Raw genomic sequence first — 112681 nt, forward strand, 5'->3', positions numbered from 1 at the left:
CTGAGCATCGCGGCGTTCCAGACCTTCGACCAGGCCTACCTGCTCTTCTGGCGCGACCAGAACAACGCCGCGCCGGAGGCCTCGCTGTTCTACGCGGTGTACCTGTTCCAGCAGGCCTTCCGGCAGTTCAACTTCGGCTTCGCCTCGGCGATGGCGTGGCTCATGTTCGTCATCATCATGATCATCACGGCGATCCAGGTGAGGGTCGGCAACCGGCTGGTCTTCTACGAGGGGGCGCGCTGATGTCCGCAGTCAACATGCCGGAGGCGGTCGTCGCGACCGACCGCGTCGCCGACGAGACCGCCGGGAAGGAGCGCTACGGCACCCGCCGCCGCCGCAAGCCGCCGTTCCGGCTCACGCCGGGCAAGGCGGTGCTGTGGGTCCTTGTCATTGCCTTCGCCCTCATCTTCATGTACCCGTTCGCGTGGCTGCTGGCGGCCAGCCTCAAGCCGCGGGGGCAGGTCTTCGACAACAAGCTCATCCCCGAGACCTTCGTGTGGTCGAACTACGCGGAGACGTGGGCTCAGCTGCCCCTGCTCAGCTGGTTGTTCAACAGCGTGGCGATCGCCCTGCTGGCGGCGACGACGGTGGCGATCTCGAGCACGATGGTCGCCTTCGGGTTCGCCCAGTTCCGCTTTCCCGGGCGTAACGCCATGTTCGGGCTCGTCCTCGCGACAATGATGCTGCCCGGAGCCGTGACGATGGTGCCGGTGTACCTCATCTGGAAGGAGGTCGGGCTGCTCGGGACCTGGGCACCGCTGTGGGCCTTCAACCTGTTCGGCTCCGCCTTCTACATCTTCCTCCAGCGCCAGTTCCTCCTCGGGCTGCCCAGGGAGCTGTTCGAGGCGGCCCGCGTCGACGGCGCGAGCTACTGGCGGATCTTCTGGCGCATCGTCATGCCGCTGTCGATCCCCTCGTTCATCATCGTGTTCCTCTTCGAGTTCCAGGCCAGCTGGAACAACCTGCAGCAGGCGCTCATCTACCTCAACGCCGGCAGCGTCGAGGACTTCACCGCCCCGCTCGGCATCGCCTACGCGATGACCCGGTACAGCCCGACGGCCGGAGGGCACGGCGACTACCAGTACGTCATGGTGGCCTCGCTCATCGTCACGCTGCCGATGCTCGTCCTCTTCGCCTTCGGTCAGCGCTACTTCATCGAGGGCATCGCCACGACGGGCCGCAAGGGGTGAGCGCGGTGGGACGCACGCGTCGCCGGCGGCCCGGGAACCCGGACCACGTCACGGTTCCATCACGTTCGCTGCGGAGGGTGTCACCGCCGCAGTAGGTTCTTGTGTGCCAGGTCACACTCCGCTAGTTTGACGATGTGGGAAGGTTCCCACATCGGGACCGAGCACCACGCCCGACGAGGACGTCGGGTGACCGACTTCGAAGGGAACGACATGAAGAAGCGTCATTCCGCGTTCGTCGCGATGGGAGTCGCCCCCGTCCTCCTGGCCCTCGCGGCGTGTGGAGGAGGTGACGGCGACGGTGACGGCGGCGCGGACGCCGACGGCAACGGCGAGGGTGGAGGGTTCACCGCCGAGGCCTCCGGGGCGGTCGACGCCTGGGCCTTCGACAACGCCGACGACGTCGGCCAGGCTCGCCTCGACCACGCCGAGGAGACCCTCGGGGACCTCGAGATCCAGCTCGACCCCACGTCCTTCGACGCCCAGAAGTTCACCACGCGGATGGCCAGCGGGGACGTCCCCGACGTCGTCCAGATGGACCGCCGCTACGTCGGCACCTACGCCGCGCAGGACCTCATCCAGCCGCTGGACCAGTGTTTCGAGGCGCACGAGGTCACGCCCGACGAGCGCTGGTACCCGTTCGTCGTCGACGACGTGCGGTGGAACGACCAGGTCTGGGCGACCCCGCAGTTCTACCAGCCGCCGGCCGTCCTGCTGAACAAGGACGTCATGGACGCCGCCGGCGTGACGAACGAGCAGATCGACACCTCGGACCTCGAGGTCCTGCTGCCCGCCGTCGAGGCGATGTACGCGGAGAGCGGCGGCAACCCGACGACGCTCGGCTTCGACCCGCAGCCCACCGGCCAGGTCACCCTGTGGCTCCTCGGCATGGGCGGCACCCTCACCGACGAGGAGGGCGCTCCCACGCTCGACGACCCTGCGAACGCGGCGGCGATCGAGCACGTCAAGCAGATCATCGACGCGCAGGGCGGCTACGCGCCGTACAAGAGCTTCACCGACTCCTTCGACTTCTTCGGTGAGCAGAACCAGTACGTCGCGGACCAGGTCGGCGCGCAGATCAACGCCCAGTGGTACCCGAACGTGCTCTCCCCGTACATCGACGAGGTCCAGCTCAACGCAGTGCCGTTCAAGAACGCCGATGGCGAGAACTTCGCCGTCGCCGGTGGCACGGCCTTCGTCATCCCCGCCGGCGCGGAGAACCCGGACGGGGCGTGTGCCTGGATGGTCGAGGTCACCTCGCTCGAGGCCTGGGAGGCGGCAGGGGCGGCCCGAGCGGCCACCCTGGAGGAGAACAACGGCGTCTTCACCGGCCTGTTCACCGGCTCTCCCGAGGCCGACCAGACCATTCGCGACACGTACCTCGAGCCGACCGGCAACGAGGGCATGGACCAGGTCATCGAGACCTACTACGAGGTGCTCGACTACGGGCAGTCGGTCGGCGCCTCGCCGGTCGGCCAGGAGATCGTGAACGAGCTGACCAACGCGATGACCGCGGCGCTGCTCGGTGACAAGACCCCTGAGCAGGCTCTCACCGACGCGCAGGACACGGTGATGCGCGCCTACGAGAGCAACGTCGACTAGCGGCTCGTGCCCGGGTCACACGCACCGCCCCCCGGAGACGGGGGTGCACCAGGGGCGTGTGGCCCGGGCTCGGTCGTGCTCGACCGGCGCCCCGGTGCCGTGCGGGTGACCACCGACAGCTATCAGCTCGAGGTGCGCGCCCACCCGCCGCGGGCGGTCCTCGCCGGGACCGACGGCCGGATCTGGTCCCACCTCAGCCTGCTCGCCTCCGTCGACCGCACCGACGTCGCCGACGTCTCCTGGGACGTCGGGCCGGCGAGCGTGAGCGGGCCGACGGCGGACGGGAGGGTCGAGGTCGTCCTGCGGCTGAGCTCCAGCGCGTGGGACCGCAAGGAGGTGCGGCTCACCTGCACGCCGGGGGAGGTGGCGCTGAGCGCGACCGTCACGGGCCGGGGGATCCTCGCTGAGGTCGGCCTCCTCGGGGGCCGCGCGAGCCTCGCGACGTCGGCGTGCGGCTGGTTCTGGTCCTCCGCCGAGCACGCCTCGGTCTTCACGCCCGCGCCGACCGAGCCGATCGAGGTCGTGCGGCCGGCGGCCGCGCCCGTCACCCTCGGCGTCGTCGGTGACGCGAGCCCGGGCCGCCTGCACGGGATCTTCTCCCCGCCACCGCTGTGCCTCGCGCTCGGCCGGGAGACGAGCACGGGGCCGACCGACGTCCCCGGCGGCGACTGGCTCGGCATGTGGCTGCGGGCCCCCGTCGAGGACCTGACCTTCACCCAGCTCCGGTACCTCCCCAGCGACGGCGGCTTCCGGGTCGCCCTCGACTACGACGGCCACACGCGGGTCGAGGGCACCTTCACGACGCCGGAGCTCGTCCTGCGACCGGGCGAGAGCCCGCACCGGGTGCTCGAGCACTACCGGAGCGACCTCGTCGGGCGGGGCCTCGCGCCGGACGGGCCCGGCGGGCGGCAGGCCGACTGGTGGGCCGAGCCCATCGTCTGCGGCTGGGGCGTCCAGTGCGCGCTCGCCCCGCTCCCAGGGGCACGCGCGGGCCACCCGTGGTTCCTCGACGACCTGCCGCCCGCCGTCGTGCCCGACGGCGTCCCGATCGCGCCCGACATGTCCCGTCAGGACGTCTACGACACCCTGCTGGCGACTCTCGCCGAGCACGACGTCGTCCCGGGGACCGTCGTCGTCGACGACCGGTGGCAGGAGCACTACGGGACGCTGGAGCCGCACCCCGGGCGCTGGCCGGAGCTGCGCGCGTGGGTCGCCGAGCGGCACGCCGCCGGACAGCGCGTCCTGCTGTGGTGGAAGGCCTGGGACCCGGCCGGCCTGCCCGACGCCGAGTGCGTGGTCGACCCCTCCGGCCGGGCCGTCGCCGCGGACCCGGGGAACCCGGCGTACCTCGCCCGCGTCGCCACCGTGGTGCGGCACCTGCTCGGCCCCGACGGGATCGACGCCGACGGGTTCAAGATCGACTTCACCCAGCGCGCGCCCGCCGGGGTGCACCTGCGCGCGTGGACCGACGACCACCCGAGCCGCCCACCGCCGGTGTGGGGCGTCGCCGCGCTCCACCGGCTGCTGCGGACGATCTACGCGGCTGCGAAGGCGGCCAAGCCCGACGCCCTCCTCGTCACGCACACGCCGCACCCGTCCTTCGCCGACGTGTGCGACATGGTGCGGACCAACGACGTGCTCGGGCGTGGCCCGGCGGGCGCCGTCGTCCCGGTCGGTGACCAGCTTGCCGCACGCGCCGCCGTCGTACGGGCGGTGCTGCCCGGCCACCTCGTCGACACCGACCAGTGGCCGATGCCCGACCGTGACCAGTGGCGCCGGTACGTCGTGCGGCAGGCCGAGCTCGGTGTGCCGGCGCTCTACTACTCCGACCGGCTCGACCGCTCGGGGGAGGAGCTCACCGCCTCGGACCTCGCCCTGGTCGCCCGGACGTGGGCGCGCTACCGGGAGCGGGCCGTCGGGAAGACAGGACGGGCGAGGCGCGGGCGTGCCATCCTCGGGAGCATGAGTTCCGGACCCCTCGCCCTGCACCGTCACGGGCCGGCCGGCGGCCGGCCCCTCGTCCTGCTCCACGGCTTCCCGCTCGACTCCCGGATGTGGGACGACGTCGTCGCCCGCCTCACCGACCTGCCCGTCGTCACCGTGGACGCCCCCGGGTTCGGTGGGTCGCCCGCACCGGACGACGTCGCGGCCGCCGTCGGCCGGGAGCCCGGACCGTCGCTGGAGACCTACGCCGACGCCGTCGCCGCGACGCTGCGTGCCGAGGGCATCGACAGGGCCGTCGTCGCCGGACTGTCGATGGGCGGGTACGCGCTGCTCGCCCTCGCCGAGCGGCACCGCGGCCTGCTCGCCGCTGTCGGCCTGCTCGACACGCGCGCCGACGCCGACGCGGACGACGCCCGAGCCAACCGCCTGCGCGTGGCGGAGGAGGCCGAGCGGACCGGCGCCGACGCGGTTGCCGGCATGGTCGAGACCGTGCTGGGCGAGACGACTCTGGCCGAGCGCCCGCAGGTCGTGGCGCGGATGAGGGAGTGGCTGAGCCAGGCACCCGCCGAGGGCATCTCCTGGGCGCAGCGGGCGATGGCAGGCCGTCCCGCCCGGCTCACCGCGGTGGAGGACCTCGAGGTCCCGGGCCTCGTGCTGCGGGGAGCCGAGGACAAGGGCAGCCCGCAGAGCGCCGCGCAGGCCATGGCCCACGCGCTCGGTGGGGGAGCGGAGCTCGTCGTGGTCCCGCGGGCGGGGCACATGACCGCGATCGAGGACCCCGACGCCGTCGCGGACGCGCTGCGCCGGCTCCACGCGTCCGCCGACGCATGACGGCCCCGGCGCCCGAGGGCGCGGGCAGCTGACTGCCCGGTCGCCGGCCGGTCGGGCGGGGCCGGCGGCCGGGCCCGGCACAGGGTGGCGGACGCCGGGCCCGCGGTCAGGGGGTGGCCGGTGGACGTCCGGCGTCCGGCTCGTCCGCCGGGCCGCGCCAGCCGGGCAGCAGACGCTCGAGCGCGACCGGGAGGTCGAGGGACTCACCGTCCTTGCCGCCGGCGCCGAGCACCATGGGCGGCGCCGCCGGCTCGAGCGCGATGCCGGTCAGCCGGTCACGCAGCCCCAGGGGCGCGGTGAGGACGTAGAACTCGCCGTCGGTGCTCATCCCGGCGCTGCGGTCCGAGCGCAGGTACCAGCCGGTGACGTTGCTGGTGGCACTGCCCCGCCCGCCGTAGCCCCGGACGCGCAACCGTTCGGCGGGCAGCCGGTCACGCGCGACGGCGGCGAACTCACGCAGCAGGGCGGCGGCGCGCTCGTGCTCGGCCCGTTGCCGCCGCCGGAGCATGTCGGCGTGCACGTCCGCCGCCTCGCGCCGTTGCCGCGCCCACTCGTCCTCGCCCACCCGCCCAGCCTAGGCCGCCCGGCGTGCGGCGCCGTCGCGCACCGCACCGGCGTGAGGGGTCCGGGTCCCCACGGGACCCGAACCCCTCACGTCGACTGCTCCCACGCCGAGGCGCCGCGTGTCAGTGGCGCGGCCCGCCGCTCCGGCGCCGCCGCTCGCCCGCGTCGTCGCCGTCATGGTCCCCGCCGCGGCTGCGTGCCTCGTCGGTGTCGGGCACCTCGTCGGTGTCCTGCGTGCGGCCGTGCGACAGCCGCAGGGCCCGCCCGCGCTCGATGTCCTGCTCGTGCTGCTTGGCCTTCTTGTCGGCGGCCTTGGTGTCCCGCGCCGGCAGCTGGATCTGCTCCTCGGCCTCGATGCCGGCCTGGAGCTGACGGCCGCGCTCGAGCTCGGCGTCGAACTCGGCCCCGAAGAGCAGGGCCAGGTTCATGATCCACAGCCACAGCAGGAAGACGATGACGCCACCGAGGGCACCGTAGGTCTCGTTGTAGCTGCCCAACTGCGTCACGTACAGGCCGAAGGCGGCGGTCGCGAGCGCCGCGACGACGATCGCGATGACGGCCCCCATGCTGATCCAGCGGAACTTCGGCTGCTTGACGTTGGGCGCGGCGTAGTACAGCAGCGCGATGACGATGATGACGACGAGGAGCAGCACCGGCCACTTCGCGATGTTCCATACGGTCACCGCCGTGGAGCCGAGCCCGACGAGCTCACCGACCGTCTCCGCGACCGGTCCGCTGACCACGAGGATGACGACGGCCACCGCCACCAGCAGCAGCAGGACGAGAGTGAGCAGGTAGGTCCACGGCCGCAGCTTCCAGATCGGCCGGCCCTCGGGGATCTCGTAGATCTTGTTCATCGCCTTGGCGAAGCCGGTGACGTAGTTCGAGGCGGTCCACAGCGCGACGAGCAGACCGATGAGCAGGCCGATGCCGGGGGAGCCGACACTCGTGATGCTCTCGATGGCGGGCTCGAGCTGCCGGAACGTGTCCGGGGGGAGGACGTCCTCGAGCATCGTGGTGATCTGGCTCGTGCCCTGCTGACCCTGGCCGACGAGGGAGAGGATCGAGGCGAGTGCGATGAGCGCCGGGAAGATCGACAGCACGGCGTAGTACGTCAGGCCGGCGGCGAGCGTCGTGCAGTCGTCGCGGATGAACTCGCGAAGCGTCTTGCGCAGCACGTAGGTCCACGACGGCTTGCGGATGTCACCGGGCGAGTCCGGCTTCTGCGGGTGGTCCGGGTCGGTGCCCGAAGAGGTCGAGGACATCGTCACTCCCTGTGGTCGCGGTGGGAGCCAGCGTGGGGTCCTCCCAGCGCCACCGCAACCGGTGGGCCGTCGGCTGCCGCCGGCGAGAGGACGGCGCGTCCGGCCCCGGCGCGCGATCTCGTAGCGTTGGACCATGGCAGGTCCCCTCCACATCCGCGCAGCCCACCCCGGTGACGCCGACGCCCTCGCCGCCGCCCACGTCCGCGCCTGGCGCGAGACCTATGCCGACGAGGTCCCCACCCGGGTCTACGACCGGATGGAGGAGGAGGGCCCGACGAGGTGGCGCGCGCGCCTGGACGACCCGCGCGACAGCATCACCTGGGTGGGCGTCGAGCGGGAGACCGGCGCGCTCGCCGGGTTCGCAACGGCGCGGGCGACGGGTGCCGACGCCGTTCGCCCGCTGTTCCTCGCCTCGCTCTACGTGCTCCGGCACTGGCACGGCCAGGGCCTCGGGCGCGCCCTGCTCGAGCACGCTGTCGGGGACGCCCCGGCCTTCCTGTGGGTGGCCGAGGGCAACGAGCGTGCGCAGCGGTTCTACGAGCGCAACGGCTTCGCCCTCGACGGCGAGCGGCAGGTCGACCCCCGCTGGGGCGGCATCGCCGACCTCCGCATGGTCCGCTGACGACGACGACGCCGCCCGCACCGCCTCAGGAGAACAGCGCGAGCCCGTAGACGGCGAAGACCGCGAGGTGGGTGGCGCCGTGGACGGACGTGACCCGTGGCGCCGTGAAGGTCGTCACCGTGAGCAGCAGCGAGACGCCGAGCAGGAGGAGGTTCGCCGGTGACTCGGCGAGCACGACGCTCTGCCCGGTGAGCATCCCGATGACGAGGACGCTGGGGATGGTGAGCCCCACCGTCGAGACGAGGGCCCCGTGGCACAGGTTGCTCACCCGCTGGATCTCACCGCGCAGCGCCGCGCGCACGGAGGTGATCGACTCCGGCAGGAAGACGATCATCGCGATGAGGACCCCGGCCAGCGCGACCGGCGCCCCGACCCGCCCGAGGCCGTCGTCGAGCAGCGCCGCCATGTCGTGCGACAGCAGGACGATCGGCAGCACCGTGACGACGAGCAGCCCGGCACGCAGGAGGACCTCGGTCCGGTGCTCGGCGATGACCCGCACGACGCTGACGGGCCGGGTGGGGGCGCCGTCGACGGGCGGACCGACCTCCCTGAAGTCCTCGGCCTGCGGCCCCATCTGCCGGACGAGGAAGAAGGCGTACAGGACGACGGTGAGGGCGACGACGACGACCACCTGCCCGGTCGTGTACGCGCCGTCGTCGCCGATGACGGCGGGGAGCGCGAAGGCGAGCGAGACGAGGACGACGAGCATCGCGAGGTAGGCGGTCGTACCGGCGCGGTTGGGTGCGAGCGACCGGTGACGGAGCCCTCCGACGAGGAGGCACAGACCGACGACCGCGTTGAGGATGATCATCGCGACGGCCATGACCGAGTCGCGCGCGATCGCCGTGTGGTCCCCGGGGCCGAGCATGACGGCGGAGATGAGGACGACCTCGATGAGCACGATCGACAGGGTGAGGACCAGCGAGCCGTAGGGGTCACCGAGCCGGCGGGCGAGGTGCTCGGCCTCGTGGGCCACGCCGAAGGCGCACACGAGGATGACGCCGACGATGGCGGCGAGGGCGCCGAGCAGCAGCGGGGCCGCGGCCGGCGCGGCGAGCAGGGGGCCGCTGAGGACGACGACGGCGCCCCAGCCGAGCAGGAGCCGCAGGGTCGCGGCGGGCGTGAGGATGGACCGCAGGGCGGACATGAGAGAACCACGTCCCGTTCCACGGGGCCGTCCCCGTGTCGATCGGACGAGCGGGTCGTCCCGCCCGTAGCGTCGCTTCACACGCTGGGAGCCAGGCTACCCACACCTGCCGGGGCTCGGCAGCGCTGGTGACCAGGATCGCCGGGGTGCCTCAGCGGCTGTCGTCCTCGACGGCGGGGAGCACGGCCGTCTCACCCGACACCGCGCCCATGACCTCCGTCCGCCCGTCCTCCGGCTCGCCGGCGTCGCTCCGCCCCGTCGCGGGACGCTGCTTGCCGGTCCGCTTGGTGGTGCGCCGCTCGACGCTGCCGGCCTGCCTGGTCTCCGCGGGGCCCGGAGCGGTCGACTCGGCGCCCTCCTCGTCGGCCGGCTCGGCCGCGGGGGAGTCGGGCCCGGTGGCGTCGGCCACGGCGTCACCCTGCCCGGCGCCGCCCTCGTCGACGGCGGCGTCAGCCGGCTCGGTGTCGGCCGACCCGATGGCACTGGTCGCGGTCGCGTCCGCGTGCCCCGCGTCTGCCGCCGCGGCATCAGCCGGCGGGGCGTCGCCCGGATCGGCGCCCCCCTCGTCCACCGCAGCCGCGGCGGCGGGCTCGACGTTCTCGGCGGGCTCCGCCGTGGCCGCGTCATTCGCGGCACGGTCGGCGACGGCGGTGACCGTGGCGGGGGTGGCCAGGACGCTGCGCAGCTCGTTGAGGTAGGTGGTGATGTCCTTGCGCTGGCGGGTGAGGTCGGCGATCTCGGCGTGGAGGGTGTCCCGCTCTGCGCGCGCGGAGTCGGCGGTGACACGGAGCAGGTCGTCGGCCTCGGCCTGGGCGTCGGCCACGATGCGTTCCGCCTCCAGGCGCGCCTGGTCGACCCGGCGCGCGGCGGCGGCGTCGGCGTCGGCGATGACGGCCTCGGTGCGGGCGACCGACTCGGCCAGCCGGGCCTCCGCGTCCGTGGCTCGCCGCTCGGTCTCCTCGGTGAGAGCGGTGGTGGCGGCGCGGGCGCGGGCGTGCGCCTCCGCGGCGGCGCGCTCCGCCTCCTCGCGCAGCGCGGCGGTCTCCAGCTCGGCCCGGTGGCGCAGCTGCTCGGCCTCCGCGCGCGCCTGCTCGAGGACGCTCTGGGCCTCCTGGTGCAGCCGGGTGGCCTCGGCGCGCAGGGCGGTCACCTCCTGCTCGGCGGCGGCACGCAGCTCGAGGACCTCGCGCTCCGCCGTCGCGCGGGCGAGCGCGAGCTCGCGGTCGAGGTCGGCGCGGCGGTGCTCCTCCTCGTCGCGGACGGACTCGCGCACCCTGGCGGCTTCCCGCTCGGCCGAGGAGACGAGCTCCTCGGCGGTGCGCTGGGCGACCTCGCGTGCCGACCCGGCCTCGCGCTGCGCGTCGTCGAGCACCTCCTCGGCCTGCCGTCTGGCGGTGGCCACCCGCGCGGCGGCCTCGGACTCCGCGCGCTCGGTGAGCTCGGCGGCACGCCGCTCCGCGGCGGCGAGCGCCTCCGCTGCCTGCGCGCGGGCGCGGTCGACGACACCGGCGGACTGCTCCTCCGCGGACCTCAGCAGCTGCTCGATCCGCGAGCCGAGGCCCGCATAGGTGGGCTGCTCCCGCTCGCGGAGCTCGCGCTGGGCCTGGGACAGCTCACCGGAGAGCCGCATCGTCCGCTCGTCCAGCGCCGCGACCTGCTCCCGGGCGCCCGCGAGGGCGGTCTCCAGGGCATGGACCCGCTGGTCCACCTGTGCGCGGTCGTACCCACGCATGACCACAGGGAACACCGGATGCTCCTCGCTCATCTGTCCTCCTGGTCAGCGGTGCACGCTCGTGCGTGCCGTCGTCAGCGTAGCCGGGGGCCCGGACGGTCGCGCTCGGCCCTGGTGGCCGCTACGCTCCCCGCCCCGGATCATCGCACTTTGGTCACAAGCCGATAACGTCGCGCGTGTCACCGCGTCGTATCCTGGGACGTCGCACCGCGCCCGCCTGGAGGAAGCCCAACCCCGTGACCCGACGCAGACTGCCCCTCATGCTCGCCGTCCTCGGCGTGCTCATCATCGTCGCCGCCCTCGTGGCGGCCGAGGTCGTGCGCTCGTCCGACCGCGCGACCCTCGCTCTCGGTGAGCGGCTGGACGTCCCCGTGGTCGTCACCGAGCCCGGGGTGCTCGACGCCGTCGGCTCGGAGGTCACCGTGCGGGCCACCGCCGAGGACGACGAGCCCGTCGTGCTCGCCGTCGGCCGGACCGCGGAGGTCGAGGCCTGGCTCGGGGAGAACGACCACGCCCGCGTCACCGGCCTGTCCTCGTGGGAGGAGCTCACCGTCGAGGTCGTCACCGGCGGCGGACAGGACGCGACCGAGGCACCGACCGACGCGGCGACCGACAGCGAGACGGAGGCGCCGGCGGACGGAGCGGCGACCGAGGCCGCCTTGCCGAACCCCGCAGGCTCCGACCTGTGGGTCGTCGAGACCACCTCCACCGGTTCGGCCGAGCTCACGTGGACGGACAGCCCCGGCCGCTGGAGCCTGGTCGCGGCGACCGACGGTGCCGGGCCGGCGCCGGACCTCGAGCTCGAGTGGGGCCGCCAGGTGGCCACCCCCTGGCTCGTCCCCGCCATCGTCGTCGGTGGGATCGCCCTCATCGCGGGCCTGACGATGCTCGTGCTGAACGTCCTCGCCCGCCGTGAGGAGCGCCGGCGCGAGGACGCCCGCGCCCGCCGCGACGCGGGCGGCGGCGCAGCGCCGCTGAGCATCACGGACACCGACCCGGGGACCGGTGAGCGGCTGACCCGCCGCCAGATCCGGGAGATGGAACGGGACATGGCACGGGCTGAGCAGAACCTCCACACCGACCACGAGGCAGGGCTGCCGCCCGTCCCGCTCGCCGCGGACGAGGACGCCGACGACGACGCACGGCCCGCAGGGGACAGCGGTGCGTCAGCGACCGGACCGGGGACCGACGACGTCGATGCCCGGCGCGACCCGGAGGAGGCGTCCACCGTCGAGCGGGACCCGGCAGCCGAGGACCATCCCGAGACGTGGGAGACCGACGCCGAGCACCAGCCCGCCGGTTCCACCGTCGAGCGCGAACCGGTGGCGGACATCTCCGTCGTCGACCCGTCGGAGGAGGAGCCGGATCCGGTGCCGGAGGAGTCGGCCGTCGAGCCGGCCCCGGCCCCCGGCGAGCCGGAGGGGGAGCACCCTCCTGCGGACGACGACGAGGAGGGCCGGGCCCCGACGGCGACCTCCTGGCGCTCGGTCTGGGGCTTCGGCGGTGCCGCGGTCGGCCGCGGCGCGCCCCCAGGCCCCGCAGCCGACACGACCGACCAGACGAACCAGACCGACGACCGGGAGGAGCGGTGATGACCGGATCCACCAGGCACACGGCCGCGCGGCTCGCCGCCGGTGTCGCGACCACCGCCCTGCTGCTCGCCGGCTGCGCGGGTGAGGTCCCCCAGCCCCAGCCCGAGCCGGCGGCCACGGCGCCGCTGCCCGTCCTGGACGAGGACCGCATCGAGCGCATCCTCGCGGACGTCCAGGAGACGATCGACGACGCCGACGCCGCCCTGGACGCCGAGCTCCTCACCGACCGCGTGACCGGGCCCGCCCTGTCGATGCGCGAGGCCGAGTACCGGCTGAGCGCCGCCTCCGAGGGCGACCGCGCACCGACGCCGCTGACGACCAGCAGCCAGGTGGAGGTCGTCGCCGCCACCGACGAGTGGCCCCGGTCGCTCTACGTCGTCTCCAGCGTCCCCGACGACGCCAACCTCCCGCTCCTGCTGGTGCTCACCCAGGAGACGCCGCGCGACCAGTACAAGCTGTGGTTCTGGACCTCCCTCCTGCCGGGTGCCCAGACACCCAGCACGGCCAACGCCGAGATCGGCAGCCCGCAGCTGGCTCCCGACGCGGAGGGGCTCGTGGCGACGCCGCAGCAGACCGTCGAGCAGTACGCGGGCCTGTTGGCCGAGCCGGACAGCTCCGAGCTCTTCGCCGACGACCCCTTCCGCACCGGCTACGCCGAGATGATCGACGCCCTGCGTTCCACGATCGAGGTCGCCGGCGCGGTCGGTGAGACCTACGAGGTGCGTGAGGGCACGGTCTCGGCGATGCAGACCGCCGAGGGGGGCGCCGTCGTCGTCGGTGTCATCGACGGACGCCTGACGATCCGCAAGACGGTCGAGGGCTCCTCGCTCGAGGCGGGCGGGGACATCGGCCTGCTCCTGGGGCAGGACCCGGCCATCGACGAGGTGGCACAGGCGCACTACCTCATCCCCGTCGCCTTCGCCGTGCCGCCGGAGGGCAGCGACGAGCCGATCTCCGTGCTCGGCGCCGTCCACGTGCTGGCGAACGTCGGGGTCCCCGAGTCCCAGCCCGCTGATGAGGAGGACGGCGGGACCGAGGGGTAACGTCGTCGTCAGGACCTCAGACCGAAGGACAGTGATGAGTCAGCCCTCCATCAACCTGCACGGCGCCGTGGACCTGTCGGCGCTCGCCCGCCCGGCACAGCCCGGTCCCGCCGCACCCGCCGCGCCAGGCGGCCCCGCCACCGAGGCACCGATCGTCGCCGAGGTCACCGAGGCGACCTTCCAGCAGACGGTCGAGCTGTCGATGCGCGTGCCCGTCGTCGTCGAGGTGTGGGCGTCCTACGCCCAGGGCCCCTCGCAGGTGCTCGCCAAGGTCGCCACCGACTACGGCGGCCGCTTCCACCTCGCGCGCGTCGACGTCGACACGAGCCCGCAGATCGCCCAGGCCTTCCAGGTGCAGGCGGTGCCGACCGTCGTCGCCATCGTCCGTGGCCAGCCGATCCCGCTCTACCAGGGTGACTACCCCGAGGACCAGCTGCGTGCCGTGCTCGAGGAGGTGCTGCGGGTCGCCGCCCAGGCGGGGGTCACCGGCACCGTCAGCGGCGGAGCCCCGGAGGAGGAGGCGGCCGAGCCGGAGCCGGTCGAGCCGCCGCTGCCGCCGCTGCACGCGGAGGCGCTGGACGCGATCGAGCGCGAGGACTACGAGGCTGCCGCCGACGCGTACCGGCGTGCGTTGAAGGAGAACCCCGCGGACCACGAGGCCACCGCCGCGCTGGCCCAGGTCGAGCTGATCATGCGCACGGCGAGCGCCGGTGGGCTCCAGGCGGTCACCGCTGCCGCCGACTCCCCGTTGACCGACGTGGGTGCGCACCTGGCGGCTGCGGACGCCGAGGTGGCCGCCGGGCAGCACGCCGCCGCGTTCGACCGGCTGCTCGCCGTCGTGCGTGCGACGGCTGGGGACGACCGCGAGGAGGTGCGCAAGCGGCTCGTCGAGTACTTCGAGATCGTCGGCACCGCCGACCCCGCAGTGGCAGACGCGCGCCGCAACCTCGCCTCCGCCCTGTACTGAGCCGAGGCTCCCGAGCGCTCAGACGCCCTGGACCGCCGTGCCCCACGGCGGTCCAGGGCGTCGTCTGCGACCAGCAGCTGCAGGAGCGACGCTGACCGCTGGGGTCAGTCGTCCTCGGGCGTGAGCCACAGCGCCCCGAGGGGCGGGACGCGGAGGCGCACGGACGCCGGGCGCCCGTGCCACGGCAGCTCCTCGGCCACGACCCGGCCCAGGTTGCCCACCCCGGAGCCGCCGTACTCCTCGGCGTCGGTGTTGAGCACCTCGGCCCAGGTGCCCCCGTGCGGGAGCCCCACGCGGTAGCCCTCGTGCGGGGTCCCGGCGAAGTTGACGATGCAGGCGACGTGGCGGTTTCGCCCCGAGGGGTCGACGCGCAGGTAGCTGATGACGTTGTGGTCGCCGTCGCCCGCCTCGATCCACTGGAAGCCGGCGGGCGAGAAGTCGTCGGCGAAGAGCGCCGGGTTGGCCAGGTAGACGTCGTTGAGCTGGCGCACGAGGTCGGCCAGGCCGGCGTGCGCGGGGTTGTCGAGCAGGTGCCAGTCGAGGCCGCGCGCCTCCGACCACTCCTCCTCCTGACCGAACTCCCCGCCCATGAACAGCAGCTGCTTCCCCGGGTGGGACCACTGGTAGGCCAGCAGCGCCCGCACCCCGGCGAGCTGCTGCCAGCGGTCACCGGGCATCTTGCGCACGAGCGAGCCCTTGCCGTGGACGACCTCGTCGTGGCTCAGCGGCAGGACGAACTTCTCGGAGAACGCGTAGACGAGGGAGAAGGTCAGCTCCCCGTGGTGGTAGCGCCGGTTGATCGGCTCCTCCGCCATGTAGCGCAGGGTGTCGTTCATCCAGCCCATGTTCCACTTGAGCCCGAACCCGAGGCCGCCCTGGCTGGTGGGGGCGCTGACGCCCGGCCACGCCGTCGACTCCTCGGCGATCATGACGATCCCCGGGACACGGCGGTAGGCGGTCGCGTTGGTCTCCTGGAGGAAGTTGATGGCGTCGAGGTTCTCCCGGCCGCCGCGGTCGTTGGGGCGCCACTGGCCGGGCTGGCGGGAGTAGTCGAGGTAGAGCATGGAGGCGACCGCGTCCACGCGCAGGCCGTCGATGTGGAACTCCTCGAGCCAGTACAGCGCGTTGGCGACGAGGAAGTTGCGCACCTCCCGGCGCCCGAAGTTGAAGATCAGGGTGCCCCAGTCGGGGTGCTCCCCGCGCAGCGGGTCCGGGTCCTCGTACAGCGAGGTGCCGTCGAAGGTGGCCAGCGCCCAGGAGTCCTTCGGGAAGTGCGCCGGGACCCAGTCCATGATGACGCCGATGCCGGCCTGGTGGAGGCGGTCGACGAGGTAGCGGAAGTCGTCCGGGCCACCCAGGCGAGCCGTGGGGGCGTAGTAGGACGTCACCTGGTAGCCCCACGAGCCCCCGAACGGGTGCTCGGCCACCGGCATGAGCTCGACGTGCGTGAAGCCCAGCCCGGCGACGTAGTCGACGAGGTCCTCGGCGAGGTCGCGGTAGCTCAGGCCCGGGCGCCACGAGGCGAGGTGCACCTCGTAGACGCTCATCGGCCCGGTGTGCGGGTCGGTCTGCGCGCGGCGCGAGATCCACTGGTCGTCCTGCCACTCGTAGCTGGACTCGGTGACCACGGAGGCGGTGGCCGGCGGCTGCTCGGTGGCGCGGGCCATCGGGTCGGCCTTCTCGTGCCAGGACCCGTCCCGGTACTGGATCTCGAACTTGTACCGCGCGCCGGAGCCCACCCCCGGCACGAAGATCTCCCACACGCCGCTGGAGCCGAGCGAGCGCATCGCCGTCGAGCGTCCGTCCCAGGAGTTGAAGTCGCCCTTGACTCGGACGGCGCGCGCGTTGGGTGCCCACACCGCGAAGGAGGTGCCGTTGACCTCGCCGAGCGGGGAGGGGTAGCGGCGCACGTGGGCGCCGAGCACCGTCCACAGCTCCTCGTGGCGTCCCTCGCCGATGAGGTGGAGGTCGAGCTCCCCGAGCGTGGGGAGGAACCGGTAGGGGTCGTCGGTGAGGTGGGTCTCGTGGCCGTAGGTGACCTCGATGCGGTAGTCGGGGACCTGCGAGCCGGGGACCGAGGTCACCCACACGCCCTCGGTCTCGTGCTCGAAGGGCCGGCGGCCGTCCGGTGTCACGAGGACGACGGCGTCGGCGAGCGGCCGCAGGGCCCGGATCGTCACCCCGCCCTCGCCGACGTGGGCGCCGAGGACGTCGTGGGGCTGGTGGTGGAGGCCGGCGGCGATGGCGTGCAGGACGCCGTTGTCGACGGGGAGCACCTCGGCGCTCGTGCCGGCGCCCTGGTCATTGCGCGGATCGAGGTCAGTCATGTGGCCACTCTTCCATCTGGTCCGGGCTGTCGCGCGAGCAATGGTCAGGTCACGGGTCCGTCGAGCAGGCGGCGGATCCCGGCGACGGGGATGGTGAGCCACGCGGGCCGGTTGCGCACCTCGTAGACCGCCTCGTAGAGCGCCTTGTCCAGCTCGAGCGCAGCCAGCAGCTCGGCGTCCTCGCGGGGGTCCCGGCCCGACTCCCGTGCGTACCCGTCGAGGAAGGAGGTCCGGGCCTGTGCCGCCCACTCCTCGGGGACCTCGGCGCCGTGTTCCCGGTGGGCCGCACCGGCCGCGTACTCCAGGGAACGCAGCATGCCCGCGACGTCACGCAGCGCGAGGTCGGGGGCGGTGCGCTCGGGCAGCGGACGCAGCGGCTCACCCTCGAAGTCGAGCAGCAGCCAGCCGCGGTCCGGCGCCTCGATGACCTGCCCGAGGTGGAGGTCACCGTGGATGCGTTGCAGTGCCGGCCACGGCACGGACTCGGCCCGTGCGTACACCTCGGTGATCGCGTCGCGCAGCTCCTGCAGCTCCGGGACCGCCAGCAGCGCGGCGGCGGCCCGGTCGCGCCACGTCGCGCGCAGCCCGGCGCGGACGGGCGGGGTCGCCTCGTGCAGCGGGAACGCCGCGGCGAGGTCGCGGTGCACGGAGGCGACGGCGGCACCCAGAGCCGTCGCGCGGGTGGCGAGGTCCTCGCCGTCGACGGCGGCACGCACCGCGACCCGCCACGCGTCCTCGACGCCGGCGAGGAACTCCTGGGCGAAGGCGAGGTGGCCGTGCTGCCGCTCGCCCTCGGCACCGGTCCACTCGCCGTAGAGGTCACCGAGCGGCGCGGGCACCCGGGTGCTGCCGGCGTCCGCCAGCGCCTCCTGGACGACGACGTCGGGGTTGCGCCCGTCCGGGACCACGCGAAAGACCTTGCAGATGACCGGCGGTCCGTCGTCCCCCTCGAAGATGATCGAGGTGTTCGACTGCTCGCCGCTGAGCACGCGGACGCGCTCGCCGCCGGTGTGGCTGCGCATCGCCCCCGGGCCGCCGGCGCGGTGGCCGGTGGCCCGTCCGTACTGTGCGCCACCGTCGGAGACCACCGTCCCCTCGCCGACGATCGTACCGAGGAGCACGCGGGCGCCCACGGGGTCGTGGCAGCCGTCGTAGACCCACCGGGGGCCGAGCTCGGAGTGCTCCCCCCTGGCCACGAGCGCGTGCTCCAGCCCGTCGACCGGCTCCGCGCGGTAGGTGAGCGGCACCTGGTAGAGGACCGGCGCGGGCCCGCTGTCGTCCCGCAGCAGCCAGGTCTCGATGCCGACCTCGCCGTCCGGGTCCTGGTACCGCAGCCCGCCGACGCGCCGCAGCAGCGGCGTGCTGCCCTTAGCCGTGTACCACCGCTGCCGGGCGATCCACTCGGGCAGGAACTCGGCGAACGACGGTGTCATCGTGGGCATCAGGCCTCCCGGGGCGGCGGCGCGGCTGTGTCCGTGCCGGCGGTCTGCTCGGACTGCAACGGGGTGCTCACCGGCGGTTCGAGGCTGGCGTCGGACACCGGCTCGGGCATCCGGGGCGGCTGCGGCGCGGTCGGCGGCTCATGCGTCTCGGTCCTCGGGGCCGGTGCCGCGCGACCGGCCGACGGCTCGAGCTGGAGCCAGAAGAAGTCGCGGGTGCCGAGCGTCACCGTGACGGCGCCGGAGGCGTCCACGTCGGGGAACGTCGCCCCGCCGAAGATGTCGGACAGCCCGCGGCCCGCGTAGCCGGGGAGCTCGATGCGCGTCGCCCGCGCCGTGTTGGCGAGGTTCATGACGCACAGGACGGCCTCGTCGTCGTTCTCCCGGATGAAGGCGAGGACGGAGCTGCTGTCCGTCTCCAGCACCCTGAAGGCCCCGGTGCCGAAGACCGGGTGGGCCCGGCGCACCTCGAGGATGCCGCGTACCCAGTGGAGCAGCGACGTCGGGGTGGCGTACTGCGCCTCGACGTTCACCGCGGCGTAGTGGTTGACCAGGGACTGGATGAGCGGCAGGTAGAGCTTGCCGGGGTCCGCCGTGGAGAAGCCGGCGTTACGGTCCGGGCTCCACTGCATGGGGGTGCGCACGGCGTCCCGGTCGGGGAGCCAGATGTTGTCGCCCATGCCGATCTCGTCGCCGTAGTACAGGTACGGGCTGCCCGGCAGGGACAGCAGCAGCGCGTGGGCGAGCTCGATCTCCTTGCGCGAGTTGCCCAGCAGGGGCGAGAGCCGGCGGCGGATACCGACGTTCGCGCGCATGCGCGGGTCCTCGGCGTACCAGCCGTACATCGCCGCGCGTTCCTCGGTGGAGACCATCTCCAGGGTGAGCTCGTCGTGGTTGCGCAGGAAGGTGCCCCACTGGGCGCCCTCCGGGATCTCCGGGGTGTCGGCGAGGATGTCGCGGATCGCGTGGGCGTTCTGCTCGCGCAACGCGTAGAAGATGCGCGGCATGACCGGGAAGTGGAAGCACATGTGGCACTCGGGGGCGTCCTTGGTGCCGTAGTACTCCACGACGTCCTCGGGCCACTGGTTGGCCTCGGCGAGGATGAGCGTGCCGGGGAACTCGCGGTCCACCATGGCGCGCAGGTCGCGGATGAACTCGTGGGTGCGCGGCAGGTTCTCGCAGTTGGTGCCCTCCTCCTCGAACAGGTAGGGCACGGCGTCGAGCCGGAAGCCGTCCACCCCGAGGCGGCACCAGAAGCGCACGACGTCGTGCATCGCCTCGACCACCTGCGGGTTCTCGAAGTTGAGGTCCGGCTGGTGGGAGAAGAAGCGGTGCCAGTAGTACTGGCGACGCACGGGGTCGAAGGTCCAGTTCGAGGTCTCGGTGTCGACGAAGATGATCCGGGCGTCGGAGTACTTGGTGTTGTCGTCGCTCCACACGTAGAAGTCGCCGTAGGGGCCGTCCGGCATCGACCGGGAGGCCTGGAACCACGGGTGCTGGTCGCTCGTGTGGTTCATCACGACGTCGACGAGGATGCGCAGGCCGCGGGCGTGGGCCTCCTGGAGCAGCTCCTGGAAGTCCTCGATCGACCCGTACTCGGAGGCGACGGCCGTGTAGTCGGACACGTCGTACCCGCCGTCGCGCAGCGGCGACGGGTAGAACGGGGGGATCCACAGGCAGTCGACGCCGAGCCACTGGAGGTAGTCCAGCCGGTCGATGAGGCCGCGCAGGTCGCCGGTGCCCGAGCCGTCGGAGTCGCCGAAGGCCCGCAGCAGGACCTCGTAGAACACGGCCTTGCGGTACCAGTCCGGGTCGTCCGAGAGGCCGGGGCGCTCGCCGTGGCCGAGTCGGGGGATCGGGTCGGTGCGCGCGGCCATGGCACGCACGGGGTTGTTCGGGCTCACAGCGGCCTCACCGTCAGGACATGGGCACAGGTGGTGTGGGGATCGAGCCGGACGTACGGTCGTCGGCCCCAGAAGTAGGTCTCCCCGGAGAGCTCGTCGTGGGCTGCCATGACCGGGGTGTCGTCCGCCCCCGACTCGGGCTCGGGGATGCCGAGCGCGGCCAGGTCCAGCTCGACGGTGCCGTCGCGGGTGATGAACGGGTCGAGGTTGAGGACGACGACGACGGTGTCGGCGTGGCCCGTCGGCGAGAGGTGGGCGGGCAGGTGCCGGGAGAAGCACACCGTCGCGTCGTCGCTCGTCGGGTGGACCGTGAGACCGCGGAGCTGTTGGAGCGCCGGGTGGTGGCGCCTGGTCCGGTTGAGCGTGGTGAGGAGGCCGGCGATGCCGAAGTCCTGCGCACGGGACCAGTCACGCGGCTTGAACTCGTACTTCTCGTTGTCGATCTGCTCCTCGGCCCCGGGCCGGGCGACGTTCTCGACGAGCTCGTAGCCGGAGTAGATGCCCCACGTCGGTGAGCCCGTGGCGGCGAGGACGGCGCGGATCGCGAACGCGGCGGCCCCACCGGTCTGCATGTACGGGGTGAGGATGTCGTGGGTCGTCGGCCAGAAGCTCGGGCGCATGACGTGGGAGGTCTCGTTGGAGACCTCGTCGAGGTACTCGGCGACCTCCTCCTTCGTCGTGCGCCAGGTGAAGTACGTGTAGGACTGGTGGAAGCCGATGGCGGCCAGGGTGCGCATCATCGCCGGGCGGGTGAAGGCCTCGGAGAGGAAGACGACGTCCGGGTGGGAGGAGCGCACGTCCGCGAGGATCCGCTCCCAGAAGTCCAGCGGCTTGGTGTGGGGGTTGTCGACGCGGAACGCCGTGACCCCGTGGTCGATCCACACCTGGAGCATGTCGCGGACGGCGTGGTAGATGCCTTCGGGGTCGTTGTCGAAGTTCAGGGGGTAGATGTCCTGGTACTTCTTCGGCGGGTTCTCGGCGTAGGCGATCGTGCCGTCGGCCCGCCGGGTGAACCACTCCGGGTGCTCGGTGACCCACGGGTGGTCGGGGGAGGCCTGCAGGGCGATGTCCAGCGCGACCTCCATCCCCAGCTCGTGGGCCCGGGCGACGAAGGCGTCGAAGTCCGCGAAGGTCCCGAGCTCGGGGTGGATGGCGTCGTGCCCGCCGTCGGCCGAGCCGATGCCGTAGGGCGAGCCGGGGTCGCCCGGCTGTGCCTCCAGGGTGTTGTTGCGGCCCTTGCGGTTGGTCGTCCCGATCGGGTGGACGGGGGTGAGGTAGACGACGTCGAAGCCCATCTCGGCGATCGCCGGCAGCCGCTCGGCGGCGGTGCGCAGGGTGCCCGAGACCCAGCCGCCCCGCTCGGGGTCGAAGTGGGCACCCTCCGACCGGGGGAAGAACTCGTACCAGGAGCCGTACAGCGCCATGGGGCGGTCGACGCGCAGCGGGTAGGTGGCGCTGCGGGTGACGTACTCGCGCACCGGGTGCGCGGCGAGCACCTCGCGGACCTCGGGGGACGTGCCCGCCGCGAGGCGCGCCTCGGCGGGACGGCCGGCGTCCCGCAGCCCGGTGACGGCGTCGGTGAGCACCGTGCGTGCGTCCTCGGGAAGCTCCGGGCGGCCCGCCGCCCGCTCGAGGAGGAGGGCGCCCTCGGTGAGCATGAGCTCGACGTCGACGCCGGCGCCGACCTTGATCGGTGCGTCGTGCAGCCACGTGCCGTAGGGGTGGGACCAGCCCTCGACGCGGAATGACCAGTCGCCCTCCCGGTCCGGGACGACCCAGCCCTCCATGTGGTCCAGCCCCGGGTCGACCTCGTCCATCGTCACGCGGCTGTGCTCGGTGCCGTCGGGGGCGATGAGGACGGCGGTCGCGGCCACGGCGTCGTGACCCTCGCGGAACACGGTCGCCCGGACGGGCACCGGCTCGCCGGTCACGGCCTTGGCCGGCCAGCGGCCGCCCTCGACGACGGGGGAGAGCTCGATGACCGGGATCCGGCCGACCGGGGTCGGTGTCGCCGGCCGCGGGTCCGCGCCGGCTGGGGCGCCCGCGGTGGCGGGGGCGCCCGCCCCGGCGACCGGGGCGGGGGCGCCGGCCGGGCCGTGGTCGGGCGCGACGGCGCGGGGAGACGGCGGGCGGGACGGTGTGGGGTGTGCAGGGCTCACGGTCACGAACCTATCGACGCGGCGCGCCGCGGTCGACCGCAGGGCTCGTGGTGCCCCACCGCGAGGCCCGCACTAGACTGCCGGGCCGGCCCGTCCGTCCCGCGGGCCCTTCGCGACCCCGTGCAACGTGCCGTAAGTCCCTGAAACTGTTCCGGAAACCCGGCTACACTCGACCGGGTGAGAGCCATTCGTCGATTCACCGTACGCACGGTCCTGCCCGAGCCACTCGCTCCGCTGGACACCCTCGCCCAGAACCTGCGGTTCTCGTGGCACGAACCGACCCGAGCGCTGTTCGAGTCCCTGGACCCCGAGCGCTGGCAGGCCCTCCACGGCGACCCGATCAAGCTGCTCGGCGCCCTGGGCAGGCAGCGGCTGGAGGAGCTCGCGCGTGACGAGCGGCTCGTCGCGCGTGTCCGCGAGCTCGACGCCGACCTGCGCAACTACCTCGAGCAGCCGCGCTGGTACCAGGAGTCCTACGCCGCGCCCGACAAGCCCGAGGCCATCGCCTACTTCTCCGCCGAGTTCGGCATCACGGCCGTCCTGCCGCAGTACTCCGGCGGGCTGGGGATCCTCGCCGGCGACCACCTGAAGTCCGCCTCGGACCTCGGCGTGCCGATCGTCGGTGTCGGCCTGCTGTACGGCGCCGGCTACTTCAAGCAGTCCCTCACCCGCGAGGGGTGGCAGCACGAGACCTACCCGCTGCTCGACCCCGACAACCTCCCGCTCACCCTGCTGCGCGAGGCCGACGGCACCCCGGCGCGGGTGAGCCTCGCGCTGCCCGGGGGGCAGCAGCTGCACGCTCAGGTCTGGCGCGCGGACGTCGGCCGCGTGCCGCTCCTGCTGCTCGACTCCAACGTCACGGAGAACGACGAGGCGATCCGCAAGGTCACCGACCGCCTCTACGGCGGCTCGCCCGAGCACCGGCTCAAGCAGGAGCTCCTGCTCGGGATGGGCGGAGTACGGGCGCTGCGCCTGTACTCCCGGCTCACCGGGAGCCCGGCGCCGCAGGTCTACCACGCCAACGAGGGGCACGCCGGCTTCCTGTCGGTCGAGCGTGTCCGCGAGCTCGTCGAGGCCGAGGGGCTGACCTTCGAGGCGGCGCTCGAGGCGGTGCGGGCCGGCACTGTCTTCACCACCCACACGCCCGTCCCCGCCGGCATCGACCGCTTCTCGCGCGAGCTCGTCCGCGAGCACTTCAGCGGCTCCGCCGAGCTCCCCGGTGTCCCGGTGGACAAGGTCCTCGCCCTGGGGACCGAGGACTTCGAGGGTGGCGACCACTCGGTGTACAACATGGCCGTCCTCGGCCTGCGCACGGCCCGCAGGGCCAACGGTGTCGCGCAGCTGCACGGCAAGGTCTCCCGCGGGATGTTCCACCACCTCTGGTCCGGCTTCGACGTCAGCGAGGTGCCCATCACCTCGATCACCAACGGTGTGCACGGCCCCACGTGGACCGACCCCGCGTTCGTGCGGATGGCCGAGGCACACCTGACCCCGGAGCAGATCGCCACCGGAGAGGGCTGGCAGCTGCCCGCCGAGTCCGGCGGTGTGCCGGACAGCGAGCTGTGGGCGATGCGCCGCACGCTGCGCAGCGAGCTCGTCACGGTCGCCCGCCGTCGCGTGCGCAAGTCCTGGCTGGACCGGGGAGCCTCGCCGGCCGAGCTCGGGTGGGTCGACGACGTCCTGGACCCCGACGCGCTCACCATCGGCTTCGCCCGCCGCGTGCCGACCTACAAGCGCCTCACCCTCATGCTCTCGGACCCCGAGCGCCTGCGCCGGCTGCTCACCGACCCGGAGCGGCCGATCCAGATCGTCGTCGCCGGCAAGTCCCACCCCGCGGACGAGCAGGGCATCGGCCTCATCCAGCGGCTGGTGAGCTTCGCCGACGAGGAGGGGGTGCGCAACCGCATCGTCTTCCTGCCGAACTACGACATCGAGATGGCGCAGAGCCTCATGCCGGGCTGCGACGTGTGGCTGAACAACCCGCTGCGGCCGCTCGAGGCCTCCGGCACGTCGGGCATGAAGTGCGCCCTCAACGGTGCGCTCAACCTCTCGATCCTCGACGGCTGGTGGGACGAGTGGTACGACGGCCGGAACGGCTGGGCGATCCCCACCGCCGACGGCGTCGAGGACACCGCGCGCCGGGACGCGCTCGAGGCCGCCGCGCTCTACGAGCTGCTCGAGGACACGGTCGTGCCGCGGTTCTACGACCGTGACGAGAACGGCATCCCCCAGCACTGGCTGGAGATGATGCGCCACACGCTGGCCACCCTGGGGCCCAAGGTGCAGGCCACGCGCATGGTGCGTGACTACGTCGAGCGTCTCTACACACCGGTCGCCGGCAGCTACCGCACGCTCAACGGCTCCGGGTTCGCCGGCGCCATCACGCTGGCCGACTGGAAGCAGCGGGTGCGCGGCGCGTGGCACGGTGTGCGCGTCGACCACGTCGAGTCCACCGGTGTCGGGGACATGGTCAACGTGGGGGACGTCGTCGGCGTGAGCGCGTACGTCACCCTCGGGGGCCTGCGTCCCGAGGACGTCGAGGTCCAGCTGGTCACCGGCCGGGTCGGGGAGGACGACACGCTCCTCGACATCACCACCCGCCCCCTCGCGCTCCACGACACCTACGAGGGCGGACGCTACGGCTACCAGGGCGAGGTGCAGCTCGAGTTCTCCGGGGGCTTCGGGTACTCGGTGCGCATCGTGCCCAAGCACGAGCACACCGCCGGCACCACCGAGCTCGCGCTCGTGGCGGTCGCGACCGCCTGAGAGTACGCGGACGGCGACCTCGTCCGTCCGAGAGCCGCAGGCCGCGGGTGCCATGTCCCCCGCGGCCTGCGGCTCTTGCGTGCGCTCACCGCGTCATCGTGTGCTTCTCGTCCTTCCGGGGCCGTCCGCGACCGCGCTTGCGGGCGACGACGACGCCGTTGACGAACACCTCACCACCCCACACCCCCCAGGGCTCGCGTCGTTCGAGGGCGCTGACCAGGCACGCCTTGCGCACCGGACACTGGTGGCACAGCTCCTTCGCCCGCTCGACGTCGACGCTGCGCTCGGCGAACCAGAGGTCGCGGTCGGCGGCTGTCTGGCACGGAGTCGGGGCCGCGGGGTCGGGGAGAGGCACGGGCGAGCCCGACCGGCCGCCGTGACGGACGGGCACCGTGGTGAGAGTCGGCGGCGAGATGTCTGTGCCTCCCTGGTCCATGGGTGGGGACGAGCACGGGCGAGCTCGTTGTCGCTACGCTAGAACCTCAAGTGAGCTTGAGATCAAGGGGGGTGCGAGGTGTCGCTCGGCCCGGAGGACCGGCTGTCCGTCGGTGAGGTGTCCAGGCGCACCGGGGTGGCCGTCTCCGCGCTCCACTACTACGAGGCCCTGGGTCTGATCACCTCGACCCGGACCGGCGGGAACCAGCGCCGGTACGCCCGTCACATGCTGCGCCGGATCTCCCTCATCGTGGTGGCCAAGCGACTCGGCATACCGCTCACCGACGTCCAGGACGTCTTCACCACCCTGCCGCTGGACCGCGCCCCGACGCTGCGCGACTGGCGACGGGTCTCCACGCTGTGGCACGACCGGCTGGAGCGACGACGGCAGGAGCTCGACCGTCTCGAGGCGGAGCTCACGGGGTGCATCGGCTGTGGCTGTCTGTCCCTCAGGGCCTGTCGCCTCCTCAACCCGGAGGACACGCTGGCTCAGGAGGGCCCGGGACCGCGGCGCATCTGAGTCGGCGACGACCCCTCAGAGGCCGACTCCGATCCGGGCCGGCACGTCGTCGCCGGGCGCGTCGTCAGCCCGTGGTGCCGCTCGTCCTGAGCTCCCGCTCACCGAGAGGGGTCTCCAGGACGACCGTCTCCTGGACGGCGACGGCCTCGGCCCTGCAGCTGCGTCCTCGCATCGGCGTCCGTTCACTCACCCGAGCGGTGATGACGACGACGTCGGCGCCCTCCTCGACGTCCACGCCGGCCGGGAACTGGCACGAGCTGTGCGGGTACTCCACGGTGAGCTCGAGCCCGTCCGGCGACACGTCGACCACGGCGCTGGGCACCACCCGAACCTCGGCGAAGCCGATGACGATCCCGAAGATGGCGATGATGACGCCCGCGACCGTGACGGCAGCGACCAGCCACAGGCTGGTCGCCCGCACGCGGTCGCGTGCCTCACCGGTGAGCCGCTCCATGACCGGATTGTCCCTCAGTGGGTACGTCCGGGGCAGGGGGACGGTCGTCCGCGCGAACGACCCGGCCCTCGGCGGACGACGGTGCGTCGGCGGCGGTGTGCCTCAGCGGCGGGCGAGGTAGAGGCGCAGGGTCAGCGGCTCCATCGTGGTGCGTGCGCCCGGCTGCAGGGCTTCCGCGGTGGCGGCGGTGTCGTCCGGCCGTTCCCACACGGAGTCCCAGGCGAGGACGTAGTCGGCGCCCGCTCCCTCGGGCAGCGTGACGGCCTGCTCGTCGAGCGAGCCGTTGAGCACGAGGAGGGCGTCACAGTCCCCGACCGACCAGCCCGAGCGCAGCATCTGCAGCACGCGGATGTCGGCGTTGTGCCAGTCCCCGGGGTCCATCTCCGCGGCGTCCTGGCGGTACCAGGACAGGTCGGGGATGACGTCCCCGTCCGCCGTGTGCCCGTTGGCGAAGACGTCCGGGTGCAGGACGGGGTGCTCGCGCCGGAGGTGCAGCAGGTGCTGCGTGGTGGCGAGCAGCTCCTCCTGCCAGGGGCGCAGCTCCCAGTCGACCCAGGAGATCTCGTTGTCCTGGCAGTAGGCGTTGTTGTTGCCGAACTGGGAACGGCCGAGCTCGTCACCCGCGGTGATCATCGGCGTCCCGGCCGAGAGCAGCAGCGTGCCGAGGACGTTGCGCATGGACCGTCGCCGGCCGATGAGGATGTCCCCGCCGCGCTCGTGGGCGCGGGGCGCCTGCCCGGCCCAGATCGCGGCGTCGCCCGGACCGCCGCGCGGGTCATCGGCCCCGACCGGCTCGACGGGCCCCTCGACGCCGTGGTTCCACGACCGGTTGTCGTCGCTGCCGTCGCGGTTGTCCTCGGTGTTGGCCTCGTTGTGCTTGAGGTTGTAGGTCACGAGGTCGGCCAGGGTGAAGCCGTCGTGAGCCGTGACGTAGTTGATGCTCGCGAGCGGCCCGCGCCCGCCCGGAGCGGTGCCGCGGGCGAAGAGGTCGGCGGAGCCCGCCAGCCGGGTGGCGAGCTCGCGCAGGTCCTCACCGGTGCCCCCGGCGACGCCCGTCGCCGGGTCGCTGAGCCAGAAGGTCCGCACGGCGTTGCGGAAACGGTCGTTCCAGTCCGCCATCGGCGCGGGGAACTCCCCGGTCCGCCAGCCGCCCGGTCCGACGTCCCACGGCTCGGCGATGAGCTTGACCTGGGAGAGGACCGGGTCGGTGGCCAGCGCGACGAAGAAGGGGTGGTGGGCGGTGAACTCGGCACCGTTGCGCCCCAGGGTGGTGGCGAGGTCGAAGCGGAAGCCGTCGACGCCGATGTCCTTGACCCAGTACCGGAGCGAGTCGAGGGTGAGCTGGACGACGCGCGTGCGGCGGAAGTCCAGCGAGTTGCCCGTCCCGGTGACGTCGACCATGTGGGCCGGGCGCACGCCGTCGTGCATGTAGTACTCGGTGTTGTCCAGGCCGCGCCAGGAGAGCGTGGGGCCGCCGTCGCCACCCTCGCACGTGTGGTTGTAGACGACGTCGAGGAGCACCTCGATACCGGCCTCGTGGAGCAGGTGCACCATGCCGCGGACCTCGTCGAGGACCGCGGCGGGGCCCTCCTCCTGCGCGGCGCGGGTGGCGTAGCTCGGCTCGGGGGCGAGGAAGCCCAGGGTGTTGTAGCCCCAGTAGTTCGTCAGCCCGCGCTCGAGGAGGAAGGGCTCGTCGCCCATCGCGTGGATCGGCAGCAGCTCGACGGCGGTGACGCCCAGCGAGCGCAGGTGCGCGATCGTCGTCGGGTGGGCCAGGCCGGCGTAGGTGCCGCGCAGGTGCTCGGGCACACCGGGCAGCTGCCGGGTGAGGCCGCGGACGTGCGCCTCGTAGATGACGGTGCTCTCCCACGGCACGTGGGGGCGGCTGTCGGCCGGAACGGGCAGCACGTCGTCGAGGATCACCCCGTGGCGCACGTGCCCGGCGGAGTCGAGGTCGTTGCGCTGCCAGCCGCCCACCGGGGCGAGGTCCTCGTCCACCGCGTGGCCGAAGACCTCCGGCGCGAGGTGGAAGTCGCCGGCGACGCCGCGCGCATAGGGGTCGAGGAGGAGCTTGGCGGGGTTGTGCCGCAGGCCCGACCTGGGGTCCCAGCGGCCGTGGACGCGGAACCCGTAGCGCTGCCCGGCGCCGACGCCCGGCACGTGCCCCTGCCACACGCCGTGACGGGAGCGGCGCAGCGCGTAGCGACGCTCCGCGAAGCCGGTGGCCGCGGAGGGGTCCTCGTCGAGGAGGCACAGGTCGACGGCGGTGGCGTGGGAGGCGACGACGGCGACGTCGACACCTCCGTCGCGCAGGTGCGCGCCGAGCGCCAGGGGGCGGTCGGTCACCCGCTGGGCGACACCGCGCGCGGAGCTCGTGCGAAGGGAGGAGGCGGTCCTACTCATGGTGGGCCAATGCTCTCACTTCGACGGGGGCGCGGTGGGCGGCACGCACGTGACATTTGCCGCGCCGCCAATCTCTCATGTTCTGAGGACGACCGCTTTCGGCGTCCGGGCACAGGAGGTGGCAGGCTGGGGGCATGAGGATCGTCGTGTGCGTCAAGCATGTCCCCGATGTCCAGTCCGACCGTGCTCTGGACGACACCGGCCACACCGTCCGCGGCATCGACGACGTCCTGAACGAGCTCGACGAGAACGCCGTCGAAGCGGCCGTCGGCCTCGTCGAGGAGCACGGCGGTGAGGTCGTCGCCGTGACGATGGGCCCCGAGGACGCCGAGGACGGGGTGCGGCGCGCGCTGCAGATGGGCGCCGACCGCGGCGTCCACGTGACCGACGACGCGCTCGCCGGCGCCGACGTCGTCGCCACCGCCCGCGTGCTGGCCGCCGCCGTGCGCACGCTGCAGGCCGAGGCGCCGGTCGACCTCGTCGTCACCGGCATGGCCTCGCTCGACGGCCTCACCTCCATGCTGCCCACCGCCCTGGCCGGGCTGCTCGACCTGCCGCAGCTCACCCTGGCCAGCGAGCTCACGGTGACCGGTGGGCGCGTGCGGGTCCGCCGGGAGATCGGGGACGCCGCCGAGGTGCTCGAGGCGCCACTGCCGGCGCTCGTGTCGGTGACCGACCAGGCCAACGAGCCGCGCTACCCCGCGTTCAAGGAGATCAGGGCGGCCCGCAAGAAGCCGGTCGACACGTGGGCGCTCGCGGACCTCGGCATCGACGCCCCGACGCCGACGACGGCGGTGCTGTCCGCCGAGCCGCGGCCCGCCCGTGAGCAGGGCCGGATCGTCACCGACTCCGGCGACGGCGGCCAGCAGCTCGCCGACTTCCTCATCGCCACCCGGCTCGTCTGACCCTCCCTCGCTCCCGTCGTCCCAGGAAGGCACCATGACCCAGGCACCCGTGCTCGTCGTCGTCGACCACCAGGAGGGCATGCCCACCGCGCCGAGCGCCGAGGTGCTCACGGCGGCGCGCGCCGTCGCCGCCGGCGCGCCCGTGGCGGCGGTGTGGCTGGGGACGGAGGCGCCCGGTGAGGCGGCGCGGGCGGAGCTCGGGCGCTTCGGAGTCACCGCCGTGTACCTCCCGGACCTCGCCGGCCTCACGCCGCAGCTGGCGCCGGTCGCCACCGAGGCGGTCGCCGCCGTGGTCGCGGCCGCCGCGCCCCAGGCGGTGCTGCTCGTCTCCAGCTATGCCGGCAAGGAGCTCGCCGCCGGGCTGGCCGTCGCTCTCGGCTCGGGCGCCGTCGTCGACGCGAACGGGGTGGAACGACGGGAGGACGGCACGCTGGCAGCGGGCAAGACCGTCTTCGCCGCCTCGTGGGACACCGTGTGCACCGTGACCACCGGCACGCCGGTCATCGCCGTGCGGGCGACGGCCGTCGAGGCCGCGCCCGCCGCGGAGGCCGGCGCCCCGGAGGTGACCACGGTGCCGGTGACCTTCAGCGACCGGGCGCGCGCCGTCACCGTCGTCGAGCGCACCGAGTACCCGCGCACCGGGGAGGTGCCGCTCACCGAGGCGCAGACCGTCGTCGTCGGCGGCCGCGGGACGGAGGGCGACTTCGCCGCCGTCGAGGAGCTCGCCGAGCTGCTCGGGGGCGCGGTGGGCGCCACGCGCGACGTCACCGACGAGGGGTGGCGCGAGCACTCCGCGCAGGTCGGGCAGACCGGCGTGACGATCGCCCCGCGGCTCTACGTCGGCGTGGGCGTCTCCGGCGCGGTCCACCACACCGTCGGGATGCAGGCCTCCCAGACGATCGTCGCGGTGAACACCGATCCCGAGGCGCCCATCTTCGAGATCGCCGACTTCGGCGTCGTCGGGGACGTCACCGAGGTGCTGCCCCAGGCGATCGAGGCCCTGCGCCGCCACCGCGGGAACTGACGCCCGGGCGCACGGCCGGTGAGCGCGACCGGCCGTGCGGCCCGGACGGGGACGACGGCGCGGGGCGGTGCCCCGGCGCGTCAGGCGGCGTGGAGGATGTCGACGACGAACACGAGCGTCGACCCGGGCGGGATGGTGCCGTTGTCCTGGTCGCCGTAGCCGAGCTCCGGGGGGATGACGAGGAGCACCTGGCTGCCGACGGTCTGGCCGAGGAGCCCGGTGTCCCAGCCCTCGATGACCTGGCCCGCGCCGACCTCCAGCGGGAACGGGACGCCGCGGGACCACGAGGAGTCGAAGGCCGTGCCGTCCCACAGCCAGCCGCTGTACTGGACGTGGACGTAGTCGCCGGCCTCGACCTCCTTGCCCTCACCGCGGATGGTGGTGGCGGTGACGAGCTCGGTCGGGGCGTCGCCGTCGACGGGCTCGATGCTCGGCTCGCCGTTCTCCGCGAGCGTCACGGTCGGGAGGCCCTCGGGCAGCTCGACCGGCTCGCCCTCGGCGCGCGTGCGAGCGTCGAGGACCTCGATCGCCATGATCGCGGCGGCGGCCTGGGTGGGGCTGGCGAACAGCACCCGGGCGCCGACCTGCTGGCCGATGAGCACGTCGTTGAGTGCCGGCACGGTGACCTGGTCGCTGATGACGAGCGGCTGGCCGTCGGTCTCGTAGGTGGAGTCGAGCACCTCGCCGTTCTCGCCGTTGACCTGGACGAAGTTGACGACGAGCAGCTGGCCCTCCTCGAGTGTCTCGCCGTCACCGGGGGAGGCGAGGACGGCCGCCTGTCCGCCGACGTTGAGCGGCTGCTCGAAGGTCAGGGTGGGTGCGGCGCCGGGCTCGCCCTCGACGGTGATGCTCTCCAGCGCGGCGACATCCTCCGCGGCGTTCCCCGTCGGCTCGCCGGTCGCGGCCTCGGTGGGCTCGCCCGACGCGTCGGTGGCGGCCTCGGTGGGGGTGCCGGCCGGGTCGGCGTCCCCGCCGTCGCCGGAGCAGCCGGCGAGGAACAGGAGGGCGGCCAGGGCGGCAGCGGTGGTGGCAGTGGCGGATCGGCGCACGGAGATGTCCTTTGGAAGGTCGTTCGTGCCGCTCCCCGGCGGCACGGGGGTCAGCCTAAGCGCTCTTCCTGGGAGCGAGCGGGGTGCGGTGCCGGCCGGGCCGCGCGTCGTCGTCGGCGGTTCGTAGACTCGTGCGCATGGCCTACCTCGACCACGCCGCCACGACGCCCGTCCGCCGGGAGGTCGCCGACGTGTACGCCGAGGAGCTCACCCGCGGCGGCAACCCCTCCTCCCTCCACACGGCCGGCCGGGACGCGCGCCGCCGCCTCGAGGAGGCCCGCGAGGAGCTGGCCGCCGCGCTCGGCGCGGAGCCGGCCGAGGTCGTGTTCACCTCCGGCGGGACCGAGGCGGACAACCTCGCCGTCAAGGGCGCCGTCTACGCGCACCCCACGCCGTGTCCCCGGCTGCTCGTCAGCGCGATCGAGCACCATGCCGTGCTCGACGCCGCGACCTGGCTGGGCGAGCGCGGGCTCGCCGACGTCACCCTCCTCCCCGTCACGGCCGACGGCGTCGCGGACCTCGACGCCGTCCGGGCCGCCGTCGGGGCGGGCGAGAGGCCCGCACTGGTCTCGGTGATGTGGGCGAACAACGAGACCGGTGTGGTGCAGCCCGTCGAGGAGGTCGTCGCCCTGGCCGGTGGCGCGCCGGTCCACTCCGACGCGGTCCAGGCCGTCGCCTACCTCCCGGTGAGCTTCGCCGCGAGCGGCCTGGCCGCGATGAGCGTCACCGGGCACAAGCTCGGCGGACCCGTGGGGACCGGGGCACTGCTCGCCCGCCGGGACCTCCCGCTCGCTCCCGTGCACCACGGTGGAGGACAGGAGCGCGGGGTACGGTCCGGCACCCTCGACGTGCCCGGCGCCCGCGCCCTCGCCCGGGCAGTGACGCTCGCCGTCGCGGACCGGGAGAGCGAGGCGCGGCGGCTGGCGGAGCTGCGCGACCGCCTCGTCGCCGGTGCGCTCGCGGCGGTGCCCGGGGTGCGGCTCACCGGAGGGGACGCGCCGCGCCTGCCGCACGTCGCCCACCTGACGGTCGAGGGCGCCGACGCCGACTCGCTCCTGTTCGCGCTGGACGTCGCGGGTGTCAACGCCTCGGCGGGCTCGGCGTGCCAGGCCGGCGTGCAGGAGGCCTCCTTCGTCCTGGTGGCCATGGGCTACCCGCACGATCTCGCGCGCTCGGCGCTGCGTTTCTCCCTCGGACGGACGAGCACCGACGAGGACGTCGACGCGGTGCTGGCCGTCCTGCCCGACGTCGTCGCCCGCTCCCGCGCCGCGAACGCGGTCCGCCCCCGGTAGCCGGCCGGTGCCGCACGGGCGTCCGGGGCGGGTGGAACCGTGTGAGGATCTCGACCATGGAGCGCACGCAGGCCGTCTCGCTGGTACCGAGCCAGGACGAGGAGTGGGCGCGGCGCTTCGCCACGCTGGCGTCGTGGCTCGGCTCCGTCGTCCCCGGTGCCCGGCTCGAGCACATCGGTTCGACCGCCGTCCCCGACCTTCCGGCGAAGGACGTCGTGGACGTGCTCGTGGGGGTCGACGGCCCGGCCGTCGCCCCCACCGCGCGGCTGCTGGCCGCGGCGGGGCTCGACCTCGAGGGTGAGCTCGCGCACCACTGCTGGCTCAGCTCCCCCGACCGGCACGACCGGGCCTACGTCGTGCACGTGGTCGAGCACGGTGGCCGTGCCTGGAACCGGCGCGTCGCCTTCCGTGACCTGCTGCGCCGGGACGACTCCGCGCGGCGGGTCTACCTGGACGCGAAGCAGCACGCCGCGCGGACGACGCAGGGCTGGGACGAGTACACGAGGTCCAAGGCGGTCGTCGTCGCCGGCCTCCTCGCGGACCACTCGCCCTGAGGGCTGCGACGGGACACAGCGCCCTGAAGACGTCCCGGGCGGGCGATGTGCCAGGGCGATGCTCGACGACGCCGCCGTGCCGCGTCAGCGGAAGCGTCGTCGCAGGTGGACGGTGACCTCGTCGCCGAGGTCCTTGCCGAGGCGCCGACGCATCGCGGCGCTGAGGGAGAGCATGTGTCCGCCGCGGCCGGTGACCATCAGCCCGACGTCGGGCACCGGGACGCCGTCCACGGTCGCGTCGACCCGCACGCTCCTCCTGGTGCCGAAGAGCTCGGCCGAGCCGGGCATCTCGACGCAGGGCCAGGTCTCACCCTTGATGTCGACTCCGATCGGCGCGGTGAAGGTGTGGTCGAGATCGTGGGGGACGTCGGTCATGGTGTCCTTCCCGAGGACGAGGTCCTCGCGGGTGCTGAGTGCGGTCAGGGTGCGGTGCCGTGCAGGCGTGCCCGCAGGACCGGGACCCCAGGCCCGTCCAGGCGGTCGACGTAGGGCGCGCGACCGGCCATGCTCATCACCAGGGCGAGGGTGGAGCCGGTGACCAGCGGGCCGGATCCCGCCACGAACGGCCCGTCGTCCGCCCGCAGGCGGAGACCGGCACCGTGCGTGCGGCTGGCGACGGTGAAGTCGCGCCGCGCGAAGAACTCGGCCACGGGTGTCAGTGCCTCGACGCTTGGTGACCGAGGCAGGCGCAGCGGCCAGCGGATGTCCTGGCCGTGCACGACGACCTCGCCCAGGTAGGCCGCGGTGTGGCCGGACGGTGCGGTGGTGCTGCCGATCACGGCCCGGAACCGGTCGAGCGTGGCGGCGGGACTCTCGCCGCGGTGCTCGGCCAGCCGCCGCCGGTTGTGCACGGCGGGCCGGAAGCGCGCGCCGACCATGCTCCGCAGCCACTGCCACCGGTTCAGGCTGGCGGCCGCCGTGAGATGGGCGACGACCTGCTCGACGTCCCACTCCCCGCACAGGGTCCGGTGTCGCCACTGCTCCGGACCGAGGGTCGACAGGTCCGCTGCCAGTGCTGAGCGTTCGGCCCGGACCAGTGTCCACAGCCGGTGCTCCCGCGCTCTCGCCACGCTCCTCGACTCTCGTGTCATCGGTGGGATGCCTCTCCGGACGCCGACGTGCCGTGTGCGGTGCCGCCCAGCCGTGACGCTCCGCGTCCGGTGAGACGCTCCGGGATCACCCGCCGTCCGGAGACGGCGAGCAGCAGGTCGATCGTGTCGGCCTCCACGTCCTCGCCGTGTCCCCACGACACCCCGGTCCTCCGGTCGATGAGTCGCAGACCGGCAGCGCGCTCACGCCCGCCGCCGAACGACACGGGCGTGCGCAGCTGGTGGACGAGCGCCCGCACGACCGCGGGCCGCGGGTACCGCCCGGTGATCCCTAGCGGTCGGCGGATGTCCTCACCGTGCACGATGGCCTCGACCAGACGGGTGTCGAGACGCGCCGGTGGGGTTCGCGTCAGCCCACTGGCCTCCTCGAGCGCCGCGAGCGTGTCCCGCGGGTCCCGCTGCCTGTGCCGGACGATGCCGTTCTCGTTCGCGCGGTCGAAGTCCAGGCGCGCCATCACCAGCTCACGGACGAAGGCCGCACGCCCGGTTCGCGCCGTGTCCACGAGATGTGCCAGGACGTCGTGGACGTCCCAGCCGGGGCAGAGCGAGGGAAGGCGCCACTGGTCGTCGCGCAGGTCGGCGAGATCCGCGACGAGCCGCCGCCTCTCGGCGTGCACCGCGTGCCAGGTCGCCGCTGCCGAGGCTCGCATGGTGGCTCTCCCTCTCGAGGTCGGTCGCCCGACAGTGCTCGTCACTACAGATATCGAAGTGAACACTACGGTAGTGGTAGTAGCATGTGTCAATGGCGTCTCGACGTTCCTACGGTTCGTACAACGACGGCTGCGCCGCCGCGCACGCGCTCGACCTGATCGGCGAACGGTGGACGATGATCGTCGTCCGGGAGCTCCTGCTGGGCCCCAAGCGCTTCTCCGACATCCAACGAGACGTCCTCGGCATCGGCCCCGGGGTCCTGACCCAGCGCCTGCACGACCTCGAGGCCGGCGGCATCGCGCAGCGACGGCGGTTGCCGGGGCCGGGCCGCATCGACGTCTACGAGCTGACCGACTGGGGCTACGGGCTGGAAGCCGTGAACACGGCACTCTCACTGTGGGCCGTGACCTCGCCCGCCCTGCCCCTCGAGGCCGACATGAGCCCCGACACGGTCGTGCTCGCGATGCGCGCGCACGCACGGCCGGCCTCCAGAGGTCCGGACGAGCGTCGGGTGGAGCTGGTCCTCACGGACTCCAGGCGCCGGGACGGACAGCCGGCGACGTACGTGGCCACGATGTCCGCGGAAGCCACCACCATCGACCGGTCACCCGGGACCCGACCGACCGTTGCGCAGGTGTGCGCGACGACCCGTGACTGGAAGGCCTGCGTGATCGCCGGCGTCCCCCTCGAGCAGCTGCCGGACGTCCGCGTCTCCGGCAGCCGCGACGCGGTGCGCGACCTGATCGACGCGACATCGCTCAGCATCTCCACCTCGGCGTCCGGCGTGCCGGGCTGAGCATGCGTCGAGGCGAGCCAGCGCCACCGTCGCAGCCGCGCTGCCACACGGTCGGCGACGGTCAGCCGACGGCTGCCCGGCGCAGGAAGTCCCTCGCCACGGACCGCCACCGGGGGCGGAAGGCGTAGACGCCCGCCAGGCGCAGCCGCGTGGCACGGACGTACGCAGCGAGCCGTGCGTCCGGCAGCTCGTCGGCGCCCACCCCGGAGCGGAAGCCCTCGCGCGCGGCTGCGGCCCGCTCGTCCGTCAGCAGACCCTGCGCCTGCCGGAGCTCGAGGTGGACGAGCAGGTTCGCCACGTCCAGTGCACGCTCACCGACGGCGAGGGTGTCGACGTCGATGATGCCGACGGCACCCGCGTCGAGCAGCAGCTGCTTGTCGTGGAGGTCGCGGTGGAGCACACCGAGCGCCGAGGGGGCGTCACCGGTCTCCAGCTCCGCGGTCACCTGCTCGCCGGCCCGGGCGACGAGGTCGGCGTCGAGCAGGCCGTGGGACACGGCCGGGTGGAGCCAGGCGGCGAGAGCGTCGAGCTCGTCGGTGGCGCGGTGCCGCGCGGTCACCAGCGCGGCGGGTGCCGCGTGCAGCCGCGCGACGGCGCGTCCCGCGGCGATCCACGCCGTGCGCGCCTCCTCCACGGACCACTCCTCGGCGGCGCCGAGGTCGTGCAGGGTGCGGCCCGGGACCACGCTCCAGCGCAGCACACCGCGCTCCGGCTCCGACCCGTCGCGCAGCCGCGGCACGGGCACGTCGTCCCCGACGAGGGAGGCGACCAGGCCGCCACGGCGGGCGAGGTCCGTGCCCCTGCTCGCGCGGACGACCTTGACGAACTCGACGTTCGCGCCCTGGTCGTCGGCAACCCGCACGACGGCGCGGCGGCCCGGGCGGTGGGCGACCAGGCCGGCGCCCCTCTCGGCAAGGACCTCGGGCAGGGCGCGGAGGCGGGCGTCGGCACCGGCGGGCTGGAGGAGCATGTCGCCCACCACCCGCGCGGGGGTGGGGGCCTCCGCGGCGACGGCGGCCAGGGCGTCCGGGTCCGCGAACCACTGGGCCGCGACCGTCGTGCCGTCCCCGGCAGTGAGCTCCGCCAGCGCGTGGTCCCGGCCCCGCGGCCACGCTCGCGTCAGCGCGTACCGCCTCTCGTCGTCGGCGACGACGTCCGGGATCCGGCGGGGCGTGTCAGCGTCTGCCTGCCTCCCGCGGCGGGCTCGTGCGCCGTCGGTAGCGGCGACCGCACCGGCCGAGTCGCCGCCGGTCGTGATCGGCCCGCCGACCGCCGGGTAGCCGGCCCGCGGATCAGTGGGGGCGCTCATGCGGTCAGCTCCTTCGCCACGGCCACGAGGTGAGCCACTCGCTCCGGCCAGTCCGGCAGGTGCCGGCGGAACGGCTCCGCGGCGCGCTGCAGCACCGCCATCGCGCAGTGCGGCTGCAGGCGTCCGAGGTCGGCCGGTCCACCGGCGGTGGCGTACCCCGCGAGCAGCGGGGCGAGCACCTCGCGCGGGTCCCCCGGACGGGCGCCGGCAGCGACCAGCTCTCCGTACCAGGACGCCAGGTCGGCAGCCGGGTCGTCGAGCCCGACGCGGTCGAGGTCGACGACGGTCACCTCCGGCTGGCCGGCCGCGGCCGGCTCGGTCACGGCCGCACCGGTCGCAGCGGCCAGGTCGGGCCGCACAATGACCTGGTCGGCGGAGAAGTCCCCGTGCACCACCCGCACCAGCTCCTGGTCCCCGAGGACGACGCGCAGCCGCTCGGCGACGGCCCGGGCGTCGTCCGTGAGGTCCGGAGCCACCGCGCGTACCGCGGCGACCGAGGCAGCCAGGGCGGCAGCGCGGTCCACCTGCACGAGACCGCCGGCGGGCGGCCGGCGGTGGATCTCGGCCAGCACGCTGCCGGCCCCCGCCCACAGGCCCGCGGCGCCGGGCCCGGCGAGCCGGTCCAGCGGCACTCCCGGCACCCAGGGGCTCGTGACGGTCCCGCGCCGGCCGTGCACCGCGGTCAGGCCGGACACCGGCAGACCGTGCAGCGCCTCGTAGCCGGCGCGCAGCGCGGGGACCGTCGCCGGGCGGTGCACCTTGACCAGGGCCGGGACCTCACCCGGACGGTCCACCCGGGCCACCCACCGGCGACCCGGCTTGTAGACCAGGGAGGTCACGACGTCGTCGGCGTGCCGGAGCACCCGGCGGGCCCCGGGGAGGTGCCGGTCGGCCGTGACGTCGGTGAGGGCGAGCCCGCGCTCCGCGTCGAGGACCGCCCCGCGACCGACGTCGTCGGCGTCGCCGGCGCGCCGCACCTTGGTGAGCTTGCCCGGTGCGGCGCGACCGAGGGCGAGCGCCTGGGCGAAGGAGGTCCCGCCGTCGTCGTCGGTGAGCACGAGCGCGGCGACGAGCGAGGTGCCCGGCTTGTAGCGCAGGTAGGTGACGCGGGCGTCGACGGCGCCCCAGCCGGGGGCGAGCCGCCGGACCAGTCCGAGCGGGGCCAGCACCTCGCGCAGACCCGGGATCAGCGGGTCGGTGGCGGCGAGGCGGTCGTCAGCCGATGCGACGTCGATCATGGGTCTCCTTCTCGGCCGGACCGGGGTCGGGCACGGCGACGAGCCGGCGGTGCCGCTCGGGGTCGAGCATGGTGAGGCGCGAGCCCGCCGTGGCCAGCAGCTCGCGCGGCCGGCCGTGCTCCACGACGCGTCCGCGTTCGAGGACCACGACCTCGTCGCAGTCGACGGCGTCGGCCAGGGTGTGGGTGATGACGACGGTCGTGCGACCTGCGGCGAGCCGGTCGATCGCCTCGAGCACCTCGGCGGAGTTCTTCGGGTCCAGGCCGGCCGTCGCCTCGTCGAGGATGATGATCGAGGCGTCGCGCAGCATGGCGCGGGCGATGGCGATGCGCTGGCGCTGGCCACCGGAGAGCGTCTCGCCGCGCTCGCCGACCATCGTCTGGTACCCGTCGGGCAGCCGGGAGATGAACTCGTGGGCGTTGGCGGCCGTGGCGGCGTCCTCGACCTCCTGCGGGGTGGCTCCCGGGCGGCCCATCTCGATGTTCTCCGCGATGGTGCCCTGGAAGAGCACCGACTCCTGCAGGACGACGGCGATGTGGGACCGGAGCGACTCCAACGTGACGTCGCGCAGGTCGTGCCCGTCGAGCTTGACGGCGCCGCTCACCGGGTCCTGCAGCCGCAGCAGCAGGCTGGCGAGGGTCGACTTCCCCGACCCGGAGTGACCGACGACGGCCACCTTCCTGCCGGGCTGGATGCGCACGCACACGTCGTCCAGCGCCCTGTCGGTGCCGGTGTAGGACGCAGTGACGTGCTCGAGGCGGATCTCCCCGGCGAGGCGCTTGATCGTGTGCGCCTTCGCGGAGTCGGTGACGTCCTGCTCGGTGTTCATGAGGTCGAGGATGCGCTCGCCGGAGGCCGCCGCCTTGGCGATCCGCCCGGTGTACTTGGCGAGGTCACGCATCGGCTTGAAGGCGCCCTTGAGGTACTGGACGAACACGACGAGCTCGCCAGGGGTCAGGTGGCCGCGCACGACCGACCACCCGCCGACGAGGAGCACGGCGCCGGTGGCGATGCCGACGAGGACGTCGGTCTTGCGCTCGAGCGCCGCGGAGAGCCGGGTGGCCTTGACGCCCTCCTTGAGCTCCTGGTTGTTCGATGCCGCGAAGGTCTCCTCGAGCCGGTCGGCCAGCGAGTATGCCTGGACGACCTTGATCGCGCCCAGCGACTCACCGGCCGCCCCGGCGAGGTCACCCTCACGCCTGCGCTGGATCCGGGAGGCGGAGGTGATCTTGCGGGTGGAGCGCGAGGAGGACATCGCGAAGAACGGGAAGGCGGCGAGCACGACGAGCGCGAGGCGCCAGTCGAGGACGACCATCACGGCGAGCATCGCCACGAGGGTGAAGACGTTGCCGAGCAGCGGCATCGCGGCGGTGGTGGCGACGTCACGCATCCGCCCGACGTCGGCGATGAGCCGGGTGATGAGGTCACCGCCCCGGGCGGAGCCGTGGAAGCGCAGCGACAGACGCAGGACGTGGGAGTAGACCTTGGCGCGCACCGAGGTCATCGCCCGCGTCCCGGCCAGGGCGAAGAGCACGGTCATGAGGTAGGCGGCCAGTGCCCGGAGGCCCGCGATGGCCACGACGCCCACGGCGCACAGGACGAGCACCCGGACGATGCCGGGGTCCTGGGCGGCGCCGGGGGCGACGACGGCGTCGATGACGAAGCTCAGCGGCCAGGGCTGGAGGATCCGGAAGACCACCTCGGCGAACAGGGCGACGAACCCGCCGACGACGACCTTGCGGTGCGGGCGCAGGTGGGGACGCAGGAAGGAGTAGATGCGGCGCAGCGAGGGCAGGACCGCCTTGAGCTCGGCGGCGGGCTGCGTGGTCCGAGCCATCAGCCGGCCACCGCCTCGAGGGCGGGGCTCGTGCCACCGGCGCTCGTCCCGTCGAGCGGCACGGACAGACGCAGGCCGCCCGCCGCGAACGTGCGCTCGACGACGTGGGTCCACGTGTGTCCCCCCACGACGTGCTGCCGTGCGGCCGCGCCGACCCGCTCACGCAGCCACCGGTCCGCCGACAGGACGTGGAGCATCGCGGCCAGCGCCGTCGGGTCGGAGCCCGGGACGAGGAAGCCGGTGCGGGCGTGGTCGAGCACCTCGGGGAGCTGCCCGACGGCGGAGGCGACGACGGGCAGGCCCGCGGCCATGTACTCGTAGACCTTGAGCGGGGAGAAGTAGCCCTCACCCGCCTCCGGGTACGGCGCGGTGGCGACGTCCATCCGGTGGAGGTGGGCGGGGACGTCGACGGGGGCGACGGCGCCGGTCATCTCGACGGCGTCCGCGGTGCCCAGACCGGCAGCCTGCTCGCGCAACGCAGCGGCCTGCGGTCCGTCGCCGACGAGCAGCAGGCGGGCGTCGGGCACGGAGCGACGCAGCAGGGCGTGCGCCTCGAGCAGGGTCTCGGTCCCGTGCCACGGCTTGAGCGTCCCGACGAAGCCGACCGTGAACGGCCGGTCGGTGGGCGTGAGGGCGGGGAGGACGCGGGTGACGTCGACGCCGTTGCCCTCCACGACGACACGCGGCGCGTGCCCGGGCAGGGTGCCCGCGGCAGCGAGCTCGGCGCGGAGCCAGCCGGCGACGGGCTCGGAGACGCAGACGACGACGCTCGCGTCCCGGGAGGCCTCCCGGACGACGGCGCGGGCCTCCGCGGCGTGGACCAGGCCACGGTGGCGGGCCTGCTCCTCCGGCAGCGGGGCGTTGACCTCGAGGACCGCGGGGACCCGGTGGTCGCGGGCGTAGGCGGTCCCGGCGGTGCTCCACAGGGAGTAGCGCTCGTAGACGGCGTCGAACGGACCGGCGGCCTCGAGGGCGGCGCGGAGCTCACGGTCGGCGGCCATGGCGCGCCGCTCACGGTCGGCGACGTCGGTTCCCCGGATGCGGCCGAGCTCGTGGACGGTGAGTCGGCCGGCGGTCCGGGCGCTGGCCGCGGCGGGCCACGGCTCGCCGTCGGTGCGGCGGCAGAACAGCTCGACGCGGTGGCCGGCCTCGAGCAGCACCCGCAGGACCTCCTGGACGTGGACGGAGGCCCCCTTGGTGCCGAAGACCGGGATCCCGGGGTCGGCGCAGACGTAGGCGATCCGCATCAGTGCACCTGCCCTGCAAGAACTCCGCTGTCGGCGAGGGAGGGGGCGGCGTCGGGGGAGGGGGAGGGGGTTGCGTCGAGGGAGGGGGTGGGGGCGACGCTTCCCTCCTCGCCGAGAGCGGAGTTGTTGCCGGCGCGGGTCGCCTGCTCGAGGGCCTCGACCTGGCGGCGGGTGTCGAACTCCCGCTCGACGAGCTCACGGGCGGCGCGGGTCAGCCGGGAACGCAGGGCACGGTCGTCGAGCAGTCGGACGATCGCCTGCGCGAGTGCCACGGCGTCGTGCTGGGGGACCTCCAGGCCCGTCACCTCGTGGCGGACGGCCTCGGTGATGCCGGTGACGTCGGTCGAGATGCACGGGGTGCCCAGGGCCATCGCCTCCAGGAGCACGGTGGGCAGGCCGTCGGCGTTGCCGTCGGACCCGACGACGCACGGGGCGGCGAACACGCCGGCCGCGGCGACCTGCTCGCGGACCTCGTGCTGGGGGAGCGGGCCGGTGAGCTCGACGAGCTCCGCCAGCCCCAGCGCCGCGACCCGGGCGCGCAGCTCGGCCTCCCTCTCCCCGCCGCCGACGATCCGCGTCCGCACCGGCCGGCCCGCGTCACGGAGGTAGCCGATCGCGTCGACGAGGACGTCGAAACCCTTCTTCTCCACGAGGCGACCGACGGCGACGACGTCCGCCCCGCCGTCGTCGCCCGACGCCGCGAAGGGGAAGTGGGCCAGGTTGAGCCCGTTGTAGACGCGGTGCAGGCGGGTCGCGGAGACGGCCTCGGGGTAGGTGCCCCGCAGGTGCCGCTCGTTGTAGTCGCTGATCGTCACGACGTGGTGGGCGCCGGCGATCTTGCGGTGCAGGTCCGCCGGGTCGACCGACGAGTGGAAGATGTCCTTCGCGTGCGCGGTGAAGGAGTACGGCACGCCGGTGAGCAGCGAGGTGAGCCGCGCCACCGTGGTGGCGAGCGAGGCGAAGTGGGCGTGGAGGTGGGTGATCCCGCGGCGCACGACCACGACGGCGAGCTCGAGCGCCTGCGCAGCGTCGGACGCCTCGGCGGCGAGCAGCTCGGGCAGTGCCCGGTGGAGCAGCGGCAGCTCGGGCTCGGCCTGGCGCAGCGCGGTCCACAGCTCGTCGACCTTGCGGGGGCGGGGCACGTAGGTGACCGGTGCGCGGACCTCGGAGAGCGCGCTGTGGAAGCGCGGGTCGACGGGCGGGCGCAGGGAGAACACCTCGATGTCGGCGCCGCGCGCCTCCCGGCCGAGCAGCTCGGAGACGATGAAGGTCTCGGAGAAGCGCGGGTACATCTTCAGCACGTAGCCGATCCGCTCAGGCGACATCGGTGTTCTCCTTCGTGGTCACGAGGCTGGCGAGCATGTGGGGGAGGCGGGCGAGGCCGTCGAGGTCGACGGCGGTGCCGCCCTCGGGCGGGCCGCTCCCGACGGCGGACGCGAGCCAGGCCTCGAGCGCAGCGGGACTGAGCTGGTCCGGGACGAGGTGGTCGAGCTTGCCGGCGGCGGAGAGCAGCTCGGCGCGCACCAGCTGCTCGCGGCGCGGGCTGACACGCGGCACGACGAGCAGCCGGACGCCCAGCGCGAGCGCCTCGCACACCGTGTTGTACCCGCCCATGGCGACGACGGCGGACGCTCCGCCGATGAGCGCCTCGGCGTCGTCGACGTAGGTGCGGACGGTGAGGTCGGGGCGCTCGGCGGCGAGCCGGACGATGCGGCGCACGTCTCCGGTGGGCATCTGCGGCCCGGTGACGAGGTAGCCGTGGTGGCCGGCGGGCATCGGGGTGCGGGCGAAGGCCTCGGCGAGCCCGGCACCGTCGGCGCCGCCGCCCACCATCGCCAGGACGTAGGGCTCGTCGACCGGGGTGACGGGCTCGACCGGGCCGCGTCCGGCGGCGAGGTACCCGGTGTGGACCGTGCGCGCGGCCGGCAGGTCGAGCTCGGCGCCGAGGTCGTGGACGGTGCGGTCGCCGTAGACCCACACCCGGTCGTACCAGCGGCGCAGCGCCTGCGACGAACGGTCGGCGCGCCACTCGCGGCGGGAGGTGACGGCATCGTCCAGGACGTCGCGCAGACCCAGGACGATCCGGGTGCCGGCGGCGCGGAGCAGGTCGAGGGCCGGCTCGAGCTCGCCGAGGAAGCCGCGGGGGTGCTTGTCGACGACGAGCACGTCGGGTCGGAAGGAGGACAGGGCGGCGGTGAGGATCGCGCGCCGCATGTGGCGGATGTGGGCCTCGCCGACCGAGAGGTGGCGGGCGGAGTAGACGCCGTTGGCGTCCTTGCTCAGCGCGGGCAGGGAGACGAGGTCGCAGTGCGGGGGCCGGTGTGCGGTGACCGCCTCGGGTGCGCCCGTGAGCAGGAGGATGTCCGGCGCGGGCTCGACGGCGCCCAGGGCCCGGGCGATGGCCAGGTTGCGGCGCACGTGCCCCAGCCCCAGGGCGTCGTGGGAGTAGAGGGCGACGCGCAGCCGCCGCCCACCCCGGCCGGGCCGCTCCTGCGACGACGACGGCGCACCCGGCACCCCACGGTGCGCACCGTCCCCGCGGAGGCCGTCCAGTGGACGGGCGGTGGTGGCTGTGCTCATGAGATGTCCCCCTTCTGCGATCCGGCCCACGCGCTGCTCCTGGGCATGCAGACGAGTTCACCCCGCGGATGTGAGGGTTGCGTGACGGGCAGATGAGACGCCTCTCATCAGCCCGCGGGACCCTGCCCGATCACCGCGATGACAGGCATGACGCGGGCGCGGCGAGGCGTGGGTGTCGCCGGTATCACACACCCACCGGCCCCCCACTCTCGCCGAGAGCGGGATTGTGTCCGGCTACCGGGGGATGCGGACGGTCGTGACGAGGTCGGTGAGGCTCGGGTGGCGTGGCGCGGAGCCGAAGCCGAACTGCACGGGCGGGTCGAGGTCGCGCAGCGGTCCCAGGTCCTCGCCGTCCCAGCTCGTCGATGCCGCGGTGAGCCGGTGCAGGTCTCGGGCGCCGTAGACCTCGGTGCGTCCGCCACCGGCAGACCCGCGGGTGCGCACGCCGCGCAGCAGGAGCCGGGCTACGGGGTCGGTCAGCCGGGCGAACGCCGGTGCGCTCGCCACCGGGCGGGGCACGGCCCGCAGTGCCCAGCCGAGCGGCGGTCGCGCGCCCACCCCGAGGCGCGCCACGAGCGGCCCGGCATCGACCTCCACGGACTCGCCCACCGTCGTCGGCGCTGTCTCCGCCCGGTGTCCCCGCCGCACGATGACCGGCGTGATGACGACGTCGTCGAAGTGGTAGGTGGAGCCGACGAACTCGGCGACCTTCTCCGTCGGGGCCAGCAGCAGCCGCTCGCCGTCGGGGCGCTCGACCATGACGTCGGCGAAGGACCCCAGCGGGGACTCGCGCCAGCTACCGACCACGAACCGCCAGCCGCCGGCGGTGCCCCACCCCACGATCCGGCCGGTGAAGCGCCAGGAGCGGTAGGGGTGGGTGGACATGGTTCATGCTCCGTCGGCACGGGGGAGGGCGCACCTCGGCCGGCGGTGAGCACGAGCGGGCTCCGGGCCGGAGGGGGTGTTCGGTGCGCCGGTGGTGGACACAACTCCGCTGTCGGCGACGTGGGGGGCGGCGTGGACGTGTGGTGTCCGCCGCAGGCGAGATGCGGGCTTCGACGGCGGCGCGACGAGCGCCTACCCTCGTACGGGAGCGAAGGAGGCGAGATGCGGGTACTGGCGGCACTGTCCGGCGGGGTGGACTCCGCGGTCGCGGCTGCGCGTGCCGTCGAGGCGGGGCACGACGTCGTCGGCGTCCACATGGCCCTGTCGCGCTCGCGGGCCCAGCACCGCACCGGCTCTCGCGGCTGCTGCTCGATCGAGGACGCGAGCGACGCCCGCCGCGCCGCCGACGTCCTCGGCATCCCGTACTACGTGTGGGACCTGTCGGAGGAGTTCGAGGAGACCGTCGTCGCCGACTTCCTCTCCGAGTACGCGGCCGGTCGCACCCCCAACCCGTGCGTCCGGTGCAACGAGCACATCAAGTTCTCCGCGCTGCTCGACCGCGGCCTCGCCCTCGGCTTCGACGCCGTCGCGACCGGGCACTACGCGCGGATCGTCGAGCGGCCAGACGGTGGCCGCGAGCTGCACCGCGCCGCGGACCTCGCCAAGGACCAGTCCTACGTGCTCGCCGTCATGGGCCCGGAGCGGCTGGCGCGCTCGCTCTTCCCGCTCGGGGACGCGCCGACCAAGGACGAGGTCCGTGCCGAGGCCGCCGCCCGCGGGCTGTCCGTCTCGGCCAAGCCGGACTCCTACGACATCTGCTTCGTCGCCGACGGCGACACCCAGGGCTTCCTCCGGGACCGCCTCGGCGCCCAGCCCGGCGCCGTCGTCGACCACGAGGGCAACGAGGTCGGTAGCCACGACGGTGCGTACGCCTACACCGTCGGGCAGCGCAAGGGCCTGCGCCTGGGCCGGCCCGCCGCCGACGGCAGGCCGCGCTACGTCCTGGAGACGAACCCGAGGACCAACACCGTCGTCGTCGGGCCCGGCGAGCTGCTCTCCGTGACGGAGCTCGCCGCCGACCAGACCGTCTGGCTCGCCGACGACGTCCCCGCGGGGGAGTGGACGACGGCGCAGGTCCAGGTGCGCGCGCACGGCGAGCCCGTGGGCGCGCGGGTCCGCCGCGACGACGACGCCCTCCACGTCCATCTCGACACGCCGCTGCGCGGGATGGCGCCCGGGCAGTCGGTGGTCGTCTACGACGGCGCACGGGTGCTCGGGCAGGCGACGCTCACCGGGGCCGGGCGCGGCGCGGTGCCGGCGGCCGCTGTCGCCGGCTGACCACACGCGGGAGCACGGCCGTCGGGCGCGCGGACGGCGCCGCGGTTACCGTCACGCCATGAGAACTCTCGTCGCGGGCGCCTCCGGTCTCATCGGCACCGCACTCCGGGATGAGCTGAGCGCGGACGGCCACGAGGTGCGCACGCTCGTGCGGCGGGAGTCACGCGACGTCACCGAGTACCAGTGGCAGCCCGCGGACGGGCAGCTGCCGGGCGAGGCCGTCGAGTGGGCCGACGGCGTCGTCAGCCTGTCCGGCGCGCCGCTGGGCCGGCTGCCGTGGACGCGGGGCTACCGCCGGGAGATCTATCTCAGCCGGGTGAGCGCCACCCGGACCATCGCACGCGCGATCGCTGCGGCGGCGAACCCACCCGCGGTGTGGGTGAGCGGTTCGGCCGTCGGCTTCTACGGGGACCGTCCCGGGGAGGTCCTCACCGAGGACGCCGGGCCGGGCGAGGGCTTCCTCGCCGGTGTCGTCACCCGGTGGGAGGCGGCGACGGCGCCGGCCGACCCGGTCACGCGCGTGGTCCACGTCCGCACCGGCCTGGTCATGGCCGACGGCGGGGCGCTCGCCCCGCTCCAGCTCGCCACCCGTCTCGGGGCCGGCTCCACCATCGGCAACGGCCGCCAGCAGTGGCCGTGGATCTCGCTGGAGGACGAGGCCCGGGCGATCGTCCACCTCCTCGCGCACTCCGGGCTCGCCGGGCCGGTGAACCTCGCCGGCCCGGAGCCCGCGACGTCGGCCGAGGTCACCCGGGCGCTGGCCCGCGAGCTGGGGCGTCCGCACCTGTTCCGGCTGCCCGCCTGGCTGCTGCGGCTCGTCATGGGCGAGCCCGCCGAGGAGATGCTGCTGCCCGACCAGTTCGTGGTCCCGGCGCGGCTGCAGGGCGACGGCTTCGCGTTCCGACACCCCACGGTGGAGGAGGCGGTGGCTGCCGCTCTCGGGCGCAGCTGACCGCCCTCCGCGGCACGGGACGAGGGGTCAGTCGGTGCCCTCGGGGGCGCCGTCGAGGTGGTCTCCGGAACCAGGGGTCGCCGGCAGGACGACGTGGGCGTGACCCAGGTCCGCTTCGACGTTGATGAAGTCGATCTGGGTGGCTGCGACGGACCAGGTGAGGACCGCGGTGCTGCGCTGCTGCCCGGCGATCTCGATGAGGCGCTGCTGCTGCGCGCCGTCGGCGGCGAGGGCGGCCTCGTAGGTCGAGACGACGGCCTGGAACTGTTCCACGGCGGCGGTCAGGCTGGATCGTGCGACGTTCACGGCGGTGCCGGCGGAGGAGGTGTCACCGAAGGCGGCGAGTGCGTCGTCCACGGAGCCGCTCCATGCGTCGACCTCTGCGGCGGAGGCCAACGGTCCGGGCGAGTCCGCCTCCGGGATGGCGGTAGCCAGGCCGACGAGCGCGGGTTCGAGGTCCTCGGCGATCTCGCGCGCGATCGATGTCAGCTCCCGCGTCGCCTCGACGTCGCGCTGCTCGTTCGCCTGTTGGACGGCGGCTGCGGTCGACTCGGCGTCGTCGGGCCGGTCCGCGAGCGCCGTCACGCCGAGCGTGCCACCGACCCCGAGGAGCAGCGCTGCTCCGGCGACAAGAACCGTCCGGTGGCGCGCGCCCTTCCGTGAGGAGTGGGGGCGGTGAGCCGTCGCGCCGGCCCGGGGCTTCACGGCGGGCGAGGGACGCTTGCGTCGGGTGGACAATCGGATCTCCTCGTCGGGCGTGGCGTGGCGTGGCGTGTGCGAGGCACGGCCGGGACCGCGTCGTTCGTCTGAGAGCGGACGGCCCCGCCGCGCAGCGGCCATGATGTCACCGATGTCTCGACCGGGTGACTGCATCGTGCGACGCCAGCCGGCAGGTGTGAGGGGTCCGAGCCCCCTCCAGGCCCGGACCCCTCACGTGCGTGGCCGGGCGTCTCGGCCCAGGTCCGCCTACTGCCTCCGTACCAACGCTCGCAGGGTCACGGTGATTCCCAGCACACACCACACCGCGAGGACCAGCAGGTCGCGGCCGCTCGCGGTGAAGGCGTCGGACGCCAGTCCCGCACGCAGGAGGTCGGCCCCGGGACGTGCGGGCAGCACGTCGTGGACCGACTGGAACCACCCCGGCAACTGGGTCCCCGGGAAGGTGATCGGGGAGAAGAGCAGGACGAAGAACACGAGCACCTGGGTGAGCAGCTGGGCAAGCATCGGCTGCATGCTCACCGCGATCGCGTACCCCACGGCCGTGGCCATGAGCGTGACGAGCAGTGACGCAGCGACGAGGACCGGCCAGTCGAAGGACAGCGTGAGGTCGTAGCGCAGCCAGGCGACGACCACCCCGACCGCGACGCTCGGCAGCGCGATGAGCAGCCACACCGTCATGTCCGCCGCCAGCAGGAGCGGGCGGGCCAGTGGCAGGGAGCGCATGTAGTTGAAGGTGCCGTCGGTCCGCGCCCGCGCGACGCCCTGCGGCACGATGACCAGCCCGATCGTCAGCAGCAGCACGGTGGGTGCTCCGGTGGACAGGAACAGGGCGGTCCCCGGGTCGATGTCCGGGATGATGAAGCCGAAGCCGATGATGATCCCGGCCGCGAGCAGCGCCTGGATGACGACGACGAGCGGCAGCAGCGCGCCGATCTGGGCGACCTGCCAGCGCAGCAGCGTGACGAAGCTGGTCCACAGGCTCACCTGGACCGGTGCGGGACGGGTGGGTGCGACGGTTGCCTCAGACATGGGCGGGCTCCTGGTGGGTGGCGGGCACGGCGTCGTCGGTGCGTGTGGTGAGCGCGAGGTAGGCGTCCTCGAGGGTGGCGGGGGCCAGGGAGTACCCGTCGATCCGGCCGGCGTCGCGCAGCGCCGTCGCCCACGTGACGGCGTCGGCGGCCTCGTGTGCCGGGACGGTGAGGAGCAGGCGTCGGCCGGCGCGTACCGTCCTGCGCACGGACGGCGCGGCGGGGCCGAGGTCCGGCTCGCCGCCGCCGGGCGGAAGCTGGAGCTCGAGCCGCAGGTCGGTGTCCTGGGTGCCGCGCAGCCGGGCGGGGGAGCCCGCGGCGACGACCCGGCCGCGGTCGAGGACGACGAGCTCGTCGACGATCCGCTCGGCCTCGGTGACGTTGTGCGTGACGAGCAGGACCCCGGCGCCAGCATCGGCGCGCCGGCGGACGGCGGTCCACAGCAGGCGTCGGCGGGAGGCGTCGATGTCGTTGGTCGGCTCGTCGAGCACGAGCAGGGGAGTGGGAGCGGCGACGGTCATCGCGAAGGCGGTGAGCCGCCGGATCCCACCCGAGAGGCCGCGGCCCTCCGGCAGCGCGCGCTGGTCGAGCCACTGGCCGATGTCGAGCTCCTCGGCCAGCTCCTGCGCCGCGGCGCGGGCCTGCCGCGTGGTGAGCCCGCGGAGACGGCCGGCGATCTCGATGGCGGTCCGGGGCGTGAGGCCGTCGATGGGCGCCTGCGCCTGCGGCTGGAGCGCCACGTGGCGACGGGCCGCGGCCGGGCCGGCGACGGCGTCGACGCCACCCACCCGGATGGTCCCGGCGTCGGGTCGCAGCAGCCCGACGACCTGGGAGACGAGCGTCGTCTTGCCGGCGCCGTTGTGGCCCAGCAGACCGACCACCTCGCCGGGGCGGACGCGCAGGGAGACGTCGTCGTTGGCCACCACCGTCCCGAAGCGACGGGTGAGGTTCGCGACGTCGAGTACGTCGGCGTTCATGGGACTCCTCTGAGATACCGATGGTATTGGAATACTGACGGTATTGCGGTACTGTCGGTATGTCAACGGGCATCGAGCGACGTAGGATCGCCGCATGTCACGCCTTCCCGACCCGCTCTCGCGCCGCGACAGGCAGCGCCAGACGCGGGAGGCGCTGGTCTTCGCCGCGCGGGCGGTCTTCGCCCGGGACGGCTACCACGGCGCGAACCTCGAGGGCATCGCCCGCGAGGCCGGGTTCTCCAAAGGCGCGGTCTACTCCAACTTCGCGGGCAAGGCCGACCTCTTCCTCGCCGTGATGGACGCCAACATCGAGGCGGCGCTCGCCGATGGCGGCTGGGACGTCTTCGACCGCGAAGCACCGGAGGAGTCCGAGGACCCCGAGCTCGTGGGGGCGATGAAGGGCTTCGCCCTCGCGACCCTGGAGTTCGTCGCTGCGGCGGCCCGCGACGAGCGCCTCAGCGGTGAGATGGCCAAGCGGATGCAGGTCCTCACCGACACGTACGCGACGGTCGCCCGGGACTCACGCGCGGAGGACGAGCCGCTCGAGGACGGCGAGCTCGGTGCGCTGCTCACGGCGCTCGACCAGGGTGCCGCCCTGCTCACGCTCGCCGGCAGCGTGGCCGTCGACCAGCGCGTGCTCCGCGCGGGGATGCAGCGGCTGCTCGACCCTGCCGGCACCCGGGGCGGTGCGACGGGACCGGGTGCGCCGGGCGCGGGTGCCCTGCACCCGGAGGTCATCCAGCGGCGGATCGCCGAGGCGCTCCGGCCGAACCAGTCCTGACCGCACGCCCCGGCCGGCCCGCTGCGGCCGGCCCGCTGCGGCAGGCCCTTCCGGGCTGCCCGCTCGATCATCGTGTGTGGTTCGAGTCCTGTGGGGACCCGAACCACACACGATCTCGTGCCGGGGTGCCGGGGTGCCGGGGTGCCGGGGTGCCGGGGTGCCGGGGTGCCGGGGTGCGCGGGGTGTGCGGGGTGCGCGGCGTGGCGGGGGCGCCGCGTGTCGGGTTGCCGGGGCGCCCGGTGGACGCCCGGCTCAGCTGCGCGCCGGCGCACCCAGCCGCACAGCCGTGACCGCGGTGGGGTCGACGTCGGCGGGGCGCGGGATCGTCGTCCCGGGCAGGGACGCCGCGGCGCTGCCGTAGGCGACGGCGAGCGCGAGGGCGTCCGCGGCCGGGAGCCCCCGCTCGGTGGCGAGGAGGTAGCCGAAGAGGCTGGAGTCCCCGGCTCCCACCGTGCTGACGACGGTGGTGGGCGGGGCGGCGGCGTGCCAGGCGCCGTCGGCGGTGACGAGGACCGCACCTGCGCCGCCGAGGGTGACCAGGACGGCACCGACGCCCTGGTCGATGAGCTCACCCGCGGCGAGGGCGGCGGCGGCGGGGTCGCTCTCGAGGGTGGCGGGGTCACCACCGGTGATCGTCGCCAGCTCCTCGCCGTTCGGCTTCATGAGGTCGGGGGCGGAGGCCGGCAGCGCGGCGGCGAGGGCCGCGAGCGGGGCCTCGCTCGTGTCCACGGCCACCCGTGCGCCGGTCCGGCGCAGTGCACCCACCAGCTCGGCGTACCAGCCGGCGGGTGCGCCCGGGGGCAGCGAGCCGGCGAGCACCACCCAGGTGGCCTCGGCCGCGAGGTCGACGACGGCGCCGGCCAGCAGCGCGAGGTGGCTGGCCCCGACGGTGGGGCCGGGGTTGTTGATCTTGGTCGTCGTGCCGTCCGGCTCGGTGATGGTGAGGTTGGTGCGCACCGGCCCGGCGGGCCGCTGGGGGCGGGTGTCGATGCCGGCGGCGCGCAGCTCGGCGACGAACGGGCTGTCGACGTCCGCGGGAAGCACCGCGACCGTGGGGATGCCCGCTGCCACCGCGGCCCGGGAGATGTTGACGCCCTTGCCTCCGGCCTGCGCCGTCGTGGAGGAGGCGCGCAGCACGGTGCCTCGCTGCAGCGTGCCGGCCAGCGTGATGGTCTGGTCGCTGCTCGGGTTGGCGGTGAGGGTGAGGATCATGCCAGGACCACCTCCACGCCGTGCGCTGCGAACGTCGCGAGCGGCACGGCCTCGGGCTCGCAGTCGGTGACGAGGACGTCGACGTCACCGAGCTCGGCGAAGCTCACGGTCGTGTCGCGGCCCACCTTCGTCGAGTCGGCGAGCACGACGACGCGGCGGGCCGCACGCACGAGTGCCTCCTTGACCGCGGCCTCCTCGGAGTCGGGCGTCGAGAACCCGTGCTCGGCGGTGATGCCGTTGGTGCCGATGAACGCGACGTCCACGCGCACCCGCTCCAGGGTCTGGGTGGTGATCGACCCGACCGCCGCCTGGGTGGTGCTGCGCACCCGCCCGGGCAGCAGGTGGAGGTCGATCGTCGCGCGCGCGGCGAGGGCCGCCGCGATCGGGACCCCGTGGGTGAAGGCCGTGAGGCGTCGCTCCGGCGGGATGAGGCCCGCGAGCCGCGCCGTCGTCGTGCCGGCGTCGATGGCGATCGTGCCGCCGTCGTCGGGAAGGAAGCGCGTCGCGGCGAGGGCGATGCGCTCCTTCTCCCGGGCCCGGGTGACGTCGCGCTCGTCGAGCCGGCTCTCCATCGCCGAGAGCGAGGCCGCGGGGACGGCGCCGCCGTGGACGCGGCGCACGAGCCGGAGCCGGTCGAGCGCGCTGAGGTCGCGGCGGACCGTCTCGGTCGTCACCGCGAACTCCTCGGCGAGGTCGGTCACCGAGACCCGCCCGCGGGTGACGACGAGCTGCGCGATCGCCTGCTGACGCTCCTCCGCGTACACGGTGCTCCCCTCGCTGGTCCGGGCCGATGCTACGTCGCGCCGTCAGGGCTCGACGGTCACCTTGATCGCCGTGCCGCCGCGGACGTGGTCGAAGGCCGACATGACGTCCTCGAGCGGGATGCGGTGGGTGATGAGGTCCTCGACCGGGACCTGCCCGGTGGAGATGTACTCCAGGGCGCGCCGGTTGTGCTCGGGGGCCGAGCCGTTGGCGCCGTGGATGTGCAGCTGGCGGTAGTGCACGACGTTGGAGTCGAGCGCGATGACGGGGTCGGTCTTGGGCAGGCCGCCGAAGAAGGAGATCCGCCCGTTGCGGGCGGCCATCGCCACGGCCTGCTCCTGGGCGACCTTGGCCGCCGTCGCGGTGATGACGACGTCCGCGCCGCGGCCGCCGGTCAGCTCCATGACGCGTTCGACGACGTCCACCTGGGAGCCGTCGATGGTCCCGTCGGGGCGGGCGACCTCGGCCGACATCGCCAGCCGCTCGGCGTTGACGTCGACGAGGTAGACCTCCCCGGCCTGGTAGACGCCGCGCGCCACCCGGATGTGCATGCAGCCGATCGGGCCGGCACCGAAGACGACGACGACGTCGCCCGGCTCGATCCCGAGCAGCTCCTGGGCGTTGATGGCGCAGGCGAGCGGCTCGGCGGCGGAGGCCTCGGCGAAGCCGACGTTGTCCGGGATCCGGTTGAGGCCGTCGACCTTGAGCACCTGACGCGGCACGATCATGTACTCGGCGAAACCGCCCTCGTACTGGTAGCCCATCGACGTCTGGTTCTGGCACACGGCCATCCAGCCCTTGCGACACTCGTGGCACTCGCCGCACGGGACCGCGGCGATGACCTGGACGCGGTCACCGACCTGCCAGTCGGTGCCGTAGGTACTCGCGACGTCCGCGCCGACCTCGACGACCTCGCCGGCGATCTCGTGGCCGATGGTCCGCGGCGGGCTGAGGTTCTGGTGCCCGTTGTGGAAGATCTTCACGTCGGTTCCGCACGTGGAGCAGTTACGGACGCGGATCTTCACCTCGTCCGCGCCGCAGGTCGGCTCCGGGTAGTCCTCGAGCCGGACGTCCTCGGGTGCGTAGAAACGCAGGGCCTTCATCGGTCCTCCCAACAGTCGGGTCGGCGTCCAGCGCGGGCGCCGTGCCTCGATCATAGCCACAGAACCGGATGTGGGAACAGGTGGGAACACTTGGCTTTCTGTCCGATGTGCGGTTGAATGGCTCCCGATGCGTGAGGTGCATCACTGGTCTCGAGGAGGAGAGAGATGTCCGCACCCCCTGACGTGAAGCCCGCCCGCGAGAGCGCGGTACGGGAACGAGGCGGCCTGCGGGTCGCCGTGCAGAAGCTCGGCACCGCGCTGTCCAACATGGTGCTGCCCAACATCGGGGCCTTCATCGCCTGGGGCCTCATCACCGCGCTGTTCATCGAGGCCGGCTGGATCACCCTCATCGGCGAGAGCTTCTTCGGCCGTGAACCCGCGGACGGCTACGGCTTCGTCGAGACGTTCGGCGGCTGGGGCGCCGGCGACGGCGGCGGGATCGTCGGCCCGATGATCACCTACCTGCTGCCGATCCTCATCGGGTACACCGGCGGCCGGATGCTGTACGACGACAACCTGCGCGGCGGCGTCGTCGGCGCCATCGCCACGATGGGTGCCGTCACCGGGGCGGACGTGCCGATGTTCCTCGGCGCGATGGTCATGGGCCCGCTGGCCGGGTGGTCGATGAAGAAGCTCGACGCGCTGTGGGCGGACCGCATCCGGCCCGGCTTCGAGATGCTCGTCAACAACTTCTCCGCCGGGATCTGGGGCATGCTGCTCGCGATCGTCGGCTTCGTCGCCGCCGGGCCCTTCGTCGCGGCCTTCTCCCGGGTGGCCGGGAACGTCGTCGACTTCCTCGTCGAGAACAGCCTCCTGCCGCTGACGTCGATCTTCGTCGAGCCGGCCAAGATCCTGTTCCTCAACAACGCGATCAACCACGGCATCTTCACCCCGCTCGGCACCACCCAGTCCGAGGCGACCGGCCAGTCGATCCTCTTCCTCGTCGAGGCCAACCCCGGGCCGGGCCTCGGGCTGCTCATGGCCTTCATGGTCTTCGGCACGGGCATGGCCAAGGCGTCGGCGCCCGGCGCCGCGCTCATCCACTTCGTCGGCGGCATCCACGAGATCTACTTCCCCTACGTGCTCATGAAGCCGCGCCTCATCCTCGCGATGATCGCCGGCGGCATGACCGGGGTGGCGACCAACCTGCTCTTCGACTCCGGGCTGCGGGCACCGGCGGCACCCGGCTCGATCATCGCGGTGATCCTGCAGGCACCGGGCTCGAGCCTGCTCGGCGTCATCCTCTCCGTGGTCCTCTCCGCGGTGGTGACCTTCCTCGTGGCGGCGGTGCTGCTGCGGCTCGGCAAGGACGGGTCGGACGACCTCGCGGGGGCGACGGCGAGCATGGAGCAGATGAAGGGCAAGCGCTCCAGCGTGGCCGGCATGCTCACCGGCGAGGGGGGCGTGGCCACCCGGACGGGCACCATCCAGTCCATCGTCTTCGCCTGCGACGCCGGGATGGGCTCCTCGGCGATGGGCGCCTCGGTGCTGCGGCGCAAGATCAGGGCCGCGGGGCACGACGACGTCACTGTGGTGAACAAGGCGATCTCCTCGCTCACCGACGACGTCGACCTCGTCGTCACCCACCGCGACCTCACCGACCGTGCGCGGCAGCGCACACCCTCGGCGTTGCACGTCTCGGTCGACGACTTCATGGCCAGCCCGCGCTACGACGAGGTCGTCGAGCTCGTCGACCGGAGCCGGGCCGGGGGAGCGGAGGCGGTGGCCGAGGCCCAGCCCGCTCCCAGCCCCACCGTCCCGGCCGACGAGCAGCCGGTGCCGACGGCGGGTGCGCCGTCGTCGTCGGGGATCCTGGCGCTCGACTCGATCCGCCTCGAGGGAGTCGCCCGCACGCACAGCGAGGCGATCACGGAGGCGGGCCGACTGCTCGTCGCCGCCGGCGCGGTGCCGGAGGCCTACGTCGAGTCGATGCACGAGCGGGAGGAGTCGGTCTCCACGCACATGGGCAACGGGCTGGCGATCCCACACGGGACGAACGAGGCCAAGGGCCTGATCGAGCGCACCGCGATCTCCTTCGTCCGCTACCCGCAGGGGCTGGACTGGAACGGCAAGGAGACCGAGTTCGTCATCGGCATCGCCGGTGCCGGCGACGACCACCTCGAGGTGCTGCAGCAGGTTGCGGGCGTCTTCCTCGACCAGGACCAGATCGCCAGGCTGCGCGCGGCCACCACCCCGGAGGAGGTGCAGGCCCTCCTCGACCGCGGCTGAGCCTCCTGCTTCCTCGAGGCCTTCGGTCCTCCGCCTGGGTCGCCCCTTTCGCTCATCGTCCGCCCCTTTCAGCGGGGGCCGGGTGAGTGAAAGGGGCGACTCAGGCGTGTGAGCCCGCTGCGCACACGGGTTGACCCTCGTGCCCCTCGGCCCATAACTTAGCCAGATGGCTAACCGAACGCTGGACCTGGACCGAGCCTTCCAGGCCCTGGCCGACCCCACCCGCCGTGCGGTGATCGGCCGCCTGGGGGCGGGGCCGTTGAGCGTCGGTGAGCTCGCGGCCCCGTTCGACATGGCCCTGCCCTCGTTCCTGAAGCACATCCACTCGCTGGAGAAGGCCGGGTGGATCACGACGACGAAGGTGGGCCGGGTACGCGCGTGCACCCTGCGGCGTGAGCAGCTGGACGCGGTCGAGGGCTGGCTCGCCGAGCAGCGGCGCCTGTGGGTGGCCCGCACCGACCGGCTCGAGCGGTTCGTCACCGAGACGCACGACCACCACCAGCAGGAGGACGACGCATGACACCCGACCTGGACCCGGCCCTCGACCTCTCGGTCACCCGCATCATCAGGGCGCCCCGCGCCGCGGTGTGGGACGCCTGGACCGATCCCCGCAGCTTCGAGCAGTGGTGGGTCCCCGCCCCCCACGTGTGCCGGGTGCGCGAGATGGATCTCCGGCCCGGTGGGGGATTCCGGACGGAGGTGAGCACCGACGGCGCGGCGTTCGGTCCGCACATCACCGGGAGCTTCCTGGCGGTCGACGAGCTCGAGCGCATCGTCTACACCGACGCGCTCGTGGCCGGCTGGCGGCCCGCGGAGTCGGCCTTCGTCACGGCCGTCATCACGATGGCCGACCACCCGGACGGCACCGAGTACGCCGCCGTCGCCAAGCACCGCAGCGGCGCCGACCGGGCGATGCACGAGGAGCTCGGCTTCCACGACGGGTGGGGGACCGTGGCGCAGCAACTGGCCGACCACGTCGAGACCCGCAGCGAGACGGGAGGGACGTCGTGAGGCTGACACTGACCCAGTTCGTGAGCCTGGACGGCGTCTCCCAGGGTCCGGGTGCCCCGGACGAGGACCCGAGCGGCGGCTTCACGCGCGGCGGGTGGTTCGTCCCGTTCCTCGACCGGGTCTTCCTCGACCGGGCCGCCTCCTGGCTGGAGCAGGCCGATGGCCTGGTGCTCGGCCGGCGCACCTACACGGCCTTCGCCCGGGACTGGCCGAGGATCACCGACCCGGCCGACCCGTTCACCCACCTGATGAACACGCTGCCGAAGTACGTCGCCACCACGCGGGGTGTCACCACCGACTGGGGGCCCGTCACGGTGCTGGGCGAGGATGCCGCCGCGGCGGTCGCCGAGCTCAAGCAGCGGCCCGGACGAGAGCTGCAGATCCACGGCAGCTCGGTGCTGGCGCGCTCGCTGATGTCCGCCGGGCTGCTCGACGAGCTACGGCTGGTCGTCGCGCCGGTCGTCGTCGGGCAGGGACGGCGACTGTTCGCCGACGGGGCGCCGGCCCTGGGGTTCCGCCCCGTGCACAGCGAGACCACACCGGCCGGGCTCGACATCCGGCACTTCGAGCGCGCGGAGACACCCGCGGCCGCGACGTACGCGGGTGTCTCTGCCGTCGGCTGACCCACACCCCGACCCGGCGCGTCACCCGCACCACCTACCCTGGCTGGGTGGACGACATGTGGGACGGGCCGGAGCCGGACTGGGACGAGCCGCCGCCGGACCCCATGAGCGCGTGGGACGTCCACGACCCCGAGATGGCCGCCGCCTTTGCGACGGGCGCGGCCACGGCGGCACCGTTGACGACGGCGCGGGCTGCTGCGGCGTCGTCGTCCTCCCCGCTCGAGGCGCTGACGAAGGTGTGGGGCTACGACGAGTTCCGCGGCGAGCAGGCCGAGATCATCGAGACCGTCACCCGCGGGGACGACGCGCTCGTCCTCATGCCCACCGGCGGCGGGAAGAGCCTGTGCTACCAGATCCCCGCGCTCGTGCGGGAGGGCACCGGTGTGGTCATCAGCCCGCTCATCGCGCTCATGCACGACCAGGTCGACGCGCTCGAGCAGCTCGGCGTGCGCGCCGCGTTCCTCAACTCGACGCAGTCGGTGGACGAGCGGCGCGACGTCGAGCGGCGTCTCCTCGCCGGCGAGCTCGACCTCCTCTACCTCGCCCCCGAGCGCCTGCCGGTGTCCGCCGACCTGCTCGACCGTGCCCACATCGCCCTGTTCGCCATCGACGAGGCGCACTGCGTGGCCCAGTGGGGCCACGACTTCCGCCCGGACTACCTGCGCCTGACGATCCTCCACGAGCGCTGGCCCGACGTCCCACGCATCGCCCTCACCGCCACCGCGACCGAGGAGACGCGCGAGGAGATCGTCCGCAACCTCCGGCTCGACGGCGCACGCGTGTTCGTCTCCAGCTTCGACCGCCCCAACATCCAGTACCGGATCGCGCCCAAGCAGGAGGCCCGCAACCAGCTGCTGCGCATCCTGCAGACCGAGCACGACGGCGAGGCGGGGATCGTCTACTGCCTCAGTCGCGCGTCGGTCGAGAAGACCGCGGAGTGGCTGGCGGGCAGGGGCATCACCGCGCTGCCGTACCACGCGGGCCTGCCCGCGGAGGTGCGCTCGCGCCACCAGTCGCGGTTCCTGCGCGAGGACGGCGTCGTCATGGTCGCGACGATCGCGTTCGGGATGGGGATCGACAAGCCCGACGTCCGCTTCGTCGCGCACCTCGACCTGCCCAAGAGCATCGAGGGCTACTACCAGGAGACCGGCCGCGCCGGACGTGACGGTCTGCCGTCGACGGCGTGGCTCGCCTACGGGCTCCAGGACGTCGTCCAGCAGCGGCGGATGATCGCCGACGGCGAGGGCGACGTGCAGCGCAAGCGCGCCCAGTCCCTCCACCTGGACGCGATGCTCGCGCTGTGCGAGACGGTCCAGTGCCGCCGCCAGCAGCTGCTGCGCTACTTCGGCCAGGACAGCGAGCCGTGCGGGAACTGCGACACCTGCCTCAACCCGCCGGAGGACTTCGACGGGACCGTGGCCGCGCAGAAGCTCATGTCGACGATCCTGCGGCTGCAGCGCGAGCGCGGGCAGCAGTTCGGCGCGGGCCACCTCGTGGACATCCTGCTCGGCAAGGAGAACGAGCGGGTGGTGCGGATGCGGCACACCGAGCTGTCGACCTTCGGGATCGGCACGGAGCTGGGTGAGGCGGAGTGGCGCGGAGTGGTGCGCCAGCTGCTCGCCCAGGGGCTGCTGCAGGTGCAGGGGGAGTACGGCGTGCTCGCACTCACCGAGGCGGCTGCGGAGGTGCTGCGTGGGGAGCGCGAGGTGCGGCTGCGCCGGGAGCAGGAGCGGGTACGGGTGGCGCGCAAGACGAGGACGTCCAAGGCGCCGTTGGACCTCGACGAGCCGGGGCAGGAGCTGTTCCAGCAGCTGCGCTCGTGGCGGGCGGCGACGGCGAAGGAGCAGGGCGTGCCCGCCTACGTCGTCTTCCCCGACGCGACGCTCGCGGCGATCGCGCAGACGCGGCCGGAGAACCGGTCCGAGCTCAGCGGGATCTCCGGGGTCGGTGCGGCGAAGCTCGAGCGGTACGGGGAGGCGGTGCTGGAGGTGGTCGCCGGGGCCGCGGCCGCCTTTTAGGACGACGCCGGCCAGCCCAGCCGGCCCTGCCCCGGACCAGCCGGCCCCCGGTGCTGCCTCACGGCGGCACCGGGGGCCGGTGGTGGTGTGCTCCCCGGGCGCGGGGCGAGGCCTCGCGCCCGGGGAGCGGCTTCGGGCTACCCGAGCTGGTCGAGCAGCGCCTGGGCGTGCTCCCGCAGCAGGGCGACGTCGGTGACGTCACGGAAGCGCTCGAGCGCCGCCCCGGCCTGGGCCTCGCGGCCCGCCTCGAGGTGCCGCTCGGCCTGCGCGAGGAACGTCGACAGCCGCTTGGCCTCGGACGTGCGGAGCTCGCCCTCGGCGATGGTCCGCTCGAGGTGAACGCGGAGGTCGGCGATCGAGGTCGTGGTGCTGAAGTGCACCGTCTCCTCGGTCGAGTTGCCGGCCTCGTCCACCGCGGTCACGACGAGCTCGTGCTCGCCGAGCGCCAGGGTCGACAGGTCGAGCGCGCCGGAGGTGATCTCCGCCCCGTCGAGGGTCGCGCTGATCGAGGCGACCCCGCCGGTGGCGTCCTCGGCCGCGAAGCCGAGGTCCACGGTGGCCGAGCTGCCGTAGCTCTCGCCGTCGGCGACACCGGTGACGGTGAGCGTCGGTGCGGTGGCGTCGATCCGGATCGTGAGCGTGCCGTCGGTGACGTTGCCGCCACTGTCCCCGATCCGGTACAGGAGCTCGTGCACGCCGTCGCCCTCGATCGTCACGGGGTTGATGGCGCCGGAACGTCGGTTCCGGATGTTGTTCCAGGTCTCCCCGCCGTCGGTCGAGTACTCCGCCGAGGCGACCTGACCGTTGTCCGTGGCCGCGAGCTGGACGGTCACCGGGACGGTGTACCACCCGGCGTCCCCGTCCGGCTCGCCCGGGGTCAGCTCGGCTGACACCTCCGGCGGCGTGACGTCGGCGACGCCGTCCCCGACGACGGTGAGCTCGTCGAGCTCGACCCCGCCGGAGGAGGTCACGTACAGCGTGCCGGTGCCCTGGGGGAGGGCGGTGACGTCCGCTGCGACCGTCGCCCAGCCGGTGCTGTCCACCGGGACCGTGGCGAACGGCGCGGCGTCCGCCGCGTTCCAGCGCAGCGACAGCGTGCCCGAGCCGCTGGCCCGGACCTCGATGCCGTCGATGCCCACGAAGTTCACCGGGTCGAAGGCCAGGTGGTCACCCGCGTCGAAGGAGGTGACCTTCGACAGGGCGGCCGCGGTGTCGTCGTCGACGACCTCCACGCCGTGCAGGACGTCCGCGTGCTCGGCCTGCTGGGTCTTCGGGTTGAGGGTCAGCGAAACCTCACCCTGGGCGGGCGGGATGTCCCCGTTACCGCCGTCGGTGTAGGTCGCGACGACGACGCCGAAGAGCTTCTCGGTCTCGCCGTGCTCGGGGGCGTCGGCCGGCATGACCCAGGCTCCCGTGCAGCCGCTGCCCAGGACCTCGGGGTGGGCGTGGGTGTCGTGGCCCAGGCCGAGGGTCCAGGAGACGCGAGAGCAGACGGTGTCCTCGCCCTCCTCCGGGTCGGAGGTGCTGAAGCTGAAGGGCACCGCCTGGCCCCACTCGAAGAAGGCGCCGTCGGCCGGGTAGTCGGCCGTGATCGTGGGCGCGACGTTGCCGACGGTGATCTGCTCGGAGACCACGCCGATCTTGCCGCCCGGGTCGGTGACCCGCAGGCGCGCGTTGTACTGCCCCAGCTCGGTGTAGGTGTGGGTGAGCTGGGCGCCGGTCGCCTCGAAGGTGCCGTCCCCGTCGAGGTCCCACTCGTAGACGAGCTCCTCGCCCTCGGGGTCGACCGACCCCGAGCCGTCGAAGCTCACGGTGAGCGGTGCGGTGCTCGAGGAGATCGGGTCGGCGACGATGCTCGCCTGGGGGGACTTGTTGTCCCCGGCCCAGTCGATCCGGTACAGCCCCGCCTCCGGGTTCTGCCGGAAGAAGCCGTTGCCGTAGTCCAGGACGTAGAGCGACCCGTCCGGACCGAACTCGATGTCGATGGGGCTGTCGGTGATGGGCTGCACGTTGTCGGTCAGTGCCTCGTTGGGCAGGAAGTGCTCGATGTGCGTGACGGGGCCGTTGACGTCCGGGATGGTGAAGGCGGCGAGGTAGTCCTGGGAGAACTCGGCGAAGAACGCCTTGCCGTCCCAGTACTCGGGCAGCTTCGTGGGCGAGGTGCTCTCCGCGTCGTACCGGTAGATCGGCCCGCCCATCGGGCCCTGGCCACCCTGCGGACTGAACTCGGTGAGCTCGGGCCACGGCTGGTCGTCGGCGTCGTCGCCGTAGTAGAGCTGGGGTGCGGTCGCCGGCGGCAGGACGTCGAGCCCGGTGTTCCAGGTCGAGTTGTTCTCCGCACCGGTCTCGCAGTCGAACCACGCGCCAGGTGTCGCGGTCTCGAAGTCCCACTCGTTGTAGTTCGCGTTGGGGCCGTGGCAGTAGGGCCACCCGCCGTTGAGCGCGGTGGTGGTGCTCTGCCACTCGACGTAGCCCATCGGGCCACGCGCGGGGTCGGCGGTCCCGGAGTCGGGGCCGTAGTCACCCCACGTCACTGCGCCGGTCTGCGGGTCCACGTCCATCCGGAACGGGTTGCGCAGGCCCATCGCGAAGATCTCCGGGCGCGTGCCCTCCGTGCCCGGCTCGAAGAGGTTGCCCTCCGGGATGGTGTACGAGCCGTCCTCCTGGACGGTGATGCGGAGGATCGAGCCGCGCAGGTCGTTGGTGTTGCCGGCGCCGCGCCGGGCGTCGAACCCGGGGTTCATGCCCGGTGCGTTGTTGTTGGGCGCGAACCCGTTGGCTCCGGGGGTGCCGGCGGGGGTGTTGTCACCGGTGGAGAGGTAGAGGTTGCCCTCGGCGTCGAAGCCGACGTCGCCGGCCACGTGGCAGCACTGCCCGCGCTGCACCTCGACCTTGATGATGACCTGCTCGGTGCTGAGGTCCAGGGCGCCGGCCTCGGCGTCCCACTGCACGCGCGTGAGCTGGTTGTACCCCTTCCACTGGTCCCAGTAGCTCTCGTCCTCACCCTCGGGCAGCGTGTTCGGCGCCGAGCCCGACGGTGTGGTCGCGGGGTAGGGCGCGTCCATCTCGCGAGGTGCGTAGTAGAGGTAGACCCACCCGTTCTCCGCGAAGTCCGGGTCCAGGGTGATGGTCTGGAGGCCGTCCTCAGAGTTCGCGTACACGTCGATGGTGTTGACGATCTCCGTGACGCCGGTCGCGGGGTCGGTGTGCCGGATGTCCCCGTTGCGCGCAGTGTGCAGGACGGTGCGATCAGGCATCACAGCCATGTCGACCGGCTCGCCGGTCTCCTTGGTGAGGGTGATCTTCTCGTAGTTGGACCAGTCCAGGGCCTCGGCGGCCCCGGCCTCGGCGTCGTGGTCGACGCCGTCATGGGCGGTCGCCGCGGACAGCGGGCCGGCGACGGCGATAGCCGTGGCCAGTCCGAGCGCGGCGGCGCGCCGGCGGAGAGATTTCACTGTGTCTTCCCATTCGTCGGTGGATGTAGCGGGACGCCCGGGGCGCCCTCACGTGCCGGCGATGGCACGTGGCGAGGCCGGGCGGGTGCCGGTGGCAGACGACCGGCAGGTCTCAGCACGGCGGCGCCCCGCCCGCGGGGCGGACGGGGCGCCGTCGACGATCGGCTCCCGGTGTGTACCGGGCGCTCGGAGCCAGCGGTCGGCGCGCGGAGGCGCGCCGACCGTGGCCTCAGAAGTTGAGGCAGGTGAGGTACTCGAAGCTGTCCTCGGCGAACTCGCGGTCGGCGGGGGCGCCGTCCCGCTCGATGACGTAGTACTTCACGTGGCCCTGAGCGGCCTCGAGGATGGGCGCGAGGTCAATGTCGCCCTCGCCCAGGTCCGTGAAGGTCGGCCTGCCCTCTCCGCCGAGGTCCGTGGCGTCCTTCACGTGCAGCAGCTCGATGCGGTCGCCGTACTCCTCGAGGAGCGCGACGACGTCGACGCCGGCGTGCACGGCCCAGGCGATGTCGACCTGGAAGGTCACGTACCGGGGGTCGGTCTCCAGGACGAGGATCTCCCAGGCGGAGAGCTCCTCGCCGTTGTGGAGGTAGGTGGTCTCGAACTCACGGTCGTGGTTGTGGCCGAAGATCTTGCCCGTGCCGTTCTTCACGGACATCTCGCCCAGCCGGTTGAGGGTCTCGGCGGTGGCGAGGACGTCCTCGTAGGAGCCGATCCCGGGCGAGGCGAACCCGCCGGAGCCCACGTACTTCTGGCCGACGGTCTTGACGTACTCCAGGGTCTCGTCGAAGGTCGCCTCGTTGGTGTTGTAGTGCGAGGAGGGGGCCTTCAGCCCGTAGTCCTTGAGCAGCGCGCTGAACTCCTCGGCGCTGTAGTCGCGGAACGTCCCCCCGAAGGGCTCGATGTTCCGGTATCCGATGTCCGCGAGCTCGGAGACGACGCCTTCGACGCCGATGTCCCGCGCCCAGCTGTTGTAGCTGTACATCTGCAGGGAGATCTTGCTGACCGGCACGCTGCGCCCGGCGCACTGCGCGGCGCTGTTGGCGTTGTCGCTCGAGGGTGCGGCCACTGCGGCGTTGGAGACGAGGCCGGTCGCCAGCAGGGCGAGTGAGGCCGCGCCGGCCACGGTGGCGCGGCGGGTCCGGCGGGAGATGCTTCGGTGCATGGTCTTCCTCCTGGCAAGTGACGGGCGGGCCCGGCCGGATGCCGACCAGGCGCCGATGGTTCACATGGAGCGTGATGTCAGGCTCTTCGCTACCGACATTCCCTGGTCCGGCCCCCCGGTCATCGCGGACCAGCAGAGATGTCGCTGCAACTCACGTTCCCCTTCCTGTCCCGAGCCCCGGCCCTCGTCGGCCGGCTCTGGTCGCCCGGGACTGTGACGACTATAACAACCTTCCGTCGTTCGGCAAGCGAAAGGTTTTCGACGCCTGTACGGATGTGTGGAAGGCGGTGACCGTGATACGTGCGCGACCCGCACCGAACTTCCGGACGGATTCGAGCGGTCCCGGCCGACTACCCGTGGCTGCGTGCTGGCCGGCGGGCAAGCGGTGGGCGCGTCCGACCGTCTCGCTCGACGGAGACGGCGGCCGGGGGCGCCGGGTAGGCGTCGACGGCGCGTTCCGTCCCCTCCGTGCCCCGGGGTCGGTCGGCCGCTCACGGAACGGCCGCACCGTCGTCGTTGTCCACAACTTCTCCTGGAGGGGCTGACACCACCGCCGTTTCGGCCTAGGTTGTCGTCCGTCGTGGTCCGGCCACGGGGGGTGCGCAGAGGCATGAACCAGGCAACGGTGCTGCTCGAGGACGAGGTGCGCGAGCTGATTCGCCGCCGTGGCCTCGACCCTGCGCGGGACACCGCCGGGATCCGTGCGCTGGTCGCCGACGCCCTCGCCGACTACGACGACAGGTCGATGAACGGGCTGGTGCCACCCGTCGTCGACCCGGAGCAGACGGCCAAGGACGTGATGGACGCCGTCGCCGGGCTCGGACCGTTGCAGCGTTTCCTCGACGACCCGACGGTCGAGGAGATCTGGATCAACGAGCCCGCACGCTCTGGATAACTTCTCCTCGATCGGCGCGCCTGTCCAGTTGCTCCCACCGCATAGCCTCCAGTGAGCCGAACCAGAAGTCCACTCATGCCTGAGGACTTCCATTGCCTGTCGTCATCGACACTCCCCGCACTACCGAGCCCGACCGCCATGCCGCGGCCCTCGAAGCCGCCCGCGCCGCCGGCCGCATGGCCGGTGAGCGCCTGAACCGCACTTCCCTGACTCCGCGTCAGCGCGCCACGGTCGCCGCTGTGATGGGCGATGGTCCATGCTGAGAAGCGGCGTTCCGTGGATCTGCGCGACTCGCTGAGGTAGCCCCGCCATCCGCAAACGCCAGACCGCGCCGATAGAATGTACCCATGGATGACGCACCCCAGCCCGGCGGTGCGGACTAGCCGGGTGATCGGAGTGGCGCAGGCATGGCAGGTAAGCACAAGAGCCTTGGGGAGGCTCGGTCCGCCAAGCTCGACGAGTTCTACACCCAGCTCTCCGACATCGAGAAAGAGCTCCGGCACTACAAGAAGCACTTCAAGGGCAAGGTCGTCTATCTCAATTGCGACGACCCCCGCGAATCGGAGTTCTTCCATTACTTCAGCTACAACTTCGAAAAGCTCGGCCTGAAGAAGCTGATCGCCGCCTGCTACAAGAGCCAGGACGTCGACCTGTTCTCCACTGGTGACAACGAACGGGCCATCTACCTCGAATACACCGGCGACCGCGATGGCGACCGCATTCCCGGCCGCGACGAGATCGACGTCAAGTATTTCGAGGGCGACGGCGACTTCCGGTCAGCTGAGAGCATCAATCTCCTCAAGCAAGCCGACATCGTCGTCACCAACCCTCCGTTCTCCCAGTTCCGCGACTACGTGGCGCAGCTCATGGAGTACGACAAGAAGTTCCTCGTCATCGGGAATTTGAACGCGCTCAAGTACAAAGAGGTTTGGCCGTTCATCCAGAACAACAAGATGTGGCTGGGCGTCACTCGGACCGGCACGGGCCAGATGTGGTTCCGTATTGCAGACGACGCTCCAGTGAAGACGGGCCAGCGCACGGATGAGCAGGGTCGGCGCTACCAGACCATCGGGAACTCCGCATGGTTCACCAACCTGGATCACTCCAAGCGTCACGAAGAGATCATTCTCTACAAGAAGTACACCCCAGAGGACTATCCGAGCTACGTCAACTTCGACGGCATCGAAGTTTCCAAAGTCGTGAATATCCCGATGGATTATCCCGGCGTGATGGGTGTTCCGATCACGTTCTTGGGGAAGTACAATCCCGACCAGTTTGAGATCCTCGGGACAAGCCTTGGCCTTGCGTCGCCAATGTCGGATTTCGCGCCCAAGGGCAGCTACCCGCAAGGCGGGCCCAACTTCTACCTCAGCAATGGCGACGGTAGCTATCGCCGCACCTATGAGCGTCTCGCGATCAGGAATAGGCAGCTATGAAAATCGATCTCCAGCGCATCAAGGTCCGCGACCTCGTCGAAGGCTACGAGGACAACGACGAGCTCGGTGTCCGCGCTTACGACGGCAAGCTCGACGTACGCCCGCCCTACCAGCGCGAGTTCGTCTACAAGGACAAGCAGCGTGACGCCGTCATGGAGACGCTGCGCAGAGACTTCCCGCTGAACGTCATGTACTGGGCCGTCATCGATCAGCCAGGCGACGATGGCGTCGAGTACGAGATCATCGATGGCCAGCAGCGCACGATCTCGATCTGCCAGTACGTCGAAGGCGACTTCTCCATCGAGATCGATGGCCACCAGCTCGCTTTCCACAACCTGCAGAGCGACCAGCAAGACCAGATCCTCGACTACGAGCTCATGGTATATCTCTGCGAGGGCACCGACTCCGAGAAGCTCGACTGGTTCAAGACGATCAACATCGCCGGTGAGAAGCTGACCGACCAGGAGCTGCGCAACGCCGTCTACCACGGCCCTTGGGTAACGTCCGCCAAGAAGTACTTCAGCAAGAACGGTTGCCCCGCCTACGGCATTGCCTCCGATTACATGTCAGGCACCCCGATCCGCCAGGACTACCTCGAGACCGCGATCGAGTGGTTCAACGACGGCAAGATCGATGAGTACATGGCTGCCCACCAGCACGACAAGAACGCCAACGAGCTGTGGCTGTACTTCAAGGGCGTTATCGACTGGGTCGAGACCACGTTCCCCAAGAAGCGTGCGCCGATGAAGTCGGTCAAGTGGGGGCCTCTGCACCGATAGTTCAAGGACGGAAGCTTCGATCCTGCCACTCTCGAGCTGCGGATCGCCGAACTCATGGGCGACGTCGACATCAAGAACAAGCGCGGGATCTACGAGTACGTCCTCGGGGGCGAGGTCGAGACCAAGTTGATCGAGGTCCGGGTCTTCGACGAGCGAACCAAGCTGGCTGCCTACGAGAAGCAGACCAAGAAGGCGGAGGCTGCCGGAGTCTCGAACTGCCCCATGTGCGCCAGCGGCACGAACAACAATGCCGAGCGCATCTACCGCTTGGAAGAGATGGATGCTGACCACGTGACTGCTTGGTCCAACGGCGGGGCGTCCAATCTCAAGAACTGCGAGATGCTTTGCGTTCCGCATAATCGTTCCAAGGGCAATCGGTAGCGCCATGACTGACGCGGCGGACGCCAGCCAGAGAGACGCTATCCATACCGAAGTCTCCCGGATCCACGAGAGCGCGGTCTGAAGCGCACTGGGTCTGATGGAGACTCGCGCTATTTGATTCCCACCAGTTGATCGGTGGTGGTTTGGCCAGCATAGAACGTCTGCTCGAACTCGGCGGGTGGGACGTCGCTGAGGTAGCCGTGCAGGCGCTGCGTGTTGTGCCAGTGCACCCATCCGAGGGTCGCGAGCTCGAGGTCCTCGACGGTCTTCCAGGGGCCTGGGCGTGCGGGTCCGCGGACGAGTTCGGTCTTGTAGTACCCGTTCACGGTCTCGGCCAGGGCGTTGTCATAGCTGTCGCCGACGGTCCCGATCGACGGCGTCGCTCCGATCTCCGCGAGTCGTTCGCCGTAGCGAATCGACGTGAGCTGAGACCCCGCGTCGCTGTGACACCTCAGATCCTCGTGGTGACGACCTCTCGACCAGCGGGCCATCTCGATCGCGTCGAGGACCATCTCGGTGCGCATGTGAGACGCGCACCGCCACCCGACGATCATCCGTGAGTACGCGTCGATGATGAAGCAGACATACGCGACGCCCGCCCACGTCGGCACAAACGTCAGATCGGTGACCCAGAGCCTGTTCGGCGCGGTCGCGGTGAACTCCCGTTTCACGAGGTCCGGGTGCCGCGCGGCCGTCGGATCCGGCCGGGTCGTCTTGACTCGCTTGCTCCGGATCGCGCCCTCGATGCCGGCAGCCCGCATCAGCCGGCCCGTCTGGTCCCGGCCGATATCGATCCCGGCACTTCGGGCGGTCTTCCAGAGCTTGCGGACCCCATAGACGCAGTAGTTCGCGTTCCAGAGCGTGACCAGCTCAGGCATCAAGACCGCGTCGCTCACCGCGCGCGCCGAGGGGGCGCGGTCTTTCGCGGCGTAATAGGTGCTCGGAGCCACCTGCAACAGGCTGCAGATGGGCTCGACTCCGAGGCGGCGGCCTTCGACGACGTCGTTCTTGTTCGCGTCGATGAACGCGACTACTTCCGATGTTGGCGGTCGAGCTCCGCCCCGAAGAAAGACGCAGCCCTCTTCAGAATTTCGTTAGCCCGACGAAGCTCACGGACCTCCTGCTCCAGCTCCCGCAGCTTCCGCGATTCGGCCGTGGTCACGCCAGCCACGTTGCCGTCGTCGATGTCGGCCTGCTTGACCCACGTCCTGACGGACTCGATCCCGTATCCGAGCTGCGTCGCGACCCGCTGGACCGTCCCGTGCTCGGTCCCCAGCTCCGCTCGCAGAGTTCGCACCATCCGGACCGCTGCGGCCTTCTCCTCCGGCGAATACCGACGCGTGGTCGGCTTCCCAGATCCCTCATTCGACACCATGACTCCATCCTCGTTTCCAAAGTCAGGAGTCTCCAACAAACCCAGGGCGCTTCACACCACCCCGGCCGGGTACCCAGCCCCCCCGCCCCCCCATCGGGAGCGACATGGACAGCGCGTCAACGTCATCCATCGCGAACCGCTTTCAACAGGGCCTGTGCACGCGACTGGAACCGATGGCCGAAGAGCAAGGCGCAACACCTCGCAAAGACTCGACCAGCGCGCGACTCGGGCGCGGCCCGCGAACCTCACCCCGAGGCCGCGGGCCGCGACCGACACCCGGAGACATCCCGACCGACACCGAGGCTCGGCCGCGGAGCCCAGGGGGGAGGGCCGAGCGGGTGCCCTCCGGGACCGCCGGGGAGGGCTCCCGCATCTATGACAACCAGATGGCCTCAACCAGAACGGAGAGACGACATGCCAGGACCGATGGCGAACCCCACGAAGCCGAACAGTCGACGGCACCGAGGAACCGGCGCTAGATCGGGCATCATCGAGCTGCCTGCCGAGGGCTGCGCGCTGCCCGTGCCGGCGCCGCCGGGTGGCCGGGAGTGGTCGAAGGATGAGCGGAAATTGTGGCGAAACCTATGGAAGTCACCGCAGGCGAACGAATGGGACGACTCATACATCGCTGCCGTCGCCGCCTACGTCGTCCACGCCTCAGCGGTCTATGAGGGCAGCGCGTCGGCGTGGCAGGCCCAGGAGATGCGCCACCTGGGCGCCCAGCTCGGCCTCACGCCGGCTGGTATGCACTCTCTCGGGTGGGCGATCCGCCATGAGTAACCGTCGCCTGGCCCGCGCGGCCGTGGTCGCCGCGTCCACCCCGGCCCCGTCCGCCACGGGGTACTCACGGGATGAGGATGCCGTGGTGTGCGGCCGGTGCAGTCACCGCCTGCCGGTGTATGCGGGCCGTCATCTGCTGCGGGTGCATGACGCCTGGCACCGGCGGTTCACGGCTCAAGGAGGTGTGTCATGAGTGTGCGACGGATGGCGCGGGTGAACCCGTACAAGGCGCGGCGTGCCGAGGTGCCGCCGGAGCTGGCCGACCCGGACCACGCGGTGTGGCAGGACGGCGCCGAGGTGGCACGCTTGGCCGACGCTTACACCCTGGCCTACGCCGAGCCGCCGCGGTCGGCGCTGCGCGATCCGGCGTGGCAGCGGTTCACGGCGGTGCGGCGGGCGTTCTGCGAGACCCGCGGCCTTATGTCGGCCCGATGGCCGACGACGTTGGACTACGGGCGGATGCGTGATGCGGGCATCTACGCGGCGTCTCACTCCGCTGCCTACGGCCTGCGTAACTAGGGAGGAGCGCGTTGCCTTGAGGCAGCGGACGGCCGGCGTCCCACGCGAGCGCCTCCTGCGTCATAGGAGCGAGTGTCGCGCGACACTCTGAACCCACTATGCATGCGAGCCGAGCGCCTGCTAGTGTCTTCTACAGGTAGCGAGTCTCTCAGCAGGCCGCGCGCCAACCCCAGGGGCCGACAATGTCGGCCCCTGTTGTATTTTCGAGAGGGGCTGTCGATGTTGATCGCTTACCTGGACGAGTTCGGGCACGTAGGACCTTATATCTCCCGCGATCACCGAAAGTTCAACAATCATCCGCTGTTCGGATATGGCGGGTTCGTGGCGGACGCAAAGCACATCAGGTCCTTCGGCGGCTACTTCGAGCGAATCAAGGAGCGCACATTCTCCTCCGAAATAGAGGCCGCGGGCGCGCATCCTAGACGTTGGGAGAAGAAGGGGGCCGATCTGCTGACGCAGGGGAGTTGGGACCGGTTCAGCAACAGCACGACGCGGATGCTTCACGATCTGTCCCGACGACTCTGCCAGAACGGCGGTCGGTTCTTCTACTATGGCGAGGCTAAGCCTGTCGGCAGCGCGAAGGAAACAGGACAGAGCAGTTCAGACAGAAGTGGCAGCATTCTGTCGACTGCAATCAGTCGGTTGGCTACGTTTGCTGACCTGCAGGGTGACGACCTCCTGATCTTTCTTGACCAGGTCGACGACAAGCAGCGCGACGATGCGATCACCCGCATGGCGTCGTTCATCTACTCAAAGAGCTCGCCTCCAGAGACGGCGCGCGTTCTCGAGGTGCCCATGCAGATCGAGAGTGTCCGTTATGGTGCCATGCAGTTCGCGGACTGGTACTGTGCGCTAATTTCAAGGGCGACTACTTGCAGGTTCGTCGAGAGTGACTTGTTTCCGTGGAGTGTGAGCCTCTTCCGGGAAGTCTCCCTCATTCATGGAACCACGGCAGGAACTTCTCGGGTGTGGCTGCCGAGGAGGCAGATGGCCGTAAGTGCGCAAATGCTCGCGAAGGACCAGAGCAGGATCCATGTCGAGCAGCGCGTCACCGAGGGGCAAAACGTTGGAGCGGCTCATCCGCAGCTCATGCGCATGATGTACGACTTGCGCAGTCGAGAGTAGCGCCCCTGGACGCACTGAAGCGCCCGGCCCACCCGTGAGCGTGAGCTGGGCGATTTGTCACGCTGGTCAGGCCCTCTGGGGGCTACCCATGTGCGCCAAGTCAGCACGGAGTGTTGGCACGAGCCGGTCCAGGTCTTCCGATTCCGTGCCGACCGGATAGCGAGACGCTGGGAGGTGGACCTCCACCCCGCTTCGGTATGTCAGCGCCACCGAGTAGCGCCCGGGCCACGGGGACATCTCTCGGTTGAACGTCGCGTGGCGGCTCATGACGCTCATGTGGGTGAGGTCGGCTCGGGCGAACGCTTCGGCGGTGAACGTGCCATCGGCCCACGACGATTCACCGCCTGTGATTGAGGCGCGGATAACAAGCCGGTTGGTGAAAGCGAGGATATCGCCGTGGCGCTCGTTCTCGTTGTCGTTCTCGAAGAAGCTGGACCCGAGGTACTGGAGTTCGTCGCCGTGGATGAGGTGCACGAGGCTTGAGATGAGCTGCCCGTACTCCTCGGGTGCTCGGCCGTGGAACGGGTAGTCACGTCCGTTCTGGATCCGCTTGTTGATGTCCTGCGCTGTGGCTCGGTAGTCAGCTGTCTCCATACCTCAGGGTGGCACGCATGATCTCCGCTGCGGTGCGGAATGCAAGGCACACCTAGCGGTGTCGCCTTTGCTTGGTCCCCTGCCCCAAAGTGCCCGCCGCCCCCGCCTCCGCTCTGCGACATTCGTCCCACGCCGACCGGCCCGCCCTCGGTGTTAGGGCGAGCTGTGCTGTGGGACCTCGGCAGGCCGTCGCGAGCGGTGCCTACGCCCAGCGGCATGGGCGATTCGGTGGAGATGTGAGCCGCGATCCCCTGGTTAGGCGCTAGGGGGTCAGGAACGCGCTAGAGGGGCCGTGCGGGCCGCTCAGAGCCGCCCAGGGCACCCATCGGTCGGAGCGGTGCCCTGGACGACGCTCAACGGGCCGTGACGGCGGCCTCGCGGGCGGCGCGGACAGCCTCGAGGATGGCGTGGCCGTATGCCTCGGCTTCGTCGAGCGTGAGCGGTGTGTCGTGCTCCTCGCTCTCGCAAGCGGTCAGGAGCAGGACGAACGCGGTGCCGTCGTCGTCGATGTGCGGCTCAGCGACGATCCGATCGATGTTGGTGGTGCGCCACCTCGCGGGTAGCGCCCCGGGCGTGATGTCGGCACAGTGAGGGGCGCCCCATCCGCGCCCGTCCCACGGCTCCTCGAGCCACTCGGCGTCGACGTAGGCGCCGGAGACCGGCTGCCCGATCTGCCGGCCGATCGTGACCGCTGCTGCGTGCAGGGCAGCGGCGAACGCGGCCACGTCCCTTGGTGAGGTGTGCGCGCCGCTCGGGTGGGCGAGGTCAGCGACGAACATGTACGGCTCGACGGAATCGCCCGGGTCGCCCTGAATGCTCTGGTAGGCCGCTACCTGGACGTCGAACGAGAAGCCGTGAGCGTCGTATGTGGTCGGGGTGCTCTGGTGGCCCATGCCAGTCACTTCGGTGATGCCGCCGTGCCCATCGCCCGGGCCGTCGGGCCAGCATCCATTCCCCATGCCGCCGGTGACGTTGCACCAGCCGAAGTGTTGCGTTTCGGTCGTCGTGGTGGTGGTCATGGTGCTCTCTCCTTCGAGGTGATGGTGCTCGGTTGCCGTCGTTGTGACGGTGCTGTTCAGGCTGCGCCGCCCACGGCGACTTCGGCGCGGGCATAGGCGGTGACGTCGCCAGCCAGCGGGCCGCGCTGCCAGTCGATCAGCCCCTCGGCGCTGAGGTAGACCTCGGCGCGGTGCAGGCCGACGTGCTCGGCATCCGCATCACTGAGGAACGCGAGAAACGCGCGCCGGGTGCCCGTCAGGCGGGCAGCGAGGACGGCGGGGGAGTCGATGGCGCTCACCGCGCCGTCTCCTCAGCGTGGGCGACGATGGTCACTCGGAGGACACCGAGGATCAGGGCGACGGCTGCCAGGCCATTGAGCGGCGGAGCCGTCAGGGACGCGACCGCGAGGGCCGCGAGGATGAGGACCAGGGCGGCTACTGTGCCGCGCGCCCGGTCGTGAGTACGCTTGTGCATGGCGCTGTCTCCTCAGCGTCTTGCCCCGCCGGTCTAGCCACCGAGCGGGGCACTCTCTTGTGTGCTCCTCCCGCGTTCTCCCTGCGCCTCGCCAACCGCGACGTCGTCGCGATGCAGTGCCGTCAGCCGAACCTCGAGGGCAAGGGCGAGGTCAGGCTCCGCCGGCTCGTCAAGGAAGCACTGCGGATGCGGCCCGACCGAATCATCATCGGCGAGGTCCGCGAGGCGGAGAGCTTCGACATGCTCATCGCGTTGAACTCCGGCATGCCGGGACTTACGCTAGGGCACTATGACCCAGATTGGAACCCGCGCCGTCCTCTATCTTCGCCTGTCTGTATCCCGCGACGAGTCGACCTCAATCGACCGGCAGCGCTACGACCTCCGGGCGCTCGCCGAGCGAGAGGGCTGGCAGATCGTCTCGGAGTTCACCGACGACGGCCTCTCCGGCGGCCAGCGCCGGGAGGCTGCCGACGCGGCCCTCGCGATGCTGGCCGACAACGAGGCCGACGTGCTGGCCGTCTGGAAGTTCGACCGCTGGAGCCGCCAGGGCGCCCGAGCCGTGGCCGACCTCCAGGACGTGCTCGAAGGACGCGCGGAGGTGGGGAATCCGGCGCTGTTCGTCGCTGATCGCGACGCGCTACGGTCTGACACGCCCGATTGGGACCTGCGCGTCGCGATAACCGCCGCGATGGGCCGTGCCGAGCGCGAGACGATTCGGCAGCGCGCCATCTCCTCGCACGACGGACTGGCTCGCGCCCGCCGCTTCGCTGGCGGCCCTCCGCCCTACGGTTACCGCTCCGTTCCACACCCGTCGGGCACGGGCCGGGGTCTGGAGATCAGCACCGACGAGGCAAGAGTCGTGCGCTCGGCGGCGCACGACGTCCTCAACGGCGCATCGCTCTACAGCGTGGCTCAGTCGCTGAACGCCCAAGGTATCGCTCCTCGGCGGGCTGAACGATGGTCAGTGCCCGTCGTCCGCCAGATGCTCACCGGTGACGCCGTCCTAGGGCGGATGACGCGCCGTGGCCGTCCGATCTCCGGCGACGACGGGCTCCCGCTTCAGGTGTGGGACCCGATTCTCACCTTGGACGAGTCGGCTCGGCTCCGCGCGATGTTCCCGCGGAGGCAGTCCCCCTCTCAGGCGCCTGAGGAACGCAAGCGGGTGGCAGCGGAGAACCGTCGCTCGACGCGGCGCAGGGCTGCGCGACTTCTCTCCGGCCTCCTGTCCTGCGCTTCCTGTGGAAGCACGATGAAGATCGGCTACGGCAACAAGCGACCCGACGGTGGGCGTGTCGAGCGATACGAGTGCGGCTCGTCGTCGGCCAGTTGCCCGAAGCCGATCACAATCACCGCCGCGCGCATCGAGGAGCACGTCGCCTCCGTGATGGCCGACGCAGTGGGGCATCTCGACGTCGTGGTCGAGCAACGGGTCGCGCGCGACGCCGTCGGCCTGGTCGATGTAGAGCAGGCCCTTGCCGAGACCGCCCGCGCCATGACCGAGCCAGGAGCAGATATCGCCTCGCTCGCTCAGCAGGCTGCCACCCTCGCCGAGCGCCGGGACCAACTCGCTGCACAGCCGCGCGAGACCCTTACGCAGCATGTGAGCACCGGACGCAACTATCGCGAAACGTGGGAAGCCGAGGACGTCCACGGACGCCGCGAACTCCTCCGATCTCTCCTGATTGACCGGATTGCCGTCCGCCCCGGCAAGCGAGGCCGTACCGGTATTGATCCGAGCCGCCTCTCGATCCCGTGGCGCTGGACGACCGAAGAGCCCGACTACCTCGCCGGTCAACTCGACTAGCGCTCGCCACGCCGCTGCCCCCGCCGGACCCCTCCGGCGGGGTTTCGCTGCGCCTGGAGGCGTTCCGCGAGGGCCAACGGGGGAGAGAGACTGCCCACCGCCTCGTCGAGCACCGCCGCGCCGCGCGGCCCTCTCCTCCGGGGACCACTGGTCGGGCTTCCGCCCCGCCATGGTGCCCCGAGGCGCACAACGGCGTGCGCCTGCCTGACCCTGCGACCCCTGGACCTCCTCTCATGACCTCCTCTGTCACCCTGCCCACGCCCTGCCCGGTCTGCCGTGGCCCGATCGTTTACAGCGGCCGGGGCCGTCGCCCGGCGTACTGCTCCGACGCCTGCCGCCGCGCCGAGCGCGCCGAGGCCGCCCGCTTCCGCCGCGCCGTCGAGCGTGGCGAGGCCGCTCCTGTCGAGCCCGAAGCGCCGTTCGGCCGCCTCGCCGACGAGGCCGGTATCGGCTCCGTACTTCCTGCCTCGGCGCTGCGAGCGCACGCGGCCGGGGAGGGCATCGCCGATCCGTGGGAAGGTGGCTTCCTGCCCGAGGGCTACGCCGCCCGGCGCCAGGGGCTCTCCCGTGAGGATCGAGCTGCGTTCGCCGAGACCGCCCGGTGGCTCGCCGAGCACGCTCCCGACGCCGTCGAAGACTTCCCCGAGGACTACTGAGACTGGCGCGTAACCGAATCGCCTACTAGTGAGAGGGACTGTGCTCCTTCCCGTCTCGGCGGCGTCTGGAGGAGGCCGCCGCCGGGGCCGGTGGGAGCACAGTCCCTCGCGTAGTTGCGGTGGTGTCCGCGTCATGGGCGCGGCGGCCCGATGCGCCCTCACTCCAGCGTGTCGGGCCGTTGCCGCCGCGCCGCCCCGATCCCCGTCGAGAGGCCCCGCTGTGCGTGTCCTTCCGCCCCCTGTCGAGTGCCTCGCTGCCGTCGGCGTCGACGTCGACGCCCTGAGCGAGCCCGAGCGCGCCCGCGCCGTCGAGATCCTCGACGAGGTCGCCCAGGCTGTCCTCGCCGAGGCGCCGCGCGCCACCCGCGACGCCTGGCGCACCGGTGACGCTCACCCGCTCGCCGTCCGCGCCGCCGTCATGGTCGCCGCTCGGCACTTCACCGACGGCGGCCCCCGGCGGCCGGGCCCGGTGCTGAACCGCCGCGAAGCTGCCTTCGCCCGGCGCGTCGCCCTCTTTGGTGGCTATCTCCCGCGCGCGTAGCGCACCCGAGCCCCCGGGCTCGCCTTCACACTTCCCGGCGCGACTTCTTCGGGGCGCGTCGGGCGGGCTCGGCGGCTAGTAACCGTCGAGCAGTCTCCAGTGAGGACACCGAGCCCGTGCCCTGCTCCTCCTGGGCCGCGTCATCGAGACGCGAGGCACGGGCTCGGCACCCACCCCGACGACGACCCGCCAGGCGCGCGACGTCGTCACCCCAGCAGTACACCGCCCCCCGGCAGGCCCCGGCCGGTGCCCCGGCGCTATTCCGGCGCCATTCAGATAATCCCGTCCGAGTGAGTGACTCCGGCGTGTGATTATCCCGCGAGATGCGGCGCCGTCTATTCCACCGTTCCTATTCAAGGAGCCCCATTCCATGAGTAACACCTTCACCACTGGCGAGCAGATCGCCCGTGTTGCCGCTGCGATCGCCGCCAAGGATCTCGGCGTCGCCGCGCTCGTGCATCGCGACCTCGGTAACGACTTCCGGGCCGGTGGCGGCAAGACCGTTCACATTCCGGTTCCCGGCGCGACGACCACGTCGACGCGGCCCGTCGGCTCGACCGAGGACTACGCCCTCGGCTCGATCACCGAGGCCACGATTCCGGTCTCGCTCGACACCGAGGCTTACAGCGTCGTGCCGATCACGCTGGACGAGGCCACTCTCGATATCGAGAACCTCTCCCGCCAGGTAATCCGCCCTCAATCCCTCACTGTGGCGCACCACATCGCCGACGCGGTCGCCGCCGCTATGGCCGAGACCGTCGCTGACGCCTCGATCGCCTACGACGCGGCGAACCCGCGTGCGGCTGTCATTCGCGCCCGTGCGGTGCTGCGTGGCCGTGGCGTGAGTGCTGACCGGCCGCTCCTGGCCGTCGCTGGCGCCGACGTCTTCGCCGACCTCCTCCTCGCCGAGCAGATCGACGCCGACGGCAAGGTCGCGGGCGTTGAGGTCCACGAGGACACCAAGGTCCCGGCCGACACGCTCCTCGTGTTCGTCCGCGAGGCGTACGCCGCCGCGATCCGGGCGCCTCAGCCGCCCGAGGGCGCGGCCTACGCCGCGAGCGTCGTCGAGGAGGGCATGGCCCTTACTCACCTGCGGGCGCTCAATGCGGCCAACGGCACGACCTCGTCCATCGTGACGACCTTCGTCGGCGTCAAGGCGCTCCCCCTCCCCGTCGCGAACTACGAGACCGGAGAGGTCGAGCTGATCGACGGCGGCGGCGCCGTGGCGATCAACACCACGGGCGCCTGAGCCAGCCGCTCATCGCCTGAGTGAGCAGCGGGCCGCCCGCCGGCCCTCTCTTCCTTCGACTCCCTGAGTCACTGGCATGGAACGGCCCTCACCCGGACTTGGCGGCCCGGGTGAGGGCCGCTCTCTTGCCCTTCGAATGTGACACCGAGATACCGCCGAGGAGATCCCCGTGCTGACCTGCCCAGGATGCGGCGTCGAGCCGCTGACCGGCCGCCTCGACACCTGTTCCGATCGCTGTCGCCAGCGCGTCGCCCGCGCCCGCCGTAGGGCTCGGGAGCAGCGCCGCGACGCCGAGCTGGAGCGGCTGCGCGCCCGGCTCGCCGACGCCGAGCGAGCCGCCGAAGGCGCCGCTGCCCCGTTTACACGCCCCTGAACGACGCCGAGCTGGCGCCGAGGAGAGCCCGTCAGGGTGCCAAGTGCCGTACGGGACCTTTCTAGTCCCTACTTCTGTTCTGTGTTCGAGAGACCGACCTCTCCAACAACTAACAGAGATACGCCCTAGAACGCTCCCGTACGGCACTTGGCACCCTCACCCGGCCCCACCGCCTCACCCGGCGCCACCGCGCCCACCCCGAGAGAGCATCCATGCCTACCTACCTTGACAAGCTCGCCGCCCTGCGCGACGGCGGCCGCCTCCGCCACACGACCCACCGCGACGAGCGACCCTTCCGGCGCAAACTCGACTCCGACGGGAGCGGCCGCTCGATCGAGGCCCCCGGCACGCGCACCCTCGCCCGCGTCTTCGTGCTGCCGTGGCTGACCGACACCGGCCGCGAGCCGTTTCGCGCGCGCTCCAGCGTCGCGCTCCTGACGCGCCCGACGGGCTCGTCCGAGGAGCCGACGGCGGCGAACGTGCTCACCCTGGCCGATGAGCTGCGCGAGGTTCTGGCCGCCCTGCCCGAGCGGCCCGACGCCGGGCGCCCGTACAACGACGTGCGCTTCCTGGTTACCGTCGCCGACCGGCGTACCGCCGAGGAGTACACCCGGGCAGCGATCCAGCACGCTCGGCGCCTGGCGCCCCACTGGAGCTCTCCGCGCCCGGAGAAGCCGGTCCCGAGCGGCCCGACGCTGACCGATGCCGAGCGCGTTCGGGCCTACCGCGCCCGCATTCGGCGCGAGGGGGAGACCTCGGCCCGCCGCTTCATCCAGGCCGCCCTCGCGCGCGGCCGCGACGATGACCACGACCCCGAGGACCTCGTCCTGCGCCGTGGCGCCCGCATCGCCGCCGCCGAGCTGTGGGCCACCGCCGAGAGCGAGTTCCTCTTCATCGACGGTGACGTCGAAGACGACGGCCACGTCTGGCGCCTGCCCGGCCGGACGACCTTTTACGCCGTCGCCGACGAGATGCTCGGCGCCCGCCGCCGCGTCAACGGCACCCGCGTCTACGTCATCCCCGAACTGCCCGCCGAGCCTGAGGAGGCCGACCCGATGGACACCGCGACCGCGATGCTCTTTGACCGAACCGCCGAGATCCTCGCCGACCGCCACGAGGAGCGCCTCGCCCGGCTCCGCTCCGGCGACTACGCCGGGGCGCTGACCCTCCAGCGCGAGGCAGCCACCGGCACCGACGGCGGCGTCGTCGACCTCGCCGCCGTCCGCGCTCGGCGCGCCCGCTGACCTGACCTCGCTCCGGTTCACCCGCTACCCGAAGGACTTTCCATGCCCCTAGACCCCACGCCCGTCGGCGAGTCGATCCTCCCCGACCACGTCGTCCAGAGCGACGCCTTCCGGCTCTTCGTCGCCTACGTCGACCACTACATGCCACAGATGGACGGCACCCGCGCCGACCACGCGGCCGTCGTCGGCTGGGCCCAGGCCGTCGCCGACCTCGGCCTCGCCGTCGAGGAGCCCGTGGCCGTGTTCGTGCTGGAGGCCGTCCCGTCGAAGGAGAACCGCGTCTCGCTCCGCGCGATCGCTACAGCGACCCTCTTCCCCTCTGGCGACCCCGCCTCGATCCGCGACGGCGCGGTCGCGCATCTGCCCGACGTTAGCGAGATCCCTTCCCGCCGTGAGCGCCGCCGCCGCGCCCGCGCCGCCCGCCGTACCCGCTCGACCGTCCAAAAGGAGACCCCATGACAGCAACACTCGACGTCGCCAGCCTCACGAGCCGCCAGCGCAAGCGCTACACCCGGCGCCTCGCCAGCGTCCGTCGGTTCATCTCCGAGCCCGGCTCGGTCCCGCGCGGTCTCCTCGGCGACGTGTCCCGAGAGGACTTCTTCAGGATGACGCCGGAGCAGCGCGGCGAGCACCTGACGGCGATCGTCGACCGGGAGACGGCGGACCACCTGGCCGAGCTCGCCACCCTTCACCCCGAGGGAGCCCCCTCCGCTCGGCAGGCCCCCCGTACGGCGGCCCCCGTCCCGTCGACGGCGGCCCCCGCCTCCGAGACCCCACCCCCGTCGCCCCGGCCCGCTGCGGCGCCCCGTCCGGTCGCGCCCCGCTTCCGCCCGGGGGCGCCGCTGGAGGCCGTGCCCGTGGCCGGGAGCGTGACCGGTGGCCGTGCTCTCGACGAGCAGCCCCAGCCCCGCGCCGAGGACCCCACCCGCGCGGACACGCGGGGCGCTGGCCGCGACCGCTTCACGCCCGGTGAGACCGTCGTCCGTTGTGTCGGCTGCGGCGAGTGGCTACCCGCCAAGCCGTCGCGCTCCGTCGTGGCTCGGTGCTCGGCGCCGCCGAAGCGACGCAAGCGTGACGCGAGGTCGCGCGCGACGTGCGGCGGGTGGACCAGGCCGGGGGAGTCCGTCGACGGCTGAGGGGTGGGGGCACCCTCCCCCCTCCCCCCTCCCTCCCGCCCGGGGAGGCATAGCGCCCGCCCGTGCGCGCAAGTCTGGGGCCGTGAGTATTGCTCTGGCCGGAATCGGAACCTTCGATCAGCTGTGACCGGGTCCTCGAGACGGCACGCTTGCTGCGTGGCGATCAATGCATGGTGGGCGGACCAAGCAGCGCAGCGGTACTGGATGGAGATCACGGATCGAGACGATCCAGGCGTGAACCTCACAGCTCCCCAGTTCAACGGAGCTGGCCGCGACGAATGGTCCTACAGACTCGTCACTTACGCTGCGCCAGGCGACACCGTCCTTCACTGGCACAAGACGCTCGCGGGGCGACCAGCCTTAATCGGGTGGTCCGAGGTCCTCGGGCCTCTTGCTACAGGGACTATGGAGTGGCTCGCTCGCGGCAGCCGAGGTAGGGCGCGCGGCTTGGCAAGTGAAGTGCCAACCTGGACGACTGAGCTGGGAGGCCTCAACGAGCTTCCCCGCCCTATCGCACTCGATCGGCTGAACCCCCATCGCGACGAGATCCTCAGAGCAATCGCCCGGACTGCCGAAGAGAATCCCGGAAGCATCTACGCCCCGTTCTACGACTACGGTGGCCGGACCCTTCGAGCCATGCAGGCTTACCTGGTCAAGATGCCCACACAAGTGCTTGAGGTGCTCGCTCGTATCGCTGACCTTGGACAGGTGCCAGGAGTCGAGACACGCGGTCCACACCCGAGGGTGAAGGGCGCCCAGGGCCGTCAACAGCACCCGGCGCTCCGCAAGGCGGTGGAGGTGCACGCAGTCGAGTTCGCGAAGGCGCACTACCGCTCTCTGGGAGCGACGAGGATCAAGGAGCTGGGCAAGCCATACGACCTAAACGTGCAACTCGACGGTGTGGAGCGACACGTTGAGGTCAAGGGTGCGACTGCCGACGAGGTCGTGTCAGTGACCTTGACGGCCGGTGAGGTCGACCACGCATCGACGTGGCCGACAACCGACCTCTTCGTGGTGGATGGCATCCGATACCGCGAAGTGGCAACCGGGCGGTTCGAGACGAGTGGGGGCACCCCGCGCGTCTGGCCCAGCTGGCGACCCGAGATCAGTGCCCTGAAGCCCACCGAGTACCGATACGCGCTGCCAGATTCGGATCGGGAGAGCGACACACGCTGAGAACCTTGACTCGGCGAGCTTCTGGAGGAGTATCGGGTCATGCGCGAACGGTCCCGCATCTCGGCGCCCGGGGCGCCCAAGTTGCGTACGGGGCTCCGAACAAGAGAGAGTGTGTCTACAACGAAACGACGTCGGACCCTGTCGGGTCCGACGTCATCTCGTCTCCAGATTGCAGCTCGGAGATCAGCCCTCGGCGGCGCCATCCGCGGAGGACATGTACTGCTCATACGAGAGCCGGTAAGCAGCCTCGCCCTTCCTGCCGATGCAGGGAGGGAAGGTTGCGCCGGCCTCGTGATGGGTCACGACGTTGTACTGGTCGAAGTAGAGGCCAGTGGAAGGGACGCGCTGTCCGGTCTTCCACCTGCCATTGGGTCCGAGCGGGTCGTGCTTGGTCAAGGGTCTATCCAATCGAGAGTCGGGTAGGGGGAGCAGATGTCCGCCCTGGTTGATCTAGGCGCGTACCGAGTGGCACGCGCTGGGAGTGCAGCCGCGGAATGCGACTGCGGCGGTCAGTGGTTCGTCCTGAGGGGGCGGCCCTCGGATCCGACTGTTGCCTCGCACGGTGCCGTGACCCTGGACGCGAATGGACGCGTCACGGGATACGCAGGTGCCCCTCACTGCGGCGACTGCGGACGGCTCTGGGCGCCGAGCCCTCGCTCTTGAGGGCTCCATAGCTGGTCGATCTCCGCCCCTTGGGGGGCTCTGGCGCAAGCGCTCTCCTTCCGGTGTGCGGGCGACCGCACTGAACTACATGCGTGTCGTTTTGCCTGGTCGTGAGAGGGACACTACACCTAGTGGTCTGGGGTCGGAACAACCCCAAGGTGTTGTGTCGGCGAGTCGCGTTTTCCGCGTGTCGTCCACAGTCTGCGGGGTCATCTTGTGGATGCCTTTGGGTAAGGCTGTGGACGAGCCGACGCCCGCACTCGAACGACCGTACGAAAAACCCCCAGATCGCTTGGATCTGGGGGCTTCTTCGTATGTGGACGGGCGGAGCCCGACTTGGATCAAGAGATGTGGACAAGTACGACCAGGCCGCATCACCGGAGCCCCAATATTGGCACCCGGACACGCGACACGCCCAAAACGACACGCCGAGTGTGTCTGGCGTCACAGCTTAGTAGATGTGTGCTCACGTGACATTAGATATTCCGGGGATGTGCACGGTCCATGCCAACTCGGCGCGCGAGGCCGTCACCAAGATGTGCACCCTTCCGCTGCTGGCCGGGGAGAACGTCTCGAGCACCTTCGTCGTCCCGACTGTCGCGTCGGCCATCGACCTCGTTGTCCACCTGGAGCTGGACAGGCACGGACGACGGCGGGTGCGGGAGATCGTCGCTGTCACCGGCAGGTCGGAGGAGGGGGTCGTCGAGACAGCGGAGATCTTCGTCCTGCGCGGGGACGTGCTCGAACGCTCCGGTGGCTTCCCCTCCGACCCGGATCGCTTCGTCAGAGCCGGCTACGACCTCGCCGACCTGCTCGCGCAAGGCTCCGGGAGGTAGCCGTGGGCACGGTGGCGGGCCTGCTCCTCGGCGCAGGTCTGCTGCTGCTCTGGTTCGCCTGCTGGCCCCAGCCGACGCGACAACGACGCACCTCACGCTGGCGGGAGCGCACCCAGGACCTCCTCGTCCGTGCCGGTGCGCCGGCGGTGACACCCGCCAGGCTCGTCGTGGCGTCGGTGGTGCTGGCAACTCTCGTGCTGCTGCTGACGTTCGGCTTCACGGCGTCCCCGCCGATCGCCGTCTGCTTCGGCGCGATTGCCGCCGGTGTGCCGTCAGCCCTCGTCAGGGCACGGGCCAGGCGACGGCAGATCGAGCTGCGTTCGGTGTGGCCGGAGGTGGTCGACGACCTCATCTCCGCCATCCGAGCCGGCATGTCGCTGCCCGAGGCGCTGACCAGCCTCGGTGAACGCGGTCCGGTGGAGGTGCGTCCCGAGTTCCAGCGCTTCGGGGAGGACTACCGGGTCACCGGGAGATTCACCGAGTCGCTCGACCGGCTCAAGGCGCGGCTGGCCGACCCTGTCGCCGACCGCATCGTCGAGGCGCTGCGGATCACCCGGGAGGTCGGGGGCTCGGACCTCGTCCGACTCCTGCGCACCCTCGGCCAGCTGCTCCGAGAGGATCTGCGCACCCGCGGCGAGCTCGAGGCCCGCCAGAGCTGGACGGTCAACGGCGCGCGCCTGGCGACGGCCGCCCCGTGGTTGGTCCTCCTGCTGCTCAGTGGCCGCCCCGAGACTGCGGCGGCGTTCAACTCGGCGATGGGGGTCTTCGTCCTTGCCGGCGGCGCGGCGGTCTCCGGGCTCGCCTACTGGTTGATGGTTCGGTTGGGGCGGCTTCCGGAGGAGGCCCGGGTGTTGCGATGAGCCCGACGGCGTGGGGCGCGTTCGCGGGGCTGCTCGGCGGCCTCGGACTCGTCCTCGTCGTGTGGCGGGTGCGCGCGATGCGCCCACGGCTGCCGGACCGCATCGCGCCCTACCTGCGGGAGCGGCCCGCAACATCAGGCCTCCTCAGCGAGCCTCGCACGCACACGCCGTTCCCGACCCTCGAGAGCCTCCTCGCACCCGTGATGGCCGACGCCGGCCGCGTCCTCGAGCGCCTCGGCAGCACGTCGCAGAGTGTGCGCCGACGCATCGTCCACGCCGGCTCCGCACTGACGGTGGAGCAGTTCCGGCTCGAGCAGATGATGTGGGGCGTCCTCGGCATGACCGCGGGACTGCTGCTCGTCACGGTCGCGGGCGTCGCACGCGGCCTCAACGTCGTTGCCGGTACCGGCGTCGTCGTCCTGAGTGCCTTCATCGCCGCAGTGGCACGTGACCGCTGGCTCACACGCGCGGCGACGCGGCGTCAGCACGCGATGCTCGAGGAGCTGCCGGCCGTCGCCGAGCTCCTCGCGCTCGCTGTCAGCGCAGGTGAGGGACCGATGGCCGCACTCGAACGGGTGGCCCGCACCACGCGTGGAGCCCTGACCGCGGAGCTCGAGGCCACGCTCGCCGAGGCCCGCGCCGGGACGGCGCTCGTGGTGGCCCTGGAGCGGTTCGCGACGCGGACGTCGCAGCCCGCCGTCGCGCGGTTCGGCGAGGGCATCGCCGTTGCCGTCGACCGTGGGACCCCGCTCGCGGAGGTGCTGCGCGCGCAGGCCCACGACGCCCGCGAGGCCGCCCGGCGCGAGCTCATGGAGACGGGTGGGAAGAAGGAGATCGCGATGATGATCCCGGTCGTCTTCCTCGTCCTGCCGGTCACCGTTCTGTTCGCTCTCTTCCCTGGGCTCGTCCTGCTGCAGGTGGGCCTATGAACGCCAACCCGAACTCGACCGCCCACCACCTCGAAGGAGACAGACATGCGGCTGTATCTCAGCACCTACCTGGCATCGCTCCGGCGTCGTGTGCCGCACCTCGCCGACGAGCGAGGGGACGTCCCTGGATGGGTGCTCGTCACACTGATGACGGCAGGCCTGGTCGTCGCCATCTGGTTGATCGCCGGACCGGCGCTCATCAACGTGTTCGAGACGGCGATGCGGCGGGTGCTCGAAGGCATCTGAGCCGGTTCGCGTCCGACGACGGGTCCGCCGTCGTCGAGTTCGTCCTCGTCTCGATCCTGCTGGTGACGGTGCTGCTCGGGGTTCTGCAGCTGACCCTGGCGCTGCACGTCCGCAACACGGTGGTGGATGCTGCGGGGGAGGGCGCCCGGTACGGCGCGCTCGCACAGAGCTCGCCTGCCGCCGGGGCGGCGCGCACCAGTGAGCTGGTCGCGACGGCGTTGAGCCCGAGGTATGGGGAGAACGTCACCGCGGAGGTCGTCGAGCGCGACGGGCTGGTGCTCGTGGAGGTCACCGTTCGGGCGCCCTTGCCGGTGCTGGGACTGCTCGGTCCCGGAGGCACCCTCACCGCGAGTGGACGGGCGGTACAGGAGTGATGTTCTTGCGCGCGCTTTGGCGTCGAGCACGGCGGGAGGAGAGCGGGAGCGCCGTCGTCGAGTTCATCGGCGTCACGCTGGTCCTGCTGCTGCCGCTCGTGTACCTGATCCTCACCCTGGGACGGGTCCAGGCAGCGGCCTTCGCGGCCGAGGCAGCCGCACGGGAGTCCGGTCGGGTGCTGAGCCAGGCGGAGGACTTCCCCACGGCGGTCGCCCAGGCGCAGACAGCGGTGGATCTCGCCTTCGACGACCACGGCATTGATGTCGATCCCGCAGCGGCGTTGTCGTTCACATGCAGTGACGAGCCGTGTCTGGCGCCCGCCAGCCGGATCCACGTGGAGGTCTCCGCCGTGGTGAGGCTTCCGCTCGTGCCCGAGTTTCTGGCGGGCTCGCTGCCTCTCGAGGTGCCCGTCCAGGCGACCCACCTTGCCGTCGTGCCGGAGTTTGGAGGTGGGTCATGACGGCGAAGATGCGCATGGGGCGCGACGGCGAGGAAGGTCAGATCACGTTGCTGTCCATCGGGTTCGGGCTGCTCGCACTCACGCTGGTGCTCGTCGTCGTGGCTGCGTCGTCCGTGTATCTCGAACGCAAGCAGCTGCTGGCCCTCGCTGATGGGGCGGCCGCGGACGCCGCCGACGCGATCGACTACGAGCTCTACTACTCGCCCGACGCTGCACGCGACGGACTGCCACTGTCCAACGCATCGGTCCAGGAGTCGGTGGAGAGCTACCTCGGGGACTCCGTTGCGGCGGGCCGGTTCCGGGCACTCCAGGTGGGGCGGACCACAGGCACCGTCGACGGCCGGATGGCGCATGTGACGCTCTCGGCCGTCGCGCGGCCTGCCGTGGTGCCGTGGGTGCTCGCACCGTGGGCCGACGGGTTTGCGATCACAGTGACGTCGTCGGCGAGGGCCGACTGATGGGAGAGCTCATGAAGACGTCCAGGACGTGGCGCCGCTTTGGTGCGTGCGTGGTTCTCGTCGGTCTACTGGCAACCGGGTGCAGCGACGACGGCAGCGGCGAGGATCCGACGCCACCCACGCCGACGGGTGCGAGCGAGGAGCCAAGCGTGACGGAGGCACCGTCGCCGACGCCCGGACCTACACCGTGGCCCGAGCCGACACGACCCGCGGCGATGGAGAGGGACGACGTTGAAGGAGCCAAGGCGGCGGCCGAGTATTTTCTTAAATTGTTCTCTTACGTGTACGCCACGGGTGATCTTTCCGAATGGTCTGAGTTCACTCACTCCGATTGCATGTTCTGCACCAGCGTTGCCGAGGATGTATCGGAGTTGTATGCCCACGGCGGCTATGCCGACGGCCCTGCCATCGAGGTGCTGACGATGGAAGCAATGCCGCCCGACGAGGACTACGCGTACTACTCGGTGGCAATTGAAGCATCTGAGCGGACCTCCCGTCGGTTCGACCGGGCAGGCGTTGTGACTGAAGAGAACGAAACCTCCGACCTGGAGGTTGACTTGGTACTGGATCGGGTCGACGGCGAATGGACCATACGAGGCGCCGTTGGCACAACTCCGATGGGAAGTGACTCCGATGGCCGCAAATAGCGCACTGGCGATTGCGCTCATAATCGTCTCTTCGGGGGTATTTTCGGGGCACGGCGAGGGAGATGCCGTGAAGGTTCGGGCGGAGAGCAACGGTAGAACCGAGATTCAATCATCCGGGCAGCACGGCGGGTATGCGGCTTCAACCGGAGGAGAGCCGGCGGAGCCCTACTGCCCACCGACGCTCTACACGTTCGGAGTAATCAAGAAGGTACTCACCGACTGCGACGCCGCTGGCGGCACTGAACTGACGCCAATATTCGACAACAACGAGGTGGATGAGGGAGACCCGGAGGTGGTCCCTCAACGTCGGGTTTTCACCGTTTCCCGCGAGGACGTGCAGTCGCTCCTTGTCAGCCCTGGCAGTCTGGAGATCCAACCCGACCAGCCCTGGGTGCTCGTCAACACCGACACGATCGTGCTGACGGATTCGGCTGAGCACGTGCTCGTCACCCAGGTTCTTGGGTACGACGTCGATGTCCGCGTCACCCCAGTCCTCTTCACGTGGGACTTCGGCGACGGGTCGCCGCCCCTGACGGGCACGGACCCAGGCGCGCCGTGGCCGAACCACACCGTCTCCCACGCCTATGGGGAGGCGGGCGTCGTCTCGATTTCTCTCCGCACCGAGTGGGATGCCGCGTTCCGCGTTGAGGGAACGAGCGCGTGGATCCCGGTGACCGGTCGAGCGGTCACCACACTGACGAGCGAACCGGTGGAGGTGGTGACCGCAACGCCGCGCCTCACCGCCGGCTGACTGCGCACAAGCCAGCTCTCGGTGACAACAGGGCGGCGAGTGAGAGGATCGGAGCATGGACCATCAGCTGCACTTCACGGGTGACGAGGCCGCCGACCGTCTGCTGTCCACCGACCCGCTCGCGCTGCTCATCGGCATGCTGCTCGACCAGCAGATCGCCATGGAGACCGCCTTCGCCGGCCCGCACAAGCTGGACGAGCGTCTCGGCGGCTTCGACGCCGCCAAGCTGGCCGCCATGGACCCCGACGATCTCACCGACGTCATGCGCCAGACCCCGGCCGTCCACCGCTACCCGGGCTCCATGGCCAAGCGCATCGTCGCGCTGAGCGCCGCCATCGTCGAGGACTACGACGGCGAGGCCTCCCGCATCTGGACCGACGGCGAGCCCGACGGTGCGGAGATCCTGCGCCGTCTCAAGAAGCTGCCTGGCTTCGGGGAGCAGAAGGCCAAGATCTTCCTCGCCCTACTCGGCAAGCAGTGCGGCCTCGAGGCACCGGGTTGGCGGGAGGCCACCGGGAGCTACGGCGAGGAAGGCGCGCGCCGCTCGATTGCCGACGTCGTCGACGAGGACACCCTGCTCCAGGTCCGCGAGACCAAGCGCGCTGCCAAGGCAGCCGCGAAGAACAAGTCCTGACCGTCCGGTCTGACCGGGTGACCACCTCACTGTGACCATCGCCCTGGCCGCCGCCGTCGGCGTCATGGTCGGCGTCGTCGTCGGCACGCTCGGTGCCGGCGGTGGGATCCTCAGCCTGCCGATCCTCGTGTACGTGCTCGGTATGGCGCCACACTCGGCGGCGACGGCGTCGCTCGTCATCGTCGGGGCGACGTCGCTCGTCTCGCTCATCCCGCACGCGCGGGGCGGCAACGTCCACTGGGGGCAGGGACTGACCTTCGGCCTCCTCGGCGCTGTCGGCGCGATCGGCGGTGCGCGCCTCGCCGCTCTCGTCGACCCCGAGCTTCTCATGGCGCTCCTCGCCGCCCTGCTGCTCGTCGTCGCCGCGGTCATGCTGCGCCGGTCCTTCATCGCGCGCCGCTCGAGTGCCGGGAATGGTGACGCGGACGACGACGCTCCGGTGCCGCCGTCGGGCCGGATCCCCACGCACTGCTCACCGTCTCGGCGGCCACGGTGGTCGGGCTCCTCACCGGGTTTTTCGGCGTCGGCGGCGGGTTCGTCGTCGTGCCCGCGCTGCTGCTCGTCATGCGGGTGAGCATGCGGGTTGCCCTCGGGACCTCGCTGCTCGTCATCGTCGTCAACACCGCGCTCGGCCTGCTCGGCCGCATCGGGCAGAGCTTCGAGGTCGACTGGGTGGTGGTGGCGGCCTTCGCCGTCACCTCGATGGCCGGCGGGCTGCTCGGCGGCCGGTTCTCCAGCCGGGCCCGGCCGCAGACCCTCGCCCTGCTCTTCGCGCTGCTGCTGCTCGGAGTCGCCGTCGCGACCGGTGTGCAGGCGGTCCCGGCGCTGCTGTCGGGCTGACCTGGCCGATCGGCGACCCTTGGGTCGTGCGTCGTCTGTGCCGGGTCGTCAGCTCGTGCCCCGCGGGCGCGTTCCGCGGTCCTCGGCCAATGTCAGTGGTCGCTTGTAACGTGAATCACATGGACGGGGCAGGGGCGCAGAGGGTGCCAGGCGGTGACGTCGCGGTGGTCACTGCGACCGACCTGGCTGCCTGGCGCACCGCACTGGCAGACCTGAGCCGGGACGTCGCGGACGCCGACCGCATCGACCAGCTGCGGCTGCTCGAGGAGCTCAAGTCCGCGGCGTGCGCAGCGCAGGCTCAGGTCGCGGTGGACCTCGACGCCTCGCAGCGCCAGGAGCAGGCCACGGCCGGTGTGCCGCTCGAGCGGCGCGGTCAGGGCATCGGCGCCCAGGTTGCACTCGCCCGGCGCGAGTCGCCTCATCGCGGTGGGCGGCTCCTCGGGCTGGCGAAGGCGCTCGTCGTCGAGATGCCGCACACGTACCGGGCGCTGCAGGCTGGAACGCTCAGCGAGTGGCGGGCGACCTTGCTGGTGCGGGAGTCTGCGTGCCTGTCGGTGGCGGACCGGGCGGCGTTCGACGCAGAGATGGCCGCGGACCCTCGCACCCTCGAGGGCCTCGGAGACAGGGCTCTGGTGGCGCGCGCGAAGCAGGTTGCTTACCGGCTCGACGGCGCAGCCCTTGTGCGGCGCGCCCGTAGGGCAGAGTCCGAGCGGTGCGTGAGCCTTCGCCCGGCACCGGACACGATGAGCTACCTCACCGGTCTGCTGCCGATGGCCCAGGGAGTGGCGGTACTGGCTGCGCTGCAGAAGGTGGCAGACACGGCCCGCGCCCTCGGGGATCCGCGCGGCCGGGGCCAGGTCATGGCCGACACCCTGGTCGAGCGGGTCACCGGTCAAGCCGCCGCGGACGACGTGCCGGTCGAGCTCCAGATCGTCATGACCGACCGGACTCTACTCAGCGGCGACGGCGAACCGGCGCACGTCCAGGGGTACGGGACCGTCCCGGCGCAATGGGCACGCGAGCTCGTCGCCCGAAGGCTCAGCGCCTCCGCGGCCGACGGCTGCGTGAGGGTCTGGGCTCGGCGCCTGTTCACCCATCCGACGACGGGTCAGCTGGTCGCGATGGAGTCGCGGCGCCGCACCGCACCGGCTGCGCTGGCGCGTTACATCACCACCCGCGACCAGATCTGTCGCACCCAGTGGTGCGACGCGCCGATCCGGCACGTCGACCACGTCGTTCCCCATGCGGAGGGCGGTCAGACGGTCGAAGGAAACCTCGAGGGGTACTGCGAGGCTTGCAACTACGCCAAGCAGGCGCCTGGGTGGTCTGCGAGAGCGCTGGGAAGTGCCGCTCGCGCTGGTCCTGCGGGCGAGTTGGCGCCGGGTCGGCACGTCGTGCAGACCATCACGCCAACCGGCCACCTGTACGAGTCGCGAGCCCCGGCCCTGCCCGGTCACCGGACGCCCCGCAGGCGGCTGCGGCGCCGGCGCCGCGACAGCCACGCTGAGCGGTACTTCGCACGCTGGATCGGAGCCTGAGTTACCGCCCCGGGCCGGGGCGCGCGTCGCCCCGGCCGGCTCGCACGAGGAGGTCACCGATCTCGCAGTCGAGCGCCTCACAGATCGCGGTGAGCGTGGAGAACCGGATCGCGCGGGCGCGGTCGTTCTTGAGCACCGAGAGGTTGACGATGCTCACCCCGACCAGCTCGCTCAGCCGGGTGAGCGTCATGCCGCGCTCGGCGAGGAGCTCGTCGAGGCGGCAGTGGACGCCGGTGGGGGCGTCGTCGTCCTCCTTGATGCGAGCCATCAGACGAGGCCCTGGGTGTCGCGCTGGAGGCGCTCGCCGATCTCGAACGCGGCGGCGACGACGCCCAGTGCCAGCCCGATCCCGATCGGTGCCAGGCTGAGCTCGAGGGAGAAAGACATGACCATGCCCCGCCCCTGCTCGGCGACCATCTCGGCGACGCCGAGATGGTCCACGACCTCAGCCCGCCCCATGGCGGCGAGCATCTGCGGCAGCACCCCGCCGACCATCACCAGGGCCGCGGTGATCAGCAGCGCCACGGTCGCCGAGCGGCCGAAGGGCCGTTGCCGCGCGACCCGCACGCACAGCCAGATCAGCGCCAGGCAGACCCCGATCGCGGCGAGCGAGCCGGTCGCCTCCGCGCCCCAGAGCAGCCACCGTGCCGCCGACGGCACCCCCTCGACGACGGCGGTGACGGCCTCGTAGCGGGCCTCGGTGATCGCGGGGAGGTGCTCGGTGAACTCCGGTACCGAGTCGTCACTGAACGGAATTCCCTCCACCGCCAGCGGGTCATGTCCGAAGATCCGCTGAGCGCTGATGACCATGCTCACGGTGTGTGTCAACGCGACCAGTGCGGCGCCCACCCCCACGATCCACAGACCGGCGCGGTCGGACGCATCGAGGAAGCAACGGATGGCTGACGGTGCCTGCGTCGTACCCATGAGAGCACACCTTTACGATAGTCGATAACAACGAATGTCGTTAAAGGTAGGGCGATGGCTGGGCGATGTCAACGCGGCAATCCGCAGTGCAGGCAATCCGGCTGCCGGCGGCCACGTGAGGGGTTTGGGGTGCCGTTGTGTGCGGTGGGGTGCGAACAACCCCGCTGTCGGCGAGAGGGAGGCGGGTCGGGCCGCCGTTACGTCCGGTAGGTGCAACAACTCCGCTGTCGGCGCGAAGGGAGGGGGCGCGCGGCCGTCAACCGTGGCGGGTGAAACAACTCCGCTCTCGGCGAGGGAGGGGGTCGGGCCGCCGTCACGTGGAGCGGGTGCAACAACTCCGCTGTCGGCGGGAGGAAGGGGGGTGGCGTCAGGGGAGGGTGACGACTTCGAACTCGAGGAGGGCGGTGCCCGTTGCGACCGGGCGGTCGTCCGCGTGGCGGCCGGTCGCGTGGCCGTGCGCGAACTGCTGGGAGTCGCGCCAGGACTGGAAGTCCTGCTCGCTGGCCCAGGTCGTGACCACGAAGTAGCGGCTCTCGCCCGCCACGGGGCGCAGCAGCTGGAAGCCCTCGAACCCCGGGGCGGAGTCGACGGCGTGCTTGCGCGCGGCGAAGCGCGCCTCGAGCTCGGTCCCGGCGCCCTCGGGCACCGTGATGGCGTTGATCTTCACGACGGACATGGGTGGCTCCTTCTCAGTTGCCCCGGGCGGGTCGGGCGCCGGAGGACTCTCGGACGACGAGCTCGGGCCTGCTGGGCTCGGTGCCGACGGCGTGGCCGTCGAGCACTGACAGCAGCGTGTCGATGGCGTGCCGGCCGAGGTCCGCGAACGGTTGCCGCACGGTGGTCAGGGGCGGCTCGTAGAACTCACAGCCCGCCACGTCGTCGTAGCCCACGATCGCGACGTCGTCGGGGATGCGCAGGCCCGCCTGGTGGAAGGCACGCATCGCCCCGAGGGCGACGTAGTCGTTCGCCGCGAAGACGGCGGTGGGCCGCTCCGGCTGGGCGAGGATCTGCTGGGCGGCCGCGTAGCCGTCGGTGCCCTCCCAGCCCCCGTTCAGCACCTCCGGCACCGGGAGACCGGCCGCCTCGAGCTCGGAGCGCCAGCCCTCGACGCGTGCCCGGGCGTCGAACCAGTCCGACGGGCCGGCGATGTGCGCGATGCGCTCGTGCCCCAGGTCGATGAGGTGCCGGGTGGCGTCGCGCCCGCCCTGCTCGTTGTCGATCGCGACGACGCGGAGCGGCCCCGGGTCGGGCATGTCGGTGGCGATCGCGACCACCGGCAGCGTCCCGGCCAGGCGGTGCGCCTCGTCGGCGGTCTGGATCGTGGGGGCGACGACGATGATGCCCTCGACCCCGAGGGTGAGGAAGAAGTCGAGGACCTCCGTCGGGCTCGTGCTCGCCGTCTCCGTCGCGGCGCTGATGGTGGCGTAGCCGAAGCCGCGGGCCGCCTCCTGGATGGCCAGTGCCGTGTGGCTCGGGCCGAAGAGCGTGACCGCCGGTGTCACCACCCCGATGAGGTGCGTGCGGTTGGTGGCCAGCGCGCGGGCCGACATGTTGCGCCGGTAGCCCAGCGCGGCGATCGCCTCCTCCACCCGCTCGCGGGTCGAGGGGCGCACGAGCGCCGGTGAGTTGAGGACGCGCGAGACCGTCTGGTGGGAGACGCCGGCGCGCGCGGCGACGTCTGCCATGACCGGCGATCGTCTCGCCGTGCTCCGCGCGTCGTTGCCCACCGGTGACTTCTCCTTCGTCGTCGTCGCGGCCCATTGTGCCGCCTCCGTCACATACGTCGTGCCGCGTTGCGCGCTCAGGTCCTCCAGGGACGAGGTGCGCACGGCCAGCCGGCACGGCTGACCGGCCTCCCGGCTGCTCGCCGGCGCCGGCCGGACCGACCCCGCAACTCGTGCCGCTGGTCGCCTACCACCGCTGGGGTAACCGCGGGCCGTCGACGATGCGCGTGTGGATGCCCGAGGCCTGACTCCGGCGGCCCGGTCGCCGTGGCGCGCGACGCACCGCGCGACACGGTGGCCAAGCGGGCGATGTTAGCGATAACATGACGGGACGGAATCGAGGAGGATGCGGAGAGATGACACGAGCAGCGCAGTCCGGTGGCATCGGGGAGGTCGCGCGATGAGGGCACTCGCCGACCTCACGGTCGAGCAGCAGCAGGCGGTGGCGGCGGCGCGGGCCGTCGTGTCCGACCTCCACGCCGAGCTGCCGCGCAACGGACTGGTGGTGTGGACCGCGGGCAACATCTCCCAGCGGGTCCCCGGCACCGACCTCATGGTCATCAAGCCCTCGGGCGTCTCCTACGACGAGCTCTCCGCCGACGTCATGGTCGTGTGCGAGCTCGACGGGACGAAGATCGACGACGGGACCGCCGCGCACCTGCAGCCGTCCTCCGACACCGCCGCGCACGCCTACGTCTACCGCCACATGCCGGAGATCGGGGGAGTGGTGCACACCCACTCGCCCTACGCCACCGCCTGGGCGGCCGTCGGTGAGCCGGTGCCGTGCACGCTGACGATGATGGCCGACGAGTTCGGCGGCCCCATCCCCATCGGCCCCTTCGCGCTCATCGGTGACGACTCCATCGGCCGCGGCATCGTCGAGACCCTGCGCAGCTCGCGCTCCTCGGCCGTCCTCATGCAGAACCACGGACCCTTCACGGTCGGCCGGGACGCCAGGGCCGCGGTGAAGTCCGCCGTCATGGTCGAGGAGGTCGCCCGCACGATGCACCTGGCGCGCCAGCTCGGCACGCCGATCCCCATCGACCAGGGCGACATCGACCACCTCTACGACCGGTACCAGAACGTCTACGGCCAGCGCGACAACGAGGAGAGCTAGCATGCACAACCCCTTCGAGGGCAAGGAGATCTGGTTCCTCACCGGGAGCCAGGACCTCTACGGCGAGGACACCCTGGCCCAGGTCGCCGGGCAGTCGGCGCAGATCGTGGCGCAGCTCAACGAGGGGTCCCAGATCCCCGTCCGGGTCGTGCTCAAGGGCACGATGAAGGACCGCGACGCCATCCGGGACGCGGCACGCGCGGTCAACGCCGACCCGAGCTGCCTCGGCGTCATCGCCTGGATGCACACCTTCTCCCCGGCCAAGATGTGGATCGTCGGCCTGGACGCGCTGGACAAGCCGATGCTCCACCTGCACACGCAGGCCAACCTCGCGCTGCCGTGGTCCACGATCGACATGGACTTCATGAACCTCAACCAGGCGGCGCACGGGGACCGCGAGTTCGCCTACCTCGCCACCCGCATGGGCGTGGCCCGCAAGACCGTCGTCGGGCACGCGAGCCACGAGCCGGTGCGTGAGCGCATCGGGACCTGGGCCCGCGCCGCCGCCGGCTGGGACGCGCTGCAGCACATGAAGGTGGCCCGCTTCGGGGACAACATGCGCGACGTCGCCGTCACCGAGGGCGACAAGACCGAGGCCGAGATCGCCCTCGGCGTCTCGATCAACACGTGGGGCGTCAACGACCTCGTCGAGCGGGTCGCGGCCGTCGAGGAGTCGGCGATCGACGCGGTCGTCGCCGAGTACGACTCCCTGTACGCCGTCGTCCCCGAGCTCGGGCCCGACGGCGAGCGGCGTGAGTCCCTGCGCTACGGGGCCCGCCAGGAGCTCGCCCTGCGCGCCTTCCTGGACGAGGGTGGGTTCACCGCCTTCACGACGAACTTCCAGGACCTCGGCGGGCTGCGCCAGCTGCCCGGCCTGGCCGTCCAGCGGCTGATGGCCGACGGCTACGGCTTCGGCGCCGAGGGCGACTGGAAGACCGCGATCCTCGTGCGCGTGGCCAAGGTCATGGGCTACGGCCTGCCCGGCGGCGCCTCGCTCATGGAGGACTACACCTACGAGCTCACCCCGGGCCGGGAGAAGATCCTCGGCGCCCACATGCTCGAGGTGTGCCCGACCCTCACGCAGGACAAGCCCTCCCTGGAGATCCACCCGCTGGGGATCGGGGACCGCGAGGACCCGGTCCGGCTGAAGTTCACGGCCGACCCGGGGCCCGCCGTCGTCGTCTCGCTGGCCGACATGCGCGAGCGGTTCCGGCTCACGGCCAACGTCGTCGACGTCGTCGACCCGGACGAGCCGCTGCCCAACCTGCCCGTCGCGTGCGCGGTGTGGGAGCCGCGGCCCTCGCTCGAGACGTCCGCGGAGTGCTGGCTCACCGCCGGGGGCGCCCACCACACCGTCATGTCGACCGCCCTGGGCATCGAGGCCTTCGACGACCTCGCCACCATCGCCGGTGTCGAGCTCGCGATCATCGACGAGACGACGACCACGCGGGCCTTCCGCGACGAGCTGCGCCTCAACCAGGCCTACTACCGCATCGCGCAGGGGCTGTAGCGTCCCGCGCGAACGAGACGGGGCCGCCCAGGCGGGCGGCCCCGGCTCGTCCCGCGGCTCTCACCGCGGGACGTGCGGGCCGGAGGATGCGCGCACCACCAGCTCCGGCCTGCTCGACGTCGGCGCCGGGTCCTCCCCGGCGAGCACCGCCACGAGCGTCTCGATCGCGTGGGTCCCGACGGCCGCGAAGGGCTGCCGGACCGTCGTCAGCGGCGGCCCGTAGAAGTCGGAGCCCGCGACGTCGTCGTACCCGACGACGGCGATGTCGTCCGGTATGCGTGCTCTCGCCTCGGCGAAGGCCCGCATGAGGCCCAGCGCCAGGTGGTCGTTGGCGGCGAAGACGGCCGTCGGGACCTCGTGCCGGGCGAGCAGACGTCTCCCGGCCGAGTAGCCCTGGCTGGCGTCCCAGCCCCCGGTGACGATGTCCGGGACGCGGAGCCCGGCGTCGAGGAGCTCGGCGCGCCATCCCTCGACCCGCGCGCGTGCGTCGAACCAGTTGGCCGGCCCGGCGACGTGCGCGATGTGCTCGTGGCCGAGGCCGATGAGGTGCGCGGTGGCGTCGCGGGCTCCCTGGTGGTGGTCGATCGTCACCAGGTGCAGCGGCCCCGGCGCGGGCAGGGCGGCGGCGATCATGACGACGGGCAGCGACCCCGCCAGGCCGAGTGCGGCGTCGGCGGTCTCGACCGTCGGCGCGACGACGATGATGCCGTCGACGCCGAGGTCGAGGAAGAAGTTGAGGACGTCGTGCGGGCTCGCCGTCGCATCCTCGATCGCGGCCGTCACGCTCGCGTAGCCGGCGGCCCGGGCGGCACTCTGGATGGCCGCCGTCGCGTGGCTCGGCCCGAAGAGCGTGACGCCGGGGGTGACCACCCCGATGAGCTGGCTGCGGTTGGTCGCCAGCGCCCGTGCGGACATGTTGCGCCGGTACCCCAGCTCGGCGATCGACCTGAGCACCCGGTCGCGCGTCTCCGGGCGGACGAGCATCGGCGAGTTGAGGACGCGGGAGACGGTCTGGTGGGACACGCCGGCACGCGCCGCGACGTCCGCCATGACGGGCTGCCGGCGTGGGGCCACGGGGTCGTTCACGGGTCTCCCCCTGCTGGTCGGGAGCGGGTTCGGTGCTGGTCGCGGGTGCCGTGGCGCGCGCCGGTCCACGATCCGCACCGACGTGACCCACCTCACGAAACCCCTTGACCGGACTCATGTTAGCGCCCACAATGAGAGCGCTAACACAGTTTGGGCACGTGGATGTGACACGCATCGAGGTCGATGCTCTCGAGGAGGAGACATGGTGAGCAGGAGAAGCACACGCCTTCGGGCGGCGGCAGCACTGGCAGCCGCATCGATGCTGGCACTCGCCGGCTGCGGTGGCGGCGACGGTGGCGGCGGCGACGACGCCGGTGGCGGGACGAGCACCGACGGGGGAGGCGGCGGGGGCGAGCTCGTCCGCGTCGGGTTCTCCCAGCTGGGAGCCGAGAGCGGGTGGCGCACGGCCAACACCGAGTCGGTCCAGGAGAGCCTGAGCGAGGAGAACGGGATCGACCTCACCTTCGTCGACGCGCAGCAGCGACAGGAGAACCAGATCCGGGCCCTGCGCGACTTCGTCTCCCAGGACATGGACGTCATCGCCTTCTCACCGGTCATCGAGACCGGCTGGGACCAGGTGCTCCAGGAGATCAAGGACGCGGGCATCCCCGTCGTGCTGGTGGACCGCACGGTCGAGACGACCGTCGAGGACCCCTTCGTCACCTGGATCGGCTCGGACTTCCGCGCCGAGGGTGTCACCGCGGGGGAGTGGGTGGCCGAGAACCACCCCGACGCCCAGATCTTCGAGCTCCAGGGCACCATGGGCTCCGGGGCCCAGGTCGACCGCCAGGAGGGCTTCCGCGAGATCGTCGGTGACCAGGTCATCGGCGAGGCGAGCGGCAACTTCACCCGCGCCGAGGGGCGCACGGCCGTCGAGGCCGCGCTGCAGGCCTACCCGGACATGGACCTCATCTTCTCCCACAACGACGACATGGGGCTCGGCGCGATCGAGGCCATCGAGGCCGCCGGCATGACCCCCGGCGAGGACATCACCATCGTCACCGTCGACGCCGTCAAGGACGGGCTCCAGGCCCTCGTCGACGGCAAGTTCAACTTCGTCGTCGAGTGCAACCCGGTGTTCGGCGACCAGCTCGCCGAGCTCATCACCAAGGTGGACGCCGGCGAGGAGGTCCCCGAGCAGACCTTCGTCGAGGAGAGCGCCTTCGACCAGTCCATCACCCAGGAGTTCGTGGACGAGCGGCCGTACTGACGGCGGCCGGCGCCGGGCAGTCGTCCCGGCGCCGGTCGGAGGCCCGCCGCCACCCGGCGGCGGGCCACGTCAGCCACTCGCACTCACAGGGAAGGTCGGGCGATGTCCCACCCCGCCAGCGCGGCACCCACCCCGGTCGTGGAGATGACGGGGATCACCATCACGTTCCCCGGCGTCAAGGCCCTCGACGACGTCGACTTCCGGCTCTTCCCGGGCGAGGTCCACGCCCTCATGGGGGAGAACGGCGCCGGGAAGTCCACCCTCATCAAGGCACTGACCGGTGTCTACGGCGTCGACTCGGGCCGCGTCGTCGTCGCCGGGCGCGAGCAGCGTTTCAGCGACCCCGGTGCCGCGAAGGCGGCCGGGATCAGCACCGTGTACCAGGAGGTCAACCTCTGCTCCAACCTCACCGTCGGTGAGAACGTCATGCTCGGGAACGAGGTGCGGACCGGGCCCTTCATCAACTGGCGGGCCACCCACCGGGAGGCGGCCCGGCACCTGGCGCAGCTGCGACTCGACGTCGACCCCCGGTCGCCGCTCGCGTCCCACACCATCGCCGTGCAGCAGCTGTGCGCCATCGCGCGGGCGATCGTCGTGGACGCCAAGGTGCTCATCCTCGACGAGCCGACGTCCAGCCTCGACAAGGCCGAGGTCGCCGAGCTCTTCCGGGTGATCCGCCAGCTGCGCGACAGCGGGGTGGCGGTGCTGTTCGTCTCCCACTTCCTCGAGCAGGTCTACGAGATCTCCGACCGGATGACCGTGCTGCGCAACGGCCGCCTCGTCGGGGAGCACCGCACCGCGGACCTTCCCCGCCTCACCCTGATCTCGGAGATGATCGGGCGCGCGAGCGACGACTTCGCGAGCATCGAGCAGGAGGCGCGCCAGGTGGCCGCCCGCGACGTCGGCGGGGGGACGCCCCTGTTCCGCGCCGTCGGCCTGGGCAAGGAGGGCTCCGTCGAGCCGTTCGACCTGGAGCTGCACGAGGGCGAGATCGTCGGGATGGCCGGGCTGCTCGGCTCGGGACGCACCGAGGCCGGGCGGCTCCTCGCCGGCGTCGACCGTGCCGACACGGGAACCGTCGAGATCGACGGGAAGTCGGTGCGCCTCAGCTCACCGCGGGTGGCGCTCAGCCACGACATCGCCTTCTCCACCGAGGACCGGAAGAAGGAGGGGATCGTCGGCGACCTCACGGTGCGGGAGAACATCGCCCTTGCGCTCCAGGCGGGCCGCGGCACCTGGCGGCCGATCCCACGCAAGGAGCTGGACGCGATCGTCGCCAAGTACATCGCGGCGCTCGACATCAACCCGCCCAACCCGAACGCCCTCATCAGGAACCTCTCCGGCGGCAACCAGCAGAAGGTGCTGCTCGCGCGCTGGCTCGCCACCGCGCCCCGGCTGCTCGTCCTCGACGAGCCGACACGCGGCATCGACATCGGTGCCAAGGCCGAGATCCAGAAGCTCGTCGCCGACCTCTCCCGGGACGGCATGTCCGTCGTGTTCATCTCCTCCGAGCTCGAGGAGGTCGTGCGCCTCAGCGAGCGGATCCTGGTGCTGCGCGACCGCCGCATGATCGCCGAGGTCGACAACGACGACGACGTCACCCCCGGGTCCATCCTCGAGACCATCGCGAGCGGAGCGCAGGAGTCATGACCGCGTCCACCGGCCGACCGGCGGGGCGCAACCTGCTCCGCGACATCTCCAGCCACGGCATGTTCTGGCCCGTCGTGGCCCTCGTCCTCCTCGTCATCGCCTGCGGGCTGCGCAGCCCCGGCTTCCTCGACGTCACCGTCCGCGACGGGCACCTGTTCGGCCAGCTGGTCGACATCGCGCGCAACAGCGCGACGCCCCTCCTGCTCGCCCTGGGCATGTGCCTGGTCATCGCCACCGGCGGCATCGACCTGTCCGTCGGCGCCGTCATGGCGATCTCCCTGGCCGTCTCGCTCGAGTACATCGACGGCGCTGCGGACCCCGGCGCGGCGACCGCGCTCACGGCCGTGGCCCTCGGGCTGTTCGTCGGGATGCTCGTCGGTGTCTTCAACGGCTTCCTCGTCACCGTGCTGGGGATCCAACCGTTCATCGCCACGCTCATCCTCATGGTCGCCGGGCGGGGCATCGCCATGCTCATCACCCAGGGACAGATCACCACGGTGACCAGCCCGCCGTTCAAGGCCATCGGGGCGGGGTTCGTGCTGGGGATCCCCACCCCGGTGGTCATCGCCCTGGCCGTGTTCGTCGTCCTCAGCCTGGTGGTCCGGCGGACCGCGCTCGGGATGTTCCTCGAGTCCATCGGCATCAACGGGGAGGCCTCCCGCCTCTCCGGCGTGAAGGCCCGGAGCACGACGTGGCTCGTCTACGTCATCGCCGGGCTCCTCGCCGGCCTCGCGGGCATCGTCTACGGCGCACCGACGATGGCCGCGGACGCCAACAACATCGGCCTCATGCGCGAGCTCGACGCGATCATGGTCGTCGTCCTCGGCGGCACCAAGCTCTCCGGGGGCCGCTTCTACCTCGGCGGCGTCGTCGTCGGTGCGCTGATCCTCAGCACCATCGAGCGGGCCGTCATCATCTTCCAGCTGCCCTCCGAGACGACGCCGCTGTTCAAGGCGCTCGTGCTCATCGCCGTCACCGTCGCGGCGTCGCCGATCCTGCGCGAGCGGGTGCAGCTGCGGCGGGCCCGGGCAGACGTCCACACCGAGACGAAGGTGGCAGCGTGAGACAGCAGACGGACACCGTGCGCACGGTGAAGGCCGGCCGGGCAGGCACCCCTCCCGCGGCCGAGAACAGGGGCCGCGGGCTGCGCACGCGCCTCGGCAGGCTGGACCGGCGATTCCTCCCGGTGGTGGGCACGGTCGCCACGCTGGTGGTCATGCTGGGGGTCGGCCAGGCGCGGTACAGCACCGACGCCGCGAGCTTCGTGTCCATGCGGCTCATCTCCAACCTGCTGGTCGACAACTCCTACCTGCTGGTGCTGGCCGTCGGGATGACCTTCGTCATCCTCACCGGCGGCATCGACCTCTCGGTGGGGGCCGTGGTCGCGCTCGTCGGTCTGACGGTGGCGCAGCTGTTCATCGCCGGGGTGCCGCTGCCCGTCGTGCTGGCGGTCGGCGTGCTCATCGGCACCCTGTGCGGCCTGCTCATCGGCGTCATGGTCCAGGTGTTCGACATCCAACCCTTCATCGCCTCCCTCGCCGTGATGTTCCTGGCCCGCGGGCTCGCCAACGTCGTCAGCGTCCAGTCCCTGGCGATCGACGACCCGGGCTTCGCGGCGCTCGCCTCCTGGGGCCTGCAGTTCGGGGAGGGCAGCGGGATCTGGCGGATCAACTCGAGCATGCTCATCGCCGCGGCCGTCCTCCTCGTGGCGTTCTACCTGCTGCACTACACCCGTTTCGGCCGCACCGTCTACGGCCTGGGCAGCGGCGACGACGGGTCCGCGGTCCGCCTCATGGGGCTGCGGGGGGAGCGCACGCGCATCCTCGTGTACGTCATCAGCGGCACCTGCGCGGGCATCGCCGGGATCCTCTTCGCCTTCTACACCCGCTCCGGGTTCAACCTCACCGGGATCGGCATGGAGCTCGACGCGATCGCGGCCGTCGTCATCGGCGGCACGCTCCTGTCCGGGGGCGTGGGCTTCGTTCTGGGCACCGGGGTGGGAGTGCTGGTCTACGGCCTGATCCAGGTGCTCATCGCCCGCGAGGGGCTCGACTCGTGGTGGACCCGGGTGTTCATCGGGGTCGTGCTCCTCGGCTTCGTCATCCTCCAGCGCGCCATCTCCGTGCGGCGCAGGAGGTGAACGAGGAGGAGGCCGGCCCCGGGTGGGCCCGCCTCCTCCGCGCGGGCTGCGCTCAGAGCGCCTCGACGGCGGCTGCCACGGCGGAGAGGCCGGCGCGGTAGCGCTCGAGGAAGGTCGTGTAGCCGGCGACGTCCTGGGGGTCGGGGTCGACCGTGTGGAACTCGGCACCGGCGAAGACGTGCTCGTCGAGGTAGCCGCCCAGGTCGGTCTCCGCCGCTGCGGAGAGGTAGGAGGCGAGCACCGCGATGCCCCACGCCCCGCCCTCGGAGGCCGTCTCGCCGACGGCCACCGGCGCGCCCAGGGCCCCGGCGAGGAAGCGCTGGGCGACTCCCGCGGTGCGGAACATGCCGCCGTGGGCGAGCATCCGGTCGATGCGCACGCCCTCGCCGTCGAGCACCCGCATGCCCAGGCTGAGCGTGCCGAAGACGCCGTAGACCTGCGCGCGGACGAAGTTGGCCAGGGTGAGACGGCTGTCGGGCGTGCGCACGACGAGGGGGCGACCCTCGGTGAGACCACCGATCGGCTCCCCGGCGAGGTAGTTGTAGGCGAGCAGCCCACCGGCGTCGGCCTCGCCGTCGAGCCCCTCGCGCAGGAGCGTCGCGAAGACGGTGTCGGGGTCCACCGGTGTGCCCGCGGCCTCGGCGAAGCGGGCGAACAGACCGGCCCAGGCGGCGAACTCGCTCGCGCCGTTGTTGCAGTGGACCATCGCCACAGGGGCGCCGGCGGGGGTGGTGACGAGGTCGAGCTCGTGGTGGCGCTGCTGGAGCGGACCCTCGAGGACGACCATGGCGAAGATGCTCGTGCCCGCGCTGACGTTGCCCGTCCGTGGGGCCACGGAGTTGGTGGCGACCATGCCGGTGCCGGCGTCGCCCTCGGGCGGGCACAGCGGCGCGCCGGGCTGCAGCGCGCCGGACGGGTCGAGCAGGGCGGCTCCCTCGGCGGTGAGCTCGCCGGCCGGCTGCCCGGCGGCGAGGACCTCGGGGAGGAGGTCGGCGACCTTGAGGCCTGCGGTCCGGTCGGCGACGAGGGCGTCGAACTGGTCGAGCATGCGGGCGTCGTACCCGCCCGTGGCCGAGTCGATGGGGAACATGCCCGAGGCGTCGCCGACACCGAGCACCGTGCGGCCGGTGAGCCGCCAGTGGACGTAGCCCGCCAGGGTGGTGACGAAGCCGATCTGCGGGACGTGCGGCTCGTCGTCGAGCACCGCCTGGTACAGGTGGGCGACGGACCACCGCAGCGGGATGTTGACCCCGAAGAGCTCGGACAGCTCGGCGGCGGCGGGACCGGTGGAGGTGTTGCGCCACGTGCGGAAGGGGACGAGCTGTTCGCCGTCGGCGTCGAACGCGAGGTAGCCGTGCATCATCGCCGAGACGCCCAGGGCGCCGACGGTGGTGAGCTGGACGCCGTGGCGGCGCTCGACGTCGGCCACCAGGTCCGCGTAGGCCTCCTGCAGTCCCGCCCAGACGGACTCCAGGGAGTAGGTCCATGTCCGGTCGACGAACTCGTTCTCCCACTCGTGGGAGCCCACCGCGAGCACCGTCGTCGGGTCGGGGCCGACGAGGCAGGCCTTGATGCGGGTCGAGCCGAGCTCGATGCCCAGCGAGGTGCGGCCGGCGAGGATGGCGTCGCGGGCGCCGTCGTCGGTGCTGCCGGGGGAGCCGGCACTCGAGGCTGCTGAGCCAGTCACAGGGATCTCCAATGGTCTCGTGCGTACGGGTCGTTCCGCTGCGTCGATGTTACCGCTCACAACAACGTCGTGGTCGGGACGGTGGACATTGCCGGCGACGCAGTGAGGGGCCGGCCCGTGCGGGCCGGCCCCTCAGCGTGCGGTGCTCTCTCGCGAGGCGTCAGCGCGCCCCGGCGCGACGCTTGTTGTAGACGTCGAAGGCGACCGCGAGGAGCAGCACGAGCCCCTTGACGATCTGCTGGGTCGACGTCGACACGCCCATGAGCTGCATGCCGTTGGTCATGACCGCCATGATCAGCGCGCCGACCATCGCGCCCGTCACGCGCCCCACACCACCGGTGACGGCGGCGCCACCGATGAAGCAGGCGGCGATCGCGTCCAGCTCGAACATGTTGCCCGCCGCCGGCTGGGCGCTGTTCATGCGCGAGGAGTAGACGATGCCGGCGATCGCGGAGAGCAGCCCCATGTTGACGAAGATCATGAAGTTGACCCGCTTGACCTTGACGCCCGAGAGCTGTGCGGCCGGGAGGTTGCCGCCGATCGCGTACACGTGGCGACCGAACACCGAACGCTGGGTGACCACCGTGTAGATGATGATGAGGATCGCCAGCAGGATGAGGACGTTCGGCAGACCACGCTCGATGGCCAGCTGGTAGCCGAACCACATGACCACGGCGCCGATCACCACGATCTTGAGGATGAACAGCGGGAAGGCCTCGACGGCCTGCTTGTAGCGCAGGGCCGCGCGGCGGTTGCGCACCTGGACGAAGGCGAAGCCGGCCACGGCCAGCCCGAACACGATGAGGGTGAGCGCGTCGTAGCCGTACCCGCCGAGCAGACCGTTCTGGAACCCGTTGGCGATCTGGTAGTACGTGCCGCCGAAGGGGGACAGGGAGACGTTGTCGAGCACCTGGTAGGTCAGGCCGCGGAAGAGCAGCATGCCCGCCAGGGTGACGATGAAGGCGGGGATCCCGATGAACGCGACCCAGAAGCCCTGCCACACGCCGACGAGGAGGCCGACGGCCGTCGCCGCCAGCACGCCGACCCACCACGGCTGGCCTTCCTTGACCACGAGCACCGCGGCGACCGCGCCGGTGAGGGCGACCACCGAGCCGACCGACAGGTCGATGTGCCCGCCGATGATGACGATGACCATCCCGATCGCGAGGATGAGGATGTAGGAGTACTGCAGGACGATGTTCGTCAGGTTGCCCGGACTGAGGAAGTTCGGGTGCATGAACGAGAACATCACCACGAGCGCCACCAGGGCGATGAGGATGCCGCTCTGTCGCATGTTCCGCGACATGAGCTCCCGGATGTTGCCGATGCCGGTCATTTCGTGAGTTCCTTCTCCATGGTCATGAGAGCCATGAGCTCCTCCTGGGTGGCGCGCTCCACGGGGAGCTGGCCGGTGATGCGGCCGAACGCCAGGGTGTAGATGCGGTCGCAGATACCGAGCAGCTCGGGCAGCTCGGAGGAGATGACGATGACCGCTTTACCGGCCGCGACCATGCGGTTGATGAGGGTGTAGATCTCGAACTTGGCGCCGACGTCGATGCCACGGGTCGGCTCGTCGAGGATGAGCACCTCGGGCTCGGTGTAGAGCCACTTGGACAGCGCGACCTTCTGCTGGTTCCCGCCGGAGAGGTTGCCGACGGTGGCCAGGACGGTCGGGGTCTTGATGTTGAGGCTGGTGCGGTACTCCTCCGCGACCTTGAGTTCCTCGTTGGCGTTGACCCAGCCGCCGCGGGCGAGCCGACGCAGCCCGGCGGCGGAGATGTTCCGGCGCACGTTCTCGATGAGGTTGAGGCCGAAGCGCTTGCGGTCCTCGCTCACGTAGGCGACGCCGTGGTCGATGGCCTCGCTCACCGAGCGCATGCGGATCTCCTTGCCGTGCAGGAAGACCCGGCCGGAGATGTCCCGGCCGTAGCTGCGACCGAAGAGGCTCATCGCGAGCTCGGTGCGGCCGGCTCCCATGAGCCCCGCGATGCCGACGACCTCACCGGCACGCACGTTGAAGGACGCGTTGTCGACGACGGCGCGGTTCTGGGTGGGGTGGTGGACCGTCCAGTCCTCGACCCGCAGCACCTCTTCGCCGATGTCCGGCGTGCGCTCGGGGTAGCGGTGCTCCAGGTCGCGGCCGACCATGCTCCGGATGATCCGGTCCTGCGTGGCCTCCGGGGTGCTCATGTCGAGCGTCTCGATCGTCCGCCCGTCGCGGATGACCGTCGTGCGGTCGGCGATGTCGGCGATCTCGTTGAGCTTGTGGGAGATCATGATGCAGGTGATGCCGTGCTCGTTGAGCTGACGCAGCAGCCCGAGCAGGTGCTCGGAGTCGGTGTCGTTCAGCGCCGCCGTCGGCTCGTCGAGGATGAGCAGCCGCACGTCCTTGGACAGCGCCTTGGCGATCTCCACCAGCTGCTGCTTGCCGACGCCGAGCTGGCCGACGTGCGTCGTCGGGTTCTCGGACAGGCCCACCCGGGCGAGCAGCTCGGCGGCGCGAGAGTTGGTCTCGTTCCAGTTGACCAGCCCCGACTTCCCGCGCGTCTCGTTGCCGAGGAAGATGTTCTCGGCGACGGACAGGTCCGGGACCAGCGCCAGCTCCTGGTGGATGATGACGATGCCGTGCGCCTCGGAGTCGTTGATGGACCCGAACCGTACCTCTGCGCCGTCGTAGTGGATCTCACCCTCGTAGGTGCCGTGCGGGTAGACACCCGAGAGCACCTTCATGAGCGTCGACTTGCCGGCGCCGTTCTCCCCGCAGATCGCGTGGATCTCACCGCGGCGTACCTCGAGCGTCACGTCCTGCAGGGCCTTGACGCCGGGGAACGTCTTGGTGATGGAGCGCATCTCCAAGATGTTGTCGGTCATACCGCCTCACTTCTCGTGTCGTGCGGGCAGGAGCGGTGCGGGGCCGGGCGGACAGGCCGCCCGGCCCCGCACGTCAGGGTCAGGAACCCTGCTCGACCTGCTCGGCGGTGTAGTAGCCGGAGTCCACGAGGAGCTCGGTGATGTTGTCCGCGTAGACGATGTCCGACTCGAGGAGGTAGGACGGGACGACCTTGACACCGTTGTCGTACGTCTCGGTGTCGTTCGCCTCGGGCTCCTCACCCTGAAGGAAGGCCTCGGCCGCTCGCACGGACTCGGTGGCCAGCTTGCGGGTGTCCTTGAAGATCGTGGAGAACTGGACGCCCTGGTCGATGAGCGCCACGGACGCAATTTCGGCGTCCTGACCGGACACGACGGGCAGCCCCTCCTCGAGCGTCGGGCCGTAGCCCGCGCCCTGGAGCGCGGTGATGATGCCGCGGGAGATCCCGTCGAACGGGGACAGGACGCCGTGCAGTTCCTCGCCGCCGCTGTAGGTGGAGGTCAGCAGGTCCTCCATGCGCTTCTGTGCGGCCTCCTGGCTCCAGCGCAGCGTGGCGACGGTGTCGAACTCGGTCTGGCCGGAGGGGACGACGAGGGTGCCGTCGTCGAGGTAGGGCTTGAGGGTGTCCATCGCGCCGTTGAAGAAGAAGCCGGCGTTGTTGTCGTCCGGCGACCCGGCGAAGACCTCGATGTTGAACGGACCCGCGGGGGCATCCGGGTTCTCCGAGCCGTCCTCGTTGAGGAGGCCGAGGCCGACGAGCAGCGAGGTCGCCTGCTGGACACCGACGTTGTAGTTGTCGAAGGTGACGTAGAAGTCGACGTTCTCGCTGCCGTTGATGAGGCGGTCGTAAGCGATGACCGGGATGCCCGCGGCGCCGGCGGCGTCGAGCTGGCTGGTCAGGGCCGTGCCGTCGATCGAGGCGATGATGAGCAGGTCGACGTCCTGCAGGATCATCTGGTCGATCTGCTGGGTCTGGGTGGGGATGTCGTCGTTGGCGAACTGCAGGTCGACCGTGTAGCCGGCCTCCTCGAGCTGGCTCTTGACGGCGTCGCCGTCGGCGATCCAACGCTCGGACGTCTGGGTGGGCATGGCCACGCCGATGGTCTGGTCACCGGCGGCCGCGGTCTCGCCGCCTCCCGCCGGGGCGTCGGTGCTGTCGTTGCCGCTGCCGGCTCCCTCGCCACCGCAGGCAGCCAGCGCGAAGGCCATGGTGAGCCCCGCTGCGACTGCTGCGAACTTCCGTGTGCGCATGTTCTCTCCTCGATGAGGTAAGTGGAGGTGGTGCTGCCCGCCGGTGGCGGACCTGTTAGTTGCTCGACCGCGTAGTACGAGCGTGCGGGGCTGCTGCGCCCCGCGGGTGCCGCTTCCGACGGCTGATGTTCACGCTAACATTCTGACCTCTTCGGACGCCGGATGTCACATCGAAGGTCCTAGACAGGGTTTCGATTGGGTAACGCCGACGGGCGGGGTCCGGTCCGGCGCTCGGGGCGCGCAACGATACGGCAGTCGCCGGGACAGCGGTAGCGCAGCGGCAGTGCTCGCTCCATGCCCGCGCCGGGGTGCCGATCTGCGTTCCTCGCGACGTCGTCGCGCGTAACGGAACCCGGCCGCGCCGTCGAGCGCCCGTCGGCCGGCCGTCGTCCGCGTGCGGTCTCAGCTGGTGCGGCGGCCCTTGACGAAGTAGCTGATCGGGCCGACAAAGTTGACCGCGATGACCGCGGCCCACACGCCCTTCGGGCCGTTGACCTGCGAGGCGGGGCGCTTGGCGAGGTCCACCCAGGCTGCCACCGCGAGTGAGAGCTGGACCGCGCCGGCGACGACCGCGCCGACCCGCTGACCGGTGGTCAGGTCCTCCCACGTCTTCTGCTGCTTCTTCGTGCGCGTCATCGCTGCTCCCTCGTCCGGGCCCGTGGCTCCACCCTGTCCCTTCGCGCCCATGGTGTCGAGGGACGTTCGCCCCTTGTTCGGCGCGGTCGTCCGCGGTGGGGTGAGGGGGAGGTGATCGACGATGAGACCGACGGACCGACCCGCGCGTGTGACGGCACCGATCATGCTGCTGGGAGGCGTCCTCGCGGCGGTCGTCGCAGCGCGGCGCGTCCAGCAGACCTGGGGGGCGACGGCCGAGGAGGTCCGGGGCGGGCTCCCCGGCGACGACGTCCTGGGTGCCGCGGACCTGATGGCCACCCGGGCGGTGAGCATCGCGGCGCCACCGCAGGACGTGTGGCCGTGGCTCGCCCAGCTCGGTCAGGGCCGGGGCGGGTTCTACTCCTACGACCGCCTCCAGTCGCTGCTCGGCCTGTACATCGACAACGCCGACGACGTCATGCCCGAGTGGCAGGACATCGCACCGGGCGACGTGGTGCTCCTGGCACCCGAGGTCGAGCTCGCCGTGGTGCTGGCCGAGCCGGGGCACGCGCTCGTCCTCCACGGCGACCCCGAGAGCGGGAGCAGGACGGCGGAGATCGGCATGCCCTTCGGCTTCACGTGGGCCTTCGTGCTCCGGCCGGGTCCGCGTGGCACGACGCGCCTGCTCGTCCGGGAGCGGTACACCTACGTCCGGCCGTGGGCACGGCCCCTCGTGGAGCTCGTCCAGGTGGCGAGCTTCGTCATGACCGAGCGGATGCTGCGCGGAATCCGCGACCGCGCCGAGGCCCGCCCACCGGCACAACCGGTGGCCTGACGCCGCCCCGCCCCCCGCCACTCCGCCGCCCCCGCCGCCCCGCCACCCGGCCGCCCCGCCGCCCCCTCTCCGCCGACAGCGGAGTTGTTGTGTCCGGGCACCTGCACCCGCAGCCCCTCTCTCCGCCGACAGCGGGGTTGTGTCCGGCGCCTGCACGCGGTCCAGTGCTCGGTGAGGGGGAGACAGCGACGCGTCCGGGGACGAGAATCTGCCCGTGGCCGCCATCATGCTCACCGCGATGCCGTTCGCCGGTCACGCCCGCCCGATCCGGGCGGTCGCGGGCGAGCTCGTCCGGCGGGGCCACGACGTGCGGGTGTACACCGGCCGGTCCTACGTGGACCAGTTCGAGGAGGTCGGTGCCCGCGGCGTGCCGTGGCGAGACGCCCCTGACTTCGACGAGCGGGACTTCGCCGCGACGTTCCCGCGCATGCGTGACCGCAAGGGGTTCCGCCAGGTGCTGGTGAACCTGCAGGACCTGTTCCTCGGCACCGCCCCCGCCCAGCTCGCAGACCTCGCGGCCGCCCACGCGGACGAGCCGTGGGACCTGCTCGCCGGCGACCCGATGGCGCTGGGCACCCGCTTCATCGCCGAGCGCCTCGGCTCGCGCTGGGCCACCGTGTCCCCCATCGCCGTGTGGCTGCCCGGCAAGGGCATCCCGCCCACCGGGCTCGGTCTCACGCCCGCGACCGGGATCCTCGGACGGGTCCGTGACGGCGTGCTGGGGGCCGCGTCCAGGGGCGGCACCCGCCTGCTGACACGGCTCTACCAGCGCACCCGTCACCAGGTCGGCCTGCCCGCGGACGGCGAGACGTTCGCGACCATGTGGTACTCGCCGCAGCTCGTCGTCGCGGCCGGGTCCCCCGGCCTCGACTACCCGCGGGCCGACCTGGGGCCGCACATCCGCTTCGTCGGGGACCTCACCGACGACGGCGCAGCGCCAGCCGCCGGACCGCTGCCTGACTGGTGGCCCGACGTCGTCGACGCGGAGGTGCCGGTCGTCCACGTCACCCAGGGCACCGCGAACGTCGATCCCGCGGACCTCATTCTCCCGACCCTCGAGGCACTCGCGGACCGGGAGGTGCTCGTCGTCGTCGGGCTCGGGCACCGGACGTCGCCGCTGCCCGGCCCGCTGCCCGCCAATGCGCGGGTCGCGGCGATGGTGCCCTACCCGCACCTGTTGCCGCGGACCGCCGTCGTCGTGACGAACGGTGGCTACGGTGGCGTCCTCCAGGCGCTGCGGCACGACGTCCCGCTCGTCGTCGCCGGCGGGGACCTCGACAAGCCGGAGGTCGCCGCCCGGATCGGCTGGCACGGCGCCGGAGTCGACCTGCGGACCGGACGCCCACGCCCGGCAGCGATCGCCGCGGCCTACGACACGGTCGCCGCGGACCGGACCTACCGGACGACGGCCGCCCGCCTGGGGGCGGAGCTGCGCTCGCTTGGCGGCACCCACGCCGCTGCCGACCTCCTCGAGGCGCACCTCCCGTAAACAATCCCGCTGTCGGCGCATTGGGGGGGGAGGGCGCGATCAACGCATGGGAGGGCGCGGTCAACGTACGTGCGGCGCCGTCAATCGCCGATGGTGATGCCCATCTCGCGGGCGAGGGTGGGGAGCAGCGCGACGGCGTCCTCCTCGGCGATGCGGGCGCCGCGCAGGGCCGCCACGCCGCCGATGCCGTCGAGCCGGCAGCCGCGCAGCTGCACGCCGCGACAGCGCAGGCCGGAGAGCTGGGCACCGGTGAGGACGCAGTCCTCGAGCAGGACGTCCTCCATCACCGTCTCGGTGAACGTCGCCTCGGACAGGTCGCAGCCGCGCAGGACGACGCTGCGCAGCTGGGCGCCGTGCCAGCTCGTCAGCGTGCCCTGGACGCCCTCGAGCAGGGTGGAGCGGAGCCGTACGCCGACGAGCAGCGCGCCCGTCATCCGCGCCTCCCGCAGCGAGCACCGCAGGAGCGAGCCGTCGCGCCACACGAGGTTGGCCAGGTCGGCGCCGTCGAGGCGGCAGTCGGCCAGCGTCACCCGCTCCCACTGGCCGCCGCCCGCGCGCAACCGCCCGAGGTCGCTGTTCTCGACCTGTGCCTCGTGCAGCTCGGGGACGACCGCGCCGGTGAGGTCGACGCCCGCCGTCGTCGCGTCGCCGAGAGTGGAGACGTCGCCCGGCTCCAGGTGCGGCGGGACACTCGGCTCGGCGAGCGTCCACTCGCGCCGCGCGCGCGTCATGACCGCCCGATCCGTGCCGTCGTCGCGCCGGTGAGCGCGACGAGGTCCGACGGCGCGAGCTCGACGTCCGCCCCCCGCCGCCCGGCGCTGACCAGCACGGTCGCGTGGTCGAGCGCCGTCACGTCGACGACGACGGCTAGCCGCTTCCGCTGGCCGAGCGGTGAGATCCCGCCCACCACGTACCCGGTGGCTCGCTCGGCGGCATCTCGCTCTGCCATCGCCGCCCGCTTCCCGCCGACGGCCGCGGCGAGCGCCTTGAGGTCGAGCTCTCCGGTGACGGGGACGACGGCGACGACGAGTGCGCCGTCGACCTCGGCCAGGAGGGTCTTGAACACGCG

At 71.8% G+C, this 112681-nt stretch carries 107 protein-coding genes, 2 pseudogenes and 1 other annotated feature (2 of these 110 only partly in view); of the genes and pseudogenes, 61 read left to right on the forward strand and 48 right to left on the reverse strand.

The features are described from left to right. The 4 genes from VR894_RS02910 to VR894_RS02925 form a co-directional block, all read left to right on the forward strand. Positions 1 to 243 carry the end of a sugar ABC transporter permease gene (locus VR894_RS02910; RefSeq protein WP_324650047.1) on the forward strand. Its footprint begins 618 nt before the window's first position, so only the last 243 of its 861 coding nucleotides appear in the window; the start codon falls outside the window, past its left edge; its stop codon occupies positions 241 to 243. Continuing rightward, a complete protein-coding gene (locus VR894_RS02915) occupies positions 243 to 1190 on the forward strand; it encodes a carbohydrate ABC transporter permease (protein WP_324649804.1) in 948 nt (315 codons plus the stop codon). Before VR894_RS02910 ends, VR894_RS02915 begins: the two co-directional genes overlap by 1 nt. A 186-nt stretch (positions 1191 to 1376) precedes the next feature. Continuing rightward, the gene (locus tag VR894_RS02920) at positions 1377 to 2789 is read left to right on the forward strand and encodes an ABC transporter substrate-binding protein (RefSeq protein WP_324649805.1); all 1413 of its coding nucleotides are present in this window, start codon (positions 1377 to 1379) and stop codon (positions 2787 to 2789) included. Positions 2790 to 2894: 105 nt separating this feature from the next. After that, positions 2895 to 5564 (forward strand): alpha/beta fold hydrolase, encoded by a 2670-nt coding sequence (locus VR894_RS02925; RefSeq protein ID WP_324649806.1) that lies wholly within the window; start codon positions 2895 to 2897, stop codon positions 5562 to 5564. Between the two features lie 106 nt (positions 5565 to 5670). On the opposite strand, the gene VR894_RS02930 is transcribed toward VR894_RS02925, so the two are convergent. Both VR894_RS02930 and VR894_RS02935 read right to left on the reverse strand, forming a co-directional pair. Then, the gene (locus VR894_RS02930) at positions 5671 to 6129 is read right to left on the reverse strand and encodes a hypothetical protein (protein WP_324649807.1); all 459 of its coding nucleotides are present in this window, start codon (positions 6127 to 6129) and stop codon (positions 5671 to 5673) included. 121 nt (positions 6130 to 6250) lie between these two features. Beyond that, entirely contained in the window at positions 6251 to 7393 is a 1143-nt protein-coding gene (locus VR894_RS02935) for a YihY/virulence factor BrkB family protein (protein WP_324649808.1), read from the reverse strand. A gap of 133 nt (positions 7394 to 7526) precedes the next feature. On the opposite strand from VR894_RS02935, the gene VR894_RS02940 reads away from it, so the two are divergent. Beyond that, entirely contained in the window at positions 7527 to 8015 is a 489-nt protein-coding gene (locus VR894_RS02940) for a GNAT family N-acetyltransferase (protein ID WP_324649809.1), read from the forward strand. A 25-nt stretch (positions 8016 to 8040) separates the two neighbouring features. Here the strand turns inward: VR894_RS02940 and VR894_RS02945 are convergent, their stop codons facing one another. Together VR894_RS02945 and VR894_RS02950 are read right to left on the reverse strand one after the other, a co-directional pair. Continuing rightward, positions 8041 to 9162: a calcium:proton antiporter gene (locus tag VR894_RS02945; protein WP_324649810.1), complete on the reverse strand. Its 1122-nt coding sequence runs from the start codon at positions 9160 to 9162 to the stop codon at positions 8041 to 8043. Between the two features lie 151 nt (positions 9163 to 9313). Next, entirely contained in the window at positions 9314 to 10927 is a 1614-nt protein-coding gene (locus tag VR894_RS02950) for a hypothetical protein (RefSeq protein ID WP_324649811.1), read from the reverse strand. A gap of 203 nt (positions 10928 to 11130) precedes the next feature. Between VR894_RS02950 and VR894_RS02955 the strand changes: the two genes are divergently transcribed. The 3 genes from VR894_RS02955 to VR894_RS02965 are packed head-to-tail and all read left to right on the forward strand — an operon-like array spanning position 11131 to position 14496. After that, positions 11131 to 12486 (forward strand): hypothetical protein, encoded by a 1356-nt coding sequence (locus tag VR894_RS02955; RefSeq protein WP_324649812.1) that lies wholly within the window; start codon positions 11131 to 11133, stop codon positions 12484 to 12486. Then, positions 12486 to 13529, forward strand: coding sequence for a hypothetical protein (locus tag VR894_RS02960; protein ID WP_324649814.1), 1044 nt, complete (start codon positions 12486 to 12488; stop codon positions 13527 to 13529). The genes VR894_RS02955 and VR894_RS02960 overlap by 1 nt, the downstream gene beginning before the upstream one ends. Before the next feature lie 34 nt (positions 13530 to 13563). Continuing rightward, on the forward strand, positions 13564 to 14496 hold the full coding sequence (locus tag VR894_RS02965) for a tetratricopeptide repeat protein (RefSeq protein ID WP_324649815.1): 933 nt from the start codon (positions 13564 to 13566) through the stop codon (positions 14494 to 14496). 104 nt (positions 14497 to 14600) lie between these two features. Here the strand turns inward: VR894_RS02965 and glgB are convergent, their stop codons facing one another. Genes glgB through VR894_RS02985 form a run of 4 tightly spaced genes read right to left on the reverse strand, consistent with a single transcriptional unit; the run spans position 14601 to position 22325 of the window. Next, positions 14601 to 16823 (reverse strand): 1,4-alpha-glucan branching protein GlgB, encoded by a 2223-nt coding sequence (gene glgB / locus VR894_RS02970; RefSeq protein ID WP_324649816.1) that lies wholly within the window; start codon positions 16821 to 16823, stop codon positions 14601 to 14603. Positions 16824 to 16867: 44 nt separating this feature from the next. Continuing rightward, positions 16868 to 18265: a maltokinase N-terminal cap-like domain-containing protein gene (locus VR894_RS02975; protein WP_324649817.1), complete on the reverse strand. Its 1398-nt coding sequence runs from the start codon at positions 18263 to 18265 to the stop codon at positions 16868 to 16870. Continuing rightward, positions 18265 to 20139 carry a maltose alpha-D-glucosyltransferase gene (gene treS / locus VR894_RS02980; protein WP_324650048.1) on the reverse strand — a complete coding sequence of 625 codons (1875 nt, stop codon included), beginning with the start codon at positions 20137 to 20139 and terminating at the stop codon, positions 18265 to 18267. Before treS ends, VR894_RS02975 begins: the two co-directional genes overlap by 1 nt. 23 nt (positions 20140 to 20162) lie before the next feature. Further along, positions 20163 to 22325 carry an alpha-1,4-glucan--maltose-1-phosphate maltosyltransferase gene (locus VR894_RS02985; protein ID WP_416380793.1) on the reverse strand — a complete coding sequence of 721 codons (2163 nt, stop codon included), beginning with the start codon at positions 22323 to 22325 and terminating at the stop codon, positions 20163 to 20165. A gap of 177 nt (positions 22326 to 22502) precedes the next feature. Between VR894_RS02985 and glgP the strand changes: the two genes are divergently transcribed. Continuing rightward, on the forward strand, positions 22503 to 25091 hold the full coding sequence (gene glgP / locus VR894_RS02990) for an alpha-glucan family phosphorylase (RefSeq protein ID WP_324649818.1): 2589 nt from the start codon (positions 22503 to 22505) through the stop codon (positions 25089 to 25091). 85 nt (positions 25092 to 25176) lie between these two features. Here glgP and VR894_RS02995 read toward each other — a convergent pair whose 3' ends face one another. Continuing rightward, complete coding sequence (locus VR894_RS02995; protein WP_324649819.1) at positions 25177 to 25482, reverse strand: WhiB family transcriptional regulator; 306 nt, start codon at positions 25480 to 25482, stop codon at positions 25177 to 25179. A 123-nt stretch (positions 25483 to 25605) separates the two neighbouring features. On the opposite strand from VR894_RS02995, the gene soxR reads away from it, so the two are divergent. Beyond that, positions 25606 to 26046 carry a redox-sensitive transcriptional activator SoxR gene (soxR, locus tag VR894_RS03000; RefSeq protein ID WP_324649820.1) on the forward strand — a complete coding sequence of 147 codons (441 nt, stop codon included), beginning with the start codon at positions 25606 to 25608 and terminating at the stop codon, positions 26044 to 26046. Between the two features lie 64 nt (positions 26047 to 26110). Here soxR and VR894_RS03005 read toward each other — a convergent pair whose 3' ends face one another. Further along, positions 26111 to 26500: a hypothetical protein gene (locus VR894_RS03005; protein ID WP_324649821.1), complete on the reverse strand. Its 390-nt coding sequence runs from the start codon at positions 26498 to 26500 to the stop codon at positions 26111 to 26113. Between the two features lie 102 nt (positions 26501 to 26602). Then, the gene (gene glgX / locus VR894_RS03010) at positions 26603 to 28903 is read right to left on the reverse strand and encodes a glycogen debranching protein GlgX (protein ID WP_324649822.1); all 2301 of its coding nucleotides are present in this window, start codon (positions 28901 to 28903) and stop codon (positions 26603 to 26605) included. A gap of 134 nt (positions 28904 to 29037) precedes the next feature. Between glgX and VR894_RS03015 the strand changes: the two genes are divergently transcribed. Together VR894_RS03015 and VR894_RS03020 are read left to right on the forward strand one after the other, a co-directional pair. Next, positions 29038 to 29808, forward strand: coding sequence for an electron transfer flavoprotein subunit beta/FixA family protein (locus VR894_RS03015; protein ID WP_324649823.1), 771 nt, complete (start codon positions 29038 to 29040; stop codon positions 29806 to 29808). Positions 29809 to 29842: 34 nt separating this feature from the next. Then, positions 29843 to 30832 (forward strand): electron transfer flavoprotein subunit alpha/FixB family protein, encoded by a 990-nt coding sequence (locus VR894_RS03020; RefSeq protein WP_324649824.1) that lies wholly within the window; start codon positions 29843 to 29845, stop codon positions 30830 to 30832. Between the two features lie 80 nt (positions 30833 to 30912). Here VR894_RS03020 and VR894_RS03025 read toward each other — a convergent pair whose 3' ends face one another. Next, complete coding sequence (locus VR894_RS03025) at positions 30913 to 31881, reverse strand: FKBP-type peptidyl-prolyl cis-trans isomerase (RefSeq protein WP_324649825.1); 969 nt, start codon at positions 31879 to 31881, stop codon at positions 30913 to 30915. A 137-nt stretch (positions 31882 to 32018) separates the two neighbouring features. Here VR894_RS03025 and VR894_RS03030 point away from each other — a divergent pair, with 137 nt between their 5' ends. Further along, entirely contained in the window at positions 32019 to 33173 is a 1155-nt protein-coding gene (locus tag VR894_RS03030; protein WP_324649826.1) for a cysteine desulfurase family protein, read from the forward strand. Between the two features lie 56 nt (positions 33174 to 33229). Further along, on the forward strand, positions 33230 to 33727 hold the full coding sequence (locus VR894_RS03035) for a GrpB family protein (RefSeq protein ID WP_324649827.1): 498 nt from the start codon (positions 33230 to 33232) through the stop codon (positions 33725 to 33727). Between the two features lie 84 nt (positions 33728 to 33811). Here VR894_RS03035 and VR894_RS03040 read toward each other — a convergent pair whose 3' ends face one another. From VR894_RS03040 to VR894_RS03050, 3 genes are read right to left on the reverse strand one after another with little or no spacing between them, the layout of a single operon-like run. Continuing rightward, positions 33812 to 34102, reverse strand: coding sequence for a DUF1905 domain-containing protein (locus VR894_RS03040; protein WP_324649828.1), 291 nt, complete (start codon positions 34100 to 34102; stop codon positions 33812 to 33814). Between the two features lie 44 nt (positions 34103 to 34146). Beyond that, a complete protein-coding gene (locus VR894_RS03045; protein WP_324649829.1) occupies positions 34147 to 34797 on the reverse strand; it encodes a maleylpyruvate isomerase family mycothiol-dependent enzyme in 651 nt (216 codons plus the stop codon). A 17-nt stretch (positions 34798 to 34814) separates the two neighbouring features. Further along, a complete protein-coding gene (locus tag VR894_RS03050; protein WP_324649830.1) occupies positions 34815 to 35486 on the reverse strand; it encodes a maleylpyruvate isomerase family mycothiol-dependent enzyme in 672 nt (223 codons plus the stop codon). Between the two features lie 92 nt (positions 35487 to 35578). Between VR894_RS03050 and VR894_RS03055 the strand changes: the two genes are divergently transcribed. Further along, positions 35579 to 36283, forward strand: a complete 705-nt coding sequence (locus VR894_RS03055) for a helix-turn-helix domain-containing protein (RefSeq protein WP_324649831.1) — start codon at positions 35579 to 35581, stop codon at positions 36281 to 36283. A 61-nt stretch (positions 36284 to 36344) separates the two neighbouring features. On the opposite strand, the gene VR894_RS03060 is transcribed toward VR894_RS03055, so the two are convergent. The 7 genes from VR894_RS03060 to VR894_RS03090 form a co-directional block, all read right to left on the reverse strand. Continuing rightward, positions 36345 to 37592, reverse strand: a complete 1248-nt coding sequence (locus VR894_RS03060) for an aminoglycoside phosphotransferase family protein (protein ID WP_324649832.1) — start codon at positions 37590 to 37592, stop codon at positions 36345 to 36347. Beyond that, on the reverse strand, positions 37589 to 38830 hold the full coding sequence (locus tag VR894_RS03065; protein ID WP_324649833.1) for a hypothetical protein: 1242 nt from the start codon (positions 38828 to 38830) through the stop codon (positions 37589 to 37591). The genes VR894_RS03060 and VR894_RS03065 overlap by 4 nt, the downstream gene beginning before the upstream one ends. Further along, positions 38808 to 40667 carry an ABC transporter ATP-binding protein gene (locus VR894_RS03070; RefSeq protein WP_324649834.1) on the reverse strand — a complete coding sequence of 620 codons (1860 nt, stop codon included), beginning with the start codon at positions 40665 to 40667 and terminating at the stop codon, positions 38808 to 38810. Before VR894_RS03070 ends, VR894_RS03065 begins: the two co-directional genes overlap by 23 nt. Then, positions 40667 to 41914 (reverse strand): glycosyltransferase family 4 protein, encoded by a 1248-nt coding sequence (locus VR894_RS03075; protein WP_324649835.1) that lies wholly within the window; start codon positions 41912 to 41914, stop codon positions 40667 to 40669. Before VR894_RS03075 ends, VR894_RS03070 begins: the two co-directional genes overlap by 1 nt. Further along, on the reverse strand, positions 41914 to 43239 hold the full coding sequence (locus VR894_RS03080) for a glycosyltransferase family 4 protein (protein ID WP_324649836.1): 1326 nt from the start codon (positions 43237 to 43239) through the stop codon (positions 41914 to 41916). Before VR894_RS03080 ends, VR894_RS03075 begins: the two co-directional genes overlap by 1 nt. Beyond that, on the reverse strand, positions 43229 to 44494 hold the full coding sequence (locus tag VR894_RS03085; RefSeq protein ID WP_324649837.1) for a glycosyltransferase family protein: 1266 nt from the start codon (positions 44492 to 44494) through the stop codon (positions 43229 to 43231). Before VR894_RS03085 ends, VR894_RS03080 begins: the two co-directional genes overlap by 11 nt. Before the next feature lie 234 nt (positions 44495 to 44728). Beyond that, positions 44729 to 45379 (reverse strand): hypothetical protein, encoded by a 651-nt coding sequence (locus VR894_RS03090; protein ID WP_324649838.1) that lies wholly within the window; start codon positions 45377 to 45379, stop codon positions 44729 to 44731. Between the two features lie 222 nt (positions 45380 to 45601). Here VR894_RS03090 and mnmA point away from each other — a divergent pair, with 222 nt between their 5' ends. Both mnmA and VR894_RS03100 read left to right on the forward strand, forming a co-directional pair. Next, the gene (gene mnmA / locus VR894_RS03095) at positions 45602 to 46717 is read left to right on the forward strand and encodes a tRNA 2-thiouridine(34) synthase MnmA (protein ID WP_324649839.1); all 1116 of its coding nucleotides are present in this window, start codon (positions 45602 to 45604) and stop codon (positions 46715 to 46717) included. Between the two features lie 58 nt (positions 46718 to 46775). Then, positions 46776 to 47669, forward strand: coding sequence for a TIGR01777 family oxidoreductase (locus VR894_RS03100; RefSeq protein WP_324649840.1), 894 nt, complete (start codon positions 46776 to 46778; stop codon positions 47667 to 47669). Positions 47670 to 47696: 27 nt separating this feature from the next. On the opposite strand, the gene VR894_RS03105 is transcribed toward VR894_RS03100, so the two are convergent. From VR894_RS03105 to VR894_RS03115, 3 genes are all read right to left on the reverse strand, one after another. Further along, positions 47697 to 48407: a hypothetical protein gene (locus tag VR894_RS03105; RefSeq protein ID WP_324649841.1), complete on the reverse strand. Its 711-nt coding sequence runs from the start codon at positions 48405 to 48407 to the stop codon at positions 47697 to 47699. A gap of 228 nt (positions 48408 to 48635) precedes the next feature. After that, a complete protein-coding gene (locus VR894_RS03110) occupies positions 48636 to 49418 on the reverse strand; it encodes an ABC transporter permease (RefSeq protein WP_324649842.1) in 783 nt (260 codons plus the stop codon). Further along, the gene (locus VR894_RS03115; protein ID WP_324649843.1) at positions 49411 to 50394 is read right to left on the reverse strand and encodes an ABC transporter ATP-binding protein; all 984 of its coding nucleotides are present in this window, start codon (positions 50392 to 50394) and stop codon (positions 49411 to 49413) included. Before VR894_RS03115 ends, VR894_RS03110 begins: the two co-directional genes overlap by 8 nt. Before the next feature lie 94 nt (positions 50395 to 50488). Here VR894_RS03115 and VR894_RS03120 point away from each other — a divergent pair, with 94 nt between their 5' ends. Continuing rightward, positions 50489 to 51175, forward strand: a complete 687-nt coding sequence (locus VR894_RS03120; protein ID WP_324649844.1) for a helix-turn-helix domain-containing protein — start codon at positions 50489 to 50491, stop codon at positions 51173 to 51175. 252 nt (positions 51176 to 51427) lie between these two features. On the opposite strand, the gene VR894_RS03125 is transcribed toward VR894_RS03120, so the two are convergent. From VR894_RS03125 to VR894_RS03135, 3 genes are read right to left on the reverse strand one after another with little or no spacing between them, the layout of a single operon-like run. Further along, positions 51428 to 52387, reverse strand: a complete 960-nt coding sequence (locus tag VR894_RS03125) for a hexose kinase (protein ID WP_324649845.1) — start codon at positions 52385 to 52387, stop codon at positions 51428 to 51430. After that, on the reverse strand, positions 52384 to 53151 hold the full coding sequence (locus tag VR894_RS03130) for a DeoR/GlpR family DNA-binding transcription regulator (RefSeq protein ID WP_324649846.1): 768 nt from the start codon (positions 53149 to 53151) through the stop codon (positions 52384 to 52386). The genes VR894_RS03125 and VR894_RS03130 overlap by 4 nt, the downstream gene beginning before the upstream one ends. A gap of 42 nt (positions 53152 to 53193) precedes the next feature. Then, a complete protein-coding gene (locus VR894_RS03135) occupies positions 53194 to 54252 on the reverse strand; it encodes a zinc-dependent dehydrogenase (RefSeq protein WP_324649847.1) in 1059 nt (352 codons plus the stop codon). A gap of 165 nt (positions 54253 to 54417) precedes the next feature. Between VR894_RS03135 and VR894_RS03140 the strand changes: the two genes are divergently transcribed. The 5 genes from VR894_RS03140 to recQ all read left to right on the forward strand — a co-directional run bounded on the left by VR894_RS03140 (position 54418) and on the right by recQ (position 60133). Further along, complete coding sequence (locus VR894_RS03140; protein ID WP_324649848.1) at positions 54418 to 56481, forward strand: PTS mannitol transporter subunit IICBA; 2064 nt, start codon at positions 54418 to 54420, stop codon at positions 56479 to 56481. A 166-nt stretch (positions 56482 to 56647) separates the two neighbouring features. Beyond that, positions 56648 to 57001 carry a metalloregulator ArsR/SmtB family transcription factor gene (locus VR894_RS03145; RefSeq protein ID WP_324649850.1) on the forward strand — a complete coding sequence of 118 codons (354 nt, stop codon included), beginning with the start codon at positions 56648 to 56650 and terminating at the stop codon, positions 56999 to 57001. After that, positions 56998 to 57492 carry an SRPBCC family protein gene (locus VR894_RS03150; RefSeq protein WP_324649851.1) on the forward strand — a complete coding sequence of 165 codons (495 nt, stop codon included), beginning with the start codon at positions 56998 to 57000 and terminating at the stop codon, positions 57490 to 57492. The genes VR894_RS03145 and VR894_RS03150 overlap by 4 nt, the downstream gene beginning before the upstream one ends. After that, positions 57489 to 58115 (forward strand): dihydrofolate reductase family protein, encoded by a 627-nt coding sequence (locus VR894_RS03155; RefSeq protein ID WP_324649852.1) that lies wholly within the window; start codon positions 57489 to 57491, stop codon positions 58113 to 58115. The genes VR894_RS03150 and VR894_RS03155 overlap by 4 nt, the downstream gene beginning before the upstream one ends. A 56-nt stretch (positions 58116 to 58171) precedes the next feature. Further along, positions 58172 to 60133, forward strand: coding sequence for a DNA helicase RecQ (gene recQ / locus VR894_RS03160; RefSeq protein ID WP_324650050.1), 1962 nt, complete (start codon positions 58172 to 58174; stop codon positions 60131 to 60133). 137 nt (positions 60134 to 60270) lie between these two features. Here the strand turns inward: recQ and VR894_RS03165 are convergent, their stop codons facing one another. Beyond that, complete coding sequence (locus tag VR894_RS03165; protein ID WP_324649853.1) at positions 60271 to 63588, reverse strand: PQQ-dependent sugar dehydrogenase; 3318 nt, start codon at positions 63586 to 63588, stop codon at positions 60271 to 60273. A 229-nt stretch (positions 63589 to 63817) separates the two neighbouring features. Further along, positions 63818 to 64750 (reverse strand): sugar phosphate isomerase/epimerase, encoded by a 933-nt coding sequence (locus tag VR894_RS03170; protein ID WP_324649854.1) that lies wholly within the window; start codon positions 64748 to 64750, stop codon positions 63818 to 63820. Between the two features lie 610 nt (positions 64751 to 65360). Between VR894_RS03170 and VR894_RS03175 the strand changes: the two genes are divergently transcribed. From VR894_RS03175 to VR894_RS03190, 4 genes are all read left to right on the forward strand, one after another. Further along, the gene (locus VR894_RS03175) at positions 65361 to 65645 is read left to right on the forward strand and encodes a hypothetical protein (protein ID WP_324649855.1); all 285 of its coding nucleotides are present in this window, start codon (positions 65361 to 65363) and stop codon (positions 65643 to 65645) included. 407 nt (positions 65646 to 66052) lie between these two features. Then, entirely contained in the window at positions 66053 to 67081 is a 1029-nt protein-coding gene (locus VR894_RS03180; RefSeq protein ID WP_324649856.1) for an adenine-specific methyltransferase EcoRI family protein, read from the forward strand. Beyond that, positions 67078 to 67860, forward strand: a complete 783-nt coding sequence (locus VR894_RS03185; RefSeq protein ID WP_324649857.1) for a DUF262 domain-containing protein — start codon at positions 67078 to 67080, stop codon at positions 67858 to 67860. The genes VR894_RS03180 and VR894_RS03185 overlap by 4 nt, the downstream gene beginning before the upstream one ends. A 54-nt stretch (positions 67861 to 67914) precedes the next feature. Then, the gene (locus VR894_RS03190) at positions 67915 to 68241 is read left to right on the forward strand and encodes an HNH endonuclease (protein WP_324649858.1); all 327 of its coding nucleotides are present in this window, start codon (positions 67915 to 67917) and stop codon (positions 68239 to 68241) included. Positions 68242 to 68351: 110 nt separating this feature from the next. Here VR894_RS03190 and VR894_RS03195 read toward each other — a convergent pair. Next, a protein-coding gene (locus VR894_RS03195) for an IS3 family transposase (RefSeq protein ID WP_324649859.1) occupies positions 68352 to 69616 on the reverse strand; the annotation gives its coding sequence in 2 pieces (ribosomal slippage) (positions 68352 to 69313 and positions 69313 to 69616; 1266 coding nt in all). Continuing rightward, positions 69183 to 69317: a sequence feature (AL1L pseudoknot), on the reverse strand. Its footprint overlaps the gene before it by 135 nt. A 426-nt stretch (positions 69617 to 70042) precedes the next feature. Between VR894_RS03195 and VR894_RS03200 the strand changes: the two genes are divergently transcribed. From VR894_RS03200 to VR894_RS03210, 3 genes are all read left to right on the forward strand, one after another. After that, positions 70043 to 70396 carry a hypothetical protein gene (locus VR894_RS03200; RefSeq protein WP_324649860.1) on the forward strand — a complete coding sequence of 118 codons (354 nt, stop codon included), beginning with the start codon at positions 70043 to 70045 and terminating at the stop codon, positions 70394 to 70396. A gap of 189 nt (positions 70397 to 70585) precedes the next feature. Next, positions 70586 to 70915, forward strand: coding sequence for a hypothetical protein (locus VR894_RS03205; RefSeq protein ID WP_324649861.1), 330 nt, complete (start codon positions 70586 to 70588; stop codon positions 70913 to 70915). A 219-nt stretch (positions 70916 to 71134) separates the two neighbouring features. Next, positions 71135 to 72040 (forward strand): DUF3800 domain-containing protein, encoded by a 906-nt coding sequence (locus VR894_RS03210; RefSeq protein ID WP_324649862.1) that lies wholly within the window; start codon positions 71135 to 71137, stop codon positions 72038 to 72040. Between the two features lie 66 nt (positions 72041 to 72106). Here VR894_RS03210 and VR894_RS03215 read toward each other — a convergent pair whose 3' ends face one another. From VR894_RS03215 to VR894_RS03230, 4 genes are all read right to left on the reverse strand, one after another. Then, a complete protein-coding gene (locus VR894_RS03215) occupies positions 72107 to 72634 on the reverse strand; it encodes a hypothetical protein (protein ID WP_324649863.1) in 528 nt (175 codons plus the stop codon). A gap of 353 nt (positions 72635 to 72987) precedes the next feature. Further along, positions 72988 to 73653, reverse strand: coding sequence for a hypothetical protein (locus VR894_RS03220; RefSeq protein ID WP_324649864.1), 666 nt, complete (start codon positions 73651 to 73653; stop codon positions 72988 to 72990). A gap of 56 nt (positions 73654 to 73709) precedes the next feature. Then, positions 73710 to 73931: a hypothetical protein gene (locus VR894_RS03225; protein WP_324649865.1), complete on the reverse strand. Its 222-nt coding sequence runs from the start codon at positions 73929 to 73931 to the stop codon at positions 73710 to 73712. Then, a complete protein-coding gene (locus tag VR894_RS03230) occupies positions 73928 to 74107 on the reverse strand; it encodes a hypothetical protein (RefSeq protein ID WP_324649866.1) in 180 nt (59 codons plus the stop codon). The genes VR894_RS03225 and VR894_RS03230 overlap by 4 nt, the downstream gene beginning before the upstream one ends. Positions 74108 to 74197: 90 nt before the next feature. On the opposite strand from VR894_RS03230, the pseudogene VR894_RS03235 reads away from it, so the two are divergent. The 9 genes and pseudogenes from VR894_RS03235 to VR894_RS03275 form a co-directional block, all read left to right on the forward strand. Continuing rightward, positions 74198 to 74395: pseudogene (locus VR894_RS03235) on the forward strand (ATPase, T2SS/T4P/T4SS family); the annotation flags it as partial. A 1-nt stretch (position 74396) separates the two neighbouring features. After that, positions 74397 to 75911, forward strand: a complete 1515-nt coding sequence (locus tag VR894_RS03240) for a recombinase family protein (RefSeq protein WP_324649867.1) — start codon at positions 74397 to 74399, stop codon at positions 75909 to 75911. Between the two features lie 233 nt (positions 75912 to 76144). Further along, positions 76145 to 76567: a hypothetical protein gene (locus tag VR894_RS03245; protein WP_324649868.1), complete on the forward strand. Its 423-nt coding sequence runs from the start codon at positions 76145 to 76147 to the stop codon at positions 76565 to 76567. A 220-nt stretch (positions 76568 to 76787) separates the two neighbouring features. After that, positions 76788 to 77108, forward strand: coding sequence for a hypothetical protein (locus VR894_RS03250; RefSeq protein WP_324649869.1), 321 nt, complete (start codon positions 76788 to 76790; stop codon positions 77106 to 77108). A gap of 307 nt (positions 77109 to 77415) precedes the next feature. Beyond that, a complete protein-coding gene (locus VR894_RS03255; protein WP_324649870.1) occupies positions 77416 to 78357 on the forward strand; it encodes a hypothetical protein in 942 nt (313 codons plus the stop codon). Between the two features lie 585 nt (positions 78358 to 78942). After that, positions 78943 to 79974: a hypothetical protein gene (locus VR894_RS03260; protein WP_324649871.1), complete on the forward strand. Its 1032-nt coding sequence runs from the start codon at positions 78943 to 78945 to the stop codon at positions 79972 to 79974. 42 nt (positions 79975 to 80016) lie between these two features. Continuing rightward, positions 80017 to 80433 (forward strand): hypothetical protein, encoded by a 417-nt coding sequence (locus tag VR894_RS03265; RefSeq protein ID WP_324649873.1) that lies wholly within the window; start codon positions 80017 to 80019, stop codon positions 80431 to 80433. Then, positions 80430 to 81110, forward strand: coding sequence for a hypothetical protein (locus tag VR894_RS03270; protein WP_324649874.1), 681 nt, complete (start codon positions 80430 to 80432; stop codon positions 81108 to 81110). The genes VR894_RS03265 and VR894_RS03270 overlap by 4 nt, the downstream gene beginning before the upstream one ends. A gap of 156 nt (positions 81111 to 81266) precedes the next feature. Then, positions 81267 to 82286, forward strand: a complete 1020-nt coding sequence (locus tag VR894_RS03275; RefSeq protein ID WP_324649875.1) for a protein NO VEIN domain-containing protein — start codon at positions 81267 to 81269, stop codon at positions 82284 to 82286. A 183-nt stretch (positions 82287 to 82469) separates the two neighbouring features. Here VR894_RS03275 and VR894_RS03280 read toward each other — a convergent pair whose 3' ends face one another. Then, positions 82470 to 82682: a hypothetical protein gene (locus VR894_RS03280; RefSeq protein ID WP_324649876.1), complete on the reverse strand. Its 213-nt coding sequence runs from the start codon at positions 82680 to 82682 to the stop codon at positions 82470 to 82472. Positions 82683 to 83431: 749 nt separating this feature from the next. Between VR894_RS03280 and VR894_RS03285 the strand changes: the two are divergent. The 13 genes and pseudogenes from VR894_RS03285 to VR894_RS03345 all read left to right on the forward strand — a co-directional run. Beyond that, a pseudogene (locus VR894_RS03285) lies at positions 83432 to 83785 on the forward strand (CpaF family protein); the annotation flags it as partial. Positions 83786 to 83787: 2 nt separating this feature from the next. After that, the gene (locus tag VR894_RS03290; protein ID WP_324649877.1) at positions 83788 to 84645 is read left to right on the forward strand and encodes a type II secretion system F family protein; all 858 of its coding nucleotides are present in this window, start codon (positions 83788 to 83790) and stop codon (positions 84643 to 84645) included. After that, positions 84642 to 85574: a type II secretion system F family protein gene (locus VR894_RS03295; RefSeq protein ID WP_324649878.1), complete on the forward strand. Its 933-nt coding sequence runs from the start codon at positions 84642 to 84644 to the stop codon at positions 85572 to 85574. Before VR894_RS03290 ends, VR894_RS03295 begins: the two co-directional genes overlap by 4 nt. Positions 85575 to 85619: 45 nt before the next feature. Continuing rightward, entirely contained in the window at positions 85620 to 85820 is a 201-nt protein-coding gene (locus VR894_RS03300; RefSeq protein ID WP_324649879.1) for a hypothetical protein, read from the forward strand. Next, positions 85817 to 86194 (forward strand): TadE/TadG family type IV pilus assembly protein, encoded by a 378-nt coding sequence (locus VR894_RS03305; RefSeq protein ID WP_324650051.1) that lies wholly within the window; start codon positions 85817 to 85819, stop codon positions 86192 to 86194. The genes VR894_RS03300 and VR894_RS03305 overlap by 4 nt, the downstream gene beginning before the upstream one ends. A 5-nt stretch (positions 86195 to 86199) precedes the next feature. Further along, positions 86200 to 86655, forward strand: coding sequence for a TadE/TadG family type IV pilus assembly protein (locus VR894_RS03310; RefSeq protein ID WP_324649880.1), 456 nt, complete (start codon positions 86200 to 86202; stop codon positions 86653 to 86655). Then, positions 86652 to 87113, forward strand: coding sequence for a pilus assembly protein TadG-related protein (locus tag VR894_RS03315; RefSeq protein ID WP_324649881.1), 462 nt, complete (start codon positions 86652 to 86654; stop codon positions 87111 to 87113). Before VR894_RS03310 ends, VR894_RS03315 begins: the two co-directional genes overlap by 4 nt. A gap of 149 nt (positions 87114 to 87262) precedes the next feature. Then, entirely contained in the window at positions 87263 to 87760 is a 498-nt protein-coding gene (locus VR894_RS03320; RefSeq protein ID WP_324649882.1) for a DUF6318 family protein, read from the forward strand. Then, entirely contained in the window at positions 87747 to 88511 is a 765-nt protein-coding gene (locus VR894_RS03325) for a hypothetical protein (protein WP_324649883.1), read from the forward strand. Before VR894_RS03320 ends, VR894_RS03325 begins: the two co-directional genes overlap by 14 nt. A 55-nt stretch (positions 88512 to 88566) precedes the next feature. Continuing rightward, complete coding sequence (locus tag VR894_RS03330) at positions 88567 to 89145, forward strand: HhH-GPD-type base excision DNA repair protein (RefSeq protein ID WP_324649884.1); 579 nt, start codon at positions 88567 to 88569, stop codon at positions 89143 to 89145. Between the two features lie 31 nt (positions 89146 to 89176). Next, on the forward strand, positions 89177 to 89719 hold the full coding sequence (locus VR894_RS03335) for a sulfite exporter TauE/SafE family protein (protein ID WP_324649885.1): 543 nt from the start codon (positions 89177 to 89179) through the stop codon (positions 89717 to 89719). After that, entirely contained in the window at positions 89638 to 89985 is a 348-nt protein-coding gene (locus tag VR894_RS03340) for a TSUP family transporter (RefSeq protein WP_324649886.1), read from the forward strand. Before VR894_RS03335 ends, VR894_RS03340 begins: the two co-directional genes overlap by 82 nt. A gap of 119 nt (positions 89986 to 90104) precedes the next feature. Then, entirely contained in the window at positions 90105 to 91523 is a 1419-nt protein-coding gene (locus VR894_RS03345; protein ID WP_324649887.1) for an HNH endonuclease, read from the forward strand. Between the two features lies 1 nt (position 91524). Here the strand turns inward: VR894_RS03345 and VR894_RS03350 are convergent, their stop codons facing one another. From VR894_RS03350 to VR894_RS03365, 4 genes are all read right to left on the reverse strand, one after another. Beyond that, entirely contained in the window at positions 91525 to 91791 is a 267-nt protein-coding gene (locus VR894_RS03350) for a helix-turn-helix transcriptional regulator (RefSeq protein ID WP_324649888.1), read from the reverse strand. Further along, the gene (locus VR894_RS03355; protein ID WP_324649889.1) at positions 91791 to 92450 is read right to left on the reverse strand and encodes a hypothetical protein; all 660 of its coding nucleotides are present in this window, start codon (positions 92448 to 92450) and stop codon (positions 91791 to 91793) included. The genes VR894_RS03350 and VR894_RS03355 overlap by 1 nt, the downstream gene beginning before the upstream one ends. Before the next feature lie 367 nt (positions 92451 to 92817). Next, complete coding sequence (locus tag VR894_RS03360; RefSeq protein ID WP_324649890.1) at positions 92818 to 93126, reverse strand: antibiotic biosynthesis monooxygenase; 309 nt, start codon at positions 93124 to 93126, stop codon at positions 92818 to 92820. 13 nt (positions 93127 to 93139) lie between these two features. Beyond that, positions 93140 to 94135 (reverse strand): LacI family DNA-binding transcriptional regulator, encoded by a 996-nt coding sequence (locus VR894_RS03365; protein ID WP_324649891.1) that lies wholly within the window; start codon positions 94133 to 94135, stop codon positions 93140 to 93142. 212 nt (positions 94136 to 94347) lie between these two features. Here VR894_RS03365 and VR894_RS19085 point away from each other — a divergent pair, with 212 nt between their 5' ends. From VR894_RS19085 to araA, 3 genes are all read left to right on the forward strand, one after another. Beyond that, on the forward strand, positions 94348 to 94422 hold the full coding sequence (locus VR894_RS19085) for a hypothetical protein (protein ID WP_416380804.1): 75 nt from the start codon (positions 94348 to 94350) through the stop codon (positions 94420 to 94422). Between the two features lie 152 nt (positions 94423 to 94574). Next, entirely contained in the window at positions 94575 to 95291 is a 717-nt protein-coding gene (locus VR894_RS03370) for an L-ribulose-5-phosphate 4-epimerase (protein WP_324649892.1), read from the forward strand. Position 95292: 1 nt separating this feature from the next. Next, positions 95293 to 96801: an L-arabinose isomerase gene (gene araA, locus VR894_RS03375; RefSeq protein WP_324649893.1), complete on the forward strand. Its 1509-nt coding sequence runs from the start codon at positions 95293 to 95295 to the stop codon at positions 96799 to 96801. Between the two features lie 60 nt (positions 96802 to 96861). Here araA and VR894_RS03380 read toward each other — a convergent pair whose 3' ends face one another. After that, positions 96862 to 97887 carry a LacI family DNA-binding transcriptional regulator gene (locus VR894_RS03380; RefSeq protein ID WP_324649894.1) on the reverse strand — a complete coding sequence of 342 codons (1026 nt, stop codon included), beginning with the start codon at positions 97885 to 97887 and terminating at the stop codon, positions 96862 to 96864. 202 nt (positions 97888 to 98089) lie between these two features. Here VR894_RS03380 and VR894_RS03385 point away from each other — a divergent pair, with 202 nt between their 5' ends. The 4 genes from VR894_RS03385 to VR894_RS03400 all read left to right on the forward strand — a co-directional run bounded on the left by VR894_RS03385 (position 98090) and on the right by VR894_RS03400 (position 102887). Further along, complete coding sequence (locus tag VR894_RS03385) at positions 98090 to 99097, forward strand: ABC transporter substrate-binding protein (RefSeq protein WP_324649895.1); 1008 nt, start codon at positions 98090 to 98092, stop codon at positions 99095 to 99097. 102 nt (positions 99098 to 99199) lie between these two features. Then, on the forward strand, positions 99200 to 100747 hold the full coding sequence (locus VR894_RS03390; RefSeq protein ID WP_324649896.1) for a sugar ABC transporter ATP-binding protein: 1548 nt from the start codon (positions 99200 to 99202) through the stop codon (positions 100745 to 100747). Continuing rightward, positions 100744 to 101811, forward strand: coding sequence for an ABC transporter permease (locus VR894_RS03395; RefSeq protein ID WP_324649897.1), 1068 nt, complete (start codon positions 100744 to 100746; stop codon positions 101809 to 101811). The genes VR894_RS03390 and VR894_RS03395 overlap by 4 nt, the downstream gene beginning before the upstream one ends. Continuing rightward, entirely contained in the window at positions 101808 to 102887 is a 1080-nt protein-coding gene (locus tag VR894_RS03400) for an ABC transporter permease subunit (protein ID WP_324649898.1), read from the forward strand. The genes VR894_RS03395 and VR894_RS03400 overlap by 4 nt, the downstream gene beginning before the upstream one ends. A gap of 52 nt (positions 102888 to 102939) precedes the next feature. On the opposite strand, the gene VR894_RS03405 is transcribed toward VR894_RS03400, so the two are convergent. From VR894_RS03405 to VR894_RS03425, 5 genes are all read right to left on the reverse strand, one after another. Then, positions 102940 to 104574: a xylulokinase gene (locus VR894_RS03405; protein WP_324649900.1), complete on the reverse strand. Its 1635-nt coding sequence runs from the start codon at positions 104572 to 104574 to the stop codon at positions 102940 to 102942. Between the two features lie 160 nt (positions 104575 to 104734). Continuing rightward, on the reverse strand, positions 104735 to 105910 hold the full coding sequence (gene mmsB, locus VR894_RS03410) for a multiple monosaccharide ABC transporter permease (RefSeq protein ID WP_324649901.1): 1176 nt from the start codon (positions 105908 to 105910) through the stop codon (positions 104735 to 104737). Further along, the gene (mmsA, locus tag VR894_RS03415; protein WP_324649902.1) at positions 105907 to 107445 is read right to left on the reverse strand and encodes a multiple monosaccharide ABC transporter ATP-binding protein; all 1539 of its coding nucleotides are present in this window, start codon (positions 107443 to 107445) and stop codon (positions 105907 to 105909) included. Before mmsA ends, mmsB begins: the two co-directional genes overlap by 4 nt. 79 nt (positions 107446 to 107524) lie before the next feature. Then, positions 107525 to 108694 carry a multiple monosaccharide ABC transporter substrate-binding protein gene (gene chvE / locus VR894_RS03420; protein ID WP_324649904.1) on the reverse strand — a complete coding sequence of 390 codons (1170 nt, stop codon included), beginning with the start codon at positions 108692 to 108694 and terminating at the stop codon, positions 107525 to 107527. Positions 108695 to 109096: 402 nt separating this feature from the next. Next, entirely contained in the window at positions 109097 to 109330 is a 234-nt protein-coding gene (locus tag VR894_RS03425; RefSeq protein ID WP_324649905.1) for a PLD nuclease N-terminal domain-containing protein, read from the reverse strand. A 121-nt stretch (positions 109331 to 109451) separates the two neighbouring features. Between VR894_RS03425 and VR894_RS03430 the strand changes: the two genes are divergently transcribed. Both VR894_RS03430 and VR894_RS03435 read left to right on the forward strand, forming a co-directional pair. After that, entirely contained in the window at positions 109452 to 110123 is a 672-nt protein-coding gene (locus tag VR894_RS03430; protein WP_324649906.1) for an SRPBCC family protein, read from the forward strand. A 214-nt stretch (positions 110124 to 110337) separates the two neighbouring features. Then, positions 110338 to 111612, forward strand: a complete 1275-nt coding sequence (locus VR894_RS03435) for a glycosyltransferase (RefSeq protein WP_324649907.1) — start codon at positions 110338 to 110340, stop codon at positions 111610 to 111612. Between the two features lie 80 nt (positions 111613 to 111692). Here VR894_RS03435 and VR894_RS03440 read toward each other — a convergent pair whose 3' ends face one another. Further along, on the reverse strand, positions 111693 to 112343 hold the full coding sequence (locus VR894_RS03440) for a pentapeptide repeat-containing protein (protein ID WP_324649908.1): 651 nt from the start codon (positions 112341 to 112343) through the stop codon (positions 111693 to 111695). Then, on the reverse strand, positions 112340 to 112681 hold the 3' portion of the coding sequence (gene ybaK / locus VR894_RS03445; protein WP_324649910.1) for a Cys-tRNA(Pro) deacylase. It continues 150 nt past the right edge of the window; 342 of the gene's 492 nt are visible here — the last part of the coding sequence; its start codon lies off the right edge, out of view; it ends in the stop codon at positions 112340 to 112342. The genes VR894_RS03440 and ybaK overlap by 4 nt, the downstream gene beginning before the upstream one ends.

Origin of the sequence: Georgenia sp. H159, assembly GCF_035607575.1 — a bacterium.
Classification (GTDB): Bacteria; Actinomycetota; Actinomycetes; order Actinomycetales; family Actinomycetaceae; genus Oceanitalea.

What these genes read in the sequence shown, in the direction of transcription:
- VR894_RS03035 (WP_324649827.1), top strand. Translation starts at nt 33,230, where the DNA reads ATGGAGCGCACGCAGGCCGTCTCGCTGGTACCGAGCCAGGACGAGGAG.
- VR894_RS03295 (WP_324649878.1), top strand. Translation starts at nt 84,642, where the DNA reads ATGAGCCCGACGGCGTGGGGCGCGTTCGCGGGGCTGCTCGGCGGCCTC.
- VR894_RS02965 (WP_324649815.1), top strand. Translation starts at nt 13,564, where the DNA reads ATGAGTCAGCCCTCCATCAACCTGCACGGCGCCGTGGACCTGTCGGCG.
- VR894_RS03070 (WP_324649834.1), bottom strand. Translation starts at nt 40,667, where the DNA reads ATGGCTCGGACCACGCAGCCCGCCGCCGAGCTCAAGGCGGTCCTGCCC.
- VR894_RS03135 (WP_324649847.1), bottom strand. Translation starts at nt 54,252, where the DNA reads ATGAAGGCCCTGCGTTTCTACGCACCCGAGGACGTCCGGCTCGAGGAC.
- mmsB (WP_324649901.1), bottom strand. Translation starts at nt 105,910, where the DNA reads ATGACCGGCATCGGCAACATCCGGGAGCTCATGTCGCGGAACATGCGA.
- VR894_RS02940 (WP_324649809.1), top strand. Translation starts at nt 7,527, where the DNA reads ATGGCAGGTCCCCTCCACATCCGCGCAGCCCACCCCGGTGACGCCGAC.
- VR894_RS03430 (WP_324649906.1), top strand. Translation starts at nt 109,452, where the DNA reads ATGAGACCGACGGACCGACCCGCGCGTGTGACGGCACCGATCATGCTG.
- mnmA (WP_324649839.1), top strand. Translation starts at nt 45,602, where the DNA reads ATGCGGGTACTGGCGGCACTGTCCGGCGGGGTGGACTCCGCGGTCGCG.
- VR894_RS03365 (WP_324649891.1), bottom strand. Translation starts at nt 94,135, where the DNA reads ATGGCAGACGTCGCCGCGCGCGCCGGCGTCTCCCACCAGACGGTCTCG.
- treS (WP_324650048.1), bottom strand. Translation starts at nt 20,139, where the DNA reads ATGGCCGCGCGCACCGACCCGATCCCCCGACTCGGCCACGGCGAGCGC.
- VR894_RS03240 (WP_324649867.1), top strand. Translation starts at nt 74,397, where the DNA reads ATGACCCAGATTGGAACCCGCGCCGTCCTCTATCTTCGCCTGTCTGTA.
- VR894_RS03220 (WP_324649864.1), bottom strand. Translation starts at nt 73,653, where the DNA reads ATGACCACCACCACGACGACCGAAACGCAACACTTCGGCTGGTGCAAC.
- VR894_RS03080 (WP_324649836.1), bottom strand. Translation starts at nt 43,239, where the DNA reads ATGTCGCCTGAGCGGATCGGCTACGTGCTGAAGATGTACCCGCGCTTC.
- VR894_RS03210 (WP_324649862.1), top strand. Translation starts at nt 71,135, where the DNA reads ATGTTGATCGCTTACCTGGACGAGTTCGGGCACGTAGGACCTTATATC.
- recQ (WP_324650050.1), top strand. Translation starts at nt 58,172, where the DNA reads ATGTGGGACGGGCCGGAGCCGGACTGGGACGAGCCGCCGCCGGACCCC.
- VR894_RS03200 (WP_324649860.1), top strand. Translation starts at nt 70,043, where the DNA reads ATGGCGAACCCCACGAAGCCGAACAGTCGACGGCACCGAGGAACCGGC.
- VR894_RS03315 (WP_324649881.1), top strand. Translation starts at nt 86,652, where the DNA reads ATGACGGCGAAGATGCGCATGGGGCGCGACGGCGAGGAAGGTCAGATC.
- VR894_RS03110 (WP_324649842.1), bottom strand. Translation starts at nt 49,418, where the DNA reads ATGTCTGAGGCAACCGTCGCACCCACCCGTCCCGCACCGGTCCAGGTG.
- VR894_RS03425 (WP_324649905.1), bottom strand. Translation starts at nt 109,330, where the DNA reads ATGACGCGCACGAAGAAGCAGCAGAAGACGTGGGAGGACCTGACCACC.
- VR894_RS02960 (WP_324649814.1), top strand. Translation starts at nt 12,486, where the DNA reads ATGACCGGATCCACCAGGCACACGGCCGCGCGGCTCGCCGCCGGTGTC.
- VR894_RS03020 (WP_324649824.1), top strand. Translation starts at nt 29,843, where the DNA reads ATGACCCAGGCACCCGTGCTCGTCGTCGTCGACCACCAGGAGGGCATG.
- VR894_RS03370 (WP_324649892.1), top strand. Translation starts at nt 94,575, where the DNA reads ATGAGGGCACTCGCCGACCTCACGGTCGAGCAGCAGCAGGCGGTGGCG.
- VR894_RS03265 (WP_324649873.1), top strand. Translation starts at nt 80,017, where the DNA reads ATGCCCCTAGACCCCACGCCCGTCGGCGAGTCGATCCTCCCCGACCAC.
- VR894_RS03175 (WP_324649855.1), top strand. Translation starts at nt 65,361, where the DNA reads ATGAACCAGGCAACGGTGCTGCTCGAGGACGAGGTGCGCGAGCTGATT.
- VR894_RS03395 (WP_324649897.1), top strand. Translation starts at nt 100,744, where the DNA reads ATGACCGCGTCCACCGGCCGACCGGCGGGGCGCAACCTGCTCCGCGAC.
- VR894_RS03015 (WP_324649823.1), top strand. Translation starts at nt 29,038, where the DNA reads ATGAGGATCGTCGTGTGCGTCAAGCATGTCCCCGATGTCCAGTCCGAC.
- VR894_RS03150 (WP_324649851.1), top strand. Translation starts at nt 56,998, where the DNA reads ATGACACCCGACCTGGACCCGGCCCTCGACCTCTCGGTCACCCGCATC.
- VR894_RS03180 (WP_324649856.1), top strand. Translation starts at nt 66,053, where the DNA reads ATGGCAGGTAAGCACAAGAGCCTTGGGGAGGCTCGGTCCGCCAAGCTC.
- VR894_RS03060 (WP_324649832.1), bottom strand. Translation starts at nt 37,592, where the DNA reads ATGAGCGCCCCCACTGATCCGCGGGCCGGCTACCCGGCGGTCGGCGGG.
- VR894_RS03330 (WP_324649884.1), top strand. Translation starts at nt 88,567, where the DNA reads ATGGACCATCAGCTGCACTTCACGGGTGACGAGGCCGCCGACCGTCTG.
- VR894_RS03050 (WP_324649830.1), bottom strand. Translation starts at nt 35,486, where the DNA reads ATGCGAGCCTCGGCAGCGGCGACCTGGCACGCGGTGCACGCCGAGAGG.
- VR894_RS03355 (WP_324649889.1), bottom strand. Translation starts at nt 92,450, where the DNA reads ATGGGTACGACGCAGGCACCGTCAGCCATCCGTTGCTTCCTCGATGCG.
- VR894_RS03350 (WP_324649888.1), bottom strand. Translation starts at nt 91,791, where the DNA reads ATGGCTCGCATCAAGGAGGACGACGACGCCCCCACCGGCGTCCACTGC.
- VR894_RS03040 (WP_324649828.1), bottom strand. Translation starts at nt 34,102, where the DNA reads ATGACCGACGTCCCCCACGATCTCGACCACACCTTCACCGCGCCGATC.
- VR894_RS03170 (WP_324649854.1), bottom strand. Translation starts at nt 64,750, where the DNA reads ATGCACCGAAGCATCTCCCGCCGGACCCGCCGCGCCACCGTGGCCGGC.
- mmsA (WP_324649902.1), bottom strand. Translation starts at nt 107,445, where the DNA reads ATGACCGACAACATCTTGGAGATGCGCTCCATCACCAAGACGTTCCCC.
- araA (WP_324649893.1), top strand. Translation starts at nt 95,293, where the DNA reads ATGCACAACCCCTTCGAGGGCAAGGAGATCTGGTTCCTCACCGGGAGC.
- VR894_RS03075 (WP_324649835.1), bottom strand. Translation starts at nt 41,914, where the DNA reads ATGCGGATCGCCTACGTCTGCGCCGACCCCGGGATCCCGGTCTTCGGC.
- VR894_RS03270 (WP_324649874.1), top strand. Translation starts at nt 80,430, where the DNA reads ATGACAGCAACACTCGACGTCGCCAGCCTCACGAGCCGCCAGCGCAAG.
- VR894_RS03125 (WP_324649845.1), bottom strand. Translation starts at nt 52,387, where the DNA reads ATGATCCTCACCCTCACCGCCAACCCGAGCAGCGACCAGACCATCACG.
- VR894_RS03325 (WP_324649883.1), top strand. Translation starts at nt 87,747, where the DNA reads ATGGCCGCAAATAGCGCACTGGCGATTGCGCTCATAATCGTCTCTTCG.
- chvE (WP_324649904.1), bottom strand. Translation starts at nt 108,694, where the DNA reads ATGCGCACACGGAAGTTCGCAGCAGTCGCAGCGGGGCTCACCATGGCC.
- VR894_RS03385 (WP_324649895.1), top strand. Translation starts at nt 98,090, where the DNA reads ATGGTGAGCAGGAGAAGCACACGCCTTCGGGCGGCGGCAGCACTGGCA.
- VR894_RS03440 (WP_324649908.1), bottom strand. Translation starts at nt 112,343, where the DNA reads ATGACGCGCGCGCGGCGCGAGTGGACGCTCGCCGAGCCGAGTGTCCCG.
- VR894_RS03085 (WP_324649837.1), bottom strand. Translation starts at nt 44,494, where the DNA reads ATGAGCACAGCCACCACCGCCCGTCCACTGGACGGCCTCCGCGGGGAC.
- VR894_RS03005 (WP_324649821.1), bottom strand. Translation starts at nt 26,500, where the DNA reads ATGGAGCGGCTCACCGGTGAGGCACGCGACCGCGTGCGGGCGACCAGC.
- VR894_RS02945 (WP_324649810.1), bottom strand. Translation starts at nt 9,162, where the DNA reads ATGTCCGCCCTGCGGTCCATCCTCACGCCCGCCGCGACCCTGCGGCTC.
- VR894_RS03260 (WP_324649871.1), top strand. Translation starts at nt 78,943, where the DNA reads ATGCCTACCTACCTTGACAAGCTCGCCGCCCTGCGCGACGGCGGCCGC.
- VR894_RS03215 (WP_324649863.1), bottom strand. Translation starts at nt 72,634, where the DNA reads ATGGAGACAGCTGACTACCGAGCCACAGCGCAGGACATCAACAAGCGG.
- VR894_RS02935 (WP_324649808.1), bottom strand. Translation starts at nt 7,393, where the DNA reads ATGTCCTCGACCTCTTCGGGCACCGACCCGGACCACCCGCAGAAGCCG.
- VR894_RS02915 (WP_324649804.1), top strand. Translation starts at nt 243, where the DNA reads ATGTCCGCAGTCAACATGCCGGAGGCGGTCGTCGCGACCGACCGCGTC.
- VR894_RS03100 (WP_324649840.1), top strand. Translation starts at nt 46,776, where the DNA reads ATGAGAACTCTCGTCGCGGGCGCCTCCGGTCTCATCGGCACCGCACTC.
- glgB (WP_324649816.1), bottom strand. Translation starts at nt 16,823, where the DNA reads ATGACTGACCTCGATCCGCGCAATGACCAGGGCGCCGGCACGAGCGCC.
- VR894_RS03205 (WP_324649861.1), top strand. Translation starts at nt 70,586, where the DNA reads ATGAGTGTGCGACGGATGGCGCGGGTGAACCCGTACAAGGCGCGGCGT.
- VR894_RS03230 (WP_324649866.1), bottom strand. Translation starts at nt 74,107, where the DNA reads ATGCACAAGCGTACTCACGACCGGGCGCGCGGCACAGTAGCCGCCCTG.
- VR894_RS03300 (WP_324649879.1), top strand. Translation starts at nt 85,620, where the DNA reads ATGCGGCTGTATCTCAGCACCTACCTGGCATCGCTCCGGCGTCGTGTG.
- VR894_RS02950 (WP_324649811.1), bottom strand. Translation starts at nt 10,927, where the DNA reads ATGAGCGAGGAGCATCCGGTGTTCCCTGTGGTCATGCGTGGGTACGAC.
- VR894_RS03140 (WP_324649848.1), top strand. Translation starts at nt 54,418, where the DNA reads ATGTCCGCACCCCCTGACGTGAAGCCCGCCCGCGAGAGCGCGGTACGG.
- VR894_RS03090 (WP_324649838.1), bottom strand. Translation starts at nt 45,379, where the DNA reads ATGTCCACCCACCCCTACCGCTCCTGGCGCTTCACCGGCCGGATCGTG.
- VR894_RS03115 (WP_324649843.1), bottom strand. Translation starts at nt 50,394, where the DNA reads ATGAACGCCGACGTACTCGACGTCGCGAACCTCACCCGTCGCTTCGGG.
- VR894_RS03185 (WP_324649857.1), top strand. Translation starts at nt 67,078, where the DNA reads ATGAAAATCGATCTCCAGCGCATCAAGGTCCGCGACCTCGTCGAAGGC.
- VR894_RS03065 (WP_324649833.1), bottom strand. Translation starts at nt 38,830, where the DNA reads ATGATCGACGTCGCATCGGCTGACGACCGCCTCGCCGCCACCGACCCG.
- VR894_RS03360 (WP_324649890.1), bottom strand. Translation starts at nt 93,126, where the DNA reads ATGTCCGTCGTGAAGATCAACGCCATCACGGTGCCCGAGGGCGCCGGG.
- glgX (WP_324649822.1), bottom strand. Translation starts at nt 28,903, where the DNA reads ATGAGTAGGACCGCCTCCTCCCTTCGCACGAGCTCCGCGCGCGGTGTC.
- VR894_RS03345 (WP_324649887.1), top strand. Translation starts at nt 90,105, where the DNA reads ATGGACGGGGCAGGGGCGCAGAGGGTGCCAGGCGGTGACGTCGCGGTG.
- VR894_RS03030 (WP_324649826.1), top strand. Translation starts at nt 32,019, where the DNA reads ATGGCCTACCTCGACCACGCCGCCACGACGCCCGTCCGCCGGGAGGTC.
- VR894_RS03145 (WP_324649850.1), top strand. Translation starts at nt 56,648, where the DNA reads ATGGCTAACCGAACGCTGGACCTGGACCGAGCCTTCCAGGCCCTGGCC.
- VR894_RS03390 (WP_324649896.1), top strand. Translation starts at nt 99,200, where the DNA reads ATGTCCCACCCCGCCAGCGCGGCACCCACCCCGGTCGTGGAGATGACG.
- VR894_RS03190 (WP_324649858.1), top strand. Translation starts at nt 67,915, where the DNA reads ATGGGCGACGTCGACATCAAGAACAAGCGCGGGATCTACGAGTACGTC.
- VR894_RS02975 (WP_324649817.1), bottom strand. Translation starts at nt 18,265, where the DNA reads ATGCCCACGATGACACCGTCGTTCGCCGAGTTCCTGCCCGAGTGGATC.
- VR894_RS03245 (WP_324649868.1), top strand. Translation starts at nt 76,145, where the DNA reads ATGACCTCCTCTGTCACCCTGCCCACGCCCTGCCCGGTCTGCCGTGGC.
- VR894_RS03055 (WP_324649831.1), top strand. Translation starts at nt 35,579, where the DNA reads ATGGCGTCTCGACGTTCCTACGGTTCGTACAACGACGGCTGCGCCGCC.
- VR894_RS03120 (WP_324649844.1), top strand. Translation starts at nt 50,489, where the DNA reads ATGTCACGCCTTCCCGACCCGCTCTCGCGCCGCGACAGGCAGCGCCAG.